Genomic DNA, 115,343 nt, shown 5'->3' on the forward strand with positions numbered 1-115,343 from the left:
GTTAGTTTAACAAGCATTAATAAACAAAGGTGTTGAATTATATGAATCAATGGAAAATCGACAATGGATCTAAAAAGAAGGCAAGAGGTCTTCGAAGAAGGAAAAAGGATTTAATAAACAGCTTAAATGAGTTGACAGAACAATTGCCTAACCCAAATGATTATGGCCTTGGCTATTGGCATTTACATTTGCCGTTTCCTCAAGAATATATAGATTCCAAAAAAGCTCCAAATAAATTAAGACGAGAAATAATGCAAATTTTGATAAATAGGGTTAGCCATTTAAAGAATTTAAAAACACCATCGCAGGATAAATATAGAATTTATACTGTAATAAGTTTACCTAACTTATTTGATTCCCAGATTGCAGTTTTACCAGATAAAAGTTTGTTTAATGGATTTTTTGAAAGAGATAGTGAAGAACAGAAGTGGCTTCCCTTGAACCCGCAAAGAGACCTCGCTAAAGAATGGGTGCTAAATCTACCGCCTGATTTAGAAATGAAAGGGTTTAAAGAAATTATCTCTGATGAGGATTATTACTACGAAGGAGAAATTTGGTTTATAGGTGAGTTAAACTGAAAATTTTCCTTATTGTACTAAGAAGCAGGTTAGCTAAAGAAGGATTATTAAAGATTTAGTCGAACTCCACTTATATCATTTAATTGGAGGTTTTTGAATGATCAAAAAGATTTATGTTGTTAGACATTGTAAAGCAGAGGGACAACCCTCAGAATCACCACTAACAGAAGAAGGACTTAATCAATCGCGATATTTGGTTGAATTCTTCTCCAATAAGAATATTGGTCGAATAATTTCAAGTCCATTTTTACGTGCTATTGAGTCGGTAAAACCTTTAAGTAAAAATAAAAACGTAAAAATAGAAATTGATGAACGATTGTCAGAACGAATTCTTTCTACAACAGACTTACCCGATTGGTACGAAAAACTTAAAGAAACTTTTGAACATAAACATTTAAAATTTGAAGGGGGAGAGTCAAGTACTGAAGCAGCGAACCGAATATTAAATGTCGTGGATGATGTTTTTAAAAGTAAAATAGAAAACACTTTAATCGTTACTCACGGGAACATAATGTCGCTGCTGCTAAATCATTATAATGATGAGTTTGGCTTTGAAGATTGGAGGAACCTAAGTAATCCTGATGTTTTTCAATTAACACTTACAAAAAATGAAGTACATATGGAACGGCTATGGAGACAAGAAACAATAATAAATTGACTAGATAATCTATCTTTGATTAATGGAGCTGCTGTTTCAGCGGCTTTTTGCTTAATGCACTAAAGGGGCAGCATTCCTGTAATGAAAGAAAATGGAGTTTGTATAAAAAAATAGCCTCTTGGTAGAATGAGAGAGTCCTGAAGCTGGCCAGCGAAAAGGACAAAACTCATATACCAGGAGGCCGTGTAATGAATTATAAACAAAATGATAAAATTGCTCAAATTACTTCTCAGACTCTAATTATAGGTGTTGATATTGCGAAGTTCAAACATGTCGCACGCGCACAGGATTATAGAGGTATGGAGTTTGGGTCACCTTGCTTTTTTGAAAATACGAAGCAAGGATTTCAATTATTCCTCGACTGGATCCTTCATTTGAAAAAGGAACAGGAGATGGAAAAAGTGATTGTGGGCATGGAGCCAACCGGTCATTATTGGTTAAACCTAGCTCACGTTTTGAAAGAAAATAAGATCAAGTTTGTATCGGTTAATCCGTTACATGTAAAGAAAAGCAAGGAACTCGACGACAATTCACCGACAAAAAACCATGTGAAAGATGCGAGAGTCATTGCACAGCTAGTCAAGGATGGTAGATACGCCGAACCTACGATTCCACAAGGAGTTTATGTAGAACTCAGGGTGGCGAAAAAAATTCGTGATCTACTGACTGATGACCTTCAAACCGTACAGGGTCAGATTCACAACTGGATAGACCGATATTTTCCCGAGTTCTTGACGGTCTTTAAAAGCTGGGAAGGGAAAGCAGCCCTGCAATTTTTAAGGCTGGAGGCCTTACCACATGAACTGATTGGCTATTCTGATCAGGATTTACTGATTCATCTAAGGAAAGCAGTTACCCGAAGTGTGGGACTGAACAAGATACAAGAGTTGAAGCGTGCAGCGACAGAATCAATCGGGCTTCGCCAAGGCGCAGCTATGGCGAAACTTGAGTTGACTACACTGCTAGATAAGTATGATTTAATCCAAATGAAATTTGAAGAATTAGATTCAAAGATAGATAACCTGATTGAACATATCCCTGGTGTCCAGCAAATGTTGGCGATCAAGGGTGTAGGAAGAGATACTGTTGCCGGCTTCTTCGCCGAAGTGGGAGATCTACAAGATTACTCCCACCCACGACAAATCATCAAACTGGCAGGGTTGAGCTTGAAGGAAAACACTTCTGGTAAGCATAAGGGACAAACCAAGATAACCAAAAGAGGCAGGAAGAAGCTGAGGGCACTCCTGTTCAGGGTGTGTATGATTATGGTCGCCAAGAACCAAGCATTCAAGGCTTTGCATACCTACTATACCCAGCGTCCCGATAATCCGTTAAAGAAGATGCAGTCGTTAATCGCCTTGTGCAATAAATTGATTCGTATTTTCTTTGCCATAGGCAAAAAGCAATTTGAGTTCAGTGAAGAAAGAATGTTAAAGGATATCCCTCATATGAGAGAACGAATTGAAGTTAGATTGGCCGCATAATTTGGTAGAAACTGTAGAGTAACAGGTAGTTTTTTAGGTTGAAGTACGTCATATATATTTGAAGCACGGATTAGTCAGCAAAGCAACTAAACTTCGGGCATGGACCCTGTGGAGCAGCATGACTGACATCCACCTCATGGAAAGGTTGGACGAAGGTTGAGAGCGAAGACTCTGTGAGGCATGGGAGGGTTGACCTCCATGAGAAATGGGACATCCACCAGTGCGATCATAAATACCATAGCCACCAATTATTGTAAGTTAGTGGTAGAACGGGTATAAGATCTTTTTGCTTTGGAAGTCCAAATTAATCCTTGTAAGATAAATCCAACCATAATGACGATATTCATGACTGAAATGGCTACTAGTGAAATACTGTGAAAACCAGAGAAATCGGGCGTTTTGGCTTCTTTTATTGAGGGAGGTTTGTTGAAGAAGGATTTTTCAACTCTTGAGGAGAAATGTATCTTTGATATCTAATTGGGAAGTGTATATCGACTTGAACATAATAATGAAAAAAGTTGAATGGAAGCCAATTGTATGGGTAAATCTCTTATTCGTTTTATACACGGTGATCCATTTATTTTGGACGGATCTTATCTACAAAAATGATAACTTAGAAAGCATTTATTTTAACATTGGAATATCAGCATTCTTAATTATTCCTTATTCTTTTATTAACTCAAAAGTTAATATAGGCCAATGTTACATGTTTTTTTTAGTTCCCTTTTTGCCTTATTTATTATATCAAGTGCTTCTTTCGCCCATTTGGTACAGTATTTTTAATAACCCATATACAAATGATGACCTGGGAGTAGGCATACTGTCGATATTTATTGGGTTTATCCACTGGCTTTCCATAGTCATTTCTATTTTTCTCGGATATGTAATTAAAGGATATAGTTCAGGTTAGTAGGGTAGTAGTGCATTACCTTAAATACCCTCTTGGAGCTAAAAAAAGAGGCTTGTGATAAAGAGTGACCGCAGTTGCAGCGGTCTTTTTTCTTATTCGACTAACGGGCAGGTTAGTTGAACAAGGATTTTACTATATAGACAGATTGAAATCTCGTTGTTAAGTAACAAGGGTATAATTCGTTAAGGATTAATGTCCTTTTTTGTTGAATTAAAAGCAGGAATTTTAAGCTCACGAGAAGAATATGAACTAACAATTATTGGATATGTGGAGGATTTTATGTGGAAGGCTTGTTGGAGGAATTTAGTATACATACTGGACCATAAATTGAATGTTTTAGTTGAATGCTGGAAGGAAGGTTTATACATCCAAGGGATTACCCACGATCTTTCCAAATTTTCACCAAAGGAATTTTTTCCATATGCTAAAAAATTCTTTTCTAATGAGGAACTCAGTCCTCTTGAGGATATGAAATGGAAGTATGCGTGGCTAAATCATCAACATAAAAATAAACACCATTGGGAGTATTGGGTTGTTGATCCGAAGAATAAACTAGCCTTGCCGATGCCCAGAAAATATCTGGTTGAAATGGTTTGTGATTGGCGTTCGCTTTCAAGAAAATGGGGGAGAAAGGTAAAAATATCGAACTTGGATCTTACAGAAAAGATAATACTGCATCCGGATACAAAAACAGAACTTGAAAAGATTATGAGAAATAAAAAGGCAGCTGAGAGCAAAGACAATGATTTGTACAAGAAGATAACATAGCAAACTCTGATAATGCGTCTTGTAAAACTTTAGGGGGAAGAGAATGATTAAGAGAAGATATGGAGAGCGAAAAGATTGGAAACGAGTATTGCAAAGAAGGTATGTTCAGACGTTCCTTACTACAAATGACTTTAGAGGTTACATAACTTTGTTACATACATTAAAAGTATCTAATCCTTTATATACGAGATACGGCGAGAAAGATATTTGTATTGTTGATAATGGTTATATGTGGCTTCAACAATTTCCTTGTGATAAAAACCATTGTGTAACTACAATGTTCGATAGTAGTGGTAACGTAGTGCAATGGTATATAGATATTTGTCTTCACAATGGAGTGGAAAATGATATTCCTTTTTGGGATGATTTAATTTTGGATATCGTTGTGTTACCAACTGGAGAGTTAATTTTAAAAGATGAGGATGAACTGGAAGATGCGTTATTAAGAGGTATCATTAATAAATATCAATATAATTTGGCGTTGAACGAAGTGGAAAACCTTAAAAGCTTAATAGACAAAGGAAATTTCAGCTTGATTAAACTGACAAACACCCATAAAGAAATCTTGAGTAATATGCTGAAGTAGAGCAAGCAACTAATCTGGGAAAGAAACCAAAATTAGAGTAATATGACATTTTCTTATAGAACAGGGGCGGCAATGTTTCACAACAGATAATAAACAAGTAAAAACGTCGTAGCACGAGAAACTATTAATAATAAGATTTTAGGGGAATTAATATGCACACTACACCGAAACATATTATTGCAGTTTCTGCTTATGTTACAAATGAAAATGAAGAAGTTTTATTAGTCAAAACTCATTGGAGAAAAGATACTTGGGAACCTCCAGGAGGTCAGGTAGAAGAAGGAGAACCTCTTGATAAAGCAGTCTGTAGAGAAGTATTAGAGGAAACAGGTATAGTTATCTCACCTATTGGAATTACAGGAGTATATTATAATGCCACAAAAAATTTATTATCAGTGGTGTTTAAGGCGAAATATGTTAGCGGAGAAATAAAAATTCAACCCGAAGAAATTAATGAAGCAAAATTCGTTAAACTTACTGAAGAAAATATAGATAATTACATAACTCGTCCGCATATGAAATCTCGTACACTTGATTCTATAAAAGCAATCAACTTTATCCCTTATGAAACTTGGGAAGTAAATCCTTATAAACTGATTGGTAGGCTAACCTAATTATGCAAACGGGGGGTTATCATCCAGCTTAAAGCTCTTTTTACAGTATGTGCTCATTAAACATAAGAGGCAGGATAGTTCAATAAAGGGATTTCCATATATTTGGAGAATCTATCTTAGATTAAGTTAATAAAAAGGAGGATAATTAATGGTACAGGTAAAGCAAATAACTCCAACCGAACTCTTGCTCAACCGTACTAGGCTAGAAGAGTATTTAAAGGAAGAGCTTAGCGACTTAATTACAAATGACTCTTGGATGACCGAATGGGAACAATTAGCTCAACGTTTTCAGCTACTCAAATTTAAGGAGCTATCCGAAACTGAAATCAAAAGCCTTGAATGGAATACTGACGAAATAGAAAAGGTTGTCCATAAAACTCTTCAAAATGTAAGCCAATATCTCCACTTCAAGGAGATGCGTATTACCCTAGTACCTGCCCTGCTGTTACCATATTTTCAAGAACAGCCAAAATCCATTTGGACCAATGCGTTTACAAATGGCCCAGGCACCGTAATTATGGCGATACCTCCTCAACCAGATATTGATTTTCTTCAATATTTACTAGCCCACGAATGTCATCACGCAAGTCCTGAGAACCCTATCTATAATTTATCGTTAAGTACTTTTACATTAGAAGAATGGTTTAAAATGGAGGGAACAGCAGAGTATTTTGCCCTTTCTTTGTATCCTGATAGGAGATGGTGGAAAGATAACCTTCCAGCTGAAATGGAGACAAAGTATTGGAATGAATGTAAAGATCATTTTAAAACGACAGATGATAATCTAAAGGGATCTTTATGTTTTGGGAGTAGAAAAAAAGGAATACCTGTTTTCGCGGGATATTCATTCGCCTTAAAAGTAGTATCAACTTATGCTTCAACAAACCATATAAAAGATATAAGGGAACTATTTAGGGTCGATCCGTCTGTACTGCTGGAGTGCTATGCAACTAATTCCTTAATAAGCTAATGGGTGCAAATTAACAAAGGGGTAGCAGCAGCAACTCCTTTTCTTATTAAAACAAACGAGGCAGTTATGTTGAAGATATATGAGACGGGGGATGGAGTTGAGTATAAATGTTAGAAATGCCTGGCTCTCTTTAGAAAAACACTTTGGACCTTCTTAGCGAATTTACCTCCCGCAAACAACCTGGATTTACAGACAAACAATATGCATTGAATGATATATTGTATTTCAAGTAAAACCCGGTGATTGGTGTTTATCCCTTTGGAATATTCCCAACATTTCGACGGGGTTTTGAAAATGATGAGATAATTATAAAAAGATTGAGAAGGGTGAATACCGTGTCGGAAACAAAGTTTGTTGAATTTCAAAAAGAAATTTTTAGTTTATTTGGATTGGAGAAATATAATGAAGTTCATTCACTAATTGAAAGAGCACAGGTGGAATTTCCCGAAAGACTGGATAAAACAATCTTTTGGAGGGCTTGTGCTTATTCTAAACAAGGAAACCAAGAAAACGCCATCGCAGTTCTGAAAGAAGGATTAAAAAAAGGAATATGGTGGAACCCTTTAACTTTAATTCGTGATCAAGATTTAAATAACCTCCAAAACATCGAAGAATTTAAAATGATCGTAAATGAGTGCCAGGAAATTTTGGGAAATCATAAATATATATCTAAACCTCAACTGTTTACTTATGGAAATGATAAATCAAATACAGGATTATTTTCTTTGCATTGGAGGGGGTCTAATGTAAAAGATTTCGCTCCTTATTGGTTTGACAATGCTTTGTTAGACAATCTTCTTTTTGCATTTCCACAGTCATCCCAGGTCTTTGGATACAATGCTTATTGCTGGGACGATCGAAATATTACCGTTGAAGAGATATCGATATCATTCAAAAATTTCAAAGAAAAATATAATACAAAACAGAATATTATTGCTGGTGCATCACAAGGTGGGAAATTAGCGATTGAACTAAGTTTAAATGGAAATATTCTTGGAACAAATGGATTTATAGCAGTTATTCCAGCCATTCAGGATGTGGCTTCCTTAGAAAGTTTACTAATGGGAAATGGAAATAATATTAAGGGCTGCATTATCACTGGTGATAAAGATCCATTTTATAATAAAACCGTTGAATTAGTAAAACTTTTTGAGGAAAATAACTTTCAATGCAAACTGATTGTTAAAGAGGGTTTAGGTCACTTCTTCCCTACTGATTTTACTGCTTTGTTAAAAGAAGCTGTTGAATTCATCCACTCATAACCTAAAGAATTGATGTTTTGCACCCAAAAGTAAGCCCATATTTATGCTAAAGCGGCAGCATTCCTGTAATAAACGAAATACGTTTTTAAAGGTATGTGAACAAATGTACTTAAACTATAGGGTGCTTTAGCACAATAAGATAATATAAAAAAAGGCTTAGAGATGAAAATTTCTCTAAGCCTTTTTGTATTGTGAATAGTGTGGTCAAATCGGTGTGAATTAATATGTGATTTTGTCTGTGATTTGCCGTTTTGCACCTCACAAGTAAACCCGTTACTATAAAGGTTCTTGTTTTTAACATTTGTATATATTTTATGGATTAGTTGACCATAACCCAGCTGATTTTAGAATGACTCTTGGGTGCAGTTTCAATCCTGCGACAAGAAGGTCGGCTAAATCTTCTGGCTGCATGACATTTTCAGGGTTTCCGCTGATAAGATTGCTTTCGACTGCCAGATCAGTTGCCACAGTACTTGGAGTCAAAGCCGTGACGCGGACATTATGCTTCCTGACTTCGAGCATTAGCGATTCTGTCAACCCGAGCACTGCGAATTTGGAAGCGGAGTATGCACTTGTGACTGGTGCACCTTTTTGTCCTGCAGTAGAGGAGATATTCACAATGTCACCCGATTTTCTTTCTACCATTTCAGGCAATACTGCTCTTGTCACATTGTACACACCCATTAGGTTGACTCGGACAATCTTTTCCCATTCTTCAGGAGATAAATCCATAAAGCCGCCGAATTTTGCAATTCCGGCATTGTTGACTAGTATATCAATCCCACCAAGATCTGATTTGATATGCTCTACCGCATGCTCGACTGCTTCAAGATCAGAGACATCGGCTGATGCAGCTGAAATGTTCACGTCAAACTGCTCCAGCTCTTCTGTTAATTTTTCAAGGTTGGACATAGTCAAACCAATCAATCCAAGATTGACACCTTCCTTAGCAAGTGCAAGCGCAACTGCTCGTCCAATTCCTCTGCCTGCTCCTGTAACAATAGCTGTTTTTCCTTTTAATGAGTTCATGTATATTTCCTCCTCAAAATTTTCTCGGTATGCTGCTAATAAACACGGTGTCTTCATTATGATTCAAGATTAGTTACATGCCAAACATTCTGTTTGGAACGAAGCAATATTTCACTACTATCATAAGGTCTGCTAAAACCTTTAATTCAATGTATCAGAGTGGAGAAATACAAAATTACAACAAGTGTAAACGTGGTTTATGAACCTTCTCATAAATAGATGGAAAGGATGGTGGACCATGTGCCCGTGAGAGCTCGGAATTAGGAATCACGGGAACAAGTTGGCGGAACATGTGCCCGTGAGAGCTCGTATTCAGGAATCACGGGAACAAGACGGATGAACATGTGCCCGTGAGAGTTCGGAATGAGGAATCACGGGAACAAGACGGAGGAACATATGCCCGTGAAGAGTCGGAATGAGGAATCACGGTAACAAGATGGAGGAACATGTGCCCGTGAAGAGTCGGATTCAAGAATCACGGGAACAAGTTGGTGGAACATGTGCCCGTGAGAGCTCGGATTCAGGAATCACGGGAACAAGATGGAGGAACATGTGCCCGTGAGAGCTCGGATTCAGGAATCACGGGAATAAGATGGAGGAACATGTGCCCGTGAAGAGTCGGATTCAAGAATCACGGGAACAAGTTGGTGGAACATGTGCCGGTGGGAGCTCGGAATGAGGAATCATGGGAACAAGACGGAGGAACATGTGCCCGTGAGAGCTCGGAATTAGGAATCACGGGAACAAGATGAGAGAACATGTGCCCGTGAAGAGTCGGAATGAGGAATCACGGGAACAAGATGAGGGAACATGTGCCCGTGAAGAGTCGGAATGAGAAATCACGGGAACAAGATGAGGGAACATGTGCCCGTGAAGAGTCGGAATGAGGAATCACAGGAACAAGTTGAGATTAATGAAAGTTAAAAGGTAACCAATTACATATAAAAAAGCCGAACAAGAAGTTCAGCTTTACCATGGGAAATCAATTTTCTTTCCGAGCTCTGGAAAATCAACAAATGGATTACGGTTTCCCTGTATATAATAGATGGCCTGATTGCGATGCTTCTCATATAGCGTGGGCGGGAATTCTTCATTCCAACGGGTGAGCAGGGCGATGTCGACCTTCTTTTTGAATTCATTCCTAACTCTTTTGGGATATCTAAGGAAAAAATAAAGCATAGCCCGAGCGGAGGCTCCTTTGCCGTGTTCGGGTTCGAACTGGAAGCCTGTGGTGACACCGCAGTTGTTCTGAATGGGCTCGTTTTTCGATTCTGGGTTATAAAAGTCAAAATCGGCAAATGGGTAGTTCGAACGAGAGATATTGCAATCCGGTTCGCAGACAAACAGGTGATGCAAGTCGCCCTTCATCGGTTCAGCACCTTCGAACCAGGACTGAGGAACAATGTGCTCTGTATTCATCTTAAAATGGTCCTCAAAAACTTTAAGCTCTTTGATTGAGTCAAAGCCATTCACCTGGATCTTCCTGGAACGCCTCCTGAATTCATCGTACTTTTCCCGCAGTGTTTCATTATCCTCAATCAGCAAGGATTCAGGATCCTTCATTTGGCTGGAGTAAATGCTTTTCGCAGTTCCATCCGGATAAAGGTCGACCCATGTGTACAAATATAAATCCTTTGCGAGGAAGTAGGGAAGCTGATTCTTATGAGACTGGAATACGATGGTATGGAATTTATAAAACAGGGCCAGTCCGGACAAATCCAGATCCTGCGCACCGCGGTAATAATCCTTGATGTCCAGTTCATCCTGATCAGGGTCATAGTATAATTGCTGGTTGTTCTGGATGTCGCGGCGGTTTTCCTTCAGTATCGTCAGCAGTTTTTTCAAATCGAGCGTATCATACTTATGTTCCCAGTTCTCCTGTCGTTGTTTTTTATATTTTGCCATACCAAACTCCTCATTCTTGTCATCGTATCCCTATTTTACCCTTTAACAGATTGTCCTTCAAAGACTAGAAGGATTAAAATGCTTGAACAAGGAAGGTTTTATGACTAGTGGAAGTAACCAGGTTTTTTATCGTCACTCACTTCATTTTTAAAGTTACATTCGACCTCGTATACACAATGGCTGCAATTCTGTGGTGAAACGATATGTGTATATTCCTGTGGCTTCCTTATATTTTCTTTGAGTTCGGTAAAGTAAGCTTTAGCTAGTTGGACATCTTTTTCTGAAGGGGAATATTGAAAATGATGGCCATCAAGAAGGGTGATCACTTCTATCTTCTCAGGAAGCATCCCGAAAGCTGTATGGGAAAACAAGATTGTTAAATATGTATACAGTTTTGCCATCGAATCATCTGCATCCACCAGAAACTTTGTAACAGTGAAACTGCGGTCACTCCAATTGCCAACCTCAAACTTGAGAGAAACATTGATTTCCTCTATCGAAGTTTGAAATTGTTCATAAAGGAAAAGAGGGGAGTTGTCGATTTCCTTTTTAGTCAGAGCCTGCAGTAAATGGTCAGTCATTTTCGCTAGAATCGTATAATATTGAGCTTTGTCTTGGAACAGATGCAGAGGAATTTGGCTCCAGTATTGCTGAATCAACCTTAATACGGCAACCTTGCTCCTTGCGTTAGGAGGCAGGCTGTAGTATTGATGGACAATTAGATTAACCGAATTTTGTACCACCTGGCGCCAACTATACTCGTTAAGTTTCTTGCCTGCCACGAAGCGGTGATAAAACTTGTACGGACATTGCAGATATGTTTCCAGATGGTAATCGGCCAGCAATTTTCCAGTATGTTTTTCTCGCAAGAGCATTCACTCCTTAAAAATCAATTGATTAACTGAAGAATCATTTCCCTGTTTCTCTCTGAAAATACTTTATTGTGAGATGACACCATCGCTGAATGGGAGGCTTCGGGTTCGATAAACTGTTTAGCCTTATTGACAGCATTAGCTGCATCCTGGAAAGTGCCGGCAATCAAGTTCAGTTTTCCTTCATGCTTTAAAATATCTCCAGCAGCAAATAATCCAGGTACAGATGTTTCGCTTGTTGCAGTCCCATCAATGTAAAAACCATCAATCATCTTCGGTTCCAAGTCGCTATTCTGGAGCAATGATGCATCTTGATCGAATCCATGATTAACAAGAACATCATCAACAGGCAGGAGATAGGATTCACCTGTATTCTGATTCGTTATTTCGACTTGAGCGATAGAGTCGCGGCTTTGATCTGCTATTAAGTTGGTGATGCATGAATGGAACAAGCACTCCACAGAGCTATTCATCAGCTGGGTGACTTGTGATTCATGGCCGGAAAAGCAATCCCTTCTGTGTACTAGATAGATCTTTTTGGCAACGGGTTCGAGGGCATTGGCCCAATCGATGGCAGAATTGCCCCCTCCAGAAATGACAACTGTCCGATCCTTGAAATACTTCAAGGAATTGACCATATAGTGCAGATTTGACACCTCGAATTTCTCAGCACCTTCAAGCTTCAGCTTTTGCGGCTTCAAAATCCCGCTTCCTATAGACACGATGACCGATTTCGAATAATGGACTTTTCCAGAAGCGGCTTTTAGGAAAAATAAATCTTCATCTTTGCTGATGGATTCAATTTTTTCATTCAACACAACCTCTGGGCTGAACGTCATCGCTTGTTCTTTTAACTGTTTAATCAAATTCGCGCCTGTAATAGGGCCCATGCCGCCAACATCCCATATCACTTTTTCTGGATAGACATGGATTTTTCCGCCAAGATCGGCCTGGGCTTCAATAATTTTCGTTTTCATTTCACGTAAGCCTGCATAAAAGGCAGAATATAGTCCGGCAGGGCCGCCGCCGATAATCGTAATGTCGTAGATTACTTTATTTTCCAATGGAAACACTCCTCAAAATTATTGCGAATGAATACGGTAACAAAAATGAAAAAATGAATAATTCACAAATCTGTCATTGACTGAATAAAATAATAGCTTTATAGTATACATTGTAAACGACATTGATAATCATTATCAATGATAAAATGAAAAACTTTGGAGGAATGATGATGGTCCGCTTATACACAGACCAATTAAAAGTGGGATATGGGGAACGGACAATCGTGAATAACCTGACTTTAGAAATCCCCGATCAGCAAATCACGATTATCATCGGACCTAATGGGTGCGGTAAATCGACTTTGCTTAAATCGATGTCACGAATCATTCCGCATCAGTCTGGATCGATATTCCTCGACGGTTCGAGTATTTCTAAAGAAGATACGAAAACCCTGGCACGAAAGATGGCGATTCTTCCTCAGACACCTGAAAGTGCAGCTGGTCTCACGGTAGGGGAATTGGTGTCCTATGGCCGCTTTCCTTATCAAAAAGGATTCGGGAGGCTGACGAAAAAGGATATCGAGGTCATTGATTGGGCTCTTGAGGTGACGGGAACGGCGGGGTACAAATACGAGCCAGTCGATTCGTTATCAGGAGGTCAGCGTCAGCGTGTCTGGATCGCACTTGCCCTAGCCCAGGAAACGGAAATGATTTTCCTTGATGAACCAACGACCTATCTTGATATGGCTCATCAGCTTGAAATCCTTGAGCTCTTGCAGAAGCTAAACAAGGACCAGGGCAGGACGATTGTGATGGTTCTGCATGATTTGAACCACGCGGCACGATTTGCCGACCATCTTGTTGCCTTGAAAGCTGGAAGCATTGTAAAGACAGGGACAAGTGAAGAGGTAATCAACAAGGAAGTGCTCAGGAAAGTTTTCAACATTGACGCTGAAATCGGGAAAGATCCACGTACAAATAAGCCGATCTGCATCACGTACAACTTACTAAAAGGAGAAGAAGAAAATGAAGAAATTGCTTATGCCATTCCTGCTTATGCTGGTGCTTGTTCTTAGTGCCTGCGGAGGAGAAGAAAAGAAAGATAGCTCAACCGAGAAAAAAGAAGATGATAAGCCGCAAACTATTACTTATGAATCTGAAAATGGTCCTGTAGAAGTACCCGCAAACCCAGAAAGAGTCATCGTACTTTCTTCTTTTGCGGGGAATGTTATGGCCCTTGATGTACCTATCGTTGGAGTGGATTCCTGGTCAAAAATGAACCCGCGCTTTGAAAAATTAAAAGATGTGGAAGAAGTGACGGATGAAAATCTGGAGAAGATCATTGAATTGAATCCAGACCTGATCATTGGTCTTTCTAATATTAAAAATGTTGAAAAGTTGAAGGAAATCGCCCCTACTGTGACATTTACATACGGGAAGCATGATTATCTGACACAGCACCTCGAAATCGGGAAAGTTTTAAATAAAGAAAAAGAAGCGCAAGAGTGGATCGATAACTTCAAAGCTGACTCAAAAGCTGCCGGAGAAGAAATCAAGGCGAAAATCGGTGCAGACGCAACCGTCTCTGTTATTGAAAACTTCGACAAAGAACTCTATGTATTCGGTGATAACTGGGCAAGGGGCACGGAAATCCTGTATCAGGAAATGGGATTGAATATGCCAGAAAAAGTGAAGGAAGCAGCACTTGAGCCTGGTTACTATGCTATCTCACCAGAGGTACTGTCTGAATATGCTGGTGATTATGTAGTTTTCAGCAAGAATGCTGAGGGTGATACATCCTTCCAGCAAACCGAGACTTATAAAAATATCCCTGCCGTGAAGAACAACCGTGTATTCGAAGTGAATGCAAAGGAATTTTATTTCAACGATCCTTTAACACTTGAATATCAGCTTGAATTCTTTAAAAAGTCATTCTTGGAACAATAATAACTAGCGGGAGGAATTCTTTTAGAATTCCTCTTTTGCTATCGGAAAGATGAGATGCAAATGATAAACCAAAACAGTTCGCTCTCCATGTCACTTAAGTTCGCAGGCGGAATGCTCCTGTTAGTCGCAAGTTTTATGACGGCAATGATCTTTGGAGCAGCAGATACGACGATTAAGGAAATTTGGCTGGCGCTAACTTCAACTGTAAAAACAGATACGATCACCATGATCAGGGAAATTCGGCTTCCTAGAGAGGTTGCAGCAATCTTTGTTGGTGCCGCCCTTTCAGTGGCAGGAGCAATCATGCAAGGCTTGACGAGAAACCCGCTCGCTGATCCGGGATTGCTTGGACTGACTGCAGGCGCGAATGCTGCGCTGGCACTGGTCATGGCGCTTAGCCCGTCTGCAGGTTATCTTGCTATCACGATAGCCTGTTTTATCGGTGCAGGGGTTGGAGTAGTGCTCGTCTTTGGGATTGGTGCTTTAAAGAAAGGCGGATTTTCGCCATTACGGATCGTTTTGGCAGGAGCTGCGGTCTCGGCTTTTTTGTTCGCCGTTGCCGAAGGAATTGGTCTGTATTTTAAGATTTCAAAAGATGTTTCAATGTGGACAGCCGGAGGCCTGATGGGAACATCATGGACACAATTGAGAATCATCATGCCGTTTATCCTTGTGGGAATGCTAGTTGCTTTTTACCTGGCAAGGCAATTGACGATTTTAAGCTTAAGTGAAGAAGTAGCAGTGGGACTTGGCCAGAAGACCAACCTGATTAAATTGGTATTATTCATCGTCATTGTTTTACTGGCAGGGTCAGCTGTTGCTCTAGTCGGGAACATGGCCTTTATCGGGCTGATGGTTCCGCATATTGTCAGGATGATTGTCGGAACCGATTATCGATTCGTCCTGCCGATGTCTGCTTTGTTCGGAGCCTCGTTCATGCTGGTTGCAGATACATTAGGGAGGACGATCAACGCTCCTTATGAAACACCTATTTACGCGATTATTTCCATGCTCGGACTGCCGTTCTTCCTGTTCATTGTCCGTAAAGGAGGGAAGAGCTTCACATGATCCATCCATCTATACTGAAAAAACAACGAATAATCCTTGCTGCTTTATTCGTGTTCATTGTGTCGACAATCGTGGTAAGTCTTGGACTAGGTTATTCTTCTGTTTCATATGAACGGATTTTGCCAACCATTTTAGGGGATGGCACATTCAAAGAAGAGTTTGTTTTGTTTGAGATCAGACTTCCGAGAATCATTGTAACGCTCCTTGCCGGTATGGCGCTGGCTATTTCGGGTGCCATTTTACAAGGGCTGACGCGCAATGATCTTGCCGATCCGGGAATCATTGGAATCAATTCCGGAGCTGGCCTGGGAATTGCCGTTTTCTTTCTTTTCTTCCCGATCGATGCCGCTTCATTTGCCTACATGCTGCCACTGGTCGCGTTCGCAGGGGCTTTGTTGACAGCGGTCCTAATTTATTTGTTTTCTTATAAAAAGGGCTTTGGAATTCAGCCAATTAGACTGATTCTCGTAGGAATCGGTTTTTCAATGGCCCTTTCCGGAGCCATGATTGTCATTATTTCAGCAGCGGAAAGACAAAAAGTCGATTTCATCGCCCGCTGGCTTGCCGGCAATATCTGGGGAACAGACTGGCCGTTCATTTGGGCACTATTGCCATGGCTCGTTCTCCTGATTCCGTTCACACTTTATAAGGCAAACCGCTTAAACCTACTGAGTTTAAGCGAACCTGTTGCCATTGGTGTTGGAGTATCGATTGAAAAAGAAAGAGTCATCCTGCTTTTAACTGCTGTTGCACTAGCTGCTTCGGCGGTGTCAGTAACTGGGGGAATCGCCTTTATCGGCTTGATGGCTCCTCATCTTGCCAAAGCCTTGATTGGCCCTAGAAACCAGTTGTTTTTGCCAATTGCCGTATTGATCGGGGGCTGGCTGTTGTTGTTCGCTGACACTATTGGCCGCAATGTCCTTGAACCAGAAGGAATACCGGCCGGAATCATGACAGCACTTATAGGAGCACCGTATTTTGTATATTTATTATTGAAAAAATAGTAGAAAGGCTGTCGGGCAGTAAGCCTGGCAGCTTTTTTAGTGCATATTTCGTTCCCGATATTCTCAAAGAAAAGGTAGATTCCAGATCCGGTTAAAGATATCCCAAATGAAATAAAATCATAAAAGTTTAATTTCGTAGATTTACCAAGGTTTTTAGACCATTAGATTGGTATTATTCATTCTATTCAGATAGAATTGACCTAATACATATATTAAGGGAGTCGAATAATGGTCAATTCTAACCATAAGATTAAAGTAAATAAAAATGAGTTCGTCTGGAATGGACAGGAAGGGGAGCTGTCCTTCGATGGAGCACCTGCTTTACTTTTCTGGGATTCAGCGATCGAGTTGTTTTTGAATACAATTGAAGAAATTTCAGGGAATGATGTTTCGAATACGGTCTATGAAGTGACAGGTTATCGCATGGGACATTTGGTCAGTTCTTATTATGAGGGCAGGACTGACGTGGTTCAGCTGTTGAGTGAGTATAGTGATATTTACAAGAGTGCAGGATGGGGAGTCTTCGAGATTCATGAGTACTCACATGAGGAAAAACGCGCTGTCGTAAGAATACGTAATAGCTGGGAGCATAGGATTTTCAAGATGGCTGGTAAAAACAAAGCCGGAGTTCTGCTTCCAAGCCATTGGGCAGGCATTTTCAGCGGCCTCTTCAAACAGAACATGTGGTACAAAATGGTGAAGAGCCAGCAGGAGGGTCATGAGTATGATGAGATCGAGATTTCTCCTTCAAACAGAACCATTTCCCAAAACATCCATGAACTTGCGAGAAGGAAAGAACAGGAAAGCATTATGGAATTGGAGAAGAAGGTAGAGGAACGTACTGTAGAGCTGAACTCTTTGGTTCAGGAAATTTCATCGCCAGTCATCCCGGTTTTGAAGGACATTCTAGTCATCCCGTTAATCGGAAGGTATAACGAGGAACGAATGACTTACATGATCGAGAAAGCGCTGGTGGAACTGACCAGGTTGAAAGCAAGATATATGTTAATCGATTTAACAGGGATTAAGCAGGTTGATTCTTATTCCATTCATGGAATCCAAAAATTAATCCAGGCCATTCGCCTGATAGGCGGGCAGTGCTTCATTGTCGGCGTGTCGTCTGAACTTAGCATCCAAATCTTGAGTTCTAACGTAAATTTAGAGGGGATTCAATCCTTCTCAAGCCTTCAGCAGGGTGTGGAATATGCTATCCAGCAAAATGGGTATGAATTGGTGAAAAAGAAATAGACATGTTGCTGAATCAGGGAAACCTGGTTCAGCTTTTTTTTTGCTATATTCATTTGATTGCGCTTTCGCCAACAACCGATCTGAAGTTTATTATAGGAAGTTTACCTTCATGCAAAAGGGGAATGTAATGAGAGAACAACCACTATAGAACAGGAGATGATACAACATGAAAATCAAAAATTTACTGTTATCGATCCCACTAGGTGCTGGCATCATATTGGCTGGTTGTGGAGCGGATGAAGAGGCACCACCGGAAGATGAAAATAACATGGAAAACATAGAGGAGCAAGAAGATAACCAAGAACCCGATGTAACAGAAGAGCCTAGTGAAGAAAATGGCAATGAAGAAGAACCGGATTTAGATGAAGAATCAATTGAAGAAAGTCCTGATGAAGAAGAACCGGATTTAGATGAAGAGCCTAGTGAAGAAAATAATAATTAATAATGGGAAAACGCCTTAGTAGACTTAAGGCGTTTTTTCTTCGTCTGGAGTCCTTTGAAGAAGCCTGTATAACTTTGCTGCTGGGGGTTTTGTGGAAGCACTTTTGGTTTTCAGAGAAATCAGCGTTTATAAAGGGTTATTCGATTTTTTTTAATGTTATAATTTTAGGACATATGTCCTTCCCGAGCTGGCTTGTTTTGTCATTTAATTAAAACAAACATAGAGTTTGGGGAGATTAAAAAATGAAAGGTTTGATTTTTGCTTTATTAGGAGGAGCTTTTATTACGCTGCAGGGTGTGGCGAATGCGAGTATCAGCCAGGATATCGGTACATGGCAGACGGCATCGATTACTCAGTTAACCGGATTTTTGACGGCTTTGTTTGTCTTGGTCTTTTTTGTAAAAGGACCTTGGAATGGGCTGAGAAAAGTGAAGCCTCTTTATTTAATTGGTGGAACATTCGGGGCAATTGTGGTCTTTGGCAATGTGACGGCCATCCATTTTATTGGCGTCACGTTGACTGTTTCTGCGATGTTGATTGCACAACTGGCGATGACATTCCTGATTGACCAAAATGGATGGTTTGAAGTAAAGAAGCAAAAAATGAGAGTACCTCATCTGATTGGTATGACAATGATGGCAGCAGGTGTGGTCATTCTGGGCTGGTAATATAAAAAGGCAGGGAAAGCTGTATGAAAGAAACACAAGTTTCGGAAACAATGGAAGAAGTTCTGCGGATTCACAAGGTTGAAAGATTATTTACAAACGAAATCATTCCTTACTTAAGATTATTTGAGTTTGAAAAAGGGGAGCAAATATGTTCACAGGGTGAGCCTGTTGAGTACTTATATATACTCGTGAAGGGAAAGGTAAAGATCTTTACCACATCAGAAGAGGGGAAGACATTGATCCTTTCTTTTAAAACACCGCTTGAAGTCATTGGCGACATTGAGTATGTACAGGAAATTGACACAATCAATACGGTGGAGGCCGTTTCTCCTGTGGTGATGATTGGTGTCCGACAATCGGTAGTACGGAAGTTTTTAAAAGACCACTCACCGTTCCTGCAATTCTTGCTTGAAATCATTACTCGGAAATTCTATATCAAATCCCAGTTCATGCGCCATAACATCCTGTACCCTGTTGAAACCCGGTTAGCAAGCTATCTTGTGTCTGTTGCCTATGATGAAAACGAAGCGCTCGTCAATGGGAAGGTCAGCACATCAAATCTTACGGATATCGCCAATTTAATTGGAACCAGCTACCGGCACCTTAATAGGATCATAAAGGATTTTTGCATGAATGGACTGGTGGAGCGGGATCACGGTGCAATAGTCATAAAGGACCTAGAAGGATTGAAATCACTGGCTAAGGAAGATCTTTATGAGTAAAGATTCGGAGGGAAAACGATGTTATTAGGCTTACTATTTGCCATAATGGCCGGCACGCTTGTCGGTGTTCAAAATATTTTTAACAGCAAGGTCAATGAGAAAACAGGATCATGGACGACTACAACATTAGTACTAGGTTTAGGTTTTCTAGCATCATTCATGCTCGGCCTCTTCTTTGAAGGGTGGAAAATGTTTGATTTGCAGCATATGAAAGGGTGGTACTGGTTCAGCGGATTGCTCGGAATCGGCGTCGTTACCGGCATCGTGCAGGCCATTAAGCATCTCGGACCGACTTTTGCGATCTCCATTGTGTTAACGTCGCAGCTCGGATTCGCCGTCTTATGGGATTCTTTAGGCTGGATGGGATTGGAGAAGGTACCGTTTACCTGGCAGCAATTCCTCGGTGTGATCGTCATCATAGCAGGAGCCATCGTCTTTAAATGGAGCGAAGGCAGCGAAGAAAAGGTGGAAGTGATCAATTCCAAGCTTGGTAAAAAAATAGAAGTATCATAAGATAAAATCTATCGCGGCAGTTCGCTAACTGCCGTTTTTCATTTTGAGGTAGTTATGATTATATTTAATCATATGAACATGGTATAATCTTAAAAAGAAAAAATGGAACGATTTTATAGGAGCTGAACTTGTGAATCCCACCGAAAGATTTTCTAAATACCTCATCGAACACTCAGAGACGATCAGTAAGGAAATTACAGATTATAATGTAAAAAAGCTTGAAATCAATCTGCCGGAAGAAATCATCCAACAATCAATAAATACAAACAAAGCTTTCCTGGAATTTCTGGGTGATACACTGAACCTATCAAAGGAAACAGTGGCCGTAAAATTCATTGAGTGGTATAAAGCAAGACAGGCAAACAAGCCTCAATATCAGTTCAGCCATGACGAAGTTGCGAGTATCCTTAAGCCGTATGCAGAAACTCGCTTGCAACTGATTGAAATGATGACGAAAATTTCAATCGCAGAGGGACTTTCCACTGAAGAAGTGGTGTTCGTCAATAATCGTATCAGCTACTTGCTTGATTTGAGTATTGCAGAAACGATGATTGAACGTGAAAAACTCGCAAATGAAGAGAACAGTAAGAATCAAAAGATCATCACGGATTTGTCATCCCCAATCGTTCCGCTCGCACAGGACATCGCCATTCTTCCATTGATTGGCGAATTCGATTACGAACGCAGCGACCATATCATGACCCATGTCATCCCTAAGGTCAGTGAACTCAGAATCAAAAAACTAATCATCGATTTTTCAGGGATCGCCATGATTGATGCTGAAATCGCAGCCCGTATTTTCAATATCAATAAAGTCCTTAAACTGATTGGAATCGAGACGATGCTTACAGGCATACGACCAGAGCTCGCAGTTGATGTGACCAACACGGGAATTGATTTTTCAAAGTTAGACACCTATGGAACAGTGCAGCAAGCGATATTGGCTCATCGAAATTAAGTGGCAGGCAGGTAAAAGCTTTGCCATTTAAGAAATGCCAGGACAAGGTCCGGGCATTTTTTTTGATTGGTTGTTGGTGAAATTGTGCAAACTTCATTGCATCCCCAGCATATCAAAATGGCACAATGGAATGACACTCAAGTCTCATTCCATTGTGCCATTTTTGTTTGCATTTTTTTAAAAGGGGAACGTTATTTATGAAGATCGGGAGAAGAAGGGATGAGCATTCTATGATTGAAAACAAAACAAAGGCGAAGAACACGTTTCTCCCAATCCTTTTGGTTGCGATTGGCTTAGGGACGTCCATCACCTTCCTTTACTTATTCGCGGAACTGGCTGAGGAAATGCTGGAATCCGAGATTAAGAGATTCGATGACAGCATCATTCAATTCTTCCACCGGATAGAAACAGATTTTTTAGATATGACCATGTTTTTGTTCACTGAAGCAGGCTCAGTATGGTTTCTCACCATTTTTAGCTTGATCATCATATCTTATCTCTGGATGAAAAAGAAAGATAAATGGGGTATCCTCTTTTTTATTGTTGGAATCGGCGGGGGTGGACTGCTGACCAAACTGTTAAAATACTATTTTGGCAGGGAACGGCCTTCAATCGATGAAACCATTGACGCTATCGGGTATAGCTTCCCAAGTGGCCACTCCATGGGGTCATTGATCTTTTACGGATTCCTAAGTTACTTCCTGTTTCGCTCAGATCTCCGAAAAAGAATCAAGTGGATTGCACTATACACAGGTGGTTTGCTGATCATGATGATTGGAATCAGCAGGATTTATCTAGGAGCCCACTATCCAAGCGACGTTATCGCCGGCTACCTGGCAGGAAGCATCTGGCTCATCCTCTGTATCCTGGCACTGGAATATGTAAAGTGGAGAAGTACATCACAAAGAAAACCAATCAAGGCATTTAAGGAGTTTATCGGGAAGCAATTAAATAGCAGGGCATAGAAGTGCAATAATGAAAGAAGGCTGATGTGGCCTTCTTTCTTTTATATGGAATGGTTTCTAATTGTGATTTATATCACCACAGGCCAATGAGGTTATTGCTATACTTTTCATGCAAATATGAAGAAAGCGTGGGAAAGTATAATGCTGACAACGTTGAAAAGGTTAAAGGTTGCTGAAGGAGAAAAACAGATACTTCAATATAAGGTAGATGAATTGTACGCTCAGTTTGAACAAAAAGAAGAATTTTTCCAGGCTTTTATGGAAAAGTTCACCCAGGAGCTCGGGAGCACAATTTCTCAGCATGAACTGGTTAATGATCAGCATTACGTTCTTGGGGATAGGGTTGGCCAAATCAAAAATCACTTTGACAGAGTAAATGAAATCAGTGAGTATTCTGTTGAGAATGCCATAAGGCTATCTGGTAAGGGACATGGCCTGATTCAGTCTTCTAAAGAAATGGTTAAAAAGTCAAATGAAGGCGGAGAGCTGGTAAGGCAGGTAGAAGAGCTGATCATTCGGGTTGGAGAAATTTCGGACCATGCATACCAGAATATGAGAAAATTGAATGAGCGCTCAAAAGAGATCGAAATGATTGTGAAGGTCATTAAAGAAATAGCTGACCAGACCAATCTATTGGCTTTGAATGCCTCGATTGAAGCAGCACGAGCAGGGGAGCATGGAAAAGGGTTTGCAATTGTTGCCGAAGAGGTTCGCAAGCTAGCAGAGAATACCGCAAAAAGCACAAATGATATAGGCTCATTGACAGCAAGCATCCAGAAAGAAATAGAAGAAACAATGGATTCTGCTACATCAAGCGCAAAGTTGATTCACCAAAGCATAGATTTGAGCAAAAATGCCTCAACTGGAATGGATTACATCACTTCGTTCATTAATAAAGTAGAATCAGAAGTCGGTGAAGTAATCGACGAAATCGAACAACAAAAAAGCAGTTCACAGCAAGTAATGGAAGAGATCACTCAAACGAAAATCCTTTTTGACGAAGTAAACGGACTCATCCAGCAACACATCGAAGAAGCGAGCAAAGTCGATATTAAACTTGAAGAAACGAGTAAGCAGATTGATCGCTTCGGCTCTGTTAGCAGCTCCAGATTGGAATAACAATCTATACCTCAAATTATGTTAAACGATATGAGAACGTACATTCTAGTTATATACTTATCTATGTACAGCAAATGCGGGGTGGGCAGCGGCCATTCTTCACTTTCTTAGGAAAGGGGGATGCCGCTGATGGTTACGTATGAAGCAATGAACATGATGGTTAGTTTTGCAACTCTAGTTATTGCCGTAGTCGCGTAGGGTATTTCTACAAACAAAAAGAAATGACCTACCCTGCATCGCCCAATGTTTGAGTAGATCATTTCATATTCATACCATTGGCCGCTGCACTTCAAGCAGCTTGCTTACACCTGAGTTTCCGGTTACAGCCGGAAACTCTTTTTTTTGGACTATTAGGGAAATTATAGCCGTTTTAAATAGTAAAAGTAAATGTTCTCGCCGATGACAAGCTTCACCATTGAATTACGAAAGAAGGAGAAATGCTGATATCCACCACTGTTGTAGCATATAAATGAGTACAACTATTCTCCGAATTGCAGGTGAGTGAGATGAAACTTCAAAAGGGTTTTCAGAATTTGTCAAAGCGGAATATGGATTTTGAAGAGGTCTTTCAGCATATCATGTCGTTCATCAAAGTGCAGCCAAATGGCAATCACAGGTTGATCATTGGCACGGACTCTCAAGTTCATAGTTCGTACACGCGTTTCATCACAGGAGTAGTCATACAACGGGAAGGCAAAGGTGTATGGGCATGTTACCGTTCCATTGATATAGCAAGGAGAATTGAAACAATACAGGAGAAGGTTTCATTGGAAACAAACTTCACGCAGGAAGTTGCTTGCATGTTCACTCCGCAAAAACAAAAACAATTGATCGATCTAGTGCTTCCGTATGTTGAAAAAGGTGCCAGTTTTAAGATGGTAGGGCATTTGGACCTCGGCAGGGGAACGAAAAACAAAACCAGAATATATGTGAATGAAATGATAAAGCGAATCGAATCAGTCGGTCTCGAAGCACAAATAAAGCCTGATTCATTTGTGGCCTCCAGTTATGCGAACAAGTATACAAAATAGGGTAAATACTGTGTATAGCATATCTCTTTTTGGATCGTTAACGAAATAATAGAGTATAATCTTCATTGGAAACAGTAATGGTTGCTGTTTAGGTAAACGTCATTAGTATTGAATAACGTATGTAGCGATTTTATCCTTATGATTTGTGAAATAGTTAAACCAGTATTACCTTAAAGGATTTAGGGCCTTTTATGTTGAATATCTTAGTATACTAATGGTCTCTATAGAGCAGATAGATCTGAGAATATCGAATCATGGCGATCTTAAGGTTTTAAATAAAATAGTTGATTGTGAGAAAAAGTAATAAACTTAGAGGGGATTTTATGGAGAAAATCATTGTGAAAACCGGAATATATTCATTTATTGTGCCATTCTTTTTACTAATTGCCTTTATGAAACGGGAAAATAGTACGATAGATGCTGAAGGCTATACATCGAGTGTCGTAACACCTTTTACGGAGTTCTTTTTCAATATTTTTAGATATTCTGTAATAGCCTCCCTCATAGCGGTTGTAATTGCTTTTGCTTATTTGATTTCGGAAAAGAAAAAAGGGTAGCGCATCCTGTAACCTACTTTGGACATTTTTTACCTAAGCAGCTTGGTTGAACAAGGTCTATTAGGAGCATTAATCTTAGAAGGGATTAATGCTCTTTTTATTGAATACTTCTATTATCCGAAGGTAATTAAAACAGTAGTTATCATGAGTCGTATCTTAGTAACTGCTTTTTTTTAAATAAGATTTCATACAAAGAGGAGAGTCACTATGGAAATAGTATATTTTGCAGGTGGATGTTTATGGGGTGTACAAGCTTTTATAAAAACGTTACCTGGAGTTCAGTTTTCAGAAGCGGGAAGAGCCAATGGAACAAATCAAACACTTGAAGGTGATTATGATGGCTACGCCGAATGTGTAAAAACTGGATTTGATCCAAAGGTTGTGACTATCACGGAATTGATGGGATATTTTTTTGAAATTATTGATCCCTACAGTTTGAATAAGCAAGGACAGGATGTTGGTGAGAAATACAGGACAGGCGTATATAGTGAAAAGCCTGAACACTTAATAGAGGCGAAGTCATTTCTTAGGGAAAGAAATGATTATGACCGAATAGTTGTTGAAGTGTTACCTCTGACAAACTATGTGAGAAGTGCAGAAGAACATCAGGATCGGTTGGCAAGATGTCCAGATGATTATTGTCATATTCCAGAAAAGATATTAAACAAGTATAAGTAAGGGAGGAAATGATGAGATGGTGTATAGGCTTAATCCTTTACACCATCTCTTTTACTTATAAGTATTATTAGTAGGCGATCCCTACACGTGATCTCATATAATCTCTTGCTTCTACCTGTTTATAAGTAAATTCGGCTGTATCCGGCACGGATATTTTAGCTCCACCATCCGGCAAAACATCTCGGGCTATACGGTAGCTGCCCACCTTTTCTCCATCCGGCAGGTAAGTAGGACAGACAATCGTCCACTCGAGCCTTGATTGTCTAAGCATATCGTAAACTTTATGATGTTCTTTCGCAGCACGGGTTGACTTCTGTTTGGATTCACTTGACTGATAACGCAGAACATTTGGAGTGGCTTTACTTTGGAGAATACCTGCAGTTCCTATAGTAATAATTCGTTTTATACCTTCGTTTTCCATGGCTTCAATAATAAGCGGCATACTTTCTGAAAGAGTGGTCGTGCCATCAGTATTTAGTGCACTAATCACAACATCCATCCCATTTATTGCACGCATTATAGTATCTCTATTCAAAACATTTCCCTGAATGATGGTTAAGTTTTTATGATCTATTTGAATCTTTTCTGGAGAGCGTACTAATGCAGTAACATGATGACATTCATGAAGGGCATAAGTAACTATGTGACTTCCAACTCGTCCAGTTGCTCCTAGTATCAAGATATTCATAAGATAAGGCCCCTTTTGCAAATAATAATATTTTACTATAAAAGTTATTTTATTGTCTTGCTCAACGAAACCAATAGGATTATAAAAACAATTGGAAAGTAATCTTGTGAAAACGGATTCAACCATAAAAAATCGATCAACAATTACCGTCATAATGCCAGCATAAGTTTCTGTGAGTCTGCAAAACCACTTCATAACTTTCGACTTTTATTAAACCTGTTTAATTACCAGTAATTTTCATAATCTCTTTTGACCAACGAGGCTGCTGGACTCTTTCCCGCGATAAAAATTTAACCATTGTGGTTTTGAGATCTAGGACGGGTGCTGTCTATGGCATCCAATCTCTTTACATATAGTCTTTTGTTTCACTTTAACGATTGTAGCCATTGTTACTCCGATTTAGAAGGTTCAGAGGGCAAAGCTGTCAAGAAAAGCTCGTAATTGTGACAGGTTAGATGGAGTAAGGACCAAAGCTGTCAAGAAAGCAACGTTATTATGACAGGTTAGAAGGTTTAGAGGGCAAAGTTGTCAAGAAAAGCGCGTAATTGTGACAGGTTTGAAGGAGCAGCGGCCAAAGCTGTCAAGAGCCCGCTATTTTCTGAAAACATTCCTTTAAACTGGATTATTATGCTAAAATTAATCATCCAAAACAATCGACTGAGGGGATTGATATATATGTTAGATCAAATATTTGAGCTGGAATTTGCTTATTTGGCGACGTTTACGACACGCCATGACAGGGAGTGGGGGATTCTCTTTTTAAATCCAGATCAGCCTGCATATTATGATGCGAATCATGCCCATGTTCATAAGCTGGTTGAAAGTCCGGATAAAGTTGTCGAAGAAGTCATGTCTTTTTACAAAAAAGTAAATATCATTCCGCGGTTTTACATTCACAATCCGGCTGAACAACCTGGACTGCTAAGTGAGTTAAAATCAAGAGGGTTCGGATATGAGGAATTAACAGGACCTGTACAATTATGGAATCAAAAAGTGATGAAGCTGGAGAAGAATGAGCGAATTTTAATTGAAGAAGTTACCGAAGCTAACTTTCAGGAAGCGCTGGAAATCGAATGCAGCATTGAAGAGATTGGCGGCCGTGCCGTACGAGAAAAAGCTTTAAAGGAAGAGTTTAATCATCCCGCTTACCAGCACTTCTTGTTAAGATACAATGGAGTTGCCTGTTCTACTGCCTGTATCTTCGCACAAGGCGGCCAAGCTCGCATGGAAAGTGTCGCAACACTAGAGGAATACCGAGGTAAAGGGTTAATAGGACATATCATTCAACATATTCAGCAAGAAGTGCAAAAACAGGGTTTTGAAAATCTATGGGTATTCCCTATCAACGAAAGGGTTGAAAAGGTATATAGCCGTTACGGTTTTGATACGATCATGAAACTTACGACAGGACATGCCTTTTTAGGCGGAAAAAGCATTACCGAAATTCAAAATAGGTAACTTTCACACAAAAAGAAATGACCTGGGTCATTTCTTTTTGCGTTCAGTTTCAATCTTATTTTCCTGTCTTTTCAATGAAAAATGTAACAACCACAAACAAGATGAACGCAACCAATAACAGCGATCCTCCGACGATGAACAAGACCATCACGAATGTGTCATCCAGGTTGAATGGGTTGATGTTGTACATCCACATTCCGACTGTGAGTCCGAGAGAACCGATCATGCCGGTGATAGAATGTATGGCTACAAGTTTTTTATATTTAATTTGATAGTTTTTGTAAAAGATTCCCCAGGCGAATACGGATAACCAGCCGACCAAGAGGATGTGAGCGTGGATCGGGCGCATGGCGTAGTCGCCGGCACCCGCCATGTGTGAGCCCATGAATGTTCCAATCAATCCAAAGATCGCCGCAAATCGTATTAGTCGAATACTCCAAGTTTGTTCCATTTTTTATTCCTCCGTCTGTTTTTCTATAGGGAGCTTTATCGTAAAAGTGGTACCTATTTGAATCTCGCTCTCCACTTCAATTTTTCCGTTGTGCAGTTCAATAATATGCTTAACAATCGACAGGCCTAATCCTGTTCCATCTTTCTTTCGTGCGGCATCGACACGGTAAAAGCGTTCGAAGATCTTTGCAGCTTGCTCCTTATTCATGCCGATTCCGGTGTCCTTGAAGATGACCGTTGCATATTCGTCGTCTCCGGAAATTTGGATGAAAATACTGCCGCCATTTTGATTGTATTTAATACCATTCGTAAGCAGGTTGTCCCAGACCGTCATCAATAGTTCCGGATCAGCGAGAATGGGGGCAGGGGGGAGGTGATAGGAGATTTCAATCTCCTTTTCTTCAAGCCGCCATTGATGCCTTCTGACCGTATCCTTGATTTGTGTGTCAATCCTTGTGACGCCAAGCTTCATTGGATACGATTTTTGATCAAGTGAAGTAAGAAGCAACAACTGTTTCGTCAGATTGGACAGCCGCTTCGATTCCTGGTCAATGATATCGACATATTCAAGGTGCTCCTCATCGAGGGCTTGTGTTTTTAAAAGCTCCGCATATCCCTGGATATTCATCAAAGGTGATTGAAAATCATGGGATACATTATTAATAAAGGATTTACGCGCTTGATCATTATGCTGCAATTGAACCTGCATCCTGCTGAAGCTTTCGGCAAGCTGGCCAATCTCATCGCGTCGATGGATGTTTAATGGGTAGTTGAAGTTTTCCCTGGTAATTTCCCTTGTAGCTTCTGTCAGTTTAGTGATCGGCTTAATCAGATGTTTGGCAAACCAAATGACACCGCTGATACTGACGATTGAAACCGCGACGAAAAACCAGGCGAAAATGACATGGACATCTGAAAATAACAATTTGTTATTGGGCCTCAGATACAAGCCATAGTCCACTTCGCCAATCGTGAACGGAACGCCGACGGTATTATCAAGCTGATTGGAAAAATGACTCATCATCATCCACGGTGAGTTTGAACTGTCCATTCCGTGGTAGATTTTCTTTTCCTCAACAACATTCAATGCCTCTGCTGGCAGGTTCTTTTTCGAAAAAGGTTCACCAAAGAAGAACTCCTCACCTGATTCACTCAGCACATATAGTTGATAGCCTAGTTTGCTGATTGAATCCAGATAACCGGTGAAACTAATATGGGATGTCGAGTGCATTTTCTCAAGACTAGAGGCGACTTCCTCGGCAACCTTTACATTCTGCAGGTCGATTCGTTCTCTTGTCGAGGTCATGTAGACCCAGTTGGCCAAAATGAAGGCAATCACAATGCTGATTCCAAGGATGAGAACGGTTGCGATGATGAATTTCCGGTACAAAGTTTTCATTTCAATTCCTCTAGTCTGTAACCAATTCCTCGGATTGTCTGGATTTCCACTGAAGCTTGGTGTTTTTTCAGACGGTCCCGGATGCGGTTGATGTGGGTATTCAGCGTTTGTTCACTGCCCTCATAGTCCGCTCCCCAGGCTTGTTCAATCAAAGATGCGCGGGGAGTGGTTTTATTGATCCGTGAGGCGAGGATGCTCAACAGTTCGAACTCCTTTAGCGGAAAAAGAATCGTTTCCTGATTGATTTCCACCTCAAAACTGTTCCGGTCAATCCTCATATTCCCGGCCTGGATGATCGAATCGATTACCTTTTGCATTCTCCGGAGGACAACGGCCACCCTGAATAAAAGCTCCTTCACTTCAAAAGGTTTTACAATATAATCCTCGCTGCCTGACAAAAATCCTTCTTCTTTATCGCTTAACTGGCCTTTCGCGGTAAGGAGGATGACGGGAATCTCCCAGTCATCGGTAAGGATTTTTGTCAGTTCGAAACCATTCATTCCAGGCATCATCACATCGACAATCGCCAGGTCGACATTTTGTTTTTCAATTAGTGATAATGCCTCCTCGGCATCATTGGCTTTGAAAACCTGATATCCTTCCTGTGTTAAATGGATGGTTACGAGTCTTTGGATATTTACATCATCATCTACAACCAAAATTCTCATTTCTTCAGCCTCCTAAAAAGGGAATGAGAGAGGAGGCCCTCTCTATTCCTTATTGAATCTCCGGACTGGTTTGCTTATCTTTTTCAAAGAAAAGAATCAATGCAGGAAGCAGCATGCCTCGGACAAGGAAGGTGTCGATCAGGATACCGATCGCTACCATGAAACCGAAGATGAATAGATCGGCGATTGGCATTGTCGTCAGGGCTGCAAACGTTGCCGCCAAAATGATTCCTGCGGATGAAATCACGCCGCCTGTATTGCGGATAGCGATTTCAAGTGCTTCTTTCACATTATGTTTCTTGCGTTCCTCAATAAATCGGGACGCTAAAATTATATTATAATCGATTCCAAGTGCAACTAGGAAAATGAATGCATAGACCGGAACGCGGGTGCTGATGGCATCATAGCCGAAGAGCACGTCGATCAGGAATACTCCGAGACCTAATGCTGATACATAAGAGAGAAGGATCGTTCCCATCATATAGATCGGCATTTTCCAGCGGCGAGTCAAGACGACGAGCAATCCAAGTATCAGGGCTGTTTCAAGTAAAACGATTTTGATGATGTCGCCATTATTGTATTCGCGCTCATCGACCAGCTTTGGAGTGACGCCGCTATAGTAAGCCTCAGCATCCAAACCTAACTCGTCAAGTATTTCTGGTGTTTTCTTCTGCAAATCCTCTATATAGTCCATCGACTCAATTGAGTACGGATTCATCGCGAGGGCAATGCTGAACTTGGCGGCTTCATTGTTTTCAGTAATAGCTGATAGGCGGACAGAAGCAATTTCTTTATCATCTTTCAGCTTCTCGGTAATCTCGACAGCGTCTGCTTCTGTTAATGAGTTATCAGCTGCTATCAATAGTGTAGTAGGAGCTAGCTCACCTTTATCATATCTCTGTTCCACTATTTCATAGCCAACACGTGATGGCAAATCTTCTGGGAAGCTTTTGACCATATCGAATTCATATTCCAGATTGAAAACGTTCAGGGCAGAAACAATTAAGAAAATCGCTACCAGACCGCCGGAAAGCCCTGGCTTGTTGACAACGAATCTGGCAATCGGTCCCCAGACTCCATGCTTGACCTCTGTTTCAACACCATATTTAGGCACCTTCGGCCAGAAAGCCTTCCGTCCGAATAAAGTGAATAAGGCAGGCACCAGTGTCACCGAAGCGAGCATGATGAAGAACATCGCTGTTCCGAAAATTGGTGCAAAGTTTTGGTAATCACGGAAATCTGCAAACAGCAGCACAAGCATCGCTGCTAATACCGTTCCTCCGGCAAAAAAGACCGGTTCACCTGTCGCACGCATCGCATGCTTCATGGCATCGAATTTATTTTGGTAATGGTTCAGTTCTTCGCGGAAACGTGAGAATACGAATAAAGAATAATCAATTACAGCCGCGAACAGAAGGATACTCATGATCGAGGTTGTTTGATTATTGATTTCCAATCCGCCTGCTCCCATAAGGGCAACACTCTGGTTCACGACCTGATAGACAATGGCTGTCGCCAATAATGGTATAATCGCCAACAATGGGGAACGATAGATGACAATCAGCAGGACAAGGATGATTCCGACCGTTGCCAATAACAGTACGAAGTCTGCCCGTTCAAATAGCTTGATAGTGTCACCTGAAATCCCGGCAGGACCAGTGATATAAAAAGCTGTACTGTCAAGCTTATCAGCGATTCCAGTACCAATTTCCGTTGCCTTATCATTGATTTCAGCATACTCGTCATTGCCCAAGCCTTGTTCAAGCTCCATCGGGACAATCATCGTCGATTGATCCTCTGATATAAACCCATTTAGAGCCTGTGGCGGAAGGGAACGAGTATCCACAATGTTCCTTATTCCTTCGATATTCTCTGAAATGATTCCATCAAGGATTTGATTCACTTCGTCGAGATTAATGTCGCCGTTTTCGTTATGGAAAACGAGAATACCGGGAGTACCCTGTTCATTCGGGAAAAATTCCTCCGTTTTATTTTGCGCGATGATGGACTTAGCCTCATCAGGCAGCGATTGAAAATTGTTTATTTTGTAATCGCCGAGCTGCGGACCTGCGCTCAAACCGAGCATCAGCACGAGCCAGGCGATGATGGTGATCCACATTCCGCGCTTCGTTGAAACCCAGTCTGTGATGGAATAAAGCATTTTCTTCATTAATATGGCCTCCTATGTTCGAAACTAAAATCTATTTGAACATCAGCACAGTTCCGGAAAGTATTATTCGGAACAAGCACTGAACAATGAACATCATAAACTACGAAAATAAACACAACCTCAACTTTCAGTTACATTTCGCAAGAGGAATTTAACAAGCAAACAGAGAAATGGTTAGTAAGGCATGTCATACAGGAGGAAATTCATGGATTTCTTTGATAAATTAAAAAGCAAAAAAATACAAATCAGCAAGACAGAAGATTTCGGTTATGATGTAAGACAAAAGTGGGAGGCTGAATTTGCTTCACATTTAAGTCCTAAGGAAAAAAGGCAGATATTTCTTCATGATAAAGGCGGAGCAAGCGGGTTTCTGTGGCATTTGTTCAGCTATGAAAAAAGAAAATGCGAAAAGGAAGAAGAGGCGGAATTGGCATTCGACAAACAATACAAAGATACATGCCTGATTTTCTTTCAGCATTCAGATGAGGTATGGAAGGTAAACGATTCTTCAGATTTGAGGGCGACAGAACTATTGATGACTGATGGTGAGTATGCGGATTTATATATTGTCGATCTTGACTTTAACTGGACCTTTGTTGTCACACATGAGCAAGGATGGATTGGTCCATTTTTTTGCAGGAAGGGGGAATAGAGGTGCTAATAAGAAAACTATTTTCTGCATTTGGTGCAACGATGATCATGGTCATCCTGTTCTCGATCATGGATCAATCTGCCGTAGGGTTATTCTTCGGAATGTACATCTTTCCGATCATCTTAATCTATGGAATTCCGTCTTCCATTCTATCTGATTTCCTCTTGAGGAGAAGCTCTGGGACAATCAAAAAAATGGCTGCTGCAGCATTACTCCATATTTTACTCGGAGTGCTGTTCGTGGCCGTACCGACTTTTATATTTGATGCTGAAAACGGAAATTGGCTAGGGAGTATAAGAAATAATGGCTTTTTCTTTTTCACCGCTGTCGTTTCGGCTTTCATCTTCTGGTGCTTTGATGAAGGAATCAAGAGTGAATGGTTTGCTCAATTAAGAGGGAAATGTCAAGGGATATTAAAAAGGATCGGGGATATGAGAGTTTAGCCAGGAGGCAACTCAATAAAAGAAAAAGGGAGGTTAGGAATATGCAAGAACATTACCATAGTGGGTTTGAAATGGAAGTAAATGCACCATATTCATTAAATTACTTAATCATGATTCAAAACATTTATTTGAACAGCAAAAATACAGATTGCCAAAATCCTTTGTTTCCATATATTGATCGTTCAAACTGGGGTTTTCTTGAGGAAGATTTTGAAGAGACATTTGCTGAAGTTTGGAAAGAGGCAGTCGATAAAAATTCTAAAAATCATATGTATGACCACAATGGAGTCCTTCAGTTAGATAAAGAACTCTATCAAAAGTTGTTTCATGACAATGAATCAGGTTCAATTTACTCAGAAAGTGTAAAGTTCTTCTTAGCCTGGTGGAACGGGTTTCATGGAAAAATCGCCATTGAGGCTGTATTTGATCATGACAAAATGGAGAAGGTCTACAAAGAGTTAGCTGCATCGGTAAAAATAGATAAACGATTAAGGATTCATTTGGTCTATGACAAAACCGTATTAGCTGTCAGAAGTGAACGGCCCTGGTATGCAGTGGTAGCTATTGAAGAAATTTTTATCCACAAAAAGCGTCCAAAGCTAATATCGGAACTATTAAAGAGTTGTGTAAATTTGTGAAAGTAAAAATGGAGGGAACCTTTTGTTTTTATATCATAGGTATGATCATGACTTAAATATATCCCCCCAACGGGTTTTAAAAGAAGGGTTAAATCATAGAACAGCAACAAGATGGTATTCAAGAGGGGCTAAATTCTTTCCAGAACTAACGGAACGATTCAGGCCAGGGAATTCACCAAAATGGATCGATTTCAAAGTAGCGTTTGGTGCAGATTTGGAACCATTTGAAAAACCTTACTTTCGTTTTCCTGTGTTCAGTGAAAAGATTTTAGTTTTTAATTTCGATATTTCAAGTGATTTATTTGCCCATCTTGAAGATCTTTATGATGGAGGTAAGGGGCATTTTGTCGATGGGGTGCCGTCAAAGGAGGAATTAATGAAAGAATATTGGAAAAGTATGATTCCGCTGTCGGAGTATTTGAATTACCAACCCTTTAAAGACCCTGAAGTCTATATCTTTGAACAAGTTCCAGCAGAGTTAATTGAGTTTATGGAGTAAGTTCTTGTTGAGATAAGTGAAAGAATCAGGGTTGAAGGTGATTAAAAAGAAACTGTAATTTACAGGGGATGAAAACATTTTGAGAAGTGAAAAAGCTATGTATGATTTAATACTAAGGGTAGCTGAAGAGGATGAACGAATCCGGGCTGTCTATATGAACGGATCCCGAACGAACCCTAATGTTCCAAAAGATATTTTTCAAGATTACGATATTGTATATATAGTGACGGAAATTGCATCTTTTTTAGAAGACGAAGGTTGGATTAATATCTTTGGGGATTTACTGATGCTTCAAGAGCCAGACAAAATGGATCAACAAATTGGTTTGGAGAGGGATTTTGAACGTTCATATGGATATTTAATGCTTTTTACTGATGGAAATCGAATTGACCTTCATATCGAAACAATACATTCAATGATAAATGGTTATGGAAGTGATAAACTAACAGTTCCATTATTGGATAAGGACAACATTTTACCGATCATTCCTCCGCCCACAGATATTGATTATCGAGTAAAAAAGCCATCAGAAGCGATGTTTGTGAGTTGTACCAATAATTTTTGGTGGTGTTTACAAAACGTTGCAAAAGGAATTTGGCGAGACGAATTGCCATACGCAAAATTAATGTATGAAGATACGACGAGAGTTTCACTTGATGAAATGGTTTCATGGTGGACTGGAACAGGATATGACTTCCAGGTCTCAACAGGTAAGATGGGCAAATACTTTAAAAATTATCTTCCAAAACCCTATTGGGAGATGTATGGAAAAACTTATTCCGATGGTGCTTATGACAACTTTTGGGATTCCATATTTGTTACATGCGAGCTATTTAGAACTTTAGCAAAAGATGTGGCAAATCATTTATCATTCTCATATCCATTTGAAGACGATAAAAAAATGACGGAATTCCTTAAACATGTGAGGCATCTGCCTTCGGATGCAAAAGAAATTTAAAGGTGAGAAAAAGTATGAAGATAGAAGTTGGATATTTGCCAAGAAACTATATAAAAGACCAACCGGATTTTAGTGGGCACTTTCCTTTTGATATAGATGGAGAATACAAATATTTGGTTGAAATAGACCACTGTGAATTGGATCCTGCTGTTTTTTACTGTGATTGGATGAAGGAATTAAATCAGTTTCCGATCTATGCTGTTGTCACTCTTGATCTTTATAATCAGGAGGAAATGAATAGGCTGATCGAAAGATACAAAATAGAACGTTCAGTGTTTTTAATAGGGAATGAATCTTACAATAAATTTATTTTGCGAAATGAAGAGCAATTTCTTATGCTCCTCCCATATTTTTATGCAAGTGGCAGTATGAACGATATAGCTGTGTGGTCACTCAAGAAAGACATTTTTAGTAGTGACATAAGAAAAGTAACGACAATATTCAGACGTAAAACAATGGATGTATTGGTGGCTGCACTTGAGAAGGATACAACGTTATTTTGGATTTCGTATGATGGTGATGCATTAAATATCATATCGAATCACCAGATTTTCCGAACGATGGAGGATATAGAGAAAACTCTACCCAAGGGCATAGAAATGAGTGTTGTTGAATATGAAGCCGCAGATGATGATATTGAATAACCGGTAACAAGAATAACAATAAGGGGGAATTATACTTGAAGCGTCTCTTCTTAGCTCTTTTGGTTGTAATGATTATCCTTATAGGAATTTATTTCTTGACTTCGAATAGCGCTTAAAGATTTGGTATTCCAATTTATGAATAAGTTAATCGCCAAGAATTGAAGAACCAATGCTTCAAGTGTATAGGGGGATTTATGAAATTCTTAAAAAAGGTAAGTGATTCCTTTGGATTCACAAAACTTAAAGAGAAATTATATTATGCGGATCATGAGGAGATTTCAGAAGCTGATAGGGAATATATTAATAGTATTAAAGGACAAAACCCTTTTGGCATCATAGCTATGTTTATAGGTGGTGTATCTTTTGCCTTCGGACCAATTTATATTGCTTTTCCAATTATAACAATCATCTTTTGTGTCTTAACCTTTGGAACTTTTGATAGAGAAAAAGAAGATAATCCCTGGACATTTGTGATCGGTTTTTGTTTGGCCTTAATAGGCTTATTTATGAATTTAGTTGGCGTAGTCCATGAGCTAATATTCTGAACAATGTGCGTTAAAGTATTTTTTGCAAAAATCACGGAAGGATTACTGTTGCATCAAGCTAGTTGATAAAAAAGAGCTAATCCTAATTTTGTTAGATTATAGGGTATTAGAACATTTCAAGGGGAGTTATCTATGGGTTTCCTTAAAGCTACTAGAGAGTTCATTGATAGTCAATATCAAACGCCAAAAGGAATGATTGGTACATATATTGGTGAAAAAATGGTGAGACAGCACAAGACTGAAACAAATTGGTCATTAGAGCTAATGAATATTAAACAAGGGGACAGGATTTTAGAGTTAGGATGTGGGGCAGGTTATGCAATTAAATTAATTTTTGAAAAGGATTTAGCTGAAGAAATAGTTGGCTTGGACATCTCTCCAACAATCATTCGATCAGCAAGAAGGAGAAATAAAAAGGCAATAAACGAAAAAAAAGTAAAACTAGTACAAGCAGATTTCAAAAACTTGCCCTTTCAAAATGAAAATTTTAATACAGTCCTCAGTATCCAAACAATTTATTTTTGGACTGATATAACTGCGACATTATCAGAAATATATAGGATACTAAAACCAAAAGGAAATATAATCCTTGCTTTTTCTGACGGTAAAGAAGAGGAGACCTGGGAAGGAATAAGAAGTATTACTGAAAATAAACTAATACCGTCTATGAAGAATGCAGGATTTAGTGACGTATCTTTTATCAGAGGTCCAGATTCAAGAGGGTATCATACTGTTGCTGTTACAGGAAGCAAGGATTCAATGAAACTTTCGTAATGTTCTGTTCCTATATAGCGATGGTAGGGGGACGAAGGCATAATTTTTCCTTTAGATGAGTTTGTTCAAATATAAGGCAGGGAGTTTAAAAGGACCTAAATAAGGTACACAGAGATTCTTCCTTTGGCCATCTGTTCATGTTATTTCTAATGAAACAGTATTAGCTATTACGCAGCAAATAAATTTTATAAAATCAGCCTATCGTTAAACCAGTATGTTATACTAGAAACAAACCTTTTATCTTTAAATCTTTTTACATTACCGGTTCCATCTCCCTGCTCAGATCTTGAGCGGGGTTTTTTATTGGAAATATATTTGGAAAAATAAAAAACAGGCCCTAAAAAGAGCCTGTTTGTAGAAACGATTTAAGATTAAGCTTTTTGAACGTTAGCAGCTTGAGCTCCACGAGCACCTTGCTCAACGTCAAATGTAACTTTTTGACCTTCGTCTAAAGATTTGAAACCTTCACTTTGGATAGCTGAGAAGTGTACGAATACGTCGTCTCCACCTTCGCGCTCGATGAATCCGAAGCCTTTTTCTGCATTAAACCATTTAACTGTACCTTGTTCCATTTTTGTTGCCTCCTAGTGCGTTATCGCACAACGTATTACTATCCTTGCCCAAAGTGATCATCAAGACGAAAAGTTGATACTTATACTATCCTTTACACCGAACAAAAATAATTCTTATTCATCATAACAGGGATCGAAAAATATAGCAAATCATCCCGGCCATAACTTGGAAAGAGTCTATTCTCGCTGACTATGAAGGTTGCTTTAATAACAAAGAAGTTATTATGTAAGTCCTTAACCCTAAGCTTTGTAACATCAAGTGGATAGGTCCCCGCGCAGCCCATTGTGAAGATTTTATGTTTGCTTCAGATGTTTTCATCATATAGAACAAACTGGTTGAGGATTTTATTAAAGAAATCAAAGGGAATCAATCCGAAGGTAGCGAATAGTTATATTTGCAACTTATTCCACCCTTAGATTCAGTGATTTATTAGATTCATAGTTTATTCTAATTAGGGGGCTGTATTCCAATAAAACGAAAGAAGTTGTTTTTAGTTTTCATATTTCTAATAGGTATAGTTAGCTTTGTGGTTTGGTATTCCGTACCCAAAGAAATCAATCAAGCATTTGACGGAATCGTTTACGGAGTTGGTAATAAAAGCAATCAATTAAATAAAGAAGTTACAATTACAATTAAAGGTAAATTGTATAGAAAAATTTTTAACCAAGATCGTTTTAAAGGAACCATAGATATAAAAGGAGAGTTGCCAAAAAATATTATCATTGATAAGAAGGAAGTAGAAGTTGTTTTTATTGAAAACGGCGGCTCTTTATCACTCGGGGATTCCCCCTACGGCTTTCTTTATATAAATAAGGATTTAAGTGAGCTAACTATTATCGTTTACGAACTGCTTGAGTCTGGAAGGGATAATGCCACATATGAATGGGACCCTAAAGGGGGGCTATTAATATCTGGACCTGCAACAAATAGAAAAGAAGCTTTAAACATATCAAACAAATTAATAGGAGAACTGCTTAAACCACTTGAATAGATGTATATTTGTAAAGTTTATATTTCAGCCAACGTGAGCGATCATCCAAGGAGGATTGGATCACCTTTGTTGAATTCCTTATTCAACAAACGGCTAAAAATATACGGAGGTATAGTTATGTGGGTAATATTTGGGGTTATTGCAATAGTAGCAACGCTTATCAATCTTTATATGTATACAGCAGGGAAGGATTATAAACTTGCGATGGCGATGGGGTTATCATTTACAGCATTAACACTTTGTGCAGATTACAGTTATGTATCTCGGTGGCTAAAAATAGAAGATTGGGCGGCATTAGCTGATGTAGTACCTGGTATGGCAAGGGCATTATGGTTTTTGACCATTGTTTCTATCTTACTAAATATAGCCCCAATATTTTTAGAACGAATACGCAGGAAACAATGACTTTTTTCCCTTTATTTCTATAATGTGCAGGCCTTTATGAATAACAAACGGTGTGTATATTCAATAACAAGGTATGCACATTGAAGTTGAAAATATTTTTGTATGCTCTCTTAAAAAACACTGCATACAATAACGTGTTTTCTTGTGGCATACAAAACGTGATCAAGCAATCCAGTGCATGTTATTTTTATCCTACTCAATAATGTGAACAAGACTCAATATTGTACTTTGTTTTTTGAAATAGTTCAAAAAATTCGATTCCAATTGATACTAGGACAGGATATACTCAAATTAAATAAAAAACTGATAAAGGCAAACTTGTTGAAAGGCAAGGACGCAAAGCCATGGGCCTGAGTGTAAAGAGATATTTCCTTTGCATATGGTTGCCAGGTTGCCAGACTCCTAAAATGGTGTCTTGGCCATAAAAAGGAGCGGAGAATATGAATATCAATAAATACCTCTTATTAAGTCTTATCTTATTTATGGGTTTTGGTCCTCTTCAAACCCTTTCTCAACCTATTAAAGCTCATGCTAACGCAGGAGTTCCCACGGCAACATGGCTTTGGAATACTTCAACGATTGCTACGCAAGGAAAAGAGATTCTTTCATTCGCAGGAAATAATCAAGTTCAGCAAATATACCTTCAAATTAATAAAAACATTCCTTTCGATACTTATAAATCATTTATTCAAAAAGCAACTGAAAAAGGCATAGAAATACACGCTTTAGATGGCTCGCCGCAATGGGTTTCCTCTAAAGGTTCTGCTTATTCTAAGGAATTCTTTAATTGGGTAGGAAACTACCAAAAATCAGCCTCACAGACACAAAGATTTACTGGTATTCATTTAGATATAGAGCCATATCTATATAGTGGTTGGAACTCAAAATTCAAGAATACTGTACTTGCATATCAAAATATTATCAATCATGCTGCTGTTACTTCAGAACAACTTGGACTTACATTTGGAATCGATATTCCTTTCTGGTTTGATGAAATTGCATATAGCAATACTTACGGGAAAGGTAATTTAGCTAGTTGGGCGATTAAGACAACAAGTTATACGACTATTATGGCATACCGCGATCAGGCTGCTGGAGGAAACGGAATTATTGAACTAGTGAGAAATGAAGTACAATATGCTTCCTCTCTTGGCAAACCCATTGTGATTGGAGTAGAAACTGGCAAATCAGAAGAAGCCAATCTTGTTAGTTTTTATGAAGAAGGTGCTGCTCATATGTATAGTCAGCTTTCTTTAGTGAAGAGTGCGTATCCACAACCGGATGTGACTTTTGCCATTCATTATTTACACAGTTGGATGAAAATGGCTCCTTAAGAACATTGGCAGAGTGAAAAAAAACTCCTTTAGAAAAACCCGCTAAATGCCTTATAAAGGTAGTTAGCGGGTTTTTAACCTGATTTTGAGTATTAACTGCAGAATTTCTTAAACACCAGCTAGTCGGTGAAGTTGTTTGGAACATATCAATGTTTATTCCAAGAATGATCATTCGCTTAATAAGTAACATTTGGTGAAGCGGTTAGTCAAACTTGAACTATGAGGGTGAATGTAAATAAAACAATAGATTTTATCCAAACGGATGCATGGGTTCAGGAAGAAGATGCGCCTTTTTTGAAAATCTTCTGGATCGAGGATTTTAATTGAAGAAGAAATCGTATTCATGTTATTAAATCAAGAGTAAGATAACACGACCTTAAATTAAAGGTATGAGACTATTTATTGTAGAACTTAAATAATAAAATCAAATTGCAAATAAATCAGACTGTAAAATACGTTTATATGAGGTGAAAATACTGAAAAGAAATAGGCTGATGAGGTCAAATTCGGATTATGTATTTTTAGGTGTATGTGGAGGAATCGCAGAGGCTCTTTTCATTTCATCCTTTATTGTGAGATTGGTATTTATATTCGTGCCAGTATCGCCAATACTCTATCTGATTTTAGGAGCACTTATGGAGAAAGACGATTTATTCTACGGAGATCGTGTAAGAAAGAAGAGCACTATTAAAACTGCATTGTTAGCATTTATTTTTACTGCTTTAGTATTTGTAATCTTTTTTTACATGGGTCTCCTTTAGGGAAGTAATTTTTGAATATAGTAAATATTCTTCAAAGAAGATGCAGGTTAGTGGAAAAAGAAATTATAAAAAGGGTCAGGCGAAAGGGGAAAATGAAAGATTTTAAGAAATGGAGTTACTTCTGGGTACTAATAGTTGGAATCTTGATAGGTTATATTGGAATTCCAATGCTCTCACGATTTAACTAAGAGGAAAATTAGTTTAACAAAAATCAGAAAAAAATTTTGGAATATTTATATTGATAAGGGAGGGATTCTATGGTGTTTGAAACACTAACAGGACAACTTACGGTTGTAATCACCCTTGCTTTTGGTTCATTGTTAATTGTTCTGTACCCTTTAATAAATAAGGAAAATAAATATTTTGCTTGGTTTAGTTTAATGATGGGCGTTATTGTGTTATTGCTTTTATTATGGTTCACATTTGGCAACGAGGTTATTAGATATCAAATACTAAGATATGGACTTCAATAAAAACCATCTAATCTACTTAGAGCGAGAGTTGAAGTTCAGGCTGCCGTTATTGGCGTTTTTTTATTTGACTAAGCTGCAGTTTTGTTGAACTAGAATTGACTTAACTATATTTTCACCGATAGAAATAATCAATAAATAAAGCTTTGGGATCTCCCAAAGCTTTATAGCGGTTTACTGCCTTATTTTTGTTTTTTTATTAGTACCATAAACACTATGATTAATGAAAAAGCTGTAAATGCTAAAAATGGTATGGTGATGAAATCTAGCCAGTTTATATATTGAGCGCTGCAAGGAACACCGCTGGAACAAGGTTTGATCTCTGCAAAACCAGGTACTTTTTGCTGTAGATAGTGGAATAATGAAACAAACCAACCGATGACTGCCATAGGCAAGACGAAACGCTTCACAGATGGATCATTTTGAAAGGTTCCTATTCCAAGTATTAAAACTAGTGGGTACATCAGAATCCGTTGATACCAGCAAAGCTCACAAGGAATGAAATCACGTATTTCACTAAAATATAGGCTGCCTAAGGTGGCAACGACTGATACGAGCCAAGCTAGATAAAGAGAGTACTTTCTTAAAATATCCATCCTTATTTATCCTCTAACGCCTGGTCAATGAGTAGTTTGATTTGTTCGTAATCAAATGGATCCTCGACCATCGTTCCATTGACCATAATACTTGGTGTAAGCTTTACTTCAAACTCCTCTACTAATTGTGAATCTTTATTAACTTCATCCATTTCAGTTTGATCGTTGATATCCGCCTCTAATTGTTCTACATCTATGTTGGGAATACCGGAGGCAATTTCTAATATCTTTTCCTTGGTAATCCAAAGATCATCATGGTTTTCTGCTGGTTGAGCCTTAAACATCTCTTTATTGAAAATCCAATAGCTTTCTGGATTTTGTTTGAAGACAGATTCCGCAGCAAGAGACCCTAACTTGGATTCCTCTCCGTGAAAAAGAACATTGATATAAGCAAACTTAACTTTTCCTGTTTCAACATAGTCCTTTACCAGTTGCGGATAGAAATTTTGACTCCATGCTTTACATGCAGGGCACTTAAAGTCCCCGAACTCTACAACCGTCACCGGTGCATCTGGGTCACCTAGTACAGGCTGTCCTTCAATTGACGGTTGCTTGTCAAAACTAACATTATTAGTAGTATCTGATTTCATATTATTCACTAGCACTAAAGCAATTAATAAGGCAAAAATAATGATGGTTATAACGACGGCCATCTTAAATGGTTTGTTTGTATTGCTGTTCATATTAACACCTCTTCAAAATTATATGGGAAAGATAGTTTTGTTTTATTGAAGACTGAGCACAAGAGATAAGTAGCCGGATATTACAAATAAGAAGCACATGAAAAACGAAATGATGATTGGAACTTTCCTGTTGAATGACAGAATGATGAGCGCCAAGAAAACAAAGGATAAAGCGAAAAAAGATAAGCTGATCCCGTTTACAGAGAATTGGACGACTAAATCAGGATCAATATTCCCTCTGAATATGGTTGAAAAAAGTCTTGAAGCTCCTTCAGTTTGAATAGTTAGTGCAATCTCATGAGGGGGCGACTGCTGACCCAGTGCTGCAGTGACAGAAAATATAAAAAGGATCACGATGCTTTCAGCTCTTGTCCATTGGATTGGATTATACGCTGAGTCCGCCAACAACTTTTTTCGAACGAGAAAACTGTTAATAAAGGCATAAGCCATTAAGGGCAGGATGAGCAAATGCTTTAGTAAGAGAGCTTGTCCATAAGAAATACTCCAGGAAGTTGGGTAATCCTTAAATTCCACGACGAACGACATCAGGATTAAGCCAGATAGTATTGTTACGGAAAAGCAAACCATAGCCAGTGGCCTGAACCACTTTAAAAATGATAACCAGTTCAATTGATTGGTTGAGAACCAGCTCACGACGATCAGAACACCTACCCAAACACTTACAGCGGTAAAGTGTGCCGAATGGGTCAGGAACCCTTTCCATTGATCAAGTGAGCTTGCATGACTCGACCATCCAAGGGCTAATATTAATAGGAAGGTAAAAGCCAGTCCAATTAAGGCATAGATTGTTTTTTTTCGATAATCAACCCAAACAATATAAATAAATAATAGATTAGCGAGAACAAAGGTAAGGATCCATGCTTTTCCGATTTCAAATGTGTAGAGGACGGATTGAAGCGTAGTTAAGAATCCTAGATCATGATATAAATGGAGAATTAGTGATAATACTGGCACAAAGGAAAATAAGGCTATACCCCCTGTTGCAGACATCATGATGCCCTTGGGTATCCGAATTTCCGGCTTGTACGAATTTGGTATTAAGCTGAAAACAAAGGCTCCCATAAGAAGGGAGAAGCATAGGTAAAGTAGTGTTTCACTGATAATGGTTAATGTGATCATGATTACTTCTTCCTTCTAAAAAAGATCAAGAATGTGCCTACAATGATAAGGATCAAAATGATCAATATTGTTATTAAAACAGAATCCGACAATGGTTCTTGCTGGTTTTCCGTTTTGTCAGATGAAGGCGGAGCAGGATTTGGGTCATCACCCAGTCCACTTTCTTCATCGATTGGTTCTTCTTCTACTTCCTCGGTTTGTTCCATTTCAACAAAGAAGGTAAACTCACCTTCAATTGGGTGGCCATCTGCACCGATAATTTCCCACTGAACGAGATATTCCCCATTTTCCAATGGTTGTTCGACGGTTCCTGTCATTTGATGTTCGTCCAAGGTAATATTGGCAAAATGAACAACCGGACCATTGACAGCATTTACCACGAATGTGCTGCCTTTTTCTACCTTTGTTTCAAAGTCCAATGATATCTGCTGGACTTGTTCCGTTACAACTTCACCTTTTTTCGGAGAAGAGGTTTCTAACCCTGTATGAGCTGCCGCAGTGGTTGTGAAAGCAAACAGCAATAGTAAAGACAAAAGGATGTTTTTAATCATTTCTAACCTCCGAATAGTACTAACCGGTTTCTATTTTAACAAAGATACTATTACAGTCATACAGTTATTAGAATGTAATTTGTGACAAATTATCAAACAAATGATTTTCTTAGTTCCTTAACCAATCACTATGGTTTATATTTTTTAAAATAGATCATGTTTGTACTATACAGGAGGAAATCATAGTGAAGAAGTTAATATTATTAATTCTTAGTACAGTGTTGGTGTTTGTTGGCTGTTCCAATAAATCGACTGAAGACCTAGAAATACCTGAATTGATTGAAGTGGCTGTAGAGACAACGCCGGCAACGTTAACAGTAAATGAAACCATAAGAATTGAAGCCAAAGTCACTCAAGGAAAAGAAGTGGTTAAGGACGCTGATGAAATGAAATTTGAGATATGGAAAGACGGACAAGAAGATGACCAGCACGAGAAGTTATCAGGGAAGCTGGATAAGGAAAAAGGCGTATACTATGCAGAAAAAATTTTTGACGAAGCTGGCAAATACAATGTCATTGCACATGTAACAGCCAGAGATATGCATAATATGCCGAAAATCCAGCTGGAAATAAGCGAATAATTAGATAGAAGAGAAGAATGGGGCTTCCATTCTTTTTTTATCGTGTATCGTGTAATATTCTAATAATCGTTTGACTATTTGAAATCCATTGCATATACTGATACTCAAATAAATGTTTGAATGAGAGGTGAGAATCGTTTGAAACATGATGATGTGTGTGAGATAACTTGTTTTGATGGACCTAAAGTGGACCGGGTAAAGGATTCTTTATCTAAACATAATACATTTTCTGTTTCTAAAATGTTCAAGGCATTGGCAGACGATACAAGGTTAAAAATTGCTTTTGCATTAAGTGAAGAAGATGAGCTTTGTGTGTGTGACGTCGCTAATATTGTAGGGTGTACAACCGCAACTGCTTCCCATCATTTACGACTGCTCCGCAACATGGGGCTGGCAAAATATCGGAAAGATGGAAAGCTGGTTTTTTACTCTTTGGATGATGAACATGTAAGAAAACTGATTCAACTAGCCTTTACTCATGAAAAGGAGGGGAAAGTGCATGGATAAAGCGATTGAACAATCAGGAGAAAAACATGTATACCGAATACAGGGATTCACCTGAGCAGGCTGTGCGACTACGTTCGAAAAGAACGTAAAACACCTGGAGGGTGTTTCAGATGCAAGTGTTAACTTTGGCGCTTCCAAACTTGTATTGTACGGCAATGCTTCAATTGAACAACTTGAAAAGGCCGGGGCTTTTGAAAATCTAAAAGTCATACCGGAGAAGGATCGATTTGAAGAAAAGAAAGAACCATTTTTGAAAAAGCATGCTACGGTCATCACATCATTTGTTTTCTTGCTTTTGGGGTGGATTTCCGGACAGTTGAACGGAGAAGAGAATATCGCCTCCATTATTGCATACGCAGCCTCGATCCTAATAGGAGGCTACCGATTGTTTAACACAGGGTTGAAGAACCTGTTTCGATTAAACTTTGATATGAAAACCTTAATGACCATTGCCGTCATTGGTGCAGCTTTCATTGGTGAATGGGGAGAAGGTGCTACAGTTGTCATCCTGTTCGCCATCAGTGAAGCCCTTGAGACCTACTCAATGGATAAAGCCCGTCAATCCATTCGATCATTAATGGACATTGCTCCAAGGGAAGCCTTGATCAGAAGAGGCAATCAGGAAATGATGATTTCTGTCGATGAAATTCTGATCGGAGATATTATGATTGTCAAACCCGGGCAAAAAATTGCGATGGATGGCATCGTTTTAAAGGGTACTTCAGCAATTAACCAGGCAGCGATCACTGGGGAGTCTGTGCCAGTTGCTAAAACAATCGATGATGAAGTTTTTGCCGGAACTCTTAATGAAGAAGGGCTTCTTGAGGTTAAAGTAACCAAACATGTGGATGACACGACCATTGCGAAGATCATCCATCTGGTTGAAGAAGCACAAGCTGAGCGAGCACCTTCACAGGCATTTGTCGATCGCTTTGCAAAATATTACACGCCGGTCATTATGTTGATCGCTCTAGGAGTTGCCGTCATTCCTCCACTTTTCGGAGCTGACTGGAACACTTGGATCTATCAAGGTTTAGCAGTATTGGTAGTCGGCTGTCCGTGTGCCCTTGTTGTTTCTACACCCGTATCAATTGTTACTGCAATTGGAAACGCAGCCCGAAACGGCGTATTGATCAAGGGTGGAATTCATCTTGAAGAAATGGGATCGATCAAGGCCATTGCTTTTGATAAAACAGGCACATTAACAAAAGGGGTTCCTGTTGTTACCGATTACCTTCCGGAAGATGGAGCGACAAACGAACAATTAAAAATCATTGCAGCCTTAGAAAATGGTTCTCAACATCCACTGGCTTCTGCGATCATGAAGAAGGCAGAGGAAGAAAACCTGGATTATCAGAGTGTTGATATTACTGATTTTACCTCGATAACGGGAAAAGGAATAAAAGGGGATATCAACGGTGAGACATATTTTGTCGGCAGCCCGAATTTATTTGAAGAAATCCTGACTGACGGGATTAAGGCCGAACTAAAAGAGAAAATTGAAACCTTACAAAGCCAGGGGAAAACCGTGATGGTTGCTGGAACGTCAACGGAAATTACCGCTTTGATCGCTGTTGCAGATGAAGTGAGAGAAACGAGTCAAACAGTGATTCAAAAACTTCATTCTTTGGGTATCGAGAAAACAATCATGTTAACTGGTGATAACTCAAGGACTGCGAATGCCATCGGAAAGCAAGTAGGCGTTTCAGATATTAAAGCAGAGCTGTTACCCCATGATAAGCTTAATTACATTAAGGACCTCAGACAAGAATTTAACCGTGTGTCCATGGTCGGTGATGGAGTAAACGATGCTCCTGCTCTTGCGGCTTCAACTGTGGGGATTGCTATGGGAGGTGCAGGGACAGATACAGCATTAGAAACAGCTGATATAGCCCTGATGGCTGATGACTTAGGTAAGCTTCCATTTACCGTGAAATTGAGCCGAAAAGCATTAGCGATCATTAAACAGAATATAACCTTCTCATTAGGTATCAAGCTGGTTGCGTTATTGCTCGTCATTCCAGGATGGCTCACTCTCTGGATTGCGATCTTCGCTGATATGGGCGCTACTTTACTTGTTACCTTAAACAGCCTCCGACTTCTCGGAGTTAAAGACAAATAAACATTAGCTTCCCAGGAATGGGAAGCTTCTTTTTTTAAACAGCACTCAAATAGCTTTGAAGGAGAGTACTTAAACATAGGTTGCTAATGTTCAACAACACACTAAAATACAAAAAGCTCAGATCTTTTTAAGGCTCTGAGCTTTTTGTATGCTAACTTAACTATTAAATTGAGTGTGATTTGCATTGCTATTTCTGTGCTGCTTTGGAGGTGATTTAAGATTTTCCCTGCATGAACGGAAGCCCTTAGTTTGTTCAGGGTCTGCTTTCTATTTTCGCAAAATCTTTTCCATTGCTTTCCCTTTTGCCAGCTCATCGATCAGCTTGTCGAGGTAGCGTATTTCCCTCATGGTTGGTTCTTCGATTTCTTCCACTCGGACACCACAGATCACGCCTTTGATTAACTCTCTCGAAGGATTCATATGAGGGGCTTCTTCAAAGAAGGTCTCAAAGTCTGTCTTTTTTTCAAGTATCACTTCTAATTCTTCCTGGCTATACCCTGTCAGCCAGGCGATGATATGGTCGACTTCTTGTTTCGTGCGTCCTTTTCTTTCGGCTTTATTTACATAATGTGGATAGACACTTGCAAAGCTCATTGTATAGATTTTATGTTTGCTCAAGGTACAAACTCCCTTATAATCTTTTCCTCCATTATATTATGAAAAATTGGCAGGTTCAAATGCAGCTTTTCTCTGTTTTGTTCCAGGGCATCTATGGGAATTTGTATAAGAAAGATATGGTTTCTTGTTCCAATAAAGGAATTTTTTTAATGAAAGTAGAATGATAAGTATTAAATGCCAAGAGGGATTGATAGTAGGTCCAGGTTGAAGTTGTAAAAAAGGAGTGACAGTATGATAAGTAAAGATGTGTTGATAATTGGCGGAGGTGTATCAGGGCTTTCGGCAGGAATCTACTTGCAGATGAACGGTTATCAAACAGCGATTTATGAAAAGCACTATCTCCCTGGAGGAGTATGCACAGGCTGGTATAAGGATGGCTTCTATATTGATGGGTGCATTCATTGGCTAATGGGGACAAAAGAAGGAGCTGGCTATAATCGGATGTGGAAAGAGCTTACGGTACTTGATAATGTGCCAATCTATTATCCTGAAGAATTTTTGAGAATTAAGCTATCAAATGGTGAGGACTTTGTCATCAAACGAGACAAAACAATTTTTATAGAAGAATTAAAAAGACTTGCGCCAGAGGATGAGAACTTTATTGATGAGCTGGATCAATCCTTGAATGATATGGCAAAAGCGGAAGTTTTCTTTGAAAAGCCTGATGATATTGCTAATTTCTTCGATAAGCTGAAAACGTTCAAACAGCTTGGATCTTCAATAAAGGTATATGGAAAGTATTCAAAAATCACGATTGGCGAACTGTTGGAAAGCTTTCATTCCCCTTATCTTAAGGAAGTAATAACTGAGATCATGAAAATGGATGATTTCGTTGCCATTTCGTTATTTACAACCTTAAATAACTTTTTCACAAAGAACGGTGGCATTCCAGAAGGAGGTTCCTTAGCTTTTGCGAAAAGACTTGCAGAAAGGTACAAGTCTTTAGGAGGCGAACTTTACTTAAGAATGCCGGTTGAAAAAATGGTCGTCGATGACAAACATACAGTAACCGGAATTGAACTTCAAGACGGGACCATTGTGGAAGGGAAGAGAATCGTATCTGCAGCTGATGGATTCATTACATATAAACAGTTTTTACAAGATAAGTACATGGATAGTAAAATGAAAAAGTTTTACCAAGAAAGCAAGCCGTTTAAGCCGCTTCTCATTTGCAGTTACGGAGCTGCTGACAAATTGGAAGATATCCCACATGGAGTCAGCATTCCCATAAACAATGGAATTGATATTGGCGGGGGGAAGCTTGAAAAAAGATTGACAATTCGTGTTCAAAACATTGATCACACTCTGAATAAAAAGAAAGGTACAGTCCTACAGGTTAATATTTTTTCAGAATGGGAGTATTGGGATGAATTGTATAAGGACAGAGAGCTTTATGATAGCAGAAAAGAGCAGTTAGCCAGAGATGTACAACAAGCGATTGAAGAAGTTTATCCGAATCTCATTGGAAGGATCCATTATATTGACGTGGCTACTCCAAAAACATTTTTCCATTTTACAAATGTGTGGAATGGGGCATTTGAGGGTTGGAAACTGACACCTCACAATATAAAAATGAAGATTCCAAAGAAAATTACCGGACTTTCAAATGCTTATCATATTGGACAATGGACAACACCTGGTGGCGGAATCCCGATTGCTGCCAAAGACGGCAGAAATATTGCCAGGATACTGTGTCATGAAGATAAAAAGCCATTCTTAACTGAGCAGCGACAATAGGAACATCAATATGTCAACCAAGGGAGAGGAAGTAAGATAAACATGAGAGGGATGGCAAGTATAAGTTTACTGGTTTAAAAGCATCAAGAATGAATGTGGATGATAAGCAATTGAACAAACTGTTAAAAAGAGAACATTCACTCCTGCAGCTTTATCTCGGATAGAGCTGTTTTTTATTACAGTAATCAAAGGGAAATGCGATGAAGAGAAAGAATAGTATAATAGCGTATTTCTTTGTGAATCTGAAGTAAAGGGGTGTGGCTGATGGCAAAGACAGTGCTTTCCAGCAAGGGAAGCAAAAATTCAAGAACCCTTTTCGAAGGGAGCTCTTTCTTTCGTATGATTCGCTTTACCTTCTTTTTATTCCTTTCCATTTTAGTGGTGTACGTCTACTATCTGTACCTTAATGGCAATCTGCAAAATACAATCATAAACCTCTGGGAAAACCATCAAAAGACCATCATTCCCCTATCGATTTTCATTGCTTATACAGGGATTGTTTTTCAATTGGGTATATGGAGAGGGAGAAGAAGGTGATGGAAAGCAGAGTGATGATGATCTCTGCTTTTTTTCGTGAGAGCCAACCAATTAAGCTGGCTTCATATCCTTTCACCAATCAATGTCATAGGTGATATACTAATGGTCTACTATAATAGAAGAAATGAATTGTTATACAGAGAAAAGGAGTCAACAGTATGGCCAATGTACATATCTTTACGAAGAGAGAAGAAATCGCCAACGCCATCATCCATGGAATCGGCGGACTGTTAAGCATTGCAGCTCTCGTTATCCTGATCGTGTTTGCGTCCCTATACGGAACAGCATGGCATGTCGTAAGTTTCACCTTATTCGGGGTGACGATGGTGCTCTTATATACATCCTCAACACTCGTCCACAGCTTTCCTCCTGGCAAAGCAAAGGATGTCTTTGAAGTCATGGACCACTCTTCCATCTATTTCTTCATTGCCGGCACCTACACACCATTCTTGTTCATCGCGGTAAAAGGAGCATTAGGATGGACACTGTTCGGAATTGTCTGGGGCCTTTCCATCGCAGGAACCGTATTCAAATCCCTGTTCGTCAAACGCTTCCTGCACACCTCCACCGTGTTATATGTCGTTATGGGCTGGCTGATTGTATTCGCCTGGGGTCCACTGACACAGAATGTATCAACACAAGGACTGGTATTCCTCGTGATTGGAGGAGTCCTGTATACAGTAGGAGCCATCTTTTACGTCTGGCGCGGGTTCCATTACCACCATGCGATATGGCATGTGTTTGTATTGGCCGGATCGATCATGCACTTTTTTGCGGTGTTGAGTTTGCTGCCTTGAAGATAGAAAAATATCGATAAAAACCGGAGGGGCATTGCATGCTTACGGAAGAGATTAGAAGGCCGAAACCTGAGGATAGAGAGCAGTTGAATGGTTTTTTTAAAACAGTGATCACCGATACATATATTCAAGAAGGTATTGGGGATCAATTGGATGATTTGAATGAAGAGATCAAAGGGAAAAGAAGATACTTAGAAAGTGATTATCTAAGCAATGGTGAAAACCGGTATTTTCTAATTGCCTTCTATGGTGACAAAATCATTGGCTCTATTGAATATGGCCCAGCAAATGAAATCATAAGGGAATGTGCAAACAATTCTTATGATTATCTTTTGGAGGTAGGCACAGTATTCGTTCATCCTGATTACCAAAGGAATGGAGTAGGTAATTTACTTTTGAAGGCAATGTATGACACCTTGCATCAAAGAGGGATTGAAGAATTTTGGTTGGATAGTGGGTATAAAAGGGCCCAATCAATTTGGAAAAAGAAATTTGGAGAACCAGAAATTCTATTAAGGGATTATTGGGGTAAAGATTTTGATCATATGATTTGGAGAGTAAGGGTCAGCGAAGTAAATCACACAGATTCAGGTGGGAATCTTTGATTTTGATGAAAAGAATAGAGTGTAAAGCTTGAAAAACAGATAGGACCTTAACAGGAGAGAGGTGGAATCAATGGAAGAGAGAAGAGTTCTCCCTGAACCTGATCGTTATGCCATATGTGCAAGGGAAGACGAATCCATAAAGGAATATTACAAGGGTGTATTTGAGGAAGTCTACATCTTTTTCCATCCATTCATCAAACCAGTATCGATGGATGCCGACCTTTTTTATGCTGATGAGACTGTAGATAAATTTCAGTTGATACATCATTGTGAAATGGTATCCTGGAAACAATTCATGCATCTCAGCGGGCTGAACAGTTACGACGAAATCGATATCGGTCTGCGAACCAGGATCCACGGTTTAAAGAGAGAGTTTCAGGATGAAAAACTGGGAAAAGTGATTGATACCATCTGTGAACAGCACCAGCTCATTCCTCCAGACGAAGGATTCTTGCCAGATCTTATCATCAATGACCTCTTAGCAGCAATCAAAAAAGAATCTTACGATTGGATCTGGGTAGGCGATGAATTCTGCACCGAAAGAAAACTAGAATATATCGATGATCTCATCAGCCAGGATATATTAAGCAGACATAATCTTTTCACACATGATCAATCCATCCTCATCACCACCCATTGGGACAGCCATTTCTCTATGCTTTGTTCCGCCTCCAAGGAGAAACTTGAGAACATCATCCAAACATGCAGCCTTGAGGGTTTTTACTGCGATGAGCAGACCGAGATCTATTGGAGCGTGAGAAATAGTAGTAAGTAGGGTTAGGAAGTAGTACTGTGTGAGCAACTGTTATTTTGTCCAGATTAATTAATCAGACAAGCCTTGTATTGAATAAACTGGCTTGTCTTTTTTATTGCTGCTGTCATTTTGCTGTAAAAAAATCCTCTTATACATAGAGAATAGAATATTAAGTTATAGCACAACGGAAAAGGGTATTTAACTTATAAGAAAGCTTCCCAATATAACACAGAAAGGAAAATGTGCAGTGGCTATAGCGAGAGATTTTTTCATGGCGTTGTCAAAAAATCAGTTATTAAATGCTAGTGCAAAAAAATGGGGATTCAAGCTCGGGGCAGGTAAGGTTGTTGCAGGAACGGATACAGATGGAATGATCCAATCAGTGAAGAATTTAAACTCTAATGGTATTAGCGCTACCGTAGACCATCTAGGTGAATTTGTGCGTTATGAGCATGAAGCAATAGAAGCCAAAGAGAATGTCCTAAAAACATTGGAAGCCATTAAACAATCAGGTGTAGATGCACATTTATCGATTAAATTAACACAACTCGGCTTAGATGTGGATCAAGACTTTTGCCTGAAAAATATCAAGGATATCATGAAAACAGCAAACCAATACGGAATCTTTGTAAATATTGATATGGAAGATTACAGTCACCTCCAGATGACGTTTGATATAGTAGAAGAGTTACGTTACGAATACGACAACATTGGAACGGTAATCCAGGCATACCTTTACCGTTCAGAAAACGATCTTGAAAGGTTGAAGCATACACGCTTACGTCTTGTAAAAGGCGCATATAAAGAAAATGACCAAGTATCCCTGCAGAGAAAAGAAGAAATTGATGCGAATTACTTGAAACTGATCAAGAAACGATTGCTGCATCCAGGCTTCACATCAATCGCGACACATGACCATCATATCATTAATGCCGTTAAACAATTTGTGAGGGAGAATGATATTCCTAAAGATAAGTTTGAATTCCAAATGCTCTATGGTTTCCGAACAGATATGCAGCTGGAACTAGTAGAAGAAGGTTATTCCTTCTGTACTTATGTACCATATGGGCATGACTGGTATGGATATTTCATGAGAAGACTGGCAGAACGGCCGCAAAATCTGAATTTGGTTTTGAAGGGCTTAGTGGCGAGATAAAATGTATGGGTGCTAACCGAATTCCAACTTGGTATTAAGGGATTAAAATTTAATAGCTAAATAGGACCGAAGGCGGCAGTTTAGATAAACTGTCGCTTTTCTTTTTGTATATTTATCAGTTTGTCCGAGTCACTTCATAAGTTTGTTTGATGAAAGGTAAAGCCCTCCTTCTTCGGAATTGTTATATTACTATATTAAACTGTCGGATGCGTCTGCTTGCAGAGAAATTCCACTTGGCAGTAATGGTTAATGTTCATATGACTTTACTATGAATATAAAAAGACAGCTGTCCCGGCGAGGTAGGTTTAATGCTCTTTCTAAATGCATGTGTTACGCTAAGCCTTTTTTATTATGAACCCTAGTTCGTCTATTTCTTTTTGGCTACTCTAAAGTAATAACTCGTAGGATAATATTGGGCCTTTTGATTCGTTTTTCCTTTTTTGGAATAAAGTTGAAGGAATATGAATTAATATGCAGAAATTGAAAGTGTGAATATTTCGTAATGCGTAATAGATAATAAAAAGTTTTAGAGCATGCGCTATGTAGATAAACAAATCACGTCAGAAAATGTCGAAATATTCGATTAACTTAAGATGAAAACTATCACCACGATTTCAATCCATCCATTGAATTTTTATCAATTCATCAATAGAATCCCCACCTTGCCAAACTTCCGATTTCATATTCATATATTTTCAGATTTCAAATAGTGAATTTTATAGGTTTTTTTATGACTACGTTTTATGAACTAAAGGGAGGTGATAAACCAAGGGACAAGATCAAGCTGTGAAAGGAGGCGAAGAAAAGGCTTATAACGATTAAGAGAAGGGCAAACATGACGAAATCTTTAGGTTATTTTGATTTAAAACCTACATAAAAGGTAGGGACTTTTTCTAATTGAGAGGAGAATTGATTTGAAGTTGAGAGGTAAAATTGCAGCAGCCACTACCACTATATTGCTTGCGTTTTCTTCAACTGCCGCTTTTGCTGCGGAACCAGGTCTGGAAAAAATGCCTGCCCCCGTGGATCCCCAGTCTTGGGTGAATCCTGATGATATGACATGGAATGATTATAATTCTATACCTGGTATTGATTGGAATACATCAAATATCCAACCTGAAACCGAACTTAAAGGTGCCTTGATCTTGGTCGACTTTCCGGATCAGGATTTCATCTTGACCCAACCAAAGGGTTCAGAGATTGCCGGCAATCCTCAAGTGGATGCTGTTCCTCGTGAAGAACTTGGGGAATGGTGGGAGAATTTTCTGAATGTCCCTAGTAAACTCAACAACTATCAGACAATTGATGGCTTCTGGAAAGAGAACTCCCAAGGAAAATGGGGCGTTTCCCTGGATTCTTATGGTCCTTACCGCTTGGATAAAAACGAATTTCAATATGGGCTTAACTATATGAATTCTGGCTCACTACCACCTCAATATAGTGGTGGAAACCTTTTTCAGGATGGCGTAAATGCAGCAGCAGCTGATATAGCCGCAGCTGGAGAAGAATATGACTTTGCATTCATCGTACACGCTGGTTACGATGAGTCAACCGTATGGCAAGAATTCGGCGAGATGATGTTCCTTAATCAAGATTCGGTTTCCGATGATTTTGGAGCTCCGGATCTACCTGGTTTTGAAAACATGCCGAACTGGGCAAAAACTCGTTATGTTCCTTGGACCTCCTGGTATGCAGCTAAAACGATCTGGTCGGCGGCATCTAGTGCTGACATAAACGGCAAAAGGATTCGTGTCTCTATCCAAGGGGAGAGCGATGGCATGGGAACATTTGCACACGAATTTGGCCATCTCCGCGGTCTTGGTGATAATTACAATAATGCAACACTTGATCCTAGAACCTATTCTGGTTATTGGGAGACGATGAGCCGTGGCTCATTCAATGGTCCTGGCGGAACGCACACTCGTTGGATGATTCCATCTACCCTTGGTGCTTCTATACCGGCACCACATATGCTTCGTAATAAGATGAAACAGGGATTTGTATCCGATGATGAAGTCTTGAAGCTGAACCGTGATGATTTAAAGGAATCTGGGCCGGTGTTTGCGGATATTACCGCACGTCAAGCACCAATTGGCAGTGAATTCGGCCGAACCGGGCTCCATGGTATCAATATCAGCATGGACGATTCCACACCAACAGATTACCTGGCCGGTGACTGGCGGAACGATATTCATTCCGGACGATTGTACAATAACTATACCCTTGAAGTGGTAGACCGCGTTGGATCGGATTCCTTCGCAGCGGATTCTGGCGTCTTGATCGCCAAGACAAAAAATGCGGAGTCTGCCCCGAATATCTGGGTAGTTGATTCACATCCTGAGGATATCAATCTGAAGGACTTCACTAGACCTGACGGCACCACGGCGATGGTTGCCAAAGGTGATCCAAGGCAGACCCTCGATGCTTTATTCAAAGCTGGGAATGGGAAAAGTTTGGTTGCCGGACAATTTGATGGTTCTATTGATAAAGACAGTGTTGTCAGTGAGTACATCGATCCTTACAACAAGCTTCATTTCTACATTTTAGGGAAACAAAAAGACAATGATGGGGTTCTCCGGTATCAGGTTGCCGTCCGAAACACAGAAGGCTCAGGTGCATTTGATCGAGGAGTAAATGTCAGCGCAGGCACCGTACAGCCCGCCGTACAAGACAAAGTAGCAGTCTATCATTTTAATGTCACTAATACCGGCGAAGCAAAGGACCTTATTCGAGTCAATGCTTCTGCAGGGGATGATTGGAACGTTCAACTTGATCACAACGTAATTGCTGTGGATCCAGGAGCAACTGTTGCTGTTCCGGTTTATGTAAAAATACCGAAAGGCAAGGCAGCTCCTGCAAAACTCAGTTTTACCGCTACGTCAGAGACAGACACTAATCAAAGCTTTACCGACTTCAATTTCTTGCCTGGCAGCCTAAATGCAGGAGATATAAGCTCTGTGGTTGATAGCTTTGCAAAGGATGGATCTATCAAAGCAGGTTCAGCAGAAGCATTGAAGGCACATTTGAAAACTGTGGGCCAATTCGAAAAGAAAGGTTCTGGAGATAAGGTTGTAAAACACATTAATGATTTCAAAAGATTCCTAGAGCTCAAAAAAGATGCTGATCAAATTTCTGACAAAGCGTATACCAGTTTGGAAGCATATGCTGATGCAATGATCGAAATTTGGGAATAGGTTATCAACAAATTCTCCTTTGAGGGATATATAAAGAGGTATAAAGGAAGCAAGTAATTAAATTGATGGCTGGGACAGTTATGATGCTGTCCCGCCTCCTTTAAGTAGTTGATAGAAAGTTGCCAAAGTAGGAGGGAAGAGAATTGAAGAATGTAATCAAAATTGCTGCCGTTTTATCCTTGTTATTTTTACTTGGTGCCTGTTCGACTCAAACTTCTGGTGAAGAACCCGAGTTACTTGTTAAAACGCAATACGGCAATATCTCAAAAGATGATTTATTTAAAGAAGTGGCAAGTACTGAGCGTGGAAAAGAATTGATTCAAAAGCTGGTTTACATCCAAATTTTAAAAGGCAAATATGAGGTATCGGATAAAGAAGTGAACCAGCGGCTGGACGAAATAAAGGATCAGGTCGGTGACAAAGAAGCCTATACAATGTTCCTGCAAAAACAGGGCTTTAAAAACGAAGAAGAATTAAAGGACCATATCGAACAATCCCTTTATTTCTTTAAAGCAACAACAGAAGGGATAAAAGTCACAGAAAAACAAATAAAAGATTACTATGAACAACATACTGATCAATACACGGAGGTAAGAACCAGTCATATTCTCGTGAATGATGAGTCAACGGCTAAAGAAATAAGTAACGAACTAAAGAAAGGAACCGATTTTGCAGAATTAGCCAAGAACCAATCGACTGATCAAGTGTCTGCAGCAGAAGGAGGAGATTTAGGCTATCTTTCCGGGGCTAGCCAGGAGATGGATCCGACATTTCTTGCAGCAGCTATGAAATTGAAAAAAGGTGAAGTGAGTGAGCCCGTTAAGACAATATTTGGGTATCACCTCATTAAAGTAACAGATATAAAGGAGACGCCATTAAGCCAGGTGAAAGATCAGATTAAACAAACACTTATGAGTAAGGAAGCAAAACCAGTTCAGGAGATATTAAACAGCTTGAATAAAGAAATTGAGATAGAAGAAGATGCATTCAAGGATGCATTTAAGGATGTAGAACTTAAATAATAGATATTTTCCCACTAGGTAAATGTACAGCCGTTATTAGTTGGTCTGATCATCATGGAACTTTACCAAATACATAGTTATCGCTCATTAGAATTGTGGAAAGAACTTGGCAAAGCACCGGAATTTAAATGAAAACATATTGGTGGGTTAAGCGGCAGTATACTTGATACTGTCGCTTTTTGCTATTGGAAAATTTCTTCAAAGGTCAATACTTTAAGATTAAATGGTATGAATGATAAGCATCAAGTGTTTCTAGTGATCATCATGACATGTATGGAATCAGAAGAGTTAATCTCCATGTATATTGAAATTTTTTATATTGTTCCAGGTTTTGAACAATACTATTGTAAAAGATAATGTTGGAGGATGGCTGCTGATGACCAACGAACAAGAAAAACGGCTAGATGAGATCCTGGAGTTACAAGAGAAAGTTGTTTCGCTGTGGATGGATTATTGGAAGGACTTTTCACACATTGGCACAGTTCCATTCTGGGTCATTTTCTTTATGCTAGTTGTGCCTCTCATTATTGTTTATTTTAAAATTGATAGAACCAAGCCTTTTCAAATTGCATTTTATGGTTTTAATATACACACTTGGTTTACTTATTCCGATGCAATTGCCATGAGGACTGGTCACGTATATTATCCGTATCAGGTATTCCCTATTATGCCAGTGAATTTTGCCCTGGATGCTTCGCTTGTACCTGTCACCTTCATGTTAGTCTATCAGTGGTGTATCAATAACAATAAAAATGTATTGCTTTACGGTGTTTTAACGAGTGCTTTTTTCTCTTTTGTATTCAAACCACTAATGGCTGCCTGTAATTTAATTAAACTAGATAATGGTATGAATTACTTTTATCTCTTTCTCAATTATCTGCTCATCTTATTTTTAGCCATGATCCTAACCAAAGTCTTTATCTACTTAAAACACCATCCAAAAACAAAAACAAACTAAAATTTTATAAAAGAAAGGGTGTTTATGGAAAACGCATATTAAGCTTTTTACAGGAGTCGGCTATTAATATTACATGCGTTTGGATTTGGATTTCACTTTCACTCTTAGGGAACAGAAGAAATGAGCTGGAAAATAACGTAAAAAAGAGTTAGTGGACAAATAACGTCTTCTAGCTCTTTTTGATATTTTTCAAAAGGTCTTGTAACCATTTTATATATAGCTCGTTCGTTTCCTTGTAATGCCTGTGAATCAATTGGGGAAGCTGTGCTGGATATTCGGTTTGGACCGAATTTTCTTCCTTCAGCTCGATGATCCAATTTTGGATGTTTTTCTTTATTCCATCGACGTTAGATGAATGAATGAAAAGGGTGGCGGGGTAAAGTGAGCGGGGCTCCTTCAGCCTTTGTTCAAATACGAGCTGAATCTCTTTGGACAGTTGAGTTTTTCCTTCATCCGTTATGGAATAGACAGTCCTGTTCGGACGATTATTGACTTGCTCTTCTTTCTCCGCTTTTACCCACTCATGCTTTTCAAGCTTTCTGATTGCGTGATAAATGTTCCCATCCGTCACCGGGAAGAGGTGGTCCCATTTATTTTCAATGATGGTTTTCTTCATTTCATATGGGTGATAGGACTGATCCTGTAACAAGCCTAAAAGGACAATCTGGATTGACATGTCATTCACTTCTTTCGGGATATCGTGTTTTCTGGGTTTTAGTCCCATTCATTCTACCTAGATGGAATTTTCCAGTCAAGCATCTGTGCGAATGGCTGAAGGACAAACAAAAAGCATGGTTTTTGATGAACCATGCTTTTGGCTAGTATAAATTGACTTATTGAGCGGAGAAACCGCCGTCAATGACCAGTTCAGCACCTGTGATGTAGGAAGCATCATCTGAAGCCAGGAACAGTACGGCGCGTGCCACGTCATCGGCTTGTCCAAGTCGCTGCAAAGGTGTGGCCATAATCAGGCGCTGTACAACCTCACTGGATTCTGACAAGTTTTCCGTCATAGGTGTTTGGATGACACCAGGGAATACAGTATTCACGCGAATTCCAAACCTGCCATAGGCCGTGCTTGCTGCACGGGAGATGGATCGAACAGCACCTTTTGAAGCAGTGTAGGTATTCACTCCCATACCAACCATAGCAGTATAACTTGAAATATTTACAACAGCCCCTTTGTTTTGCTTAACCATATGTGGGAGCACATGTTTCATGCCAGCAAACGGACCAAAACCATTGATTCGCATCATGATATCCCAATCTTCAATCGTCGTTTCGTCCATCTGCTTTTCAGTTGCAATACCGGCATTATTGATCAAGATATCGATTCTTCCATGATCAGCAATAATCTCTTCAACTGCCTTTTTCCAATCTTCCTCAGACATTACATTCAACAACTTGCCTTCAATGGAATCATGCTGACTGACTACATCAAGCAGTTCCTTATTAATATCAGCGGCAATGACATAAGCTCCTTCTTCAACAAAAAGCTCAGACATTCTTTTTCCCATACCTGAAGCTCCACCAGTAATCAGCACAATCTTGTTATCAAATTTCCCCATCTTAATTCCTCCCTTTGGTTTGTTCATTCATATTATATAATGTTTATTACTTTGCGCAAAGTAATAAGTTTTTCCAATGGAGATGTGATCATTGCTATTGTTTCTTGCAAGTTGTCATTGGAATCGTAATCCCATTCATTAATGAATATAATGAAGAGATGGAGTTGGTCGTTATGGGGAGAAGCAAGTGGCCGAATCCTTTCCACTCTATTTAGTTATGTAAAAAGAAGATGATTTCCAAGATTGGAACATGGTAAGGTAGTACTGGGGTTATTCTGTTGGAAGCATTGAGTACATCCCTTTGCTCCCAATGAAAGAGGTGTATGATGAATAATAATAAATCTGCCATTGAAATAATGAAATATCGGCAATCGATCAGAACATATGATACAAAAAGGCTTTCTGAAACTGATTACCAAAGGATCAAAGAATACATAGCATCTGAAGACAATTTAATAGGACCTTTTGGCAATAAGGGCCGCATTGAGCTTATTCAGATTACCAACAATGTTTCAGAAAAAGGGATTAAGCTTGGCACTTATGGATTTATTAAAAATCCGCAGGTCTATCTGGTCGGTCTGTGTGAAAATAAGACCTACTCCTTGCTGGAATTCGCTTTTACATTTCATAAAATGGTGATTTATTTGACAGAGCTTGGACTGGGGACATGCTGGATGGGGGGCACTTTCAGCAGAAATTCCTTTGAAAGAGAAATTCAGCTTGCAGAAGGAGAGTTCATTCCATGTATCACGCCATCGGGCTATTCTCAACAAAAGCAAAGAGTTTTCGATAAAGCACTTCGTTATGTAGTGAAAGCAGATAATAAAAAACCATGGAATCAGTTGTTTTTTGACGGGAATTTTGCAAGTCCGCTTGATAAAACAAATGCCGAACAATTTGAGATTCCCATCGAGATGGTGAGGCTGGGGCCTTCAGCATCAAACAAACAGCCATGGAGAATTCTATTGTCGGAAGATCGGCAACAGTGCCATTTTTATATTGAACATACCCCGAATTACAGCACCAGGCTGGGATATGATATGCAAATACTCGATATTGGCATTGCGATGGCTCAGTTTGAGTTGGCATGCGATGAACTGGGAATCAAGGGTCACTGGAAGATTGAAGAACCTGGACTAGAGCTCCCGAACAGTCTGACAGAGTATATGGTTAGCTGGACGCTGGATTAAAAAGCAGAAATACCTGGACTTTGGAAGTTTTATCGCTGTCCGATCAGTAAAAAATGAGCTGAAGAAATCACCTCTTTATTAATAATAAAGATCTATAATAAAATATAGCTCTAGGGATACTCATAAAGTTCACTCGAAACGCAGGCGCGTTTTCTCCGTAAGGAACTTCCCCATTAATTTAAGGATATGAAAATAAAGAGACGGCAATTTTATCACTGCCGTCTTTTTGCTTGAAAAAAATCTATTCATTACTGTTGAGATCAGTTTTTGAAGGATTACAGATCTTTTTATGGAATATAAATCATCATGCAAAGAAGTTTCGGAATTACGCGGAAAATGAAATGAAAATGATCACAATTGCCATTCAATGGAGGCTTATCATGAATTACGAGAGTATAGTTGATGTAAAAGGGTTGAAAAAACAATATGGCAGCTTTACTGCTGTTAAAGGCGTTTCTTTTCAGGTGGAAAAAGGAGAAATTTTCGGACTGCTTGGTCCGAATGGAGCTGGCAAAACGACCACAATCGAAATGTTGGTTGGCCTTAGAAAGCCAGACGAAGGAACTGCCATACTTTCAGGCTACGATGTGATCAAAGAAGTGAACAAAGTCAAAGAGGTAATCGGTGTACAACTCCAGTCGACCTCCTTGTTTGAATTGTTAAAGGTAGAAGAAATCCTGCATTTGTATGGAAGCTTTTATCCGACTCATGTTGATATCAATGGACTAATAGGCGATATGCTGCTGACAGAGAAGAGGAAGGATCGAATCAAAGGGCTATCGGGCGGACAAAAGCAGCGTCTTGCCATCGCACTGGCGTTGATCCACGATCCGGACGTTATATTCCTTGATGAGCCAACAACCGGACTTGATCCCCAGGCAAGAAGGACTCTTTGGGATATCGTCCTCCGTTTGAAAGAGCGAGGAAAAACCATCATCCTCTCGACGCATTACATGGATGAAGCCCGTGTGCTCTGTGACCGCATTGGTATTATGGACCAGGGAGAATTGATTGCTCTTGATACACCACAGAATCTAGTTAAAAAACTTCAGTCCACGAGTTCTGTGGAATTCCATTTGAGCAATCCTCCAGAGCAAGACTGGTTCATGAAGATGGATGGAGTAGAGGAAGTGTCGATCAAAGACAACTTTGTCCAGCTGTATACGGATGATGTTCAAGTCACCTTGACCGCTTTGATACATGCATCTGCTGAACATCCATTCAAAATTGAAGACTTACAGACACGATCGGCGACATTAGAGGATGTATTCATCCACATGACCGGAAGGAGCATCAGAGAATCATGAGGGCTTATTGGCAATTAACGCTCGCACAATTACGGATTTTTGCACGAAACAAACAGGTTTTGTTCTTCACTTTGCTTTTTCCGATCATCCTGATGCTGGCCCTTGGAACTTTTGCCGGAAATGACAGCAATCTATCTCTATCAGTAGGACTGATCGACCAGGATCAAACAGCTGCTTCAAAGGAATTAACAGATCGTTTTTCCATAAATGAGGGGCTTGTGGTGAAGAAGTTCAAGAATCTTAAAAATGGGAAAGAAGCCCTGAAAAATGGAGACATCCAGCTGTTCATGGAAATTCCAAAAGGATACGAAGCGAAACTGGAGGACCAGAAAGAGTCTTCAACACTTCCTGTCTATTATAATGAAAAAAACCTCACAACCTCAGAGCTCGGCCTAACTGTTGTCAACGGAATCATTGATCAATACAGCAAGGAGCTTACCGACTACAAGCCTGTCGTAACGATTGAAAAAGTGGGAATCAAAGCACTGACCATCCGTTATGTTGACTTCCTAGTTCCAGGAATCGTCGCCATGATGATCATGAGCAACAACATGAACGGAGTCGCCGGCCAAATCTCCGCCTGGCGTGAAAGAGGGATTTTGCGAAGAATGCAAGGAACGAGACTGAAAGCCTCCACCTTCATCGCCGCACAAATCACCGCCCGCCTGCTGCTCAACGGAACCCAGGCGTTGCTCGTCGTTCTTATCGCCCATTTTATCTTTAGTATTCATGTCGCTGGATCCTGGCTTGCCTTGATTTTCTTCATCATCCTTGGCACACTAGCTTTCATGGCACTCGGATTCATTATCGCCGGAATCGCTAAAAATCCAGAAAGCGCCGGCCCGATTGCAGGTTTCATTACCTTCCCGATGCTGTTCCTTGGAGGAGTGTTCTTTCCGATTAATAATATGCCCGACATCATCCAGCCAATCGTTAAAATCCTGCCAATCGCCCATTTGAGCTCCGCCTTGAGGGAGACGATGAACCTTGGTACACCATTCCTCCAATTAGGGACAGAAACACTGATCCTTGGTGGTTGGTTAATTGGCGGCTTCATTGTCGCAAGCTATGTGTTTAAATGGGAGTAGGCCAGTGAGCTGGTGAATTCAGCTCGATCAGGGTAGGAATCCAGGAAAGCGTCAAAAGAATATATGTTGTAAAATATAGTTATCTTTTTCGATTTAACGAAAACTAAACACTCGAAAGCCATTGCGACGATAACACTAGCATAAATAGTAATAGTACAGCCTTATCTCTTGGGGGATAAGGTTTTTTTGTTGCTTGAGTTCATAAACTTTCAGGGATCGATGCAAAAGAATTCTCATAAAGACTTTTATTGAATTTAATATTGTACACTTCTAACAAAGGATCAACTGAAATAAGTTATAATGGAATTTACTATTTCCAATAGGTTAATAACGTTAATTTATGTTACCATTTTGAGATATGAACAATATGAATTTTTTATAGGAGAATCTTAAATGAAAAAGAAAATAAACTATTTAATGTTACTTTTAACGACCATTCTTATTGTTGGTTGTACCAGCGTAGATGAGCCATCCGTAACAGATGGAAAAAAAGAGTCACAAGAAGTAACTACAGTTAACACAAATGAAGATAGTGAAAAAGAAGAAACAACCAATAGTGTGGATGATGAACCAGCAGAAGAGGAAACACCAACCCAATCCAATAATGAATTGTTCCAAGGATACAAACTTATTGAAGTGGATGGCGGTGATTTGTCTGGATATCGTGAACCAAACGTCGTTGTTGACATTGGTTTTGGAGACCGGGAATATTGGGCATTTACCAATGAATACGGGCAGCTAGTACGTGTCGTAGCTGACGAAATCATTCTCCAAGATGACCGTAACGAACCAGTATTATCTTCTGGCCGATACTACTCTGATGAAGCAAAGGTTCCCGGTGTCGTAAGTGACGTTTTAGATGAAGGACATGTGATTGCTGATTCTCTCGGAGGGGTATCGAATGCATATAATATTACCCCACAAGATAGTGCACTCAACCGACATGGTGATCAAGCTTATATGGAAGAAGTGATCCGTAAAGCAGGCGGAGCCACTCATTTCGAAGCAATCATAACATACCCGAATAATCAAACGCAGATACCTTCAAGCTATAAGTATACTTATACTTTAATGGGTAACAAAATCGTTGATGAATTTTACAATGCGAACCCTGAGGTAGTAAATGAATCAACCGGTTCAACAGAAAGTGAGCCTTCCGATTCAACCAGTTCAAACACAAACGGTGATATTTCAAGCGTTGATACAAACGGTAATGGACAGGTGACGATTAAAGAAGCAAAAGACGCAGGTTTTAGCATGCCGATCACAAGTGATCATTGGTTATACCAATATATGGACGATCGTGATAATGATGGTATGGTTGGGGAGTAGCCTCTAGAACGGAGCCCAATTCGTAAAAATAGATTGTTTGGAAATATAAATCAAGATGACTATCCAAGCAGACTTTTAACGTAATATTGTTTGAATCGAGCGGCAGCTATAGGTTGTCGCTTTTTTTGTTATTCTGCATAAATGTTGGACAAGGCAAACAAATGGTCATTATAGTGCGTGGTCAGCGGTTTTCCTTAGGTATCTAATGGTTGTAAAAAGGAGTAACCGCCTTGGAAGAGAAACAGCCCATTAGATTTGGCCACAAACTAAAAATGTTACGTAAAAAACAATTCCTAAGCCAAGAAGATTTAGAAGAACTAAGTAAACTCAACAGAAAATACATAAGCAATCTAGAGAATGATCTATCTAGTCCTACGCTATCTACCTTGTACAAACTAGCCGCAGCATTGGGCATAACATTTATGGAACTCGCTCAGGAAATTGATGAAGTAGAAGAAAACCAAAATTACCTTATCAGCGCTACAAAAGAGGTAGAAGAAATAAAGGCTATGCAAAAAAATAAGAAGAAGTAGATTCCCATTCCACTGGAGGTAGCTATGCAGACAATAGATTTTATTGATCGAAAAGTTTCCCGATTCATGAATGAGTATAACGATGAGATTGAGATGGAAATCATTAAGTATCCAGATCATTACAAAGTAGTTGTGACGATTTGCCAGGAAGAGCCGCCGTTTAAGGATTTTATTGGGATTGGGAGTGATAGAAGGAGTGGGAGGAGAGCGGCTAGGAGGGCTTTAAATGATTTATATTTGGAAGCTTATAGCGAGTAATAGACTGACTTATTCAAGCTAATGAAAATAGATTACTATTTGGTATGTACTCAATTCAACACTGTGTAGCCGCGACAAAAATTAGACTATGATTTGAGCCTTATCCCTTCTGGGATAAGGCTTTTAAAGTAAAGACAGTACACTAAAATAATAACTGATTTCACGACGTGGACACATATGCGTACATGTATTTTCAATAACCACGAAAAGAAAGTTTAATCTCTTATTTTTATAAAAGGTTTCACATTCATAACTTTTTCTCAATAACCAATGTCGAACCTTGTAAAATATAGTAAAATATTAAGGTGTATTGTAATTAGTAAGTAGGGGGTTAAAATGTGCAATTTATCTATTAATAGTCTTAGAGGATTAATAATTTTTTAAAAATGATACTTTTAAGGGGGCTAGAAAATGACAGAGAAAGATTTATGGAAATGGATTCTTGATAATTTTTCTGATAATGGTGTTGCTTCGATTGGGCGAAAACTTGGATTGAAAATACCTGGATTTCGACAAATCAATCCACAACAGAAAAATTTTAAAGTTTTGAGACCGAAACTAATAAATGAAGCACTTTCTCCAAAAAACCTTGGTGATTTAAAGGGTTTTTTTAATTCGGTAGCTCAGGGGGACGAGAAATTTTTAGAGCATAGAGGGAAAAATAAGGAAGAATTACAAACCTTAATGGAAGAAGAGATAACGCCATCTATATTACTAAGTGTCCTGCTCTCTAGTGATGATGAGAATGATATTAATAAAGCTTTGGAGCTAGCTGAGCAGTTGATTGAAGAAGGAAGACTAGATCAGATGGAAAAGTATGCTGAGGACAACTTTGGAGATGAAGATGGTAGTGAGGAAGAAGTAGAAGATGAATCTTCTGTAAAAGATGTAGACCTAAAGCAGCTGCAGCAAAAAATTGCAGCGCTGGAAAAGAAATTAGTCAAGTCGGAGCAGAAAAATGAAGAGTTAAAAGCAAAGTTAATCGACGTGCAGAATGCTCTTAATTCGGAGAAGAAGCTGTGGAAAGACGAGAAGAAGGGACTTACACAGGAGATACATACGCTAAAAAGTCAGCAGGGGGGCTTAAAAAGCTCTGCAGATGCAGCTTATGCTGAGAGAGATTCAATGGAGAAAAAAATGGAACAGCAAAAGGGCATCATGAAAAAGAAGGATGAAGAAATCTCAAGGCTGAATGCTATAATCTTAAATTATAAAACTCAAAAGAAGAACAGTCCTGAAGAAGAAAGTGTTATAGGTGAAACTGTAAATGCAGGACAAGACCAGCCTTCAATACAAGAAGAGATCAGAATTAATGTTGCAGTAATCGGAGATCCAAAGAATTCAAGGGTGCAAAGGTACAATAAATTTAATCTGAATATTATTGAGTCCTCGGATATCGAAGATGAAAAACAAAAAGATATTTTAGAAGTAGCCGACCAAATTTGGCTCTTAACCTACAAAATTCCAAGAAGTGTTCAAAAACGTTTAAGGGGAGTTTTGAAGGATAGAGACACTCAGGAATTCGCAACTTTTATAGACTTAGAGAAACATATGCAGAAAGGATAGATTCAATTGAACAAATCATGGAACATTGATGTAGTGGGAATATTGGCAGATGAAGAATATGTACTAAATACAATCGACAAACAAGCAGTTTATATTAATAGCCAAAACGTAATCCAGTTTTTCGTTAAAATTATTTCAGAAGAACCGGAGAGCTTCCCAAATATAAAATTAGTGACTTGCTATGCAACTGATCTTGAGAGATGGGGTTTTGAAGACAATTATCATGATCATCCGATTGATCGAATTCGGGCATTACAAGACTTTCTACAAGATAATTTAGTTGTTTTCAAGCCTCAGCGCAAGGTTCTATACGATCATACGGAAGTTTACGTAGGGCGAGAAATCAGATTGATTCCAAAATCAGAAAGCTTCCACAATGGAGTTTCCTTGGTCCCGCTTCCTGTGTTCAGCGAAGAAGAGCATGGCAACTCCTATTCAGAATTCCTGGATCGGCTGCAAAATCGCAAGTATATTGGCCGAGTGGACAATGTTACAAGTGAAGCGAATGATACTCCAAAATACATCCTATGGAAAAATGAAGAGGAAGAATACCGAGTTTATGGGGAATTCACCGGCCACCATTATGCACATGGAGGGTTTGCTTTCTCTTCTAATGATTCCATTCGTACGATGCCATTCAATGATGAATGGCTTGATGATTGCTATGATTATGGTGAGAATGTCATGTTTGTCACCTTTGAGGTCTTCTCTGAAATTGCTGAAACGATTCCTTCTGCAGAGCAGCTTAATGAGTCGATTGGAAAAGTCAAAAGTGAAGTGGAAGAGGCAGCAGGCCAGGTTGCTGCAAGTGTAGTCGCAGAACCACCTACTGTAAAAAAACAAGAGGAAAAAAAGCCAGTCACACAAGTACAGCCAGAACCAGAAAGAAAACCTGATCCGAATATTCCTACTGAATCAGAACAAACAGAAGAAAGACTTATGGATGAATTTATTCAGGTAACTCGCGAACAAGGACTCCTTTATGATTTGACGGATCTATACAACTTTCATACCGCAATGAAGTCATCCAACCTGGTTATCTTAGCGGGTATGAGCGGAACAGGAAAATCGAAGCTGGTTCAGGCTTACTCCAAAGCTCTTGGTCTGTTTGACAGTCATCAAATGACATTCATTCCGGTAAGGCCAGCATGGACGGATGATGCAGATCTAATAGGATATGCAGACACACTTCACATGGTATACCGACCTGGGGATTCAGGCTTAATCAATGCTTTGATGAGTGCAAAGGAAAATAAGAAAAAGCTTCATATCATTTGTTTCGATGAGATGAATCTTGCGAGAGTCGAACACTACTTCTCACAATTCTTGTCCGTCCTGGAAAATGAATCAGGTCCGCGCAGGGTTTTGAGACTTTATAATGATGATTTAGAGAATAGACTTTATAATTCGGCACAATATCCACCTGTCATCCCGATTGGTGACAATGTCGTATTTGTTGGTACAGTCAACCTTGACGAATCAACATACCATTTCTCAGATAAAGTACTGGACCGGGCGAATGTCATTTCTTTGAATGTACTTCCATTCGAGAATTTAAGGACACTTTCCGAGGAAAACAAGAATGCAGCCGAGGAGAAACGTGGGCCGCTTAAGAAAGAAAAAGAGTCAGTCACTTTCGAGATTTATGACAGCTTTAGAAACAATAACCGTGACATCCAGTTGTCTGAGCAGGAGCTTTCACTGCTATGGGAAATTCACCAGGAGCTGCAAAGTGTTAATAAAAACATCGGAGCTGGACCGAGAATTGTACGTCAGATTGACATGTATCTGAAAAACCTGCCGAACAATCAAGCATTATCAAGGCAGGATGCACTTGACTTGCAAATCGTCCAGCGGATCATGACCAAGGTTAGAGGACCGGAAGAGCAATTGAAGAAGTTTCTCGGAACGTATGACGCTATCAATGACACAGTTACAGATAGCAAATTGGCAGATATCCTTGATACCTTCCATGATGTCTCCGAATTCTATGAAACGAGAAACCTGATCATTCAAAAGGCGAAAGAGTTGAAGTTCAATGGATATACTCTCTGATGGCTTTGAAGTAATCCTTACACAAAAGCGAGGGGAACACGAAGCTCCTTTAAAAATTGAGCACTTCTTCACCAGCGAACTCGATTTTTATGAAAAAAGGGAGGAACGTTACATTGAGGTTAAAGAAAACATTGAACTTGCCATTACGTTTCGTTCCAAAAAGAAAACCGCTCGTCTTTATATGGATGGACTGGATACTCTTTCAGAAAGATTACTAGAGGTGGATCCCCTCGAGGGTGAGGTTTTCCTTGCCCCTTCAGATCAGCCAGTTACGTTATTCGCAAATAATAATGACTATTATCCGTTGATTCCAGGTTTTTATCGGATAGTCGTGGATCATGGTGATAACCGATTCTATAGCTGGGTCAAGGTTATACCCAAGCAAATAGAGGAAACTCAGTGGGAAGTAATGAGGAATGAAGTAGAAAAAGAGCTAAGAGGACTAGCTCGGGATGTAATCCTTAAAAAAACAGGGATGAACACAGGACATGAGGGTATTTCACAGGGATTACTAGGTCAGTTCATTGTCATCAAAAACCGATTTCCTTCTGTCATGACGGCACTAAGCGATCTATACAGGAAGGTGAATTATAAAATCAGTAAGGATTATGTCCTTGTTCCCAAGGAGAAATCTCGGCTGATTGATGAAAGAACAATCCGGCATCGTGTAAGTCATCCAGAAAATGAACATGTCCTGAAAACTCCTGTCAGCGCAATCACCTATGACTTGCCTGAAAACCGATTTGCCAAAAAGATAATCCATTCGGTAGCACATACTCTATCGGACTTCATTGAAGCGGTGGAGCAGATGGAGTATAGTATCAAAAGCTCAAGTCAATTTGGGGATTTCAGGACACCATTAGAAAAAGACAGGACATTGACTGAGCTTGAAAGATTGAGTGAAATGGCAGGCAAAATGAGGGCAGCAATCCAGTGGATAAAAACTGCACCATGGTATGAAACAGTCGGCAGCTATAAATCTTCTGTTCCTCCATTTGTCATGAACAGCGATCCTAGATACAGAGCGCTTTATCAGCTGTACCGGGAACTGAACAATGAGCAGATCCAACTGATAATGGATAAGTCTTATTCTTATCAATGGAAGAGGACAGATAAACTTTATGAAATTTGGGGCTATATCCAGTTCATTAAAGCTCTTAGCAGTGAAAAAGGCGGATTTAACCCTATCAAAGGATGGGTTTTCAGCGAAAATTTCGATGGCCAAAAGCTTCTAGTCCCGACACTTCCTTCCGATACTGAGGTAGTATTCCATAAAGGCGAACTACGGATTCATTTAGTCTATGAAGCACTGTTGCCAACACAAAGCCGTTTGACTTCGAAACAAAAACCGCTCTATACACGCGGTACACATACATGCCCAGATGGACGAATCGATGTCTACAAGAATGACGCCTTCATTGGCAGTATCATTTTCGATTTCAAGTATAGGCCAAGACACGCAATCTGGAACCAAAATCTGATTTATTCGAATCAGCAAAATAGTGTCATGAAACAACTTGTCAGCTACGGGGATAACTTACATTCACCATTCTTGTTCGGAGATGGAACCAACCCATTTCTCTCCGCTATCAACATAAGTCCTGTACAGGAAGTTTGGGCAATCTTCCCGAATCGATATAGGGCTTCAGCAGGCAATCAGGATTACCCAGATCACAAGCTGAGTTTGATTGAACTGACACCAGGATTCGATAACTCCCACCTGGTTGATAAAGTAGTAGAAACAATAGATAAACTTACACAGCGGAGCGAACAGATCATGAATATGCTTCAAGGGCAGAGGAGTTAATATATGGGCTAGTGCCCATTAAAGGAGAAGTTAAAAAGGCTGCACCAATTACTGGTGCAGCCTTTTTACTTCATCAGGAGTATGTGAATAAAATAATAAAGCTAGTCATTATACATATCACTACTATTCAAGGAAACATCCTGTTAATTAAGTCAACCCTATAAGCGTTTCTATTATAAATACATTAAAATTTATAATTTTTCTATTTAAAGTTTGGTAAAATAATGGATATGATATATTTATAGTGAATATTGCTTAATTTATATAGATAATCAGATATTAGGGGGATATAGCTTGCAAAATTTTGATAGTGAGATTGTTTTACCTGATGCTGCTCCTTTAATAAATTCATTACGAGCAATTGGTTATAGTTTGGAAACTGCCATAGCAGATATCGTAGATAATAGCATTGATGCTAAAGCTTCTATTATAAAAATACATATGGTTTGGGATAGTGATAGGAGTTATGTTCGTATAGAAGATAATGGCTTTGGTATGAGTGAAGCTGACTTGGTACTGGCAATGAAGGTTGGTTCAACTAACCCAAATAATGAGAGAAAGCAAGGCGTACTAGGTCGATTTGGTATGGGGTTAAAGACCGCTTCATTTTCTTTAGGAAAACGGTTAACAGTGCTAACACAAAGAAATGAACAGTCCTTTACACGTTGTTGGGATTTAGATTATATAGCAGACACAAACAAGTGGAATTTACTTAAAAGTCCCTTTGATTCACAGTCTAGTGAGATATTAGGTATTGTTGAAAACACAACAGGCACTGTTGTGTTAATTGAAAACCTAGATAGAGTTGTCGAGGAGCCGTATACACCTAAAAAAGTTCAGAAGTTTTTTAATAAAGTAAGTATGGTTGAAGATCATTTGTCAATGGTATTTCATAGATTTTTAGAGGGTCCCAATAAGATACAAATATACTTGAATGAAAACAAAATCTTACCTTGGGACCCTTTTTCAAGCAAGGAAATTGCCACTCAAGAATTACCACAAGAAACGGTTTTAATTAAAGACGATACTGTTGTGATTCAGCCATTCATCCTTCCACACCACACTAAGCTAACACAGGTAGAATATGAAAAGGCTGCAGGACCTAAAGGTTGGTTAGAACAACAAGGTTTTTATATCTATAGAAATAAGAGACTTTTAGTAGCTGGAAGTTGGCTACACCTTTTTGGACGAGAAGAATCATATAAGTTAGCACGAATTAAATTAGATATTACGAATAAGTCAGATTTTAATTGGCAGATAGATATAAAAAAATCAAATGCAAAACCTCCACAGGAATTAATAAGTATACTTAGGAAAATCGGAGAAAAGACACGAAAAAAATCCCATGAGGTTTTTTATCAAAGGAGTGTCGGTAAATCATCCGTAAATAGCAAGATAAATGATTATATATGGGAGCAAGTCTCAACAAAATCCACTTCTTATTTTCGTTTAAATAAAAATAATAGCTATTTAAAAGACCTTTTTGAGTCTAATGAAGATTTTGTAGCAAAGTTAAAGTTTTATTTATTCCATGTTGAGGAATACTGTCCTGCTAATCTAGTTTCATTTAACGTAAATCAGCCAGCAATAGCAATAGTGGAGGATATAACACCCGAACAAAAAAATAAGATTAAAATGCTAATTGACATTTTTAGAGAGAATAACTATAGCTTGGATGAAATAATGGAGCAATTGGCAAACTACAATAGCTTTAGTTTACATTCAAAGGAAGAATTAAAAAGTATTGTTCATGAGTTAATAGGGGGCCATTATGTATAATGATGCTAGAGATACTGCATTAAGAATCTTAGAAAAACTTAATATGCATGACATAAACCTAATTGATGAGATAATTAAAGCTATCGATAGGGCTAGTGTAGTATTCGAATTAACTGAAGACGAAAAGATTCATTTAAAAGAGGACCTAATAAAAAGCCTCAATATAACAATGACCCATAAAAGCATATTGATGAATCACAATGATATTGAACATATACCTTGGCTACTTGCAAAGAAGCATTCGATAAAATTTAAATATTGGAATAGGTATAAAAAGTATCTATTGTCGGAAAAAAATTGGTCTCCAAATGTCGTGAACTCACTTGACGATACTAGTGAATCTATCATTGAACTTTTAGAAGATCCTTCAGTGGAAGGTAGAAAATACGACAGAAGAGGTTTAGTTGTTGGTTATGTACAATCTGGAAAAACAGCAAACTATACAGCTGTAATAAACAAAGCGTTTGATGCGGGGTTTAAATTAATTATTGTGCTTGCAGGAATGCACAATGATTTAAGATCACAAACGCAAATGAGACTGGACGAAGAAGTTTTAGGCTATGAAACTAGCAAAGATAAGCTAAAAGATGCACTAGAAAATCAAATGAACGCTATTGGCGTAGGTAAGCTTTTTGGAGAGAATTTCTTCGAGGTATTTTCCTTAACTACTAGGGATCAAAAAGGAGATTTTTCTGCGAGCAAAGCAAAAGTAAATATACAACCAAAAGTCCAACCGCTTTTATTGGTTGTTAAGAAAAATGTAAGTGTATTAAAAAGTATTTTAAAGTATTTTAGAACAACAAGTCCTTTGGCTAGGCTCAGTGATCCAAATGCTCCGTTTAAGACCGTACCCAATATACCTTTTCTTATGATAGATGATGAAGCTGACCAAGCATCTGTAAATACTGCTGAGATATATGATGATAACGGTGAATTGATACCTGACTATGATCCATCTAAAATTAATGCATTAATGAGAGATATATATAATACCTTTGAACAAAGAGCATATGTGGGTTATACTGCAACTCCCTTTGCAAATATCTTTATTAATCAATATGGGTCAACTAATAAACATGGTGAGGATCTATTTCCCAAAGATTTCATCATTAACCTGCCGAAACCTTCGAATTACGTTGGTCCATCCGAATTTTTCTTATTAGATTCAGAGGATGAAGTATCTGCTAAACCTCCACTAATAAAAGAGATAAATTATCATGAAGAATTTTTACCGTTTAAACATAAAAAAGACCATGAACCTTATATTCTTCCGGATTCTTTAGTAGAAAGTATTTATGCGTTTATTATTTCTACTACTATTAGAAAAATAAGAGGGCAAATAAATGTTCACAACTCAATGTTAATTCATACTACTAGGTTCAAAGATGTTCAAAAGAGAGTAAAAGACTTAGTTGTGGAAGAGGTTAGAGAAATTAAAAATGACGTTAGACTTAGTAATAAACTAGGCCCGCATTATTTAGGAATTAGAACATTTTTTGAAGCAGAGTATAACACCAGAAAATTAGCTGAAATAAGAGTAAAGTTCCCAAATCATTTTGACGATACCCTTGATACCAACATTACATGGGAAATGGTGGAACAAGAGCTAAAAGCAACAATTGACTCTATTAAGATAAAAGAGATAAACGGTAATAGTAAAGACTCTCTAGAATATAACGATTATAAAGAAACAGGTTTAAACGTAATTGCCATTGGTGGAGATAAGTTATCAAGAGGGTTAACGCTAGAAGGATTGACCGTAAGTTATTATTTAAGAGCTAGCAAAATGTACGATACACTTATGCAGATGGGAAGATGGTTTGGATATAGACAGAATTATTTAGACGTTTGTAGGATTTATACAACAGGAGAGATTATCTCTTGGTTTCAACATATCGCATCTGCAACAGAGGAACTTAGAGGTCAATTAGATTATATGGCAGAGATAAAGGCTACGCCGAGTGAATTCTTACTAAAAGTACTGTCACATCCCGATATGTATATTACTAGTACATTAAAAATGCGTTCTGCAAAACAAATAAAAGTTGATTATAGTAATGAACTTATCCAGACTACTGTATTTCCTATAAATAGTAATAGTTTTCACAAGAAAAATTATGATGCAGTATTAAGCCTGGTATCAAACATTCAAAAGAAGTATACAACGAGATTTTGCAAAGATATAAGGGTGAATTCCGGAAAAAATGACCATCACTACTGGGAACGTGTAGGATATGAACATATAATTAGTTTTTTGGATGAATATCAAACTGTCTCATCCGCGTCTAGGGCAAACAGCAAAAGCTTGTCTAAATATATAGAAAAAAGAGCGGAGGAACACGAACTTTTGAATTGGACGGTTGTTCTTATTAATGTTGGTGAAAATAAAAACAATTTTGCTAATTTAAAACTAGGAGAGGGTATAAAACGTAAAGGTATAGAGTCAAAGGGAAGGATAGACTTTACATCAATAAAAACTCTAACTTCTGCAGGTCATGAGTTTTACGACTTCAATGATGATCAATACAAGGCAGCGCAAGAGATACTTGATTTAGAAAAAGGCAAAAGAAACAAAAAAGCAGCTTCGAAAAAGGCTAGATCTTTACGGGATCCTAAAAATGGGTTGCTAATATTGTATCCTTTAAGCCATGGACCACTCGACAAGTACACATTTACACAAGAAAATAAACCATTTGGTTTTGCAATCTCTTTTCCAGAAAGTAAGAGTGAAAATACTGAAGTTGACTATGTTGTTAATAGTTCACTTGCTGAGGATGAAGAATATTGGACAGAATTGGATTAACATATAAAGAAATCGACAATAGTATTGCAGTTAGTGTTTTGCTAGAATCCCAATTGAAGGCAAGACTCATAAAAGATCTTGTTTTTACGTCGATATTCATTGCAATAAACACTGAACATAAGAGGCTTTTTCTCTTAGGATTAACTAGGCTAATGGAAAAAGATACAATAGAAAAATTACCGACATGGAAGGGTATTAGTATATATCAAAAAAGAATGTTTAATCCTTTAACAAATAAGGACGGTTGGTTCTTAGTTTTTGAGCAGCAAGACTTAATCTCTAATGGAATTTTTGAATACCTTGTTGGAGATATAATAGAATTTATAATAGAGTCAAATAACCAAAACCATCTTGAATCTAGGTTAAAAAAAGTTTTGTTTAAATGGCAGGCATTTTTTTTAAAGAATAGTACAAATGTATTATCAGAACAGCAGCAACAAGGGCTTTTAGGTGAACTCATATTCCTCCATCAAATGCTTGTATCAACAAATAATCCAAGAAGGATATTATCATCTTGGTATGGTGTTTATAAAGAAAAAGTGGATTTCCAAATCGAAAATTTCGGTGTAGAGATAAAAACATCTAGTTCAGGAAAACCATATAAGGTAACGATTAGCGCTGAAGATCAACTAGACCAAAATTTAGATTTATATCTTTACTGTATTATGCTTGAAAGGTCCAAGAGATTGGGTATAACTGTACTAGAGTTAATCAAGGATATCAGAACAATCCTCATTGAGCACCCTGATGTCTTAGCTGAATTCAACAATAAATTATTTCAAAATGGAATCATTGAACCGAATTTAAGTGAGGAAAATTTAATAAAATTTATAATAAAAGATTCCTTCTATTATTCAGTTGAAGATGAGTTTCCTAGAATTACAAAAAGCATACTACCCTCAGGAATCTTAAATGTTAAGTATCAGCTTTCATTAGATAGCTGTAATTCATTTAAGGTTGAAGAAGAACAGGTTCTTTATAAAATAAAGGAAGTTATTCAATGAAACTAGAAGATTTTATTGCAACATTCGCCGAAGAAATTGAGAGTCAATATGATATGGCTTCAAATTCAGAACAGATATTTGTAGAAAAGATGGGAGAGTATCTTTCGGAAAATGGAATTATCTCCGATATAGAGCTGAGTTTTGGTCAAAAATCTAGCCAAGGGTTAAAAGTTAACGCATATTCTTATAATGAAGAAAATGAGACTATCAATATATTTATAGCCGAATACGATAGATATAAATTTGGTAAGACCATTAGTAAGGCTAATGTTGAAAAGTCACTTAAAAGAGTTGTTAAATATTATTCAAAGTCACTTTCAGGGATGAAAAATGAAATGGAAGAAACTTCAGAGGATTATCCACTTGCTCAATTAATATATGAGCAACATGGTAAATTAATTAAATCTGTTGAGTTTTTCTTGCTAACTAACAACATATATAAGACAAATGAAAAAATAGTAATTCCTGAATTAAAAGGAGTAAAATCGAAATATCACATCTGGGATATTGAACGACTGTACCAGTTGATAAATGAAAACCAAGGATTAGACAATATCGAAATAAACTTTGAAGCTCAGTTTGGTAAAACGTTTGAGCTAATTAAAGTTCCTAGTAATGATAAATCCCAGTTCGATTGTTATATGGGTTTTATACCGGCTGATTTATTAGCAATGTCTTATGAATCATGGGGACAACGACTTATTGAGAGGAATGTTCGATCATTCTTACAAGCAAGAGGGAATGTTAATAGAGGTATAAGGGATACACTAAGGAAAAACAAAGAGATGTTTGTTGCTTATAATAATGGAATATCAACCGTTGCAGAGGAGGCAACATTTGAAATAGTGTCTGAAGGGAGCAACCTCTTTAAAGTTAAAAATATTAGAGGTTGGCAGATTGTTAACGGAGGCCAAACTACTGCTTCCGTTTTTCACGCACTAAAAGAAGGCATCCAATTAGCTGATGTTTTCGTTCAAATTAAGTTAACAGTTGTTCAATCTGATATAGGTATGCATAACATTACAGCAAAGATTTCAGAATATGCTAATACACAAAACAAAATATCAATGTCAGATTTAAAAGCAAATCATCCTAGTTTAATTAATTTAGAAACTATTTCAAGAACTACTTGGATCCCATCAAGTGATGGAGTTAAGTCAAACACAAAATGGTTTTTCGAGAGAGCAAGGGGCCAGTACTTAGTAGAGGTAAATAGACAAACTACACCAACTAAAAAGAAAGCTTTCCAAAAGGAAAATCCTAAAAATAAGGTACTCAGTAAAACGAATATTGCAAAGTATTATATGTCGTGGAACCAATGTCCTCACATTGTTAGTAAGGGTGGAGAGACGAACTTTGAAGCGTTTATTGGTCTCTTAGAAGAGAATGATATTAATGTCGATTCGGTATTTTTTAAAGAAACCGTTGCGAAAGGTATTCTTTTTAACACCTGTGATAAGATAGTAAAAGAATTAGATTTTGCCGGTTACAAAGCAAATGTAATAACTTATACTATCTCAATGTTATCTTATATTTATAAAGAAAAGTTGGATTTTCTAAAAATATGGGAACAGCAATGTGTAAGTAATGAGCTTCAGAATAACCTTAGATACATAGCCTCCTACACTTGGAAGCATATTACTAACCCTCCTATAGCTGGGACTAATGTAACTCAATGGTGTAAAAGAAAAGAATGTTGGGATCGATATGTTCTAGAACATTATTCAGACATAAAAAAACATATAAAAGAAGCAGTTCATTAATTTTGAACTGCTTCCTTTTCTTTATTAAGTAGCTGCACTAACGATTTTTGGGGATTATCATTAAAGCTACAAAGTATACATTCCGCTACAGCTCTACCCAGTAGTGGTGGAACAGCATTTCCTATTTGTTGATATTGTGAATCTTTAGTACCAATAAAAATATAGTCATCAGGGAAGGATTGCAATCTAGCTGCCTCTCTGATGCTAATAGCTCTATTTTTATTTGGATGAATCCACATGGATTTCCGTACATTTACAACGGTATTACAGACATCTTTATAATCTAACCTTTTATAGATTGTATTTTGAGTTCTTTTAGTGTCGGTATAAGTTGTTTTTAAGGAATCGTCTAAATCATGGAAGTTTTGGCCGGGCTCCAGACTTTCAAATCTTTTTAGAGCTGTTGTTGTTGATTGTGTAACAACATGATTAAATAGGCACTCCACATCAGCATTTAAATACTTGTTTAGTGGATGATCTAACCTTTGAGTCTTTTTAAAATTTGTATAATCCGTTGCTGAAAAACTAGGCTGGAGTTCTTCGATATCTGCAATAGCATGGCCAATATTAAAAAATTCTTCCCTAGATATAATTGAATCAGGTAGTAAGGGTTTAGAGTTTTTATGACCAATGATAAAATATCTGTTTCTTTCTTGTGGAACTCCATAATGAGCAGAATTCAAAACATTATTATCTAACATATAACCAAGTGACTCAAAAGTTTTTAATAAATAATCAATAACGGTAAACGTGTAGCCCTTTACAAAAATTCCTTTTTCGTTCTTAATAAATGCGGTTGAACACTCGATTTTTTTCTCCAGAATTTCTTTAAATATTAAGGTTATACTATGTATCTCTATTATTTCTTTCGCCTGAACTAGAAGAGATGAAGTACAGTCCTCGTTATTTAAACTCATTTCAATACTTAATTTAAGATTATTTATCAGTTCCTTAAGTTCACCATTATTATAAAAGTTAAAATGCGTATCCCAATCTCCAATATACCGATTAAAGAAACTCAAGTTTTTATCAATAAACCCTTTTACACTCTTATGTTTTTTTATGTACCTAACAAGTGATTTAAGCTTAGTAATCAAGTTAATATCTACAAATGCTTTCGAAATAACTTTTTCATTAAATAATGTCACTAGGAGCTGATTAAGAGAATCTGAATTGCCAATAAAGAGGTCTTCCTCCTTAATTTGAATACCAATTGAAGATAATTCATCTAATTCTCCAATAGTTACAAAAAATTTGTGTTTCTCGGAGCCAATTGTTTTCACATTTTCCATTACAAAAGCAACCGGATTTACCTCTTTTATTGCTCTTACAAACTCTTTTACTAATAGATTATTATTCGAAAACAACTCACTCTTTTGTCGGTTAGCATTAGAAAATCCTTGACAGGGAGGTCCTCCGATTATAACTGAAACTTCTTTAAGTTCTGGGTATTTTTTGTGGTCCAAAAAATTTATAAATCTAATATCTTGGGTATTAACTTCTAATTTATGGTTTTGAGAATAGGTCTTAGCTGCATTTTCATTTATTTCAATTGCCATTACAGTTTCAAACCTACCTGTTTGATTGAATCCAAGACTTAATCCTCCAGCACCGGCAAATAAGTCTAAAACTTTATATTTTTTCATTTAATCCACCTTCAACTTTTTATAAAAACCCTATTATACTATTATAAATTATAACTGTCGATTTGTGCAGCTACAAAAACTGCCTATTATGATATATTATTTCGGTCGCAGAATACTTTAACTAAATGACACTTGAGTTAGGGGTCTAAGGAGGTAGCCGCAATTATCTAGTGTTTACCGGCTATCAGCTTTAGCAGTTTGGACTTTTAACATAGCTTATACGGCCATGAAGTCTCGGTCCAAAATGAAACATACAGTGAATACGAGGATATTAGACCAGCAATGTCTTGATACCAGCCTCAGCCTCATTATATGAAATGTCCATCTCGAAGACTTTGGTTTTTGGTGTTACTCTATCCATAGCACCGAAGCACTATTAAACCAGAATAAAAATGAAGTTTATTCTTCACAAAAAGCAATTATCTATTAGATTTAATATTATCAATAAATTTAGAAATGGTTTCAATGGATCCATTAAAATCTTTTTTTAGGTCGTGCTCCCATATTCGTAATAGGTTCCACTTATTCGATATATAAAATTGGTTAACTTCTCTATCCCTCTCTTGGTTTCTGTTCAGCTTTTTAATCCAATATTCTTGATTGGATTTTGGCGAATTACTATGCATCGGACAAACATGCCAAAAACAAGAATCAATAAAAATAACAATTTTAAATTTTTGAATTGATATATCTGGCTTTCCAAAAAGTTTGGTGTTTTTTCTGAAACGATATCCTTTCATCCAAAGAGCTTTACTAACTTTGTCCTCTAGTTTTGATCGTGATTTTATTGCCTGCATATTTTTAGTTCGTTGTTCCTTAGAGTGAGTATCTGCCATTTCTTATTACTCCTACACATAGTTTTCTCTCTGTTTTCCCCATAATTCATATTAATAACATTTTTTAAAACCTGGTTTTGGATCTTAAATTCAAGAAAAAGCAACAAGATATAATGATGAAAATAAAGAAGTGGATAAGCTTAATGATTAAGAACTATGTTAAAATTTATTTCAAGAATTAAGTGACTTTATTAATCCAAAAAGAGTCTGCATGTTTTAGTTGCTAATACTGGTTTACTAATGTGAAATGGGAGCACTTGTAGATAACTGTTAATTGATCCTAATGCAGAATTCTCTGTAAATGAATAGTAACCAAACGAGTAACTCTCTTTTATTACTAAACAATACTTTAATTTTGAGCGTGAAACCATCTAGCAAGGAATGTTAAGTAAAATGAAAATTGGAGGGTTGAAAATATATGGCTAGTGAAAATACCATTCTGATTAAAATAGGAGTTTCTTATAAAGAAGGTATGACACCGGAAGAGTTATACCACGCCACTAGCGTAAGCTGGGTGATTGGGGAAAATAGACTGCGTTCTGGTGAAATAAAATATTATTGTGCTGTTTTTAATAATGAAATTAAGGAAGTCTATAAATTTACTGGTTATGAGAAAGACTTGCATCCTGAGAATGTTGGCCGGTTTATATTATTTGGTCAAATTGCTGAAGAATCAATACGATCTCAAATCCTTAATCTTAACGTACGAGATATACATAGGGGCTCAGGAAATCCAATTAAGTATGTAAAGATGGAGAACTTATTGACACTAGCTAATAACGATTCCCAAACCGCAAATGATGATGAGAATCCAACATTAAATCATAATATGATTATATTATTGTTTAAGAGGTTGGCTAACGAAAAGACTGAAATTAGTACACTGAGCACCAATAAGCCTAACTGGATCACAAAAATAGATGAATCTGGATTATTTGTGGAAACAGAAACATCCAGATTAAAGTTTTCACGCGGAGAAAAGAACAAACCATATGCTTTAATAACTTATGATTTCTTACTGGCAGCCTGGGATGAATTTTTAAAAGTAAGGAAGGTTTCGTCAAGTGACTTTATTGAGGCCAAGGGCCGGTCTCGCTTTGTCATCGCATTCTTTAATGAATTGCCCTTTGTTGAAAAAGTCCTAATAGATAATGTTCCTTATATAAGTTTTAAAGAATTTACTACAGATCAGCTTCCAGAAGCGAATTTAGAACAAACTCTGGAGCTTTTGAATGAAGTAATAAATCAGGATTTAGATCCTAAATTAATCTCAAATAAATACAATGAAGATTCAATAAAACGTCTTAAACTCCGTGCAAGACAGGGATTAAAAGTCCTTGGATTTTTGAATGAAGAATACATGATTCAACAAAATATATTGGAACAATATATTAATTCTGATGGCAAGGAAGAGTTTCTTTCAAAGAGGATATTGCAGCATTCCTACTTCTCAGTAATTTATCAATGTCTTTCACTCCTAAAAGGAGTTGAAAAGGCAGATAAGTTTTCTTTCCTAACTGAAATTGGAATGTTAATCGTGAGAAACTCAATGGGCACGAATCAAATGGTACAATCTGTTGCCCAGTACAGGACGAGAAACATGTTAAATTGGCTAAAAGAAACAGGATTGGTGGATGAGGAGTGGAATGTTTTGAGAAATGATAGTATAAATACGAATTATACTACCGCTTCAAACGCCAGTTTGGTGAGAGAAAACTTGCCGATCTACGGAATTATCGAACACATAAATAGATATATCGCTGGAAAGGGTTTCTATTACGAAAAGGAAGAAATCATCAATCTCTTTTTATCCCTAAAAACCAAACCCTTCGTCATTATCTCAGGTATTTCCGGAACAGGGAAAACCAAAATTGTTCAATGGTTTGCTGAAAGCGTGGGTGCGACAGAAAAGAATGGGCAATTTAGTTTAATCCCGATACGTCCAGATTGGAATGATGGTTCTGACTTACTAGGATATGTTGACATAAAAGGGGACTTTAAAGAGGGACCTTTAACGAAGGTAATCAAGAACGCTCACCTGAATCCTGAGTTGCCTTATTTTGTTCTTTTGGACGAGATGAACCTGGCGCGTGTTGAGTATTATTTTAGTGATATTTTAAGTGTGATGGAAAGCCGTAAGTGGGAGAATGGTGAGGTCGTTTCATCAACTCTTCTCTCTAGTGATGTTTATGGGGAGGACCTTACCCTACCAAACAATCTTTATATTATCGGAACGGTTAATATGGATGAAACGACGCATCCATTCAGCAAAAAGGTATTGGACCGGGCAAATACGATTGAGTTCAATCGTGTTAATCTTGGTAACCTGGCTTTTTTAACTGAGCTTGAAGTAGTGGAGCCGAAAGTCATCGGTCAGGATCGTTTCGCTTCTAAGTATCTTCATTTGAAGGATGTATATAAAGAAAATAAAGAAGTAGTGGCCAGGGCTACGGAAGAGTTGGTTACAATCAATGAATCACTTCAGTTGATCAATGCGCATGTAGGTTATCGTGTTCGGGATGAGATCTCTTTTTATCTTACTTACAATGAAGAATCGAATTTAATGAAGTTTGAAAATGCATTTGATCACTGCATCCTGCAGAAGATCCTACCGCGAATTGCTGGTAGCGACACGAGAGTGGAACAATTGCTGAGGGGACTTTATAGTCTGTTTGCGAATCAAGACTATGAAGAAGATGGCCAAATAAACATTCAAAATGCCAAGTATCCACGAAGCGCAGCAAAGGTTGCTGAAATGCTTGGGAGGTTAAGAAACGATGGCTTTACTTCCTTCTGGATCTCGTGATGATGTTGAATTAGTAAAAATAGAGACTGAGGATCTATCATTAGTGATAAAGGGAAAGCCATATCACGAAAGGTATGAAGGATTACGGCAGTATAAGGCTATGGATCGTCATGATGTGATGGATTTTACTGTGAATGGAGATGGCATTAAGGAGATCAAGGTATATGATATCTCCAATCAAGAACTGGTAGCGCCTTCTGAGCAAAGGCCGATCTTCTTTGAAAATGGGGTCTATCAGTTGATTGTCGTTCCGAAAGATGATCGGGAGTTCACTTTTTATCACGAATATCCTCTTATCAGACAAGCCGTCTCTACTGTCCCTATTGGCAGCCAATCGATTCTAATGGGAAATCTGCAGTTTCAAAATGAGGTTGGTTTTACAACGTTTGAGATAAGGTCGGATGGTAAGACGATTCTTGAAGTCACACTCGAGATTTTCCCTGTTAAACTTGATTATAAAAAGGATTATCAAAAGTTATTAGAAGAAGTAAACGATGAAATTTATAACCTGGCTTTTCACTTTATCCGAAAAACGTATTTGGGTGCCAGGTTAAGGCTAGAGGGAAATCCGTCAAAAGCGGAATTTTACCGGCTGATCAATGAGCATTTTCATCAATTCTTCCAGGCTGTTGCGAGAATTGAATTCCAACCTCATCATAAATTGGAGAAGACGTATGAAAAAGCACGCGGGGACCAGCTGAGGAAGCAAGATTCTGTCAGCAGGAACTTTTTAAGAAAGCGTGCGAACATCTTTGTCGATGTATCAAAGGGGATTGCTGTTCAAGGCAGGACTGTGATGCCTTCTGAAGGGTTAAAGATCAAAAAAGAACTGACATATGATACTTTGGAGAACCGCTATGTTAAGTGGATGATTGAGCGGATCAAACAAAAACTGGATGATTTGTTGGACTCTATAGTGAGTAAAAACAGATGGACCAGAGAGAAGCCAGATTATGACTTAGTTGAGAAAATTGAGTCGATGTCCAAAAAGTTAAAGTCTAAGCTGAGCAGTCCATTTTGGAAGCCTATCGGCAAGCTGGACCGATCGGTTATGAGTCTGGTTTTGCAAATGGCACCTGGTTATCGAGATGCTTTTCAAATCTATTTAACTTTGTCAAAAGGGTTGATGCTGCAGGGGAAACTGTACCGAATGTCGGTGAAGGATGTTGCTACTCTCTATGAATATTGGACTTTCTTGAAGCTCGGACAGATTCTTGACCGCAAGTATAAGCTTATTAGCCAGGATATAGTTCAGGTTAACATGGAAGGCTTATTTATTAATCTGGAAGCAAATAAAACGGCCAGGAGGATATTCAAGCATCCTGTTACAAATGAAGAAATCATTTTAGCGTATCAAAAAAGGGAGACCAGGTTGCCGACTGTATCGCAAATACCTGATACGATGCTAAGCATTGAGAAAAAGGGAAAGGGCTACAAATACCATTATATTTTTGATGCTAAGTATCGAATTGATTATGCTCAGGAAGACAGCTATTATCAGAAACGATATAAGACACCCGGCCCGATGGAAGATGATATTAATACGATGCACCGCTATCGGGATTCGATTGTTGCGACAAGTGGGGGGCCATTTGAGAGAACCGCTTTTGGAGCTTATGTGTTATTCCCATGGTTTGATGAAACTGTCTATGAAGAGCACCATTTTTACAAGAGTATTGATAAAGTAAATATAGGCGCGCTGCCGTTCCTGCCGAATGCCACGAATATGGTGGAACGGTTTGTAGAAAGATTGATTGATAAAAGCCCTGAGGAGATTCAAAAGGAGGGCATCCTGCCAAGGGGTGCACATGAAGAATGGAAGTCGAGCCTGGATCAAATGGTGATGGTTGGACTTGTTTCTGATCAAGAGAGTTATGATCAATTCAGCAAGGAGGCCTATTATCAAATTCCAGTAAAGCAATTAAGGAAAGGCTGGCAGGAAGCTGAGTATATAGCCTTGTATGTTAAAAATAGCTTAAATTCTGATAATGGCGTTCAGCTTTATGCGAAGATTAAAGATGTTAGGCTTTATTATGAAGGTACTGATGAATATATGCGCTTTTATGCAGCACCTTGGTCTAGGCTGAAGCAGAACATCAGGCCTGTTAACTACGGCATATCAAGCTATGTGATGACGACATTAGAAACCCTAAAAGAAGCGCAGGAACTTCCTGAATTATTCATGAAGTCCAAGGAAGAGATGATCATTTGGCGTATGCTTAGAAGGGTCTCTGATCAAATTAGGATTGATCTGGACCATGAGAATCTTGATCGCGCTTCGAGAATTTCAGAGTATAAGATTAAGGATATCAAAGTGATCATGGATAAGCAGGAGAGGGAAATCCGATTTATTCAAAATAGTGTAGAAGAAGCAGTTCTGATTGATCAATTAGAGAGAAATCCTTCAGGGGTTTTTAAGAAATTGATGGAGATGCTTCAAAAATAACAATTGATTGCATCGATATAATTTTCGAAAAATAACATCTCCTTTGTTTTTGTGTTCTTTTAATCATAATATTCTTACGGAAGGAGAGTGTAGTATGCCCATCTACAATAAGCTGGTTCGGGATCGAATACCAGAGATAATCAACGATACAGGGGTGAAGTTTTCATCCAAAATTCTAGATCAGGATGAATTTTTAATAGAATTAAGGAAAAAAGCCTACGAGGAATGTAAGGAATACTTGAATACTGAAACAAAGGAAGAGGCTATTGAGGAACTCGCTGATATACTGGAAATTATCCACTCATTAGCAAAGTCTCATGGATCATCCTATGATGAGATCGAAAATGTCCGAAAAGAAAAGGTTAGGAAACGGGGTGCGTTCAATAATAAGATATTTTTAATTGAGGTTGAAGGTGAGTAATCATTAAAGGGATATGTCTACTCATAACGTGATACCAATACTAAAGAAGCCCCCAAATTGGGGGCTTTTTTGCAATTTTAAACTCTCTCCAAAACTTCCTGCGGCACCCTGCCAAGGAAGTAATCCTCAATGTTTTCCCAGAATTCGTCTGTTTTCACTTCGTTTTCGAACAAGTAAGAAAGCATTTCTACCGATATTTTGTGTCGTTTATGGACATTGTTCAAAATTGTATTCTGATAGTTTTCTGCATTCTTTATTGTGTTCTCGATTTGCAGCTTGGAGTTGATCCTGACGAAAATTTCTGGGTTGTCTCCACCCTTAACTTCATATAGAAGGAGGTCAAACATTTCAAATAGGCCGAGCGAAATGAATGATTTTTCCGCTTCGAAACGGTTTGCTTTTGTTAAGTAGACCTCTTTGCTGTTGTTTATAGGGTTGGTTACTGACATCTGGACTAGTTTTTTGACATGTGTGCTAAGGAACTTGGTGAATTCATTGATTCCCGGGTAAACCTGATACTTAGTGTTTTTCTGATTTTCTCTTTCAGAGATCATTTTTATTCGGTGATTCCGATTCACATTTACTGTGCTCTGATAGCTTATGATACTCTGAATAATTTGGTTAGCTATTGCTTCTGATTGGTATTTTGATCTGTTAAATAATTGCTGAACAGAAGCTGAGAGATCATGAACGGTAAATTGTGTTTGATTTCTGACGTAAGGACTGAATAGCTTTTCAATTTTTGCTACAACATCATCCACTTTCCAAAGGAAGTTATGTTCTTTCTCTTCTTGGATATTCAGGTCAAGAATGAAAACAGATTCGATAAATTCAATGTATTTAAACTTTAAAGAATCGTCCTTTTGATACATCAGGTATTTGAACTTAGGGAAGGATAGATCTTTATATTTTTCTTCCCATAAATTCTTAAGATTGAATTTGTAGATGCCTCCAAAGTATACATCATTTAGTGTCTTAATTTTTTCTACAAAAGGACCGTAACGAGAAACGAAGTCCTTTTCAATTTCCTTCTTAACCTTTACGTACTCAATGGAGAAAACACTTCTTGGACGCGCAATAATCGGCGAGTATCCAATTCTGTTAATAAAATCCTTCTCAATAATAAGCAAAGCTGTCTTCAGCTTATTATCAAGATCATCATCCACATCTGACTTGCGGTTGCGGTCGAATATATACCTAAATTCCTCTGAACTGATCAATAGATTACGAGCCTGCTTTTTATTTAAGTCCTTTTTATAAAGCTGCAGGATCTTATCCATTACCTGAATCAACTGTGTTTTTCTGATAGTGCTGATTCCATGCAGTCGTTTTACATGGTTGAAGTCCTGAGGCAGGAAGTCAAAGAATGCTTTCCCTTCTGGTAAATCTCGCGCTGCACGACCGATTTCTTGGATATAATCACAGACATTCCCAGTAGGTGCAAAGTGTATGATTGTACTGATATCAGAAATATCAATTCCCATTCCGAATGCCTTTGTTGCAAGCATGATCTTAGAATCATTTCGCTTATACTTCAGGAAGCTTTCGTTTTTCTCTTCTTTTTTCAACGTCCCGTAATACATAGAAATTGTTGATGCAAGTTCTTGGTCAGCATTCAGTTGCATAAATTCATGGAATTGCTTTAGAAGTGAAACAAATGGGAAGTAAATTAGCACTTTTTTATTTTTGGCATAAAGTCTTTTTAGTCGTTCATGCAGAAGGGCGTACTTCTGCTGCCTGTATTCCTGGTCACGCTTTGCTGCTGATTTTATATGGTTTAGAGATACCTTGATATCATCCCTTTTCACATAGCCAAAGTAATTGATGGGACTGGTAAGCATAAGGCTGTCTCTAGTTTCTGAGTACATATCCTCCACGCCGCCGTAAATCGCTGTTGCCGTGAATGTAGCGATTGGGAACTGCATTTCCTTGCGCAGTTTTTGCAGATAGCTGCCAAGATACCAATAATCCGAGCGGAACGCTTTTCCCCAGGTGGTTACAATGTGTGCCTCGTCAATAATGAACAAACCTACGCGCCTATCACCTATCAACATTTTAATGTCAGACCTGCTTAATAATGTTTCTGGTGAGATATAAAGGATAGAGATTTCACCATCAGCAATCCGTTTGGTAATGTTCATTTTTTCTACAGGGGATACCTCAGAGTTAATCGTTGCAGAGAAATGAACGTTCTTTTCCTGCAATCCATATACCTGGTCTTTCATCAGACCAATCAGAGGAGAAATAACAATCGTTAAAAGATTGTATTTCTCTGCGAGGTAAATGGCTGGAACCTGGAACATGACCGATTTACCTGCACCAGTAGGAGAGGTTACAAATATATCTCTATATGATTCTTCATCTTTTGCAGCCTCAGCTTGAACAACAAGGTCATTGATGATTTGTGCTTGAGATATATAGGTGATTTCCTTCGGATTATTATAATCATCCACGTTTTTGTACATTTTCAATGGCCGGAAATCATCATACTTCCAATACGTTTTCAGAATCTCCTTATATTCCTGCTCGCGTTCATTCTTTACTTCCACCGTCTTTTTTTGGTGTTCGTAAATTGTCACATCTGGATACAGAGATTGAATGAGTTTGATTCTGTCCAGGTAGTTTTGGCTGAATTGCTGGAGATTCCCTTTCCACGAAAAGTAAATACTTTGCTGATTATATCTATCGTTCAAAAGCTCATTCAACAAATCGAGGAATGGTTCTTCCACATCCGATAATTCGATAAAGCTGTTGGCTTCAGTGTCGATCGGCAGTTGTTGCAATTCATTAGGAACAGGGAAGAGATCGATAGAATGATTTTCGTCGACGTATGATACAAAGAAATCACCATTACTTGTTTTTATTATATTTCCATAGTATGTGGTGATGTACTGTATTTCATCAGGTACCTGGCTATGCTTATCGATTTCATCAAAGTATTCACTATAGATTGAGTCAATATTATGAATCTCATAGTTCAATGGATAATAATGCTGGTACAGATTATTATTCACGATTGTAACTTTACTGAAGGGTTCGATTGTCATTGTTGAAACTGTCGCTAATTCTTCGAATGTACACCAATAAACCCCTGGTGATTGGTTAAAATTCATGACAGCTTCCGTTATCAACGTTGTCTTGCTATTGTTTAATTCCTCAAGCGAGACATCTAAACCGCTGCTGAACAGCTTCTTGATTTTAAGGTCTGTAAGCCATTTTGACGGGAACCCTTTAAAGACGATCAATTGGTTTTTATCTGTATTTTGCGTAGTAATTAAATGGTCAATTTGAAATACCAAATTTTCAAACAAAAAAATCACTTCCATTCTGTTTCCATTGTGATAAATTAATACTAAAATAGAATTAATAAAGTTTCAACAGGAAGTGAGATTATGCATAAAGAACTAGCATCAGTTGCTGCGACTATAGCAAACTACCTAGGCCAATATTCAAAGACTGATAAGATTAATATTCAATCGCTTCAAAGGATTATTGAAGACAATATAAAGCGCTCTGTGCCAGAGAAATTCATAATAGATTACCTGAAGGAAAAGGGATATCGTAACTACACTCTTAACGAAGAAAAGAAAGCGGAAACAAAAAAGCCGAGTGAAACAGTAATACCAGTAAAACCAGTTATCGTAGTTGATGATGACGATGACGACTTTGACCCGAACCAATTCTTGGAGGACAATAAGGAGAAAATCCTGAATGTTGCGCTTCCAACTAATAACTTTGGCGACAATATCTGGCTTATTGAAAAATACCAATCTACTAAGAGCGATGAATTTTTATCCCAGATTGTCAGCCTTAATCAAGGCCTTGTTGAAAAAGTTGCTGGTAAATACCAGAACACCAGCCGTCATAAGCTGGATTTTGATGACTTGGTCAGTATTGGGAAATTTGGTTTGTTAAAAGCGATCGATCGATTCGACCCTAAAATGGGATATCAGTTTTCTACCTATGCAACATATTGGATAAGACAGAAAATAACCAGGGCGATTTGCGATGAAGGTACAACAGTTCGAATACCGGTACACATGCACGACAAAATAAAGAAGTTAATCAGGCTGGAGAATGAGTGCTTTTGGGAAAAAAGTTACCTGGACGTAGAGTGGGTTTGTGAGCAAATGGATATTACTGAAGAACAATATTACGAATTGAAGCAGGTTGATGAAAAGTTCATAGGGATGAAATCTTTACATAGCATTGTTTCTCAAGAAGATGAGGATAGCTTGTTAATTGACTTCATTGAATACAGCCCTGACCATGTTCTCGGTGAAATCAGCATCGATTTGCGGGATCCATATGAAAATATGGTATCAACAAATCTGAGGAATCAATTAGAAGTTGTTCTCGATGAGCTAAAGGAAAGAGAATGTGATGTAATTAAGCATCGAGTAGGTTTTGATGGGGGGAAACCTAAGACATTAGAAGAGATCGGCCAAATCTATGGGCTGACAAGGGAACGGATTCGTCAAATTGAAACCAAAGCGATTAATCGATTGAGAGCTAAATTCCGTAAGCTGAAAATTAAATATGAAGATGTTTCTTTGGAGGCTTAACAGGGTTTTTCTCAAGTATAAATAGTGGAAGTTGCGGCTCCGATTTAAATGTCTAATAGAATAACAAATTTAAGGAAATGGCAGTGTTGATTATCCAACACTGCCTTTTTGCTGTATGTCATTGCGAAATTGTTTATAAAAAATTATTTATACTATGTTTTCAGGATTGTGATGATATTGGCAGGTGTCCAGTTTACGAATCATATTGTTGTGTAATAAAGATTCAACTAGCAAAACTGTCTCAACCGTAGCCAAATAATCAACTGTTTCATAATCAGTATGCTCATTTTGGTATCCGGCTGACAGATTGACTGAGGGGATGCCGTAATAGGCCAATACTTTAGCATCGCTGATTCCGCCTGGGGTTACTTGCCAATCTTCCATGCCAGCCAGTTTTCCTGCCTGTTCAAAAAGCTTGCCGAATTCTTCGGAGCAGAAATGGAATCCACCATTTGTTGTCACAATATCCCTTTTGCCTCTTCGGTCAATAACGATCGCTGCATCTACATCCTCGATAAAATCCTTGTCTATTCCACGTGACCCCCGGCATCCAATTTCTTCTTCAACCGTAAAAGCCACTTTTATTGTTCCATTGAAATTGGTCTTTCGTACTCTATTTAATATTGAAAGGATAGCAGCAATTCCTGCACGGTCATCTGCTCCTAAAATTCCTTTTGAGCTTGTAAGGGTAGTGCCTTCCTCGATAATTTCACGGCCACATTCAATTTCTTCTATTGTATCCATATGAGCCGATAGGAGAATGGTTGGGCCGGTCCCACACTCCATATAGCCGAGAAGGTTGCCTTTTTTATCGATAAAACAGTTGTCGAGTACGCGATTCAGCTTATTTTTCAACGCTAAACGAATGGCTCTTTCATCTGTACTTGCACCAGGAATATTGAGCAATTCTATTAATTGATATTTAAAATTATCGGCTTGAAGGTTTCTTAAGTAGCCGGGATTCTGAGAAAGTTGATATAAATTTCAGCGATCTCTAGAAGCAGCATTTGATTATCGAGCGGATAAGCTAGACGGACATTTTTACCGTCAATTCTGCATTTCACATTTGCGGGAACTGCGGCATTTATGATTTCTGTCTGTTTGCTGTTCGGGAATTTCTTTAGAAAGATATGTGCAGGCCTTTTGCCATGGCCGTCACAGGAACCAAAGGTATGAATACCTAACTCGTTTAACCAGCGTACGATACCGCGAATGTAAGGGTCAAAGTCTGTCAATGGCAATTCTCCTCCAAGCGGATCAATCAGCATTCCAGGCCCCGGAGAGTTTATTTCTCGGCCAGCCTCGAGTAATGTGTTAATTATAGTTGAATCATTTTCTAAAGAGCCAGGTGCCATCATAAGTCGGTTTAGTAACTGTGAAGTGATTCCTAGCGGTGAGGTATTTGCATCTTCCTTTTGTAATCCATGTCTTGCCAATAGAAAGTTGTTTTTCATTCATGATCATCTCCCTTTGTTTTGTAAGCTTAGTTTAGCAAGCGTGTTGTGACACCGAGTCACAGTAGAAAAAGAGGGATTTTACATGCAAAAGTTGAAATGAATATTGAGGTGAGTCGCGTGGACGGACGAGAGAGGGAATTGCATCCTAAAGACGAAGAAAAGCGGTTAAGAGACGAACTAATGGAAGCCAGGAAGGACAGAGATAGAACTAAGATAAATTTAATTGAGAAGAAATTAGTAAAGCTCTATGTCTCTCAGGCCGAATACTTCAAAATGGCGGAAAAGCCAGATGCTAATATTGCAAAAAGGTATTTAGAAACAGCTTTGAAGATTCAAAAGGACCATCCTGTAGCAAATTATCGTCTGGGTTATTTATTTTACCGAAATAATGAATACACGAAGGCCATTTTTCACTTTGGAAAAGCATTGGATGGGAGTGCGACAGAAGGGTTGAATGATACCCAAACCATGCTTGCTAATATGTTTATGGTCAACTGTGGAATCAGAATTGCGAAAGAGTCAATATTGGAAATTCAAAGTATAGAAGAGAATTTGTACTCAGAGTTAGAAAAAGAAAGGATAGAGAAGTATCGGAACGAGATCCTGGTCCTGGATGAAGACGTTTTTGAAAGGATGTTTTATCGGAAAATAGAGAACGGAGTTGCAACAAGGATTAGTGAGTCTGCATTTGCTGCGTTCCTCCCAAAGGGTAATCAAGTAATGTTACGAATATCTGATCAAGGCAGGGAGATCATTTTTTCAGATGGTTTTACATTAAGCTTAAACCCGATATCTTTCTATTTATTCTACGGATTAATAACAGCGGAAGAGTTATTAACCTATCGGGACTTAAATCATAAAATTACATTGTGGAGCGAGCTGGAAGTCACTGAGGACAATATTCGGCAAATGATCAGCCGATACTCCAGGAATATTCCATTGTGGAATGTTTTCTTTCCTTCCGCTAGTGTAGTTAATCCAGAATCTAATAGGCGAGTCGCTGGATTTATGTTGGCTGAAGGGTTCAGTTCATGTATTTTATGCAGGGGAGATGAGGTCCTTCCCGGGGAGCTTTAATGTGGAAGGATCAAAATTGCAGTATACATAGTGGTTACTAGATACCCGATATCCAGGACTCAATTATATTCAATTTCTTTTCACGAAGACATACGCTATGTAGGAGGTTAGATTAAATGGATCAAATTGAAATACTGAATTTAGTGCCCAAGTTTTTATCCTTTTTCCAACTAGCATATAAACCTGAAATTGACGATGAACAAAGATGGGCTCTCTGGAAGGAACATTATAACTTTGCAGCCGTGCCTCCGGGAGACGATGGTCAAAAGATGGCCAGAAAGCTCCTGGATACAGCTTGGGATCAATATGCGGATCATTTATCATTTATTGAGAAATGGGAACCGAATGAAGAGAAAGTTAGGGAGTATCTAACAAAAGTGAAATCTTTGCTTGGTTATGACCACCCAATTGATTTAGTTATTGTTTATTTCGTTGGGGGATTTGAGAATAATCCATTTGTTGCTCCCTATGATCAAAACCGTATGGCGCTTTGTTTGCCCATTGAGAACGGAGATTCCAATATCCACCTTGCACATGAACTGACACATATCGTTCATACACAAACGGCTAACCTGACAGGTGAGTGGGAACGAACTATTGGATCTACGATATTGCAGGAAGGGTTAGCGACCCAGATTAGCAAATGCTTAGTCCCAGGGCATCCGGATGAGCTATATATTGAGCATAAAAAAGGGTGGCTGCAATCTTGTAAAGAAAATAGAGCAGATATTATTAGCCAAATATATCCTTTCTTAGATCATGACTCTTCTGAAGCCGTCACAAGGTTCACATTCGGGAATGGAACGACGAACCACGACAGAGAAGCATACTATGTTGGGTGGGAATTGGTTCATTTCCTTTTGAATGAAGGAGTCACTTTTAAAGAAATGGCTAGTGTGCAAGAAAAGGATATTCCGGATTACTTAAGAGATATATTACCTAATCTTTTGAAGTAGTGCCTATAAGGCTAGGAGTTTAAGAGAGCAATAGTGGTTGCGGATTTAGTTAAGATATGGAAAATAAGGAGGTGCAATAATGACAAATCTAAAAGGCAAAATTGCAATCGTTACTGGAGCAAGCCGTTCAAAGGGAATTGGTGCTGCGATTTGCCGTTCACTTGCGAATGCTGGGGCAGATGTGTTTTTTACACATTGGTCTTCGTTTGATGAGATGAGCGGTAATGGTTTAGATCAGGAATTTCCTAATATATTGTGTGAGGAGTTAAGAAGTATTGGAGTGAATGCTGCTCATATGGAGGTTGACTTGAGTAGGAGTGAATCATCCACTCTTATTATGGACCGAGTTGAAGAATCATTGGGGACACCTGCTATATTAGTGAACAATGCTACCTATGAATCGCCAGCGGATTTTCGGACTTTGAATAAAGAGATTCTGGACAAGCACTACAGTGTTAATAACAGTGGGACACTGATGCTGTCTCTGGAGTTTGCGAAAAGGTATGAAAAGTCCTTTCCAGAAGGAAAAGATGGCCGAATCATTAATATGGTGTCTAAAGGTCCTGATCCTAACAATCTGGCTTATATAGCAACTAAAGGGATGATGATTGCCATAACGGAACCTTTATCAGTCGGGTTAGCGCCAATCGGTATTACAGTAAATTCTGTCGATCCTGGTCCCACAGATTCGGGCTGGATCAATGATGAATTGAGAGAGCAGCTGCTGCCACTTTTTCCATCAGGACGAATCGGTGTACCTGAAGATGCTGCACGGCTAATAACGTTCTTAGCCAGCGATGATTCTGGCTGGATTACCGGGCAAACGATAAAATCCGAGGGTGGATTTTTGGGTAAATAGAATGCAATCATTTGCCTAATTCCTCAGAGAGGGGAGAACTTGTGATGTATATACCCAAACATTTTAAGATCGAGGATGAAGAGAAGGTTTTTGAGTTTATTGAAAAGTATAGTTTTGCTACTCTTTACTCGACGCATAAGGGAGAACCATATGCTACTCATCTGCCATTGACTTTTAAGAAAGATGAACAGGCATTATATGGTCATTTTGCTCGTGCTAATGGACAGTGGAAGGATTTAAAAGATCAGACCGTTCTTGTGGTTTTCCAGGGACCTCACAGTTATATTTCTCCTTCCTGGTATGAAATAACGGACGCTGTACCTACCTGGAATTACGTGTCCATCCATTTATACGGCAAGGTGGAGATACTTGAGGATGACAGAGTAATCCTTGATTCTTTGAATGATATGGTCAATAAATATGAAAAGCCAGATAGTCCCTACAATTTGAAAAATGTCGATTCAGGATATATTGAAGGGCTGAAAAAAGGCATTGTTGCATTTAAGATCAACATTACTAAAATTGAAGCCAAGGCTAAACTAAGTCAGAATCATCCAGCAGAACGGCAAGAGTTAATTATCGAGCAGTTAGAAAAATCTACTGATCAAAATGATTTGAAAGTTGCCTCCTTTATGAAGGAAAACTTGTCATAAATCTAATTTAACTATGGACACATATTAATTGTCAGCTTAGGGCTAGGGCTTGGAGCGAGTGTTAGAAGCGATTTGGTCACAGAATACGCTCAGTTAATTACCCGAGTTGGTAAATTTGGTGTAAAAACGGAAACTATTGCAATTAAAACTAAGTGGATGGAAAAACCTCCTTAAACAATGGATAGAAAAAATCTCCATAATAAAGTACATTTATCATTTGCCCTCAGAATGTGAAAGTAAAGGGGGCTTATATCCAAAATAAAAAAGACTTAGAGATGAAAAAATTCTCCAAGTCTTTTTGATGTGATATCCCCATGAATGACAGACTGCTTCCACCTTCGCATTTAAACAGATTGATGGGAGCAGGCTCATTGTACTAAATATTAATTGTAAATGAATAATTGAAATTTAGACTAACAAGGACAAGCACACGTAGAATATTCAGAAAGGATAACTCGATTTCGCCACAGTTTTTTACCACCCTTAATCATTTAGCAGTTTAAGATTGGCTTTAATGATTATATCTTTAAAATCGATGCCCAGTTGAACTGCGGTTTGCGCTACTTCCGGCCGGATACCTGAAAGGATGGAAGTTACTCCTATTAAATTCAAGGCGTTTATTAAATGGAAAATTTGCTGCGCCACCATCGTATCGACAATCATTACACCTGACAAATCAATGTAAAGAATGTCTATGTCTTTTTTACTGCATTGAGATAATGTGTTTTCAAGTATCACTCGTGCTCTTTCTGTATCAATAACTCCTATGAGCGGGAGTATGGCTGTCTTTCTTCCTACCGTAATAATTGGCGAACTCAATTCCTTGATCGTTTCCTGCTGAGCCTGTAATTTTATCGTTGAATATCGATGGTATTCTTCGGCAAACCAGGTAATGATATTTTTGAAAGTACGGATAATGGTCATTCTCCATTCATTCAAATCCTTGTCCGCAAATTCCTCCATATTTTCAGCTGAGAATTGGTCAAACAATTTTAAATATTGCTCTTGAGTGTTAAAAAACTCACGTAAAATATAATGGATTGGTGTATTTAAATGTTCCGGATCCTGCGCAATCTCATGAACCCACTTTTCCATACTCTTAACAAAATCAGTGTGGTCAGTTATAAAGACATTGCAGAAATGTAGATGAAATGCATGATTTTGCTGTTTAACAGTAGTAATCACTTCCGGGTCTGTTGATGAGTAGACACCAGAAGGGTCTGTTTTATTTAAGGAGTCGTACCACTCTTCTGTTAATGCCCATGTTTTTTCCTGAAAAAATTCATGCAGTTTTGTTCTGATCTTTGCATCTGAATACGATTTCATATACCATTTCCCCTTAGCTTATTCACCGGTCGTATTTTTAAAGATATATAAAGAGAAAGAAATTAATTTAGATCAAGCAGGCTATTAAATAATCGTTTTACCCGACTGGCCAAGAGCATGGTATATTCCATGCTGCAATGTCTGGAAAATTTCATATTTTGAAAGACTAATCCCTGATGTCGTTATTTTCATCGCCAGTCCTGCAGAAATACCGACTAATATAGATTTGATTCCAATCAAGGAAGCAGAAGCCCCGATTTTTTTTATCAAATCGATGGTTAGATCATCTATGTCATTATCAATGCCAGTTAAATCTAGAATCAGATAATTAGCCTTATACTTTGGCAGATTATTTAAGGTATTGATAAATAAGTCTTCTGATCTGCCTTCATCATATTTTCCGATTAAAGGCACGACCACGATTCCATCTAAAACGGGAATGATAGGGGATGACAGTTTCTTAACGAGAATTTTCAGTTCTTCTGTTTTGAGCTCTACCATCTCTTCTAACCGTTTAATCTCTTCAGACTCTTTCTTACGTGCCAGTTCATGTATATTAGCAGTAGCGGTGATTTTGGATGGAAAGTAGGAAACAATACTATATTCATGACCTTGCAACTGATCCTGTACAAGCTCATACCATATATGAGTGCCAAAAAGTCCGCTGAAAACACCTGCAAAATGGGCTGCAAGGAAGGATGTTCCGCTTCTTTTTCCCTGAGCCAAGTTAATTTTATATTCCCAGCTGTCCCTGATCTGTGCTGAGAAAGTGTAAGAGTCTATATCCAGTTTTATAATCTCAGACCTTCCCCAGCCAGCAGAAGCATAGGTATTGGTGATCATTCTGGCAGCCTCTTTTACATTTAAATCTTTTATGTTGCTAAAATATTCTCCAACTACTAAACCCTGGCGGTAACCGGTAGTTTCCAGAACCAGGTTAGCTGCTTTTTCTCCAGAGACTTCCTCGATGGTGTCAAAAAAAGATTTCATTGCTGTCGTAATCCAAAATAATACAGCATTTTGCTCTTCAAATAAGAACTTGCCACTCTCCATATCCCATTTAAAGTCACTGCCTTCAACATTTATATTTGCATCAAAATTCAATATAAATCATCCTTTATCTTTTAAATAAACCATCTTTGAAAGCAGACCATAAAATTTCTATTCGGTTCTCTAAATTTTGTTCCCGATCATAGAGGATAGAGATGACTAGGCCATCCATCAAAGTATAGTAAGCCATGGCTAACTCTATGCTGTTATGATTACTTTTCACCAATTCACCAGATTGCATTGCTTCAGCAAATAGCCGCTCGATCATGTCTAGTAAAGGGGACATTTGCGTTTTAAATTTTTCTGCCAGTGACTCTTTTAAATGAACTGGAGGGAATAACCTTAACCGTTTCCATAAGAGTGCATTTTGATATTTTTCTTTGTTCACTTTAATGGATTCCACCAAGAGAATATACAATTTCTCATCAATCGATGAGTCTTTATCATTCTCAAGACAGTTCGTACAAAACTCTAAGAATTCTTGATTTACACAATGAAGGACTTCAAAAAACAACTCATCTTTATTAGAGAAGTGAGAGTATATGGTTGACTTCCTAATCCCTACATCTTTTGCAATTTCAATTAGCGAAGTTCCTTCATAGCCTTTTTCTGAAAAGTGTTCCAACCCTTTTTTAAGTAATTTATCTTTTGTGTTCATTTTACACTCACCTTCCGACTAGTCGGTCGCAAATTAATTATATTGGATTCAATTAAAAAAGACTATTATGAACTCTCTCAATTATTTTTAATTCTAATCTTGAGGCGGTCCCACTCTATGTCCCTTTTGTTTTTGTAAACAGGCATGATCTCCCTAAAGTACCTCTTGTATCGAAGGTTTTCAGTAGTTGTAACAGGTGAGATAGTTGTTGGAGAAATTCATAAGTTCTAATCAAAAATTGTAGAAATAGGCTGTTGTAAGAAGAAGATGATTGCCATAAAAAATATTTATTGAACTTTTTAGAACAAAATATTATACAAATATTATACAAGATTATATATTATATGTATAATGTTTGTATAACGTTTGTATAATGATTTTATAAAGCTGGTGGAGGATTGATGAAAATGTCGAAGAAGAAAAAGGTCGCAGTGATTGGTGCAGGTCCTGGTGGGCTAGCTGTTTCTATGCTTCTTTCTGCACAGGGCTATGAGGTGAATGTGTATGAAAAGCAGCCAACCATTGGCGGCAGGACGTCAAAACTCACGCTAGGTGATTACACCTTTGATTTAGGTCCCACTTTCTTTATGATGCCTTCCATCCTTGAGGAGTTATTCCAGATGAGTGGACGTCGTTTACAGGATTATATGGAACTGCACGAACTGGATCCTTTATATACATTGAAATTTGGAGACTTGACCTTTACTCCTTCTAGAAACAAGGAAAAGATGAAAGCAGAAATGGAAGAAAAGTTTCCAGGCAGCTTCTCTGGTTATGAGAAATTTATGAAGGTAGAAGGGGAGAAGTTTGACCGCGTCACCCCATTGCTTCAGCAGCCGTTTACAAAACTGACTGATTTTATGACAAGAAACATGGTTAAAGCGTTACCTAAGTTAAATGCGCTTGATACCGTGTATAACCGTTTATCTACATATTTTGAAGACGAACGGCTTAAATGGGCATTTTCCTTCCAAGCCAAATATTTGGGGATGTCCCCGTGGGAATGTCCTGGCACCTTTACGATTCTTTCCTATCTAGAGCATCGACATGGACTTTTCCACCCAATTGGTGGCGTCAATCAGCTGTGTAAGGCAATGGCTGCCGTGATCGAAGAAAATGGAGGGAAAATCTATACAGGAACCGGTGTACAAAGAGTGCTAGTCGAAAAAGGAAAAGCGGTAGGAGTTAGGTTGGAAAATGGAGAAACCATGACCAGCGATGACGTTATCATAAATGCCGATTTTGGTCATGCCGTTACGACCCTTTTTGACCAAACAGATTTGAAGAAGTACCGAAAGGAAAATGTTGAAAAAAAGAAGCTATCTTGTTCTACCTTCATGCTGTACTTAGGTGTGAACAAACCGCTCAATCTTCCACATCATATGATTATTTTTGCAGATGATTATAAGAAAAATGTGGAGGAAATGACGAAAACGATGAAATTATCGGAGAATCCGTCCATTTATGTTCACAATCCATCTAAAGCGGATCCAACCCTGGCTCCAAAAGGGAAATCCTCTCTTTACGTATTAATGCCAGTGCCGAATTTAAACGCTGAAATTGATTGGAACGTTGAAAAAGAGAGGGTAAGAGAGCAAATGCTATCCATCTTGGAGCAAGAGCCAGAGCTGCAAGACATTCGTGCTCATATTGAAGTTGAAAAAGTAATCTCTCCTCTTGAATGGCAAAACGAAGTGTATGTATACAAGGGAGCGACCTTCAACTTGGCCCACACTCTTGATCAAATGATGTATTTCCGGCCCCATAATCAATTTGAAGATGTAGGACATTGTTTTTTAGTTGGAGGAGGAACCCACCCTGGCAGCGGACTGCCAACCATTTTTGAATCAGCGAGAATTAGCGCAAACCTAGTAAACAAACAATATGGAAAGAAAGAAGTCTACTTCACACAAGATGAGGGGTTATTCAAAGAGGAGATGCCATTATGAAAATAGGGATTGTAGGAGCAGGAGTAGGTGGACTTGTAACGGCACTATTACTGGCTAAGCAAGGAAACTCTGTGACCATTTTTGAAAAGGAAGCTTTCATAGGAGGGAGACTAACGTCTCAAGGTAATGAGCGGTATCGAATTGATCAAGGACCAACCATTGTTCTTTTGCCAGATTTATTGAAGGAAATCCTTCAGGAGGCTGGGATACCAGAAGAAGAATTGGAACTCATTCCGTGTGACCCACTTTACGATATCCATTTTAATGATGGAACTACTTATACAAAGTTTAGGGATCTGCCTACCCAGCTAGCCGAAATAGAGCGATTGTTCCCAGGGGAGTCCGATCAATTTCTTCGTTATCTCTCTGACATGTCTCGTGTCTATCGTCTAGGAATGAAAGCCTTTCTAAGCAAGACCTTTAAAAGAAAACGAGATTTTCTTACCTTTGAGAATATGAAACTATTAGTTGATTCAAAGGCATACAAAGATTTGAAAACCTTTAATTCTTCCTATTTCTCACATTCAAAGCTTCAAGAGGCATATTCCTTACAATCTCTATACATTGGCGGTTCTCCGTTAGAGGTACCCGGACTGTATGGGTTGGTCGCCTATAGTGAGCATGCTTTTGGTATTTGGTATTTAAAGGGCGGTTATTACAGTCTAATACCTGTGTTAGAGAAAGCCTGTAAACGAATGGGAATCGAGATTCATGTCGAAGCAAAGGTCGATCGGCTTCAGATTGAACAGAATGTGTGCAAAGGGTTAGTTGCGAACAATGAGAATTACACTTTTGACGCAGTCGTATTCAATGGTGATTTCCCCAATTTGCATCCTATGATTTCTACGCGCGAACGGAAGAGAAGCTACAAACCTTCATCAGGTTGTGTCCTGGTTTATCTAGGAGTGGAGAAACGGTTTTCATCGATGAAAGCTCATCAATTTTACTTACCAGGACACTTTGAAAAGAATATGAACCAAGTATTTAAAACAAAACAGCTGCCTGATGATCCTTCCTTTTATATCTTTAATCCTGTCACCTTAGATGATCAGGCAGCACCTCCTGGAGAAAGTGTCCTTTACATGCTCATTCCGGTACCTTCTGGCGATGACATTGATTGGGAAACGGAAGCACCTGCTCTTGTCGAAAAGGTATTGCAAAAGGCTGAAAAGAGACATTTTAGCGGGTTGCGAGAATCCATCAGGTGGATGGAAATCCGTACGCCAAAAGATGCGATAAAAGATGGTCTATTTCAAGGCGGAAGCTTTGGGATTGCGCCAACTCTATTCCAGTCAGGAGGATTCAGACCCCAACTATCACCATACAACATTGAACGTCTGTATAGTGTAGGTGCCTCTGTCCACCCAGGAGGCGGGGTTCCAATTGTGCTGCAAGGAGCACGCATTTTAAGCGAATTAATAAAAGAGGAGCTGGGAGCATGATTGATTCTAAACTGATTCTAGAGTGTGAAAAAATGATGAAAAAAGGCTCTGCAAGCTTTTATGAGGCTTTCCGTTTTCTTCCTTCGCCAAGAAAAGAAGCAGTGTTTGTCATTTACGCATTTTGCAGATTAATAGATGATTCAGTTGACGAGCCTGAAAATTCACCTTTTACACTCGAAGAACTAGAAGATCATTTCAACCATATTGAAGAAGCAGAGGGACACTTTATTTGGCCATCATTAAGGTGGCTGTTTGACAACTTTCCGATAGATAAAGAGCCATTTTTAAAGCAAATATCAGGTCAACGAATGGATTTATCGTTAACACACTATCAATCAATGAAGCAACTAGAAGTTTATTGTGAAAAAGTAGCCGGCTCTGTTGGAGAAATGCTTCTGCCCGTTCTTCATGATTCGCCTACCCCGGATGTACAGAAGGCAGGAATTCAGCTCGGGAAAGCCATGCAGATTGTTAACATCATTAGGGATGTAGGAGAAGATTTAAACAGAGGCCGACGGTATATTCCAGATGAATGGATGGCTTCCTATCAATATACCCATACTGAATTTGAAGAAATGAACGTCAATTTTAAGTTCAAGAAAATGATCAACGGACTAATGGACCTTGCGTGGGATTGGTTTGAAGAAGGATTGGCAGACATTGAATCCTACCCAACTGAGAGTGCGTTTTCAGTTAAACTGGCATCCAATTATTATGCTGCCATTATGGAAGCTGTCAAAAGTAATGAATATCAAGTTTATACGAAACGAGCCGTTGTGAGTGATAAGAAGAAAAAAGCCATCTGCTTAACAACATTACAAAGTGCTTTAGAGGATGTTGACCAATCGATTGAAGCTTAATTTTTTAAAGGCTCTGTTAATGCTAAATGTTGATTTTTACATCCTGTTGATTGTAGTGGAAGGCGTGTAGACTCCTCCGAAAATGCTAACGCATTTCCATCGTGCGTGGGCAGGTTCGAGGAAGCACAATCAATGTCCTGCGGGATGTGAAAGTCATGGGGAGACCCCGCAGGCGTACAAAGCGCCGAGGAGGCTCCCCGACTTCCCGCGGAAAGCGAAGCGCCTGGAACGAAAATCAACAGCCGTGTTTAACAGAGCCTTTTTAAAAAGGAGGGAGATTATGAATCAATTTAAAGGTGTGAACAAGAGAAAGGCAGATCATATCCAAATTTGTCTTAATGACGATGTGCAAGGAAGAGGAATGACAACAGGCTTCGAGCAATTTTCATTTATCCATCAGGCTCTTCCTGAGGTAGATTTTACAGAAATTAATGTGGAGACCTTTTTTCTTGAAAAGAAAGTGGCTACTCCCTTTCTCATTAGCTCGATGACCGGAGGAACCGAACAGGCGATGGCCATTAACCAAAACCTCGCCATCGCTGCAGAAGAAAAAGGGTGGTCATTTGGCGTAGGATCAGGAAGAGCTGCAGTCGAAGACCCTGAAAGAGCCTATACCTTTCGAGTTCGAAAGTACGCACCAAGCATTCCGATTATTGCGAATGTGGGGGCTGTACAACTAAATTACGGCTTCGGTGTTGAGGAATGTAAAAAAATTGTCGATTTAGTGGAAGCTGATGCCTTAGTTCTACATTTAAACAGTCTGCAGGAATTAATTCAGCCTGAAGGAAATACAAACTTCCGAGGGTTATTTCAAAAAATTGAAGAGTTATGTAAATCATTCTCCCTTCCAATCGGTGTGAAAGAGGTAGGGTGGGGAATAAATAGTCAATTGGCGAAAGCGTTAGTTGATGTGGGTATTTCATTTATAGATGTGGCTGGTGCAGGAGGAACGAACTGGAGTCAGGTCGAAAAACTTCGCTCCACTGATCCGTTGAAAGTAGCAGTAGCTGATGCGATTAGTGGCTTAGGCATTCCAACAGCAGAGTGTATTCTTGATATAAAACGAAATGAAGGAACCGGAACGCTCATTGCTAGTGGCGGACTCAACAATGGAGTAGAGGCAGCAAAGGCTATCGCGCTAGGTGCCGATCTTGCTGGCTTTGGCCGATCCATTCTTGCAGAAGCGGTAACGTCGGAAAAGGCGTTAATGGACCGTTTTACTCAAACAGAGTACGAATTGAAGGCTGCGATGTTTAGCATTGGAGCTGCTAGCTTAAACGAGTTGAAGAACACTTCATCCATAAAGCGGGTGGGATCCTCGTTTTAAAAGACCTCTTTCGAGAAGTTTGAGGGTGTATATAGGGGAAGAGAGATGTCCGGTGCAACGAAAGGGATGGTTTATACAAATAAAAAAACCTTTCCCATGCTCTATAGAAAGGTATGTTAACCATGATAGAAAAACCTTTATATTTCATTCAACAAGTTTCTGAAATAACAGGTTTGTCCAAACTTGTCATTCGGAAATGGGAGGAACGTTATCAAATCGTCACTCCTAAAAGGCTGGACAATGGATACAGAGTCTATACAGAAGCTGATGTAAACAAAATTCTTTCAGTAAAAAATTTAACACACCAAGGATACTCGGTGAAGCAGGCTGCCTGTTTCCTTCAGAAGAATGATCGCAATCCAAGCTAATGGTAAAAAAGTGAGGTTATCCTTATGTTCACTGTCATGATGGCAAAATTACTTCGTCTCCTGCCTAATCAAGCAAAAAAGACACCTATGATTCCCTTTCAGCAAGTGAAAATGAAAAAAGATGTGATAGTTGAGACATCTGTAAAACCTGCTAACGTTTCCTTGTACTATCCGTTGGAATCAAGCCAGAAAAAGTTCCCTGTCTATATTAATTTTCATGGTGGAGCGTTCATCATGCATGAAAAGGAGATGGATGACCCTTATTGCCGGTTCCTTGCCAATCAGGCAGAATGTGTCGTTGTTAATGTCGATTATGTGAAAGCACCAGAGTACCCATTTCCAAAGCCGATTGAACAGGGTTATGAAATCCTTCAATGGTTAAAGAGAAGAGCCCATGATTTGAATATTGATGCAGAAAAAATGATGGTTGGCGGACAGAGCTCAGGGGCAAATATTGCAGCAGCCCTCTGTCTCTATTTAGAAGAGAAAGGAGAAAATCAGCCGTTGCTCCAAGTTCTGTCCTGCCCGATGCTGGATTTTGCCACCCCGCACGCAGAAAAACCGGAACCAGATAAGTGGCGTGCCAGATATCCTCAAGTAGCCCATTTTTTAAACATGTGCTACGTCCCGGACAAAGGACAAGCGGAGCATCCTCTCGCTTCCCCTGTTCGTGCTGTGGTCAACGGCCGCTTGGCTTCTGCCCTTATTCTCATTGCGGAGTACGATGCCTTCAGGCCGGAAGCTGAAAGCTATTATGAGAAATTAAAAGCATCTGGGGTAAATGTCCAAAAAGAGATCTTTATTGATTGTAAGCATGCATTTACCCATCTAGGCCCAAAAGAAAGCGCAGAAGAGGCTTGGAAGCTTGTCGCATGGAAAATCAGGGCAAGTGCAGAATCCTATGAAAATTGAAGGATTTCCTCCGTTATACGCTAGCGATTTCTAACTGAACGGAACTATTTTATAAAAGAAAAAAGGTCCAAATCAACACTGCTGTCAACAGCAATTTAATTTACGAGAAGGAGAGGGAATAACAGATGAAAAATAAAAACGTACTAGTGATCGGAGGCGGACTCGGTGGACTGTCGGCTGCGATTTCACTTGCTCAGGCAGGATACAATGTCTCTTTATATGAAAAAAATGAACATATTGGAGGAAAGCTGAACCGGCTTGAACAAGATGGTTTCGGTTTTGATTTGGGCCCATCCATCCTTACGATGCCACAGGTCTTTGAAAAATTGTTTTCTGCCAGTGGGAAATCCATGAAGGACTACGTCCCGATTGAAAAACTGGACCATCAATGGCGCTCCTTTTTCCCTGATGGAAATATCATAGACTTATATGAAGATTTGAAGGATATGCAAGAAAAGAACGCATCCCTGAGTGAAAAGGATATAAGTGAATATCAGGATCTTCTTCACTATTCAAAAAGACTTTATGATATGACGGATAAGACCTACTATAAGCATGGCGTTGATAAGACGAGAGAAATCATGAAATATACGAGCCTGTTCACTGCTATAAAGAACTTTGATCTGTTTTCTACAGTCCATGGAGCCATCGATAAACGAATAAGTAATGATCAGTTCCGCGATATGCTTTCGTATTTTATCAAATACGTTGGTTCGTCCCCATACGATGCACCGGCGGTCTTGAACATGATGATCTACATGCAGCATGAACAAGGTGTATGGTATGTACCCGGCGGTTTGCATAAACTTGGGGAAGGCCTGGTGAAGCTGGCTAACGAAGTGGGTGTTCACTTCCATCTGGGCAGGAAGATTATCAAACTTGAAAAAAACAACGGCGAAATCACAGGAGCCATTTTGGAGGATGGTACAAAGGTAACAGCAGATTATTATGTTTCCAATATGGAAGTCATCCCGGTCTACGAACGATTACTGGAGGAAGACAGCACTTATGTGAAAAAGCTAAAGAAGAAATTTGAACCAGCCAGCTCCGGTCTTGTCATGCATTTGGGGGTGAAAAAGAGCTATCCGCAGCTGCGCCATCATAATTTCTTTTTCGCAGAAAATATGAAGCAGCAAATGCAATCCATCTTTCATCGTCATGAGCTGCCGGAAGATCCGGTCATTTATTTGGTCAACGTCAATAAAACAGATCCGACGCAGGCTCCTGCAGGACATGAAAATATAAAAGTGCTGCCCCATATTCCTTATATTCGGGATCAGAAACCTTTCACGCAGCAGGACTATGAACAATTCGCTGAGCGGGTCCTGATCAAATTAGAAAAGATGGGCTTACACGATTTGCGTGAACATATCGTGACAAAAGATTTATGGACACCGGAAGATATAAGGCGAATGTATGGCTCTGATCGAGGTGCCATTTATGGAACGGTGTCAGACCGTAAAAAAAATAAAGGATTCAAGCATCCGAAAAAAAGTGAACGCTATGACAATCTATATTTTGTCGGCGGAACCGTGAACCCGGGCGGCGGAATGCCGATGGTGACCTTAAGCGGCCAGCTTGTAAGCGAGAAAATAGTCCAGAGGGATTCATCCCATGCCTGACCATGATATTCATTTGCTGAAGACATTACCCGAAAGGCAGAGGGAGGAACTGTTGTCCACGGGAAGGCCTTCACCTGATGCGGTAAAAAAACAGCTTTTGAAGCTGAAAACCATTCTTTTGGAGCACGAATCGGCCTTTATCGAGGCCCTTCACTCGGATTTAGGAAAACCGGCATTTGAATCCTTTTCCTCTGAAATCGCCGTTTTATTGAATGAAATCGAGTATGTATGCAAGCATGTAGCAAAATGGAACCGGCCTGTCCGCTCCCGACACCTTAAGATGGGATATGTGGAATCTCTCAAGAGAATGAGGCATCCATATGGGAGCGTCCTTATCATCGGTTCGTGGAACTATCCGGTCCAGCTTACCTTGATGCCCGCCATTGGTGCAATCGCCGGCGGAAACCGCTGTGTAATCAAACCATCTGAACATGCACCAGCAACCGCTGAACTGTTAAAACATATCATCAATCATGCATTTCCTCCTGAACAATTACATGTTGTGACAGGAGATGCACAAACCGCGAGCCTGTTGACTTCAGCCCCTTTTGACCTGATTTTTTTTACAGGCAGCGGAAAAACAGGGAAAGCTGTGGCAGAACAGGCAGCTAAACAGCTTACACCGGTAATCCTGGAACTCGGCGGGAAGAACCCATGTATCATGGATGAAACAGGCTTTTCAAAAGCCGCCATCAGGGACATTGTTTGGGGTAAATTCCTTAATGCTGGTCAAACCTGTATTGCACCGGATACCCTTTTTGTCCATCACTCTATTTATGAAAAGACGCTTACTGAAATTTCTGCTTGTGTTTCCGCTTTCTATGGAGAGCGGCCACAGGCAAGCGGGGATTATGGCAGAATCTGTACACATGCACATTTTCAAAAGATGGTTGATTTTATCGGGCAGGGAATTGTCCGGGAGGGAGGGACTCATGATCGAAATGATCGCTACATCGCTCCAACCGTGGTAACGGATATCAAACCAGGAAGTCCGATTCTGGAGGAAGAAATCTTCGGTCCGGTTCTTCCTGTCATTCCCTATACAGACTTGAAAACATTATTATCCAGTGGCAGAATTCTGCGCGATGCACTTACGGGTTATATATTCAGTAGTAACAAGAAGCAAATTCAATTGTTCAAGGAACATATGCGTTCACCCACCATCAGTGTCAATCAAGTGATCCAGCATGCTGCGAGTCCCCATATCGCATTTGGAGGGGTTGGAAGAAGCGGGTACGGTGCTTATCACGGCAAAGCTGGTTTTCTAGCTTTTAGTTATGAAAAAACAGATTACAGAACGTACCATTATCTGCGTTTTCAAGGTAAATTCCCGCCGTATTCCGACCGAAATAGGAAAGCATTGAAAAAGTTAAGAAGGTGGCTGCTGTAATAGGATAATTGAACACGCCTATTCCATAAGCAAGCATGATCGATTCCCTTCTCTTCAGGAGCGATCATGATCGTTTCACTTTCCCTACAGGTGAGGTGTAGGACTGCCATTCCTTCCAGGACTTGTGATGAAATGAAGCAGAATACTTTTAAAAGCGAGGGAATTCACATGAAAAAGAAGAAGGTGATTGTCGTTGGAGCCGGTGTAGCAGGGCTTGCCAGTGCGATAAGGCTCCAGCATGAGGGCTATCAGGTAGAAATATATGAAAAGGGTTTAACACCCGGAGGCAAAATGAATCGTATTGAATTGGATGGGGGATACAAATTTGATTTGGGGCCCAGCATCGTCATGATGCCTGAAATATATCGTGAACTTTTTGAACTATGCGGCCGCGACCCTGATGATTACATTCCAATGGAAAAATTGGATCCAATTTATCGGGCTTATTTCAGTGATATTCCCGACAAGCCTTTTGATATCTCCTCTGATCTTACTGAACTGACAAAGACAATTGAAGCCATTAGCGAAGAGGACACGGCAGGTTTTTTTCAATACATGCATGAAATTTACAAACGCTTCAACATTGCCAAGCATCATGTCCTTCAAAGACCTTTTCGCAAAAGAAGTGATTTTTATAACCTCCCGATGTTGAAGAAAGCATTGAAACTGAAACCTTATGACACGGCAGATCAGTTTATAGGAAAATATATTAAGAATGAACGGCTGAAACAGTTGATCAGTTTTCAAACGTTATATATCGGTATTTCCCCACTTAAGAGTCCATCTTTTTACACCATGATTCCCATGATTCAATTTTTATATGGAGTATGGTTTATAAAAGGTGGCATGTATACGATGGCTTTGGCTATGGAAAGGCTTTTCAGGGAGCTTGGAGGAACTATTCACTATGGCAAGGATGTTCAGGAGATCTTCATTCATGATCGTAAAGCCGAAGGAATCGTTGTGGATGGGCAGAAAATCTCTTCAGATTATGTTGTTTGCAATGCAGACTTTCCATATGCGATGAAGCACCTGGTAAAAGATCAAACGGCCAAAGGAAAATATACCGATAAGAAAATCGACAGCATGAAATACTCTTGTTCATGTTTTCTGTTATATCTCGGTATGGACCGGAAATATGAAGAGATTGACCCTGTGCATAATTTTATTTTCAACGAAAATCTTGATCAGAATCTTAAAGATATTTTTGATGGGAAGAAACTGACGAATGCCTCTTTTTATGTCTATATAGCTTCAAAAATGGATCCTTCCCTTGCGCCTGAGGAAAAGGATGGATTGTATATCCTGATGCCCGTATCAGATGTAGCTACAGCAAAATATGAATGGGACGAAGAAACCATTTCTTATTACCGAAGTTACATTTTAAACGAATTAAAGAAAATCCAAGGTTTTGAAAACATTGAAGATGAGATTGTCACCGAAACGCATACAACACCAATGGATTTTAGGTCGAAATTCAATGCTTATAATGGAGCCACATTTGGATTGCAGCCAATTCTGAAACAAAGCAACCACTACCGTCCGCAAAGCAAGGCGAGCCATTGTGAAAATTTATACTTTACCGGCAGCAGTACTCATCCAGGCGCCGGTGTCCCAATCGTGCTACTATCGGCCAAGATTACAGCACAGGAACTGATTCAAGACGATACAGGGGAATTGTTTGATTACTTAGTAGAATAAAGATTTTCAGAGACCATAAAAGCTGTTTGCTTACTCGCAGCGGAAGGAGGCAGGTTTTTTGACTGCTTTAGAAGTGATTAATCTCGCGATTGGATTTGTGGCAGTTGTGATTGGCTTCATCGTGTTCTGGTCTTTGCCGGTTCCAGGTATCTCCTCCAGGCCTACGGGTGGTCTTCCGTTTCTTTCCATCATCATTCCAGCTAGGAATGAAGAAGGCAGAATCTCACCGTTATTGCAATCATTGCAGGAGCAGCGCTTCAGACAATTTGAAATTCTGGTTGTTGATGACGATTCATCCGACAATACTGCGGCTGTCGCGGAAAGCTATGGTGCGAAGGTCCTGCAGAATCCAGGGGCAGGTAAATCATCAGCCTGCTGGCATGGTGCCGGGCAGGCTAGAGGGAGCTGGTTATTATTTTTAGATGCAGATACGAGATTCACCAGTGTGGACGGTTTAAGCAATTTGCTGCATTTCTATCAGCGTAAGGGAGCCAAGGGCATTACTGCATTACAGCCATTTCATACAGTTGAGCGCTTGTATGAACACATCTCCGTTGTATTCAACATCATTGTCGTGATCGGGATGAATTTATTTACAATTTGGGGATCGCGGTTTAAAACCGCTGGTTCGTTCGGTCCTTGCATTCTTTGTAATCGAGATGATTACTTTTTGTCTGGAGGGCATAAAAAAATCGAAGGAGCCATCATGGATGATCTCGCATTGGGAGAGGCATTTCTTGAACATGATCTCCCGGTTCGCTGCCTGGGCGGCAAAGGCATTATGTCCTTGCGAATGTACCCTGAAGGCATCGGGAGCCTGATTGAGGGCTGGTGCAAAAGTTTTGCCGTCGGTTCCAAGTCAACTCATCCCATTGTCATGCTGATGGTTATCTTGTGGATTTCAGGCAGTTTCATTGCAGCAGGAGCATTGATCTCTTCCATAATAGATTGGAACCATGTCGGAATGCTGTTCAGTGCCATATTGTATATCTTGTATAGTTTCCAAAGTGCATGGTTTGCCAGCAGGGTCGGTAATTTCAGATGGGGAGTTTTCCCTTTTTATCCGATATTGTTTTTGTTCTTCGTAGGGATCTATCTGTACTCCTTCATCAGGGTAAATATTTTCCATTCTGTGAGTTGGAAGGGTCGTAAAATTAAGGTCTGAATATCCTGAGTTTTTTTGTGTGTGGGCAATCGTGGATTTTGCACAGGGAGATAAATACCTAAGAGAAGCGCCGGGATGATGAACCCCGGCTTCTTTACATATAGGGTAAATTGAGACCGGGAATAGGTAATCTCAAGTCACTTGATAAAAAGTAGAGGGGCCTGTTATCGAATGAAATAACGGCCTAGAAGATTGCCAACCAGGAAAACTGGAATCATCATCAAACTAACCGGCAGACTGGTGAAAAAGAAAGGCCAGTCAATTTTTTCATAGTGTACTAAAAAATAATACGTAATGACACAGTAAGGGATAAGCAGGAACAGGGCCGTTATGATACCAGGCGAATAGCCCCTGAACATAATGCTTTGAACAATATGCATCGTTGCCTGTAAAACAAATAAATTAAGAATGGCTGTAAATAGAAGGAAGCTCCCTCCGTCAGATGAAAAAAGGGCGGTGGTTACTGTTGTGAATGAAATGAATAGTAAAATCCACGTAGCGGAAACAGCAAGCTGGGCAGCGGTCGAACCTAGCTTTTTCCTCATTCTTAAGGTCATCTCGACGAAGTGAGTTTTCGGATATTTGTCTTTGTTTGCCGCCATGGAAGATTCAATAGTGATGATTTCTTCTAAGTCATGAAAAATGAATATGATGGGAAACAGCCAGATTAATGTTTTCAGATCTAAAAATTGGTGGAGCTCCGCTAACATCTTTTGCCTACCTCCTTGAAGTCCCAAGACTGCCGTCTATTGCGGTTTGTTCATTTTATGGGACGGGTTATAATAATATGCTAAACAACAAGCAAGGGAGGTGATGTTGTGTTATTGATCAGTCAGGAGCTCTCCACCAGCTAATTTTTGATAATGGGCCAGGGCAAGCAATGGAAAAACATATTCATAACAATGGTAATTGATATAAAAGGAGCCTGCCATTCCTCTTCCTTTTGGGTAGGCTGACGTCCAATCTTTTTCCTTCCGATCTGCTAAAAATGCTGCACCGTTTTCGATTTCCGGCGTAACACCGGTGGCCGCCGAGATGAGTGTGTCAAGAGCCCAGGCAGTATGAGTCCGGGTACTTTCGCCCAACGGCACATAAGAATTTTTGATATCACTTTTACATGATTCTCCCCAGCCGCCGTCAGGATTCTGGATTTTTCGCAGCCAAGTTAACGCTTTTTGAATAGCTGGATGTTTCGGGGATACCCCAACGGCAATCATTCCCGTTACAGCCGCCCAAGTGCCATAAATATACACGCCCCAACGCCCCACCCAGGAACCATCTGAGTTCTGATGCCGCAACAGCCAGCGAACTCCATCTTTTATCATCGGATGGTGTTCATCCAAGTTTGTATAGTTGCCGAAGAACTCTAAAGTCCTCCCTGTTAAATCAACCGTGGATGGATCAATCAATAAATCCTTTCCGCCCTCTATCGGTAACAAATTCAACACTTTCTTATCCACATTCTTTTCGAATGCGGCCCAGCCTCCGTCCTTGTTTTGCATGGAAATGAGCCAATTTACTCCTCGATCCCAAGCCTGCCGGCAATCCACTTGTTCTGTGGCCAAAGTACGGATCGCCCTCAGTGCAGCGGTAGTGTCGTCAATATCTGGGTGGAAAGTGTTCAAGTCTGCAAATCCCCACCCTCCTGGTAATACGTCAGGTTCATGGATCGCCCAATCTCCGTATTTGAGATGCTGGCGGGAGAGAATGTATTGATTTGCCTTTTGGACAGTGCTGGATGAATAGGGAATACCGGATTCTTGCAGAGCATAACTAATCAATGTCGTATTCCAGACTGTAGCCGTTGTGTACTGGCAGTGAAGTTCTCCGTCAATACGGCAGGTCATTGCTTTTAACCCTTGCACTGCAGTGGTAATCACTGGATGGGTAGTATGATAGCCTCTCGCCAGTAAGGCAAAAATCATAAGGGAAGTCGTGCTGAAATAATTTAAATACGTGCCGTCCGGTTCGATTCGGTCCAGCATGTATTTTTCGGCACGATATAATGCCAATTCGCGAAGGTTTCCATGGTATTTCATCCCCTGAATGCCTTGTTTGATCCATTTGATCAGCGAGCGGGTCTCTTCTTCTTGATCCTCTGTAAAAAAACGAACTTCTTTGTTTTGGAACAAATCGGAGAGATCGGGCGACCGTGGCGTT

At 39.0% G+C, this 115,343-nt stretch carries 109 protein-coding genes and 1 riboswitch (1 of these 110 running past the window's edge); of the genes, 82 read left to right on the plus strand and 27 right to left on the minus strand.

Annotation, left to right across the window (positions count from 1 at the left end):
• Nucleotides 1-41: 41 nt before the first annotated feature.
• The 8 genes from AB5I83_RS19810 (at nucleotide 42) to AB5I83_RS19845 (ending at nucleotide 7,830) form a co-directional block, all read left to right on the plus strand.
• On the plus strand, nucleotides 42-578 hold the full coding sequence (locus AB5I83_RS19810) for a DUF3916 domain-containing protein (RefSeq protein WP_448977877.1): 537 nt from the start codon (nucleotides 42-44) through the stop codon (nucleotides 576-578).
• Nucleotides 579-675: 97 nt separating this feature from the next.
• Nucleotides 676-1,236, plus strand: coding sequence for a histidine phosphatase family protein (locus tag AB5I83_RS19815; protein ID WP_448977879.1), 561 nt, complete (start codon nucleotides 676-678; stop codon nucleotides 1,234-1,236).
• 188 nt (nucleotides 1,237-1,424) lie between these two features.
• Nucleotides 1,425-2,720, plus strand: a complete 1,296-nt coding sequence (locus tag AB5I83_RS19820) for an IS110 family transposase (protein ID WP_448977881.1) — start codon at nucleotides 1,425-1,427, stop codon at nucleotides 2,718-2,720.
• Between the two features lie 1,102 nt (nucleotides 2,721-3,822).
• The gene (locus AB5I83_RS19825) at nucleotides 3,823-4,398 is read left to right on the plus strand and encodes a DUF5662 family protein (RefSeq protein ID WP_448977883.1); all 576 of its coding nucleotides are present in this window, start codon (nucleotides 3,823-3,825) and stop codon (nucleotides 4,396-4,398) included.
• A gap of 43 nt (nucleotides 4,399-4,441) precedes the next feature.
• Nucleotides 4,442-4,984: a DUF402 domain-containing protein gene (locus AB5I83_RS19830; RefSeq protein ID WP_448977885.1), complete on the plus strand. Its 543-nt coding sequence runs from the start codon at nucleotides 4,442-4,444 to the stop codon at nucleotides 4,982-4,984.
• A gap of 152 nt (nucleotides 4,985-5,136) precedes the next feature.
• Nucleotides 5,137-5,598 (plus strand): NUDIX hydrolase, encoded by a 462-nt coding sequence (locus AB5I83_RS19835; RefSeq protein WP_448977887.1) that lies wholly within the window; start codon nucleotides 5,137-5,139, stop codon nucleotides 5,596-5,598.
• Between the two features lie 148 nt (nucleotides 5,599-5,746).
• Nucleotides 5,747-6,568: a DUF2268 domain-containing putative Zn-dependent protease gene (locus tag AB5I83_RS19840; RefSeq protein ID WP_448977889.1), complete on the plus strand. Its 822-nt coding sequence runs from the start codon at nucleotides 5,747-5,749 to the stop codon at nucleotides 6,566-6,568.
• Between the two features lie 335 nt (nucleotides 6,569-6,903).
• On the plus strand, nucleotides 6,904-7,830 hold the full coding sequence (locus AB5I83_RS19845) for a DUF3089 domain-containing protein (protein WP_448977890.1): 927 nt from the start codon (nucleotides 6,904-6,906) through the stop codon (nucleotides 7,828-7,830).
• Between the two features lie 312 nt (nucleotides 7,831-8,142).
• Here the strand turns inward: AB5I83_RS19845 and AB5I83_RS19850 are convergent, their stop codons facing one another.
• From AB5I83_RS19850 to AB5I83_RS19865, 4 genes are all read right to left on the minus strand, one after another.
• Nucleotides 8,143-8,859 carry a 3-ketoacyl-ACP reductase gene (locus AB5I83_RS19850; protein ID WP_448977891.1) on the minus strand — a complete coding sequence of 239 codons (717 nt, stop codon included), beginning with the start codon at nucleotides 8,857-8,859 and terminating at the stop codon, nucleotides 8,143-8,145.
• 969 nt (nucleotides 8,860-9,828) lie between these two features.
• Nucleotides 9,829-10,764 carry an endonuclease I family protein gene (locus AB5I83_RS19855; protein ID WP_448977892.1) on the minus strand — a complete coding sequence of 312 codons (936 nt, stop codon included), beginning with the start codon at nucleotides 10,762-10,764 and terminating at the stop codon, nucleotides 9,829-9,831.
• A gap of 104 nt (nucleotides 10,765-10,868) precedes the next feature.
• A complete protein-coding gene (locus AB5I83_RS19860) occupies nucleotides 10,869-11,633 on the minus strand; it encodes a hypothetical protein (protein WP_448977894.1) in 765 nt (254 codons plus the stop codon).
• A gap of 20 nt (nucleotides 11,634-11,653) precedes the next feature.
• Nucleotides 11,654-12,700 (minus strand): NAD(P)/FAD-dependent oxidoreductase, encoded by a 1,047-nt coding sequence (locus tag AB5I83_RS19865; RefSeq protein WP_448977896.1) that lies wholly within the window; start codon nucleotides 12,698-12,700, stop codon nucleotides 11,654-11,656.
• 170 nt (nucleotides 12,701-12,870) lie between these two features.
• Here AB5I83_RS19865 and AB5I83_RS19870 point away from each other — a divergent pair, with 170 nt between their 5' ends.
• The 16 genes from AB5I83_RS19870 to AB5I83_RS19945 all read left to right on the plus strand — a co-directional run bounded on the left by AB5I83_RS19870 (nucleotide 12,871) and on the right by AB5I83_RS19945 (nucleotide 25,560).
• A complete protein-coding gene (locus AB5I83_RS19870) occupies nucleotides 12,871-13,716 on the plus strand; it encodes an ABC transporter ATP-binding protein (protein WP_448978122.1) in 846 nt (281 codons plus the stop codon).
• A complete protein-coding gene (locus AB5I83_RS19875; RefSeq protein WP_448977898.1) occupies nucleotides 13,667-14,587 on the plus strand; it encodes an iron-hydroxamate ABC transporter substrate-binding protein in 921 nt (306 codons plus the stop codon). Before AB5I83_RS19870 ends, AB5I83_RS19875 begins: the two co-directional genes overlap by 50 nt.
• 87 nt (nucleotides 14,588-14,674) lie before the next feature.
• A complete protein-coding gene (locus AB5I83_RS19880; RefSeq protein ID WP_448978124.1) occupies nucleotides 14,675-15,655 on the plus strand; it encodes a FecCD family ABC transporter permease in 981 nt (326 codons plus the stop codon).
• The gene (locus AB5I83_RS19885) at nucleotides 15,652-16,659 is read left to right on the plus strand and encodes a FecCD family ABC transporter permease (RefSeq protein WP_448977900.1); all 1,008 of its coding nucleotides are present in this window, start codon (nucleotides 15,652-15,654) and stop codon (nucleotides 16,657-16,659) included. Before AB5I83_RS19880 ends, AB5I83_RS19885 begins: the two co-directional genes overlap by 4 nt.
• 228 nt (nucleotides 16,660-16,887) lie before the next feature.
• Complete coding sequence (locus tag AB5I83_RS19890) at nucleotides 16,888-17,907, plus strand: STAS domain-containing protein (RefSeq protein ID WP_226641481.1); 1,020 nt, start codon at nucleotides 16,888-16,890, stop codon at nucleotides 17,905-17,907.
• A 166-nt stretch (nucleotides 17,908-18,073) separates the two neighbouring features.
• Entirely contained in the window at nucleotides 18,074-18,349 is a 276-nt protein-coding gene (locus AB5I83_RS19895) for a hypothetical protein (RefSeq protein WP_167830481.1), read from the plus strand.
• Between the two features lie 242 nt (nucleotides 18,350-18,591).
• The gene (locus AB5I83_RS19900) at nucleotides 18,592-19,017 is read left to right on the plus strand and encodes a DMT family transporter (RefSeq protein ID WP_448977903.1); all 426 of its coding nucleotides are present in this window, start codon (nucleotides 18,592-18,594) and stop codon (nucleotides 19,015-19,017) included.
• Between the two features lie 23 nt (nucleotides 19,018-19,040).
• Entirely contained in the window at nucleotides 19,041-19,739 is a 699-nt protein-coding gene (locus AB5I83_RS19905; RefSeq protein WP_448977905.1) for a Crp/Fnr family transcriptional regulator, read from the plus strand.
• Nucleotides 19,740-19,757: 18 nt separating this feature from the next.
• Nucleotides 19,758-20,252, plus strand: a complete 495-nt coding sequence (locus tag AB5I83_RS19910; protein ID WP_448977907.1) for a DMT family transporter — start codon at nucleotides 19,758-19,760, stop codon at nucleotides 20,250-20,252.
• A 130-nt stretch (nucleotides 20,253-20,382) separates the two neighbouring features.
• Complete coding sequence (locus tag AB5I83_RS19915; RefSeq protein ID WP_448977909.1) at nucleotides 20,383-21,210, plus strand: STAS domain-containing protein; 828 nt, start codon at nucleotides 20,383-20,385, stop codon at nucleotides 21,208-21,210.
• 197 nt (nucleotides 21,211-21,407) lie between these two features.
• Nucleotides 21,408-22,175, plus strand: a complete 768-nt coding sequence (locus tag AB5I83_RS19920; RefSeq protein ID WP_448977911.1) for a phosphatase PAP2 family protein — start codon at nucleotides 21,408-21,410, stop codon at nucleotides 22,173-22,175.
• Nucleotides 22,176-22,316: 141 nt separating this feature from the next.
• Nucleotides 22,317-23,294 carry a methyl-accepting chemotaxis protein gene (locus AB5I83_RS19925; RefSeq protein WP_448977913.1) on the plus strand — a complete coding sequence of 326 codons (978 nt, stop codon included), beginning with the start codon at nucleotides 22,317-22,319 and terminating at the stop codon, nucleotides 23,292-23,294.
• Between the two features lie 129 nt (nucleotides 23,295-23,423).
• Nucleotides 23,424-23,492: a putative holin-like toxin gene (locus AB5I83_RS19930; RefSeq protein WP_448978126.1), complete on the plus strand. Its 69-nt coding sequence runs from the start codon at nucleotides 23,424-23,426 to the stop codon at nucleotides 23,490-23,492.
• A gap of 308 nt (nucleotides 23,493-23,800) precedes the next feature.
• On the plus strand, nucleotides 23,801-24,325 hold the full coding sequence (locus AB5I83_RS19935; protein ID WP_448977915.1) for a ribonuclease H-like YkuK family protein: 525 nt from the start codon (nucleotides 23,801-23,803) through the stop codon (nucleotides 24,323-24,325).
• A 323-nt stretch (nucleotides 24,326-24,648) separates the two neighbouring features.
• Entirely contained in the window at nucleotides 24,649-24,882 is a 234-nt protein-coding gene (locus tag AB5I83_RS19940) for a hypothetical protein (protein ID WP_448977917.1), read from the plus strand.
• A 207-nt stretch (nucleotides 24,883-25,089) separates the two neighbouring features.
• The gene (locus tag AB5I83_RS19945) at nucleotides 25,090-25,560 is read left to right on the plus strand and encodes a peptide-methionine (S)-S-oxide reductase (protein WP_448977919.1); all 471 of its coding nucleotides are present in this window, start codon (nucleotides 25,090-25,092) and stop codon (nucleotides 25,558-25,560) included.
• Nucleotides 25,561-25,627: 67 nt separating this feature from the next.
• On the opposite strand, the gene AB5I83_RS19950 is transcribed toward AB5I83_RS19945, so the two are convergent.
• Entirely contained in the window at nucleotides 25,628-26,248 is a 621-nt protein-coding gene (locus tag AB5I83_RS19950; RefSeq protein WP_448978128.1) for an NAD(P)-dependent oxidoreductase, read from the minus strand.
• Nucleotides 26,249-26,923: 675 nt separating this feature from the next.
• Here AB5I83_RS19950 and AB5I83_RS19955 point away from each other — a divergent pair.
• Nucleotides 26,924-27,706 (plus strand): GNAT family N-acetyltransferase, encoded by a 783-nt coding sequence (locus tag AB5I83_RS19955; protein ID WP_448977921.1) that lies wholly within the window; start codon nucleotides 26,924-26,926, stop codon nucleotides 27,704-27,706.
• A gap of 55 nt (nucleotides 27,707-27,761) precedes the next feature.
• Here the strand turns inward: AB5I83_RS19955 and AB5I83_RS19960 are convergent, their stop codons facing one another.
• Genes AB5I83_RS19960 through AB5I83_RS19975 form a run of 4 tightly spaced genes read right to left on the minus strand, consistent with a single transcriptional unit; the run spans nucleotide 27,762 to nucleotide 32,393 of the window.
• Nucleotides 27,762-28,157 carry a hypothetical protein gene (locus tag AB5I83_RS19960; protein WP_448977923.1) on the minus strand — a complete coding sequence of 132 codons (396 nt, stop codon included), beginning with the start codon at nucleotides 28,155-28,157 and terminating at the stop codon, nucleotides 27,762-27,764.
• Nucleotides 28,158-28,160: 3 nt separating this feature from the next.
• Nucleotides 28,161-29,555 carry an ATP-binding protein gene (locus AB5I83_RS19965; RefSeq protein ID WP_448977924.1) on the minus strand — a complete coding sequence of 465 codons (1,395 nt, stop codon included), beginning with the start codon at nucleotides 29,553-29,555 and terminating at the stop codon, nucleotides 28,161-28,163.
• Nucleotides 29,552-30,223 (minus strand): response regulator transcription factor, encoded by a 672-nt coding sequence (locus AB5I83_RS19970; protein WP_448977926.1) that lies wholly within the window; start codon nucleotides 30,221-30,223, stop codon nucleotides 29,552-29,554. The genes AB5I83_RS19965 and AB5I83_RS19970 overlap by 4 nt, the downstream gene beginning before the upstream one ends.
• Nucleotides 30,224-30,272: 49 nt before the next feature.
• Entirely contained in the window at nucleotides 30,273-32,393 is a 2,121-nt protein-coding gene (locus AB5I83_RS19975) for an MMPL family transporter (protein WP_448977928.1), read from the minus strand.
• Between the two features lie 205 nt (nucleotides 32,394-32,598).
• Between AB5I83_RS19975 and AB5I83_RS19980 the strand changes: the two genes are divergently transcribed.
• The 8 genes from AB5I83_RS19980 (at nucleotide 32,599) to AB5I83_RS20015 (ending at nucleotide 37,546) form a co-directional block, all read left to right on the plus strand.
• Nucleotides 32,599-33,045 carry a DUF4275 family protein gene (locus AB5I83_RS19980; protein WP_448977930.1) on the plus strand — a complete coding sequence of 149 codons (447 nt, stop codon included), beginning with the start codon at nucleotides 32,599-32,601 and terminating at the stop codon, nucleotides 33,043-33,045.
• A gap of 2 nt (nucleotides 33,046-33,047) precedes the next feature.
• Nucleotides 33,048-33,488, plus strand: coding sequence for a hypothetical protein (locus AB5I83_RS19985; protein ID WP_448977932.1), 441 nt, complete (start codon nucleotides 33,048-33,050; stop codon nucleotides 33,486-33,488).
• Nucleotides 33,489-33,529: 41 nt separating this feature from the next.
• Nucleotides 33,530-34,126: a group-specific protein gene (locus AB5I83_RS19990; RefSeq protein WP_448977934.1), complete on the plus strand. Its 597-nt coding sequence runs from the start codon at nucleotides 33,530-33,532 to the stop codon at nucleotides 34,124-34,126.
• A 22-nt stretch (nucleotides 34,127-34,148) separates the two neighbouring features.
• The gene (locus AB5I83_RS19995) at nucleotides 34,149-34,625 is read left to right on the plus strand and encodes a hypothetical protein (RefSeq protein WP_448977936.1); all 477 of its coding nucleotides are present in this window, start codon (nucleotides 34,149-34,151) and stop codon (nucleotides 34,623-34,625) included.
• Between the two features lie 79 nt (nucleotides 34,626-34,704).
• Nucleotides 34,705-35,583, plus strand: coding sequence for an aminoglycoside 6-adenylyltransferase (locus tag AB5I83_RS20000; protein WP_448977938.1), 879 nt, complete (start codon nucleotides 34,705-34,707; stop codon nucleotides 35,581-35,583).
• Nucleotides 35,584-35,597: 14 nt separating this feature from the next.
• Nucleotides 35,598-36,227 carry a hypothetical protein gene (locus tag AB5I83_RS20005; RefSeq protein ID WP_448977940.1) on the plus strand — a complete coding sequence of 210 codons (630 nt, stop codon included), beginning with the start codon at nucleotides 35,598-35,600 and terminating at the stop codon, nucleotides 36,225-36,227.
• Nucleotides 36,228-36,421: 194 nt separating this feature from the next.
• A complete protein-coding gene (locus AB5I83_RS20010; protein WP_448977942.1) occupies nucleotides 36,422-36,772 on the plus strand; it encodes a cell division protein FtsK in 351 nt (116 codons plus the stop codon).
• Between the two features lie 132 nt (nucleotides 36,773-36,904).
• Nucleotides 36,905-37,546, plus strand: a complete 642-nt coding sequence (locus AB5I83_RS20015; RefSeq protein WP_448977944.1) for a class I SAM-dependent methyltransferase — start codon at nucleotides 36,905-36,907, stop codon at nucleotides 37,544-37,546.
• A gap of 371 nt (nucleotides 37,547-37,917) precedes the next feature.
• On the opposite strand, the gene cspC is transcribed toward AB5I83_RS20015, so the two are convergent.
• On the minus strand, nucleotides 37,918-38,118 hold the full coding sequence (cspC, locus tag AB5I83_RS20020) for a cold shock protein CspC (protein WP_044394619.1): 201 nt from the start codon (nucleotides 38,116-38,118) through the stop codon (nucleotides 37,918-37,920).
• A gap of 527 nt (nucleotides 38,119-38,645) precedes the next feature.
• On the opposite strand from cspC, the gene AB5I83_RS20025 reads away from it, so the two are divergent.
• The 5 genes from AB5I83_RS20025 (at nucleotide 38,646) to AB5I83_RS20045 (ending at nucleotide 42,083) form a co-directional block, all read left to right on the plus strand.
• Nucleotides 38,646-39,110, plus strand: a complete 465-nt coding sequence (locus AB5I83_RS20025) for a hypothetical protein (RefSeq protein ID WP_448977945.1) — start codon at nucleotides 38,646-38,648, stop codon at nucleotides 39,108-39,110.
• 117 nt (nucleotides 39,111-39,227) lie between these two features.
• Nucleotides 39,228-39,515, plus strand: coding sequence for a hypothetical protein (locus AB5I83_RS20030; protein ID WP_448977947.1), 288 nt, complete (start codon nucleotides 39,228-39,230; stop codon nucleotides 39,513-39,515).
• Between the two features lie 301 nt (nucleotides 39,516-39,816).
• A riboswitch (cyclic di-GMP riboswitch) is annotated at nucleotides 39,817-39,914 on the plus strand.
• 41 nt (nucleotides 39,915-39,955) lie between these two features.
• Nucleotides 39,956-40,849 carry an amidase gene (locus AB5I83_RS20035; protein ID WP_448977949.1) on the plus strand — a complete coding sequence of 298 codons (894 nt, stop codon included), beginning with the start codon at nucleotides 39,956-39,958 and terminating at the stop codon, nucleotides 40,847-40,849.
• A 494-nt stretch (nucleotides 40,850-41,343) separates the two neighbouring features.
• The gene (locus AB5I83_RS20040) at nucleotides 41,344-41,610 is read left to right on the plus strand and encodes a PspC domain-containing protein (protein ID WP_448977950.1); all 267 of its coding nucleotides are present in this window, start codon (nucleotides 41,344-41,346) and stop codon (nucleotides 41,608-41,610) included.
• A 257-nt stretch (nucleotides 41,611-41,867) separates the two neighbouring features.
• Nucleotides 41,868-42,083 (plus strand): hypothetical protein, encoded by a 216-nt coding sequence (locus tag AB5I83_RS20045; RefSeq protein ID WP_448977952.1) that lies wholly within the window; start codon nucleotides 41,868-41,870, stop codon nucleotides 42,081-42,083.
• Between the two features lie 179 nt (nucleotides 42,084-42,262).
• Here AB5I83_RS20045 and AB5I83_RS20050 read toward each other — a convergent pair whose 3' ends face one another.
• Genes AB5I83_RS20050 through AB5I83_RS20065 form a run of 4 tightly spaced genes read right to left on the minus strand, consistent with a single transcriptional unit; the run spans nucleotide 42,263 to nucleotide 45,050 of the window.
• Nucleotides 42,263-42,676: a disulfide oxidoreductase gene (locus AB5I83_RS20050; protein WP_448977954.1), complete on the minus strand. Its 414-nt coding sequence runs from the start codon at nucleotides 42,674-42,676 to the stop codon at nucleotides 42,263-42,265.
• 2 nt (nucleotides 42,677-42,678) lie between these two features.
• Nucleotides 42,679-43,359: a DsbA family protein gene (locus AB5I83_RS20055; protein WP_448977956.1), complete on the minus strand. Its 681-nt coding sequence runs from the start codon at nucleotides 43,357-43,359 to the stop codon at nucleotides 42,679-42,681.
• Nucleotides 43,360-43,401: 42 nt separating this feature from the next.
• Entirely contained in the window at nucleotides 43,402-44,499 is a 1,098-nt protein-coding gene (locus AB5I83_RS20060) for a copper resistance D family protein (protein WP_448977958.1), read from the minus strand.
• 2 nt (nucleotides 44,500-44,501) lie between these two features.
• Entirely contained in the window at nucleotides 44,502-45,050 is a 549-nt protein-coding gene (locus AB5I83_RS20065; protein WP_448977960.1) for a copper resistance CopC family protein, read from the minus strand.
• 185 nt (nucleotides 45,051-45,235) lie between these two features.
• On the opposite strand from AB5I83_RS20065, the gene AB5I83_RS20070 reads away from it, so the two are divergent.
• The 3 genes from AB5I83_RS20070 to AB5I83_RS20080 all read left to right on the plus strand — a co-directional run bounded on the left by AB5I83_RS20070 (nucleotide 45,236) and on the right by AB5I83_RS20080 (nucleotide 48,260).
• Complete coding sequence (locus tag AB5I83_RS20070) at nucleotides 45,236-45,631, plus strand: FixH family protein (RefSeq protein ID WP_448977962.1); 396 nt, start codon at nucleotides 45,236-45,238, stop codon at nucleotides 45,629-45,631.
• A 138-nt stretch (nucleotides 45,632-45,769) separates the two neighbouring features.
• Entirely contained in the window at nucleotides 45,770-46,138 is a 369-nt protein-coding gene (locus AB5I83_RS20075) for an ArsR/SmtB family transcription factor (protein WP_448977964.1), read from the plus strand.
• Nucleotides 46,131-48,260: a heavy metal translocating P-type ATPase gene (locus tag AB5I83_RS20080; protein ID WP_448977966.1), complete on the plus strand. Its 2,130-nt coding sequence runs from the start codon at nucleotides 46,131-46,133 to the stop codon at nucleotides 48,258-48,260. Before AB5I83_RS20075 ends, AB5I83_RS20080 begins: the two co-directional genes overlap by 8 nt.
• Nucleotides 48,261-48,527: 267 nt before the next feature.
• Here AB5I83_RS20080 and AB5I83_RS20085 read toward each other — a convergent pair whose 3' ends face one another.
• Nucleotides 48,528-48,878 (minus strand): DUF2200 domain-containing protein, encoded by a 351-nt coding sequence (locus AB5I83_RS20085; protein ID WP_448977967.1) that lies wholly within the window; start codon nucleotides 48,876-48,878, stop codon nucleotides 48,528-48,530.
• A 231-nt stretch (nucleotides 48,879-49,109) separates the two neighbouring features.
• On the opposite strand from AB5I83_RS20085, the gene AB5I83_RS20090 reads away from it, so the two are divergent.
• From AB5I83_RS20090 to AB5I83_RS20130, 9 genes are all read left to right on the plus strand, one after another.
• Nucleotides 49,110-50,615: a phytoene desaturase family protein gene (locus tag AB5I83_RS20090; protein ID WP_448977969.1), complete on the plus strand. Its 1,506-nt coding sequence runs from the start codon at nucleotides 49,110-49,112 to the stop codon at nucleotides 50,613-50,615.
• 264 nt (nucleotides 50,616-50,879) lie between these two features.
• Nucleotides 50,880-51,152 (plus strand): hypothetical protein, encoded by a 273-nt coding sequence (locus AB5I83_RS20095; RefSeq protein ID WP_448977971.1) that lies wholly within the window; start codon nucleotides 50,880-50,882, stop codon nucleotides 51,150-51,152.
• Nucleotides 51,153-51,310: 158 nt separating this feature from the next.
• Entirely contained in the window at nucleotides 51,311-51,949 is a 639-nt protein-coding gene (gene trhA / locus AB5I83_RS20100) for a PAQR family membrane homeostasis protein TrhA (RefSeq protein ID WP_226087627.1), read from the plus strand.
• A gap of 38 nt (nucleotides 51,950-51,987) precedes the next feature.
• Nucleotides 51,988-52,554, plus strand: a complete 567-nt coding sequence (locus AB5I83_RS20105; RefSeq protein ID WP_448977973.1) for a GNAT family N-acetyltransferase — start codon at nucleotides 51,988-51,990, stop codon at nucleotides 52,552-52,554.
• Between the two features lie 70 nt (nucleotides 52,555-52,624).
• Nucleotides 52,625-53,329 carry a DUF2711 family protein gene (locus AB5I83_RS20110; RefSeq protein WP_448977975.1) on the plus strand — a complete coding sequence of 235 codons (705 nt, stop codon included), beginning with the start codon at nucleotides 52,625-52,627 and terminating at the stop codon, nucleotides 53,327-53,329.
• 250 nt (nucleotides 53,330-53,579) lie between these two features.
• A complete protein-coding gene (locus AB5I83_RS20115; RefSeq protein WP_448977977.1) occupies nucleotides 53,580-54,464 on the plus strand; it encodes a proline dehydrogenase family protein in 885 nt (294 codons plus the stop codon).
• A gap of 914 nt (nucleotides 54,465-55,378) precedes the next feature.
• Nucleotides 55,379-57,658 (plus strand): M6 family metalloprotease domain-containing protein, encoded by a 2,280-nt coding sequence (locus tag AB5I83_RS20120; RefSeq protein ID WP_448977979.1) that lies wholly within the window; start codon nucleotides 55,379-55,381, stop codon nucleotides 57,656-57,658.
• A 143-nt stretch (nucleotides 57,659-57,801) separates the two neighbouring features.
• A complete protein-coding gene (locus AB5I83_RS20125; RefSeq protein WP_448977981.1) occupies nucleotides 57,802-58,680 on the plus strand; it encodes a peptidylprolyl isomerase in 879 nt (292 codons plus the stop codon).
• Nucleotides 58,681-59,056: 376 nt separating this feature from the next.
• Complete coding sequence (locus AB5I83_RS20130) at nucleotides 59,057-59,638, plus strand: CBO0543 family protein (protein WP_448977983.1); 582 nt, start codon at nucleotides 59,057-59,059, stop codon at nucleotides 59,636-59,638.
• A 169-nt stretch (nucleotides 59,639-59,807) separates the two neighbouring features.
• On the opposite strand, the gene AB5I83_RS20135 is transcribed toward AB5I83_RS20130, so the two are convergent.
• Nucleotides 59,808-60,362: a PadR family transcriptional regulator gene (locus AB5I83_RS20135; RefSeq protein WP_448977985.1), complete on the minus strand. Its 555-nt coding sequence runs from the start codon at nucleotides 60,360-60,362 to the stop codon at nucleotides 59,808-59,810.
• A 109-nt stretch (nucleotides 60,363-60,471) separates the two neighbouring features.
• On the minus strand, nucleotides 60,472-61,206 hold the full coding sequence (locus tag AB5I83_RS20140) for an SDR family NAD(P)-dependent oxidoreductase (RefSeq protein ID WP_448977987.1): 735 nt from the start codon (nucleotides 61,204-61,206) through the stop codon (nucleotides 60,472-60,474).
• A gap of 323 nt (nucleotides 61,207-61,529) precedes the next feature.
• Between AB5I83_RS20140 and AB5I83_RS20145 the strand changes: the two genes are divergently transcribed.
• The 13 genes from AB5I83_RS20145 to AB5I83_RS20205 all read left to right on the plus strand — a co-directional run bounded on the left by AB5I83_RS20145 (nucleotide 61,530) and on the right by AB5I83_RS20205 (nucleotide 79,691).
• Nucleotides 61,530-62,396, plus strand: coding sequence for a nitroreductase family protein (locus tag AB5I83_RS20145; protein WP_448977989.1), 867 nt, complete (start codon nucleotides 61,530-61,532; stop codon nucleotides 62,394-62,396).
• Between the two features lie 380 nt (nucleotides 62,397-62,776).
• Nucleotides 62,777-63,703 (plus strand): ABC transporter ATP-binding protein, encoded by a 927-nt coding sequence (locus AB5I83_RS20150; protein WP_448977991.1) that lies wholly within the window; start codon nucleotides 62,777-62,779, stop codon nucleotides 63,701-63,703.
• Nucleotides 63,700-64,791 carry an ABC transporter permease gene (locus tag AB5I83_RS20155; RefSeq protein ID WP_448977993.1) on the plus strand — a complete coding sequence of 364 codons (1,092 nt, stop codon included), beginning with the start codon at nucleotides 63,700-63,702 and terminating at the stop codon, nucleotides 64,789-64,791. Before AB5I83_RS20150 ends, AB5I83_RS20155 begins: the two co-directional genes overlap by 4 nt.
• A gap of 393 nt (nucleotides 64,792-65,184) precedes the next feature.
• On the plus strand, nucleotides 65,185-66,123 hold the full coding sequence (locus tag AB5I83_RS20160; RefSeq protein WP_448977995.1) for a DNA/RNA non-specific endonuclease: 939 nt from the start codon (nucleotides 65,185-65,187) through the stop codon (nucleotides 66,121-66,123).
• A gap of 230 nt (nucleotides 66,124-66,353) precedes the next feature.
• The gene (locus AB5I83_RS20165; RefSeq protein ID WP_448977997.1) at nucleotides 66,354-66,656 is read left to right on the plus strand and encodes a helix-turn-helix domain-containing protein; all 303 of its coding nucleotides are present in this window, start codon (nucleotides 66,354-66,356) and stop codon (nucleotides 66,654-66,656) included.
• A gap of 24 nt (nucleotides 66,657-66,680) precedes the next feature.
• Complete coding sequence (locus AB5I83_RS20170; RefSeq protein WP_448977999.1) at nucleotides 66,681-66,914, plus strand: hypothetical protein; 234 nt, start codon at nucleotides 66,681-66,683, stop codon at nucleotides 66,912-66,914.
• A 411-nt stretch (nucleotides 66,915-67,325) separates the two neighbouring features.
• Nucleotides 67,326-68,480: a hypothetical protein gene (locus AB5I83_RS20175; RefSeq protein WP_448978001.1), complete on the plus strand. Its 1,155-nt coding sequence runs from the start codon at nucleotides 67,326-67,328 to the stop codon at nucleotides 68,478-68,480.
• A 6-nt stretch (nucleotides 68,481-68,486) separates the two neighbouring features.
• Nucleotides 68,487-70,535: an McrB family protein gene (locus AB5I83_RS20180; protein WP_448978003.1), complete on the plus strand. Its 2,049-nt coding sequence runs from the start codon at nucleotides 68,487-68,489 to the stop codon at nucleotides 70,533-70,535.
• Nucleotides 70,519-72,342 (plus strand): DUF2357 domain-containing protein, encoded by a 1,824-nt coding sequence (locus tag AB5I83_RS20185; protein ID WP_167830522.1) that lies wholly within the window; start codon nucleotides 70,519-70,521, stop codon nucleotides 72,340-72,342. Before AB5I83_RS20180 ends, AB5I83_RS20185 begins: the two co-directional genes overlap by 17 nt.
• Before the next feature lie 294 nt (nucleotides 72,343-72,636).
• Complete coding sequence (locus AB5I83_RS20190; RefSeq protein WP_448978005.1) at nucleotides 72,637-74,121, plus strand: ATP-binding protein; 1,485 nt, start codon at nucleotides 72,637-72,639, stop codon at nucleotides 74,119-74,121.
• Nucleotides 74,114-76,924 carry a Z1 domain-containing protein gene (locus tag AB5I83_RS20195; protein ID WP_448978007.1) on the plus strand — a complete coding sequence of 937 codons (2,811 nt, stop codon included), beginning with the start codon at nucleotides 74,114-74,116 and terminating at the stop codon, nucleotides 76,922-76,924. The genes AB5I83_RS20190 and AB5I83_RS20195 overlap by 8 nt, the downstream gene beginning before the upstream one ends.
• Nucleotides 76,906-77,928, plus strand: a complete 1,023-nt coding sequence (locus AB5I83_RS20200) for a PD-(D/E)XK motif protein (RefSeq protein ID WP_448978008.1) — start codon at nucleotides 76,906-76,908, stop codon at nucleotides 77,926-77,928. Before AB5I83_RS20195 ends, AB5I83_RS20200 begins: the two co-directional genes overlap by 19 nt.
• A complete protein-coding gene (locus AB5I83_RS20205) occupies nucleotides 77,925-79,691 on the plus strand; it encodes an AIPR family protein (protein WP_448978010.1) in 1,767 nt (588 codons plus the stop codon). Before AB5I83_RS20200 ends, AB5I83_RS20205 begins: the two co-directional genes overlap by 4 nt.
• On the opposite strand, the gene AB5I83_RS20210 is transcribed toward AB5I83_RS20205, so the two are convergent.
• Together AB5I83_RS20210 and AB5I83_RS20215 are read right to left on the minus strand one after the other, a co-directional pair.
• Nucleotides 79,688-81,337, minus strand: coding sequence for a DNA cytosine methyltransferase (locus tag AB5I83_RS20210; protein ID WP_448978012.1), 1,650 nt, complete (start codon nucleotides 81,335-81,337; stop codon nucleotides 79,688-79,690). The genes AB5I83_RS20205 and AB5I83_RS20210 overlap by 4 nt on opposite strands.
• 419 nt (nucleotides 81,338-81,756) lie before the next feature.
• Nucleotides 81,757-82,173: a very short patch repair endonuclease gene (locus AB5I83_RS20215; RefSeq protein ID WP_448978014.1), complete on the minus strand. Its 417-nt coding sequence runs from the start codon at nucleotides 82,171-82,173 to the stop codon at nucleotides 81,757-81,759.
• Between the two features lie 418 nt (nucleotides 82,174-82,591).
• On the opposite strand from AB5I83_RS20215, the gene AB5I83_RS20220 reads away from it, so the two are divergent.
• The 3 genes from AB5I83_RS20220 (at nucleotide 82,592) to AB5I83_RS20230 (ending at nucleotide 87,846) form a co-directional block, all read left to right on the plus strand.
• Entirely contained in the window at nucleotides 82,592-84,979 is a 2,388-nt protein-coding gene (locus AB5I83_RS20220; RefSeq protein ID WP_448978016.1) for a hypothetical protein, read from the plus strand.
• Entirely contained in the window at nucleotides 84,951-87,425 is a 2,475-nt protein-coding gene (locus AB5I83_RS20225) for a DUF2357 domain-containing protein (protein WP_448978018.1), read from the plus strand. Before AB5I83_RS20220 ends, AB5I83_RS20225 begins: the two co-directional genes overlap by 29 nt.
• A 94-nt stretch (nucleotides 87,426-87,519) precedes the next feature.
• Nucleotides 87,520-87,846: a nucleoside triphosphate pyrophosphohydrolase gene (locus AB5I83_RS20230; protein ID WP_448978020.1), complete on the plus strand. Its 327-nt coding sequence runs from the start codon at nucleotides 87,520-87,522 to the stop codon at nucleotides 87,844-87,846.
• Nucleotides 87,847-87,923: 77 nt separating this feature from the next.
• Here the strand turns inward: AB5I83_RS20230 and AB5I83_RS20235 are convergent, their stop codons facing one another.
• Nucleotides 87,924-91,157 (minus strand): DEAD/DEAH box helicase, encoded by a 3,234-nt coding sequence (locus AB5I83_RS20235; protein ID WP_448978021.1) that lies wholly within the window; start codon nucleotides 91,155-91,157, stop codon nucleotides 87,924-87,926.
• A gap of 81 nt (nucleotides 91,158-91,238) precedes the next feature.
• Between AB5I83_RS20235 and AB5I83_RS20240 the strand changes: the two genes are divergently transcribed.
• Nucleotides 91,239-92,411 carry a sigma-70 family RNA polymerase sigma factor gene (locus AB5I83_RS20240; RefSeq protein ID WP_448978023.1) on the plus strand — a complete coding sequence of 391 codons (1,173 nt, stop codon included), beginning with the start codon at nucleotides 91,239-91,241 and terminating at the stop codon, nucleotides 92,409-92,411.
• Nucleotides 92,412-92,558: 147 nt separating this feature from the next.
• On the opposite strand, the gene AB5I83_RS20245 is transcribed toward AB5I83_RS20240, so the two are convergent.
• Both AB5I83_RS20245 and AB5I83_RS20250 read right to left on the minus strand, forming a co-directional pair.
• On the minus strand, nucleotides 92,559-93,266 hold the full coding sequence (locus AB5I83_RS20245) for a M20/M25/M40 family metallo-hydrolase (RefSeq protein ID WP_448978025.1): 708 nt from the start codon (nucleotides 93,264-93,266) through the stop codon (nucleotides 92,559-92,561).
• Between the two features lie 92 nt (nucleotides 93,267-93,358).
• On the minus strand, nucleotides 93,359-93,865 hold the full coding sequence (locus tag AB5I83_RS20250; RefSeq protein ID WP_448978026.1) for a hypothetical protein: 507 nt from the start codon (nucleotides 93,863-93,865) through the stop codon (nucleotides 93,359-93,361).
• A gap of 183 nt (nucleotides 93,866-94,048) precedes the next feature.
• Here AB5I83_RS20250 and AB5I83_RS20255 point away from each other — a divergent pair, with 183 nt between their 5' ends.
• From AB5I83_RS20255 to AB5I83_RS20275, 5 genes are all read left to right on the plus strand, one after another.
• A complete protein-coding gene (locus tag AB5I83_RS20255) occupies nucleotides 94,049-94,945 on the plus strand; it encodes a tetratricopeptide repeat protein (protein WP_448978028.1) in 897 nt (298 codons plus the stop codon).
• A 116-nt stretch (nucleotides 94,946-95,061) separates the two neighbouring features.
• A complete protein-coding gene (locus tag AB5I83_RS20260) occupies nucleotides 95,062-95,901 on the plus strand; it encodes a DUF2268 domain-containing putative Zn-dependent protease (protein ID WP_448978030.1) in 840 nt (279 codons plus the stop codon).
• A gap of 79 nt (nucleotides 95,902-95,980) precedes the next feature.
• Complete coding sequence (locus tag AB5I83_RS20265) at nucleotides 95,981-96,760, plus strand: SDR family oxidoreductase (RefSeq protein WP_448978032.1); 780 nt, start codon at nucleotides 95,981-95,983, stop codon at nucleotides 96,758-96,760.
• A gap of 44 nt (nucleotides 96,761-96,804) precedes the next feature.
• A complete protein-coding gene (locus AB5I83_RS20270) occupies nucleotides 96,805-97,413 on the plus strand; it encodes an FMN-binding negative transcriptional regulator (protein WP_448978034.1) in 609 nt (202 codons plus the stop codon).
• A gap of 27 nt (nucleotides 97,414-97,440) precedes the next feature.
• Nucleotides 97,441-97,587: a DUF3231 family protein gene (locus tag AB5I83_RS20275; RefSeq protein ID WP_448978129.1), complete on the plus strand. Its 147-nt coding sequence runs from the start codon at nucleotides 97,441-97,443 to the stop codon at nucleotides 97,585-97,587.
• Nucleotides 97,588-97,896: 309 nt separating this feature from the next.
• On the opposite strand, the gene AB5I83_RS20280 is transcribed toward AB5I83_RS20275, so the two are convergent.
• The 3 genes from AB5I83_RS20280 to AB5I83_RS20290 all read right to left on the minus strand — a co-directional run bounded on the left by AB5I83_RS20280 (nucleotide 97,897) and on the right by AB5I83_RS20290 (nucleotide 100,447).
• On the minus strand, nucleotides 97,897-98,739 hold the full coding sequence (locus AB5I83_RS20280) for an STAS domain-containing protein (RefSeq protein ID WP_448978035.1): 843 nt from the start codon (nucleotides 98,737-98,739) through the stop codon (nucleotides 97,897-97,899).
• Nucleotides 98,740-98,823: 84 nt separating this feature from the next.
• Complete coding sequence (locus tag AB5I83_RS20285) at nucleotides 98,824-99,843, minus strand: STAS domain-containing protein (protein ID WP_448978037.1); 1,020 nt, start codon at nucleotides 99,841-99,843, stop codon at nucleotides 98,824-98,826.
• 13 nt (nucleotides 99,844-99,856) lie between these two features.
• Nucleotides 99,857-100,447, minus strand: coding sequence for a TetR/AcrR family transcriptional regulator (locus AB5I83_RS20290; RefSeq protein ID WP_448978038.1), 591 nt, complete (start codon nucleotides 100,445-100,447; stop codon nucleotides 99,857-99,859).
• Between the two features lie 407 nt (nucleotides 100,448-100,854).
• On the opposite strand from AB5I83_RS20290, the gene AB5I83_RS20295 reads away from it, so the two are divergent.
• The 10 genes from AB5I83_RS20295 (at nucleotide 100,855) to AB5I83_RS20340 (ending at nucleotide 113,183) form a co-directional block, all read left to right on the plus strand.
• A complete protein-coding gene (locus AB5I83_RS20295; RefSeq protein WP_448978040.1) occupies nucleotides 100,855-102,396 on the plus strand; it encodes a phytoene desaturase family protein in 1,542 nt (513 codons plus the stop codon).
• Nucleotides 102,393-103,838 (plus strand): phytoene desaturase family protein, encoded by a 1,446-nt coding sequence (locus AB5I83_RS20300; RefSeq protein ID WP_448978042.1) that lies wholly within the window; start codon nucleotides 102,393-102,395, stop codon nucleotides 103,836-103,838. Before AB5I83_RS20295 ends, AB5I83_RS20300 begins: the two co-directional genes overlap by 4 nt.
• Nucleotides 103,835-104,698 carry a phytoene/squalene synthase family protein gene (locus tag AB5I83_RS20305; protein ID WP_448978044.1) on the plus strand — a complete coding sequence of 288 codons (864 nt, stop codon included), beginning with the start codon at nucleotides 103,835-103,837 and terminating at the stop codon, nucleotides 104,696-104,698. Before AB5I83_RS20300 ends, AB5I83_RS20305 begins: the two co-directional genes overlap by 4 nt.
• Before the next feature lie 280 nt (nucleotides 104,699-104,978).
• The gene (gene fni / locus AB5I83_RS20310) at nucleotides 104,979-106,025 is read left to right on the plus strand and encodes a type 2 isopentenyl-diphosphate Delta-isomerase (protein WP_448978046.1); all 1,047 of its coding nucleotides are present in this window, start codon (nucleotides 104,979-104,981) and stop codon (nucleotides 106,023-106,025) included.
• 122 nt (nucleotides 106,026-106,147) lie between these two features.
• Nucleotides 106,148-106,393: a MerR family transcriptional regulator gene (locus tag AB5I83_RS20315; RefSeq protein ID WP_448978048.1), complete on the plus strand. Its 246-nt coding sequence runs from the start codon at nucleotides 106,148-106,150 to the stop codon at nucleotides 106,391-106,393.
• Nucleotides 106,394-106,417: 24 nt separating this feature from the next.
• Nucleotides 106,418-107,305, plus strand: a complete 888-nt coding sequence (locus tag AB5I83_RS20320; protein WP_448978050.1) for an alpha/beta hydrolase — start codon at nucleotides 106,418-106,420, stop codon at nucleotides 107,303-107,305.
• Between the two features lie 125 nt (nucleotides 107,306-107,430).
• Complete coding sequence (locus AB5I83_RS20325) at nucleotides 107,431-108,927, plus strand: phytoene desaturase family protein (RefSeq protein WP_448978052.1); 1,497 nt, start codon at nucleotides 107,431-107,433, stop codon at nucleotides 108,925-108,927.
• On the plus strand, nucleotides 108,920-110,317 hold the full coding sequence (locus tag AB5I83_RS20330; protein ID WP_448978054.1) for an aldehyde dehydrogenase family protein: 1,398 nt from the start codon (nucleotides 108,920-108,922) through the stop codon (nucleotides 110,315-110,317). Before AB5I83_RS20325 ends, AB5I83_RS20330 begins: the two co-directional genes overlap by 8 nt.
• A 168-nt stretch (nucleotides 110,318-110,485) precedes the next feature.
• Nucleotides 110,486-112,018, plus strand: a complete 1,533-nt coding sequence (locus tag AB5I83_RS20335) for a phytoene desaturase family protein (RefSeq protein WP_448978056.1) — start codon at nucleotides 110,486-110,488, stop codon at nucleotides 112,016-112,018.
• Nucleotides 112,019-112,076: 58 nt separating this feature from the next.
• Nucleotides 112,077-113,183: a glycosyltransferase gene (locus AB5I83_RS20340; RefSeq protein ID WP_448978058.1), complete on the plus strand. Its 1,107-nt coding sequence runs from the start codon at nucleotides 112,077-112,079 to the stop codon at nucleotides 113,181-113,183.
• Between the two features lie 164 nt (nucleotides 113,184-113,347).
• On the opposite strand, the gene AB5I83_RS20345 is transcribed toward AB5I83_RS20340, so the two are convergent.
• Nucleotides 113,348-113,893: an HXXEE domain-containing protein gene (locus AB5I83_RS20345; protein WP_448978060.1), complete on the minus strand. Its 546-nt coding sequence runs from the start codon at nucleotides 113,891-113,893 to the stop codon at nucleotides 113,348-113,350.
• A gap of 111 nt (nucleotides 113,894-114,004) precedes the next feature.
• Nucleotides 114,005-115,343 carry the 3' portion of a squalene--hopene cyclase gene (gene shc, locus AB5I83_RS20350; protein ID WP_448978062.1) on the minus strand. It continues 548 nt past the right edge of the window, so the window shows 1,339 of its 1,887 coding nt (coding positions 549-1,887); its start codon lies off the right edge, out of view; the stop codon is at nucleotides 114,005-114,007.

It is taken from the genome of Mesobacillus sp. LC4, assembly GCF_053543455.1.

Bases quoted from the DNA above. Each gene is read 5' to 3' on its own strand.
- AB5I83_RS19810 (WP_448977877.1), top strand. From the start codon at position 42: ATGAATCAATGGAAAATCGACAATGGATCTAAAAAGAAGGCAAGAGGT.
- AB5I83_RS20295 (WP_448978040.1), top strand. From the start codon at position 100,855: ATGTCGAAGAAGAAAAAGGTCGCAGTGATTGGTGCAGGTCCTGGTGGG.
- AB5I83_RS19965 (WP_448977924.1), bottom strand. From the start codon at position 29,555: ATGAAAACTTTGTACCGGAAATTCATCATCGCAACCGTTCTCATCCTT.
- AB5I83_RS20175 (WP_448978001.1), top strand. From the start codon at position 67,326: ATGACAGAGAAAGATTTATGGAAATGGATTCTTGATAATTTTTCTGAT.
- AB5I83_RS20135 (WP_448977985.1), bottom strand. From the start codon at position 60,362: ATGGGACTAAAACCCAGAAAACACGATATCCCGAAAGAAGTGAATGAC.
- AB5I83_RS20030 (WP_448977947.1), top strand. From the start codon at position 39,228: ATGTGGGTAATATTTGGGGTTATTGCAATAGTAGCAACGCTTATCAAT.
- AB5I83_RS20320 (WP_448978050.1), top strand. From the start codon at position 106,418: ATGTTCACTGTCATGATGGCAAAATTACTTCGTCTCCTGCCTAATCAA.
- AB5I83_RS20290 (WP_448978038.1), bottom strand. From the start codon at position 100,447: ATGAACACAAAAGATAAATTACTTAAAAAAGGGTTGGAACACTTTTCA.
- AB5I83_RS20095 (WP_448977971.1), top strand. From the start codon at position 50,880: ATGGCAAAGACAGTGCTTTCCAGCAAGGGAAGCAAAAATTCAAGAACC.
- AB5I83_RS19980 (WP_448977930.1), top strand. From the start codon at position 32,599: ATGGATTTCTTTGATAAATTAAAAAGCAAAAAAATACAAATCAGCAAG.
- AB5I83_RS20130 (WP_448977983.1), top strand. From the start codon at position 59,057: ATGACCAACGAACAAGAAAAACGGCTAGATGAGATCCTGGAGTTACAA.
- trhA (WP_226087627.1), top strand. From the start codon at position 51,311: ATGGCCAATGTACATATCTTTACGAAGAGAGAAGAAATCGCCAACGCC.
- AB5I83_RS20280 (WP_448978035.1), bottom strand. From the start codon at position 98,739: ATGAAATCGTATTCAGATGCAAAGATCAGAACAAAACTGCATGAATTT.
- cspC (WP_044394619.1), bottom strand. From the start codon at position 38,118: ATGGAACAAGGTACAGTTAAATGGTTTAATGCAGAAAAAGGCTTCGGA.
- AB5I83_RS20155 (WP_448977993.1), top strand. From the start codon at position 63,700: ATGAGGGCTTATTGGCAATTAACGCTCGCACAATTACGGATTTTTGCA.
- AB5I83_RS19890 (WP_226641481.1), top strand. From the start codon at position 16,888: ATGGTCAATTCTAACCATAAGATTAAAGTAAATAAAAATGAGTTCGTC.
- AB5I83_RS20185 (WP_167830522.1), top strand. From the start codon at position 70,519: ATGGATATACTCTCTGATGGCTTTGAAGTAATCCTTACACAAAAGCGA.
- AB5I83_RS20255 (WP_448978028.1), top strand. From the start codon at position 94,049: ATGGAAGCCAGGAAGGACAGAGATAGAACTAAGATAAATTTAATTGAG.
- AB5I83_RS20035 (WP_448977949.1), top strand. From the start codon at position 39,956: ATGAATATCAATAAATACCTCTTATTAAGTCTTATCTTATTTATGGGT.
- AB5I83_RS20230 (WP_448978020.1), top strand. From the start codon at position 87,520: ATGCCCATCTACAATAAGCTGGTTCGGGATCGAATACCAGAGATAATC.
- AB5I83_RS20065 (WP_448977960.1), bottom strand. From the start codon at position 45,050: ATGATTAAAAACATCCTTTTGTCTTTACTATTGCTGTTTGCTTTCACA.
- AB5I83_RS20045 (WP_448977952.1), top strand. From the start codon at position 41,868: ATGGTGTTTGAAACACTAACAGGACAACTTACGGTTGTAATCACCCTT.
- AB5I83_RS20215 (WP_448978014.1), bottom strand. From the start codon at position 82,173: ATGGCAGATACTCACTCTAAGGAACAACGAACTAAAAATATGCAGGCA.
- AB5I83_RS19925 (WP_448977913.1), top strand. From the start codon at position 22,317: ATGCTGACAACGTTGAAAAGGTTAAAGGTTGCTGAAGGAGAAAAACAG.
- AB5I83_RS19975 (WP_448977928.1), bottom strand. From the start codon at position 32,393: ATGAAGAAAATGCTTTATTCCATCACAGACTGGGTTTCAACGAAGCGC.
- AB5I83_RS19900 (WP_448977903.1), top strand. From the start codon at position 18,592: ATGAAAGGTTTGATTTTTGCTTTATTAGGAGGAGCTTTTATTACGCTG.
- AB5I83_RS20330 (WP_448978054.1), top strand. From the start codon at position 108,920: ATGCCTGACCATGATATTCATTTGCTGAAGACATTACCCGAAAGGCAG.
- AB5I83_RS20060 (WP_448977958.1), bottom strand. From the start codon at position 44,499: ATGATCACATTAACCATTATCAGTGAAACACTACTTTACCTATGCTTC.
- AB5I83_RS19940 (WP_448977917.1), top strand. From the start codon at position 24,649: ATGGAGAAAATCATTGTGAAAACCGGAATATATTCATTTATTGTGCCA.
- AB5I83_RS19960 (WP_448977923.1), bottom strand. From the start codon at position 28,157: ATGGAACAAACTTGGAGTATTCGACTAATACGATTTGCGGCGATCTTT.
- AB5I83_RS20325 (WP_448978052.1), top strand. From the start codon at position 107,431: ATGAAAAATAAAAACGTACTAGTGATCGGAGGCGGACTCGGTGGACTG.
- AB5I83_RS19830 (WP_448977885.1), top strand. From the start codon at position 4,442: ATGATTAAGAGAAGATATGGAGAGCGAAAAGATTGGAAACGAGTATTG.
- AB5I83_RS20240 (WP_448978023.1), top strand. From the start codon at position 91,239: ATGCATAAAGAACTAGCATCAGTTGCTGCGACTATAGCAAACTACCTA.
- AB5I83_RS20015 (WP_448977944.1), top strand. From the start codon at position 36,905: ATGGGTTTCCTTAAAGCTACTAGAGAGTTCATTGATAGTCAATATCAA.
- AB5I83_RS19895 (WP_167830481.1), top strand. From the start codon at position 18,074: ATGAAAATCAAAAATTTACTGTTATCGATCCCACTAGGTGCTGGCATC.
- AB5I83_RS20160 (WP_448977995.1), top strand. From the start codon at position 65,185: ATGAAAAAGAAAATAAACTATTTAATGTTACTTTTAACGACCATTCTT.
- AB5I83_RS19820 (WP_448977881.1), top strand. From the start codon at position 1,425: ATGAATTATAAACAAAATGATAAAATTGCTCAAATTACTTCTCAGACT.
- AB5I83_RS19950 (WP_448978128.1), bottom strand. From the start codon at position 26,248: ATGAATATCTTGATACTAGGAGCAACTGGACGAGTTGGAAGTCACATA.
- AB5I83_RS20335 (WP_448978056.1), top strand. From the start codon at position 110,486: ATGAAAAAGAAGAAGGTGATTGTCGTTGGAGCCGGTGTAGCAGGGCTT.
- AB5I83_RS19910 (WP_448977907.1), top strand. From the start codon at position 19,758: ATGTTATTAGGCTTACTATTTGCCATAATGGCCGGCACGCTTGTCGGT.
- AB5I83_RS19840 (WP_448977889.1), top strand. From the start codon at position 5,747: ATGGTACAGGTAAAGCAAATAACTCCAACCGAACTCTTGCTCAACCGT.
- AB5I83_RS20195 (WP_448978007.1), top strand. From the start codon at position 74,114: ATGTATAATGATGCTAGAGATACTGCATTAAGAATCTTAGAAAAACTT.
- AB5I83_RS20050 (WP_448977954.1), bottom strand. From the start codon at position 42,676: ATGGATATTTTAAGAAAGTACTCTCTTTATCTAGCTTGGCTCGTATCA.
- fni (WP_448978046.1), top strand. From the start codon at position 104,979: ATGAATCAATTTAAAGGTGTGAACAAGAGAAAGGCAGATCATATCCAA.
- AB5I83_RS20260 (WP_448978030.1), top strand. From the start codon at position 95,062: ATGGATCAAATTGAAATACTGAATTTAGTGCCCAAGTTTTTATCCTTT.
- AB5I83_RS20170 (WP_448977999.1), top strand. From the start codon at position 66,681: ATGCAGACAATAGATTTTATTGATCGAAAAGTTTCCCGATTCATGAAT.
- AB5I83_RS20105 (WP_448977973.1), top strand. From the start codon at position 51,988: ATGCTTACGGAAGAGATTAGAAGGCCGAAACCTGAGGATAGAGAGCAG.
- AB5I83_RS19815 (WP_448977879.1), top strand. From the start codon at position 676: ATGATCAAAAAGATTTATGTTGTTAGACATTGTAAAGCAGAGGGACAA.
- AB5I83_RS20270 (WP_448978034.1), top strand. From the start codon at position 96,805: ATGTATATACCCAAACATTTTAAGATCGAGGATGAAGAGAAGGTTTTT.
- AB5I83_RS19880 (WP_448978124.1), top strand. From the start codon at position 14,675: ATGTCACTTAAGTTCGCAGGCGGAATGCTCCTGTTAGTCGCAAGTTTT.
- AB5I83_RS20040 (WP_448977950.1), top strand. From the start codon at position 41,344: ATGAGGTCAAATTCGGATTATGTATTTTTAGGTGTATGTGGAGGAATC.
- AB5I83_RS20305 (WP_448978044.1), top strand. From the start codon at position 103,835: ATGATTGATTCTAAACTGATTCTAGAGTGTGAAAAAATGATGAAAAAA.
- AB5I83_RS19970 (WP_448977926.1), bottom strand. From the start codon at position 30,223: ATGAGAATTTTGGTTGTAGATGATGATGTAAATATCCAAAGACTCGTA.
- AB5I83_RS19920 (WP_448977911.1), top strand. From the start codon at position 21,408: ATGAAGATCGGGAGAAGAAGGGATGAGCATTCTATGATTGAAAACAAA.
- AB5I83_RS20205 (WP_448978010.1), top strand. From the start codon at position 77,925: ATGAAACTAGAAGATTTTATTGCAACATTCGCCGAAGAAATTGAGAGT.
- AB5I83_RS20300 (WP_448978042.1), top strand. From the start codon at position 102,393: ATGAAAATAGGGATTGTAGGAGCAGGAGTAGGTGGACTTGTAACGGCA.
- AB5I83_RS20110 (WP_448977975.1), top strand. From the start codon at position 52,625: ATGGAAGAGAGAAGAGTTCTCCCTGAACCTGATCGTTATGCCATATGT.
- AB5I83_RS19855 (WP_448977892.1), bottom strand. From the start codon at position 10,764: ATGGCAAAATATAAAAAACAACGACAGGAGAACTGGGAACATAAGTAT.
- AB5I83_RS20220 (WP_448978016.1), top strand. From the start codon at position 82,592: ATGGCTAGTGAAAATACCATTCTGATTAAAATAGGAGTTTCTTATAAA.
- AB5I83_RS19905 (WP_448977905.1), top strand. From the start codon at position 19,041: ATGAAAGAAACACAAGTTTCGGAAACAATGGAAGAAGTTCTGCGGATT.
- AB5I83_RS20005 (WP_448977940.1), top strand. From the start codon at position 35,598: ATGAAGATAGAAGTTGGATATTTGCCAAGAAACTATATAAAAGACCAA.
- AB5I83_RS19850 (WP_448977891.1), bottom strand. From the start codon at position 8,859: ATGAACTCATTAAAAGGAAAAACAGCTATTGTTACAGGAGCAGGCAGA.
- AB5I83_RS19935 (WP_448977915.1), top strand. From the start codon at position 23,801: ATGAAACTTCAAAAGGGTTTTCAGAATTTGTCAAAGCGGAATATGGAT.
- AB5I83_RS20210 (WP_448978012.1), bottom strand. From the start codon at position 81,337: ATGAAAAAATATAAAGTTTTAGACTTATTTGCCGGTGCTGGAGGATTA.
- AB5I83_RS19945 (WP_448977919.1), top strand. From the start codon at position 25,090: ATGGAAATAGTATATTTTGCAGGTGGATGTTTATGGGGTGTACAAGCT.
- AB5I83_RS20345 (WP_448978060.1), bottom strand. From the start codon at position 113,893: ATGTTAGCGGAGCTCCACCAATTTTTAGATCTGAAAACATTAATCTGG.
- AB5I83_RS20225 (WP_448978018.1), top strand. From the start codon at position 84,951: ATGGCTTTACTTCCTTCTGGATCTCGTGATGATGTTGAATTAGTAAAA.
- AB5I83_RS20140 (WP_448977987.1), bottom strand. From the start codon at position 61,206: ATGGGGAAATTTGATAACAAGATTGTGCTGATTACTGGTGGAGCTTCA.
- AB5I83_RS20090 (WP_448977969.1), top strand. From the start codon at position 49,110: ATGATAAGTAAAGATGTGTTGATAATTGGCGGAGGTGTATCAGGGCTT.
- AB5I83_RS19825 (WP_448977883.1), top strand. From the start codon at position 3,823: ATGTCCTTTTTTGTTGAATTAAAAGCAGGAATTTTAAGCTCACGAGAA.
- AB5I83_RS20145 (WP_448977989.1), top strand. From the start codon at position 61,530: ATGATGAATAATAATAAATCTGCCATTGAAATAATGAAATATCGGCAA.
- AB5I83_RS19870 (WP_448978122.1), top strand. From the start codon at position 12,871: ATGGTCCGCTTATACACAGACCAATTAAAAGTGGGATATGGGGAACGG.
- AB5I83_RS20250 (WP_448978026.1), bottom strand. From the start codon at position 93,865: ATGAAAAACAACTTTCTATTGGCAAGACATGGATTACAAAAGGAAGAT.
- AB5I83_RS20115 (WP_448977977.1), top strand. From the start codon at position 53,580: ATGGCGTTGTCAAAAAATCAGTTATTAAATGCTAGTGCAAAAAAATGG.
- AB5I83_RS20315 (WP_448978048.1), top strand. From the start codon at position 106,148: ATGATAGAAAAACCTTTATATTTCATTCAACAAGTTTCTGAAATAACA.
- AB5I83_RS19990 (WP_448977934.1), top strand. From the start codon at position 33,530: ATGCAAGAACATTACCATAGTGGGTTTGAAATGGAAGTAAATGCACCA.
- AB5I83_RS19875 (WP_448977898.1), top strand. From the start codon at position 13,667: ATGAAGAAATTGCTTATGCCATTCCTGCTTATGCTGGTGCTTGTTCTT.
- AB5I83_RS20055 (WP_448977956.1), bottom strand. From the start codon at position 43,359: ATGAACAGCAATACAAACAAACCATTTAAGATGGCCGTCGTTATAACC.
- AB5I83_RS19955 (WP_448977921.1), top strand. From the start codon at position 26,924: ATGTTAGATCAAATATTTGAGCTGGAATTTGCTTATTTGGCGACGTTT.
- AB5I83_RS20265 (WP_448978032.1), top strand. From the start codon at position 95,981: ATGACAAATCTAAAAGGCAAAATTGCAATCGTTACTGGAGCAAGCCGT.
- AB5I83_RS19835 (WP_448977887.1), top strand. From the start codon at position 5,137: ATGCACACTACACCGAAACATATTATTGCAGTTTCTGCTTATGTTACA.
- AB5I83_RS20150 (WP_448977991.1), top strand. From the start codon at position 62,777: ATGAATTACGAGAGTATAGTTGATGTAAAAGGGTTGAAAAAACAATAT.
- AB5I83_RS19885 (WP_448977900.1), top strand. From the start codon at position 15,652: ATGATCCATCCATCTATACTGAAAAAACAACGAATAATCCTTGCTGCT.
- AB5I83_RS20010 (WP_448977942.1), top strand. From the start codon at position 36,422: ATGAAATTCTTAAAAAAGGTAAGTGATTCCTTTGGATTCACAAAACTT.